General features: G+C 55.0%; 104 protein-coding genes (2 of these 104 cut by a window edge). 55 read left to right on the top strand and 49 right to left on the bottom strand.

The genetic code is table 11. The features are described 5' to 3' along the window. From J2I48_RS08720 to J2I48_RS08695, 6 genes are all read left to right on the top strand, one after another. A protein-coding gene (locus tag J2I48_RS08720) for a beta/alpha barrel domain-containing protein (RefSeq protein ID WP_207335031.1) crosses the window boundary here: on the top strand, positions 1-491 show its 3' portion. Its footprint begins 163 nt before the window's first position; the window shows 491 of its 654 coding nt (coding positions 164-654); the start codon falls outside the window, past its left edge; it ends in the stop codon at positions 489-491. 92 nt (positions 492-583) lie between these two features. Continuing rightward, positions 584-1,159, top strand: coding sequence for an RNA polymerase sigma factor (locus J2I48_RS08715; RefSeq protein WP_207335030.1), 576 nt, complete (start codon positions 584-586; stop codon positions 1,157-1,159). Then, positions 1,140-2,780, top strand: a complete 1,641-nt coding sequence (locus tag J2I48_RS08710) for a porin family protein (RefSeq protein WP_207335029.1) — start codon at positions 1,140-1,142, stop codon at positions 2,778-2,780. The genes J2I48_RS08715 and J2I48_RS08710 overlap by 20 nt, the downstream gene beginning before the upstream one ends. A 77-nt stretch (positions 2,781-2,857) precedes the next feature. Next, positions 2,858-3,379 (top strand): QcrA and Rieske domain-containing protein, encoded by a 522-nt coding sequence (locus J2I48_RS08705; RefSeq protein WP_207335028.1) that lies wholly within the window; start codon positions 2,858-2,860, stop codon positions 3,377-3,379. Position 3,380: 1 nt separating this feature from the next. Then, positions 3,381-4,085, top strand: coding sequence for a hypothetical protein (locus J2I48_RS08700; RefSeq protein WP_229375969.1), 705 nt, complete (start codon positions 3,381-3,383; stop codon positions 4,083-4,085). A 46-nt stretch (positions 4,086-4,131) separates the two neighbouring features. Then, complete coding sequence (locus J2I48_RS08695; RefSeq protein ID WP_207335027.1) at positions 4,132-4,677, top strand: YceI family protein; 546 nt, start codon at positions 4,132-4,134, stop codon at positions 4,675-4,677. Here the strand turns inward: J2I48_RS08695 and J2I48_RS08690 are convergent, their stop codons facing one another. Genes J2I48_RS08690 through J2I48_RS08665 form a run of 6 tightly spaced genes read right to left on the bottom strand, consistent with a single transcriptional unit; the run spans position 4,678 to position 8,548 of the window. Beyond that, complete coding sequence (locus J2I48_RS08690; RefSeq protein WP_207335026.1) at positions 4,678-5,619, bottom strand: D-2-hydroxyacid dehydrogenase; 942 nt, start codon at positions 5,617-5,619, stop codon at positions 4,678-4,680. It lies immediately after the preceding gene. 37 nt (positions 5,620-5,656) lie between these two features. Then, entirely contained in the window at positions 5,657-6,148 is a 492-nt protein-coding gene (locus J2I48_RS08685) for an NADH-quinone oxidoreductase subunit B (RefSeq protein ID WP_207335025.1), read from the bottom strand. Positions 6,149-6,192: 44 nt separating this feature from the next. After that, positions 6,193-6,750: a hypothetical protein gene (locus tag J2I48_RS08680; RefSeq protein WP_207335024.1), complete on the bottom strand. Its 558-nt coding sequence runs from the start codon at positions 6,748-6,750 to the stop codon at positions 6,193-6,195. 31 nt (positions 6,751-6,781) lie between these two features. Continuing rightward, complete coding sequence (locus tag J2I48_RS08675) at positions 6,782-7,363, bottom strand: hypothetical protein (protein ID WP_207335023.1); 582 nt, start codon at positions 7,361-7,363, stop codon at positions 6,782-6,784. After that, positions 7,332-7,811, bottom strand: a complete 480-nt coding sequence (locus J2I48_RS08670; RefSeq protein WP_207335022.1) for an NADH-quinone oxidoreductase subunit A — start codon at positions 7,809-7,811, stop codon at positions 7,332-7,334. Before J2I48_RS08670 ends, J2I48_RS08675 begins: the two co-directional genes overlap by 32 nt. Further along, positions 7,808-8,548, bottom strand: a complete 741-nt coding sequence (locus J2I48_RS08665; protein WP_207335021.1) for a porin family protein — start codon at positions 8,546-8,548, stop codon at positions 7,808-7,810. The genes J2I48_RS08670 and J2I48_RS08665 overlap by 4 nt, the downstream gene beginning before the upstream one ends. A 296-nt stretch (positions 8,549-8,844) precedes the next feature. On the opposite strand from J2I48_RS08665, the gene J2I48_RS08660 reads away from it, so the two are divergent. Further along, positions 8,845-11,268 carry an ABC transporter permease gene (locus J2I48_RS08660; protein ID WP_207335020.1) on the top strand — a complete coding sequence of 808 codons (2,424 nt, stop codon included), beginning with the start codon at positions 8,845-8,847 and terminating at the stop codon, positions 11,266-11,268. Positions 11,269-11,295: 27 nt separating this feature from the next. On the opposite strand, the gene J2I48_RS08655 is transcribed toward J2I48_RS08660, so the two are convergent. The 5 genes from J2I48_RS08655 to J2I48_RS08635 form a co-directional block, all read right to left on the bottom strand. After that, on the bottom strand, positions 11,296-11,853 hold the full coding sequence (locus J2I48_RS08655) for a YqgE/AlgH family protein (RefSeq protein WP_207335019.1): 558 nt from the start codon (positions 11,851-11,853) through the stop codon (positions 11,296-11,298). Positions 11,854-11,972: 119 nt separating this feature from the next. After that, positions 11,973-12,560 (bottom strand): DUF4230 domain-containing protein, encoded by a 588-nt coding sequence (locus J2I48_RS08650; protein ID WP_207335018.1) that lies wholly within the window; start codon positions 12,558-12,560, stop codon positions 11,973-11,975. Positions 12,561-12,605: 45 nt separating this feature from the next. After that, complete coding sequence (locus J2I48_RS08645) at positions 12,606-15,656, bottom strand: FAD-binding and (Fe-S)-binding domain-containing protein (RefSeq protein WP_207335017.1); 3,051 nt, start codon at positions 15,654-15,656, stop codon at positions 12,606-12,608. Between the two features lie 84 nt (positions 15,657-15,740). Further along, positions 15,741-16,193 carry a lipocalin-like domain-containing protein gene (locus J2I48_RS08640; protein WP_207335016.1) on the bottom strand — a complete coding sequence of 151 codons (453 nt, stop codon included), beginning with the start codon at positions 16,191-16,193 and terminating at the stop codon, positions 15,741-15,743. 127 nt (positions 16,194-16,320) lie between these two features. After that, the gene (locus J2I48_RS08635; protein ID WP_207335015.1) at positions 16,321-17,238 is read right to left on the bottom strand and encodes a nucleotidyltransferase family protein; all 918 of its coding nucleotides are present in this window, start codon (positions 17,236-17,238) and stop codon (positions 16,321-16,323) included. A gap of 212 nt (positions 17,239-17,450) precedes the next feature. Between J2I48_RS08635 and J2I48_RS08630 the strand changes: the two genes are divergently transcribed. Beyond that, positions 17,451-18,680: an MFS transporter gene (locus J2I48_RS08630; RefSeq protein ID WP_207335014.1), complete on the top strand. Its 1,230-nt coding sequence runs from the start codon at positions 17,451-17,453 to the stop codon at positions 18,678-18,680. Between the two features lie 54 nt (positions 18,681-18,734). Then, entirely contained in the window at positions 18,735-19,949 is a 1,215-nt protein-coding gene (locus tag J2I48_RS08625) for a sterol desaturase family protein (RefSeq protein ID WP_207335013.1), read from the top strand. 27 nt (positions 19,950-19,976) lie between these two features. Here the strand turns inward: J2I48_RS08625 and J2I48_RS08620 are convergent, their stop codons facing one another. Both J2I48_RS08620 and J2I48_RS08615 read right to left on the bottom strand, forming a co-directional pair. Then, a complete protein-coding gene (locus J2I48_RS08620; protein WP_207335012.1) occupies positions 19,977-20,813 on the bottom strand; it encodes a DUF2306 domain-containing protein in 837 nt (278 codons plus the stop codon). 86 nt (positions 20,814-20,899) lie between these two features. Further along, on the bottom strand, positions 20,900-21,487 hold the full coding sequence (locus J2I48_RS08615; protein ID WP_207335011.1) for a Crp/Fnr family transcriptional regulator: 588 nt from the start codon (positions 21,485-21,487) through the stop codon (positions 20,900-20,902). Positions 21,488-21,570: 83 nt separating this feature from the next. On the opposite strand from J2I48_RS08615, the gene J2I48_RS08610 reads away from it, so the two are divergent. Beyond that, positions 21,571-21,717 (top strand): hypothetical protein, encoded by a 147-nt coding sequence (locus J2I48_RS08610; protein WP_207335010.1) that lies wholly within the window; start codon positions 21,571-21,573, stop codon positions 21,715-21,717. A 9-nt stretch (positions 21,718-21,726) separates the two neighbouring features. Here J2I48_RS08610 and J2I48_RS08605 read toward each other — a convergent pair whose 3' ends face one another. Next, positions 21,727-22,665, bottom strand: a complete 939-nt coding sequence (locus J2I48_RS08605; protein WP_207335009.1) for a helix-turn-helix domain-containing protein — start codon at positions 22,663-22,665, stop codon at positions 21,727-21,729. A gap of 8 nt (positions 22,666-22,673) precedes the next feature. Continuing rightward, a complete protein-coding gene (locus tag J2I48_RS08600; protein ID WP_207335008.1) occupies positions 22,674-23,666 on the bottom strand; it encodes an aldo/keto reductase in 993 nt (330 codons plus the stop codon). A 253-nt stretch (positions 23,667-23,919) separates the two neighbouring features. Here J2I48_RS08600 and J2I48_RS28745 point away from each other — a divergent pair, with 253 nt between their 5' ends. Continuing rightward, complete coding sequence (locus J2I48_RS28745) at positions 23,920-24,042, top strand: DUF8507 family protein (RefSeq protein WP_510186076.1); 123 nt, start codon at positions 23,920-23,922, stop codon at positions 24,040-24,042. Between the two features lie 186 nt (positions 24,043-24,228). Here the strand turns inward: J2I48_RS28745 and rnr are convergent, their stop codons facing one another. The 3 genes from rnr to lipB all read right to left on the bottom strand — a co-directional run bounded on the left by rnr (position 24,229) and on the right by lipB (position 28,089). After that, positions 24,229-26,730, bottom strand: coding sequence for a ribonuclease R (rnr, locus tag J2I48_RS08595; RefSeq protein WP_207335007.1), 2,502 nt, complete (start codon positions 26,728-26,730; stop codon positions 24,229-24,231). 125 nt (positions 26,731-26,855) lie between these two features. Then, complete coding sequence (locus J2I48_RS08590; RefSeq protein WP_310587264.1) at positions 26,856-27,218, bottom strand: hypothetical protein; 363 nt, start codon at positions 27,216-27,218, stop codon at positions 26,856-26,858. 145 nt (positions 27,219-27,363) lie between these two features. Then, on the bottom strand, positions 27,364-28,089 hold the full coding sequence (lipB, locus tag J2I48_RS08585) for a lipoyl(octanoyl) transferase LipB (protein ID WP_207335006.1): 726 nt from the start codon (positions 28,087-28,089) through the stop codon (positions 27,364-27,366). Between the two features lie 162 nt (positions 28,090-28,251). Between lipB and J2I48_RS08580 the strand changes: the two genes are divergently transcribed. Continuing rightward, a complete protein-coding gene (locus J2I48_RS08580; RefSeq protein WP_207335005.1) occupies positions 28,252-29,367 on the top strand; it encodes a Gfo/Idh/MocA family protein in 1,116 nt (371 codons plus the stop codon). 5 nt (positions 29,368-29,372) lie between these two features. Here J2I48_RS08580 and J2I48_RS08575 read toward each other — a convergent pair whose 3' ends face one another. From J2I48_RS08575 to J2I48_RS08565, 3 genes are all read right to left on the bottom strand, one after another. Then, positions 29,373-30,389: a CPBP family intramembrane metalloprotease gene (locus J2I48_RS08575; protein WP_207335004.1), complete on the bottom strand. Its 1,017-nt coding sequence runs from the start codon at positions 30,387-30,389 to the stop codon at positions 29,373-29,375. A gap of 104 nt (positions 30,390-30,493) precedes the next feature. Then, positions 30,494-32,164: a glycerol-3-phosphate dehydrogenase/oxidase gene (locus tag J2I48_RS08570; protein WP_207335003.1), complete on the bottom strand. Its 1,671-nt coding sequence runs from the start codon at positions 32,162-32,164 to the stop codon at positions 30,494-30,496. Further along, positions 32,161-32,604 carry a sterol desaturase family protein gene (locus J2I48_RS08565; protein WP_207335002.1) on the bottom strand — a complete coding sequence of 148 codons (444 nt, stop codon included), beginning with the start codon at positions 32,602-32,604 and terminating at the stop codon, positions 32,161-32,163. Before J2I48_RS08565 ends, J2I48_RS08570 begins: the two co-directional genes overlap by 4 nt. A 213-nt stretch (positions 32,605-32,817) precedes the next feature. On the opposite strand from J2I48_RS08565, the gene J2I48_RS08560 reads away from it, so the two are divergent. Then, complete coding sequence (locus J2I48_RS08560) at positions 32,818-33,459, top strand: AlbA family DNA-binding domain-containing protein (protein ID WP_229375967.1); 642 nt, start codon at positions 32,818-32,820, stop codon at positions 33,457-33,459. A 19-nt stretch (positions 33,460-33,478) separates the two neighbouring features. Here J2I48_RS08560 and J2I48_RS08555 read toward each other — a convergent pair whose 3' ends face one another. The 4 genes from J2I48_RS08555 to J2I48_RS08540 form a co-directional block, all read right to left on the bottom strand. After that, complete coding sequence (locus tag J2I48_RS08555) at positions 33,479-34,480, bottom strand: gliding motility protein GldB-related protein (RefSeq protein WP_207335001.1); 1,002 nt, start codon at positions 34,478-34,480, stop codon at positions 33,479-33,481. 12 nt (positions 34,481-34,492) lie between these two features. Next, complete coding sequence (locus J2I48_RS08550) at positions 34,493-35,227, bottom strand: hypothetical protein (RefSeq protein WP_207335000.1); 735 nt, start codon at positions 35,225-35,227, stop codon at positions 34,493-34,495. Positions 35,228-35,277: 50 nt separating this feature from the next. Then, a complete protein-coding gene (locus J2I48_RS08545; protein ID WP_229375965.1) occupies positions 35,278-37,716 on the bottom strand; it encodes an outer membrane beta-barrel protein in 2,439 nt (812 codons plus the stop codon). A gap of 88 nt (positions 37,717-37,804) precedes the next feature. Next, the gene (locus J2I48_RS08540; RefSeq protein ID WP_207334999.1) at positions 37,805-38,596 is read right to left on the bottom strand and encodes an alpha/beta fold hydrolase; all 792 of its coding nucleotides are present in this window, start codon (positions 38,594-38,596) and stop codon (positions 37,805-37,807) included. A 76-nt stretch (positions 38,597-38,672) separates the two neighbouring features. On the opposite strand from J2I48_RS08540, the gene J2I48_RS08535 reads away from it, so the two are divergent. The 17 genes from J2I48_RS08535 to J2I48_RS08455 all read left to right on the top strand — a co-directional run bounded on the left by J2I48_RS08535 (position 38,673) and on the right by J2I48_RS08455 (position 55,414). Next, on the top strand, positions 38,673-39,143 hold the full coding sequence (locus J2I48_RS08535) for a MaoC family dehydratase (protein ID WP_207334998.1): 471 nt from the start codon (positions 38,673-38,675) through the stop codon (positions 39,141-39,143). 91 nt (positions 39,144-39,234) lie between these two features. Next, a complete protein-coding gene (gene fabG / locus J2I48_RS08530) occupies positions 39,235-39,972 on the top strand; it encodes a 3-oxoacyl-[acyl-carrier-protein] reductase (RefSeq protein WP_207334997.1) in 738 nt (245 codons plus the stop codon). Positions 39,973-40,156: 184 nt separating this feature from the next. After that, complete coding sequence (locus tag J2I48_RS08525) at positions 40,157-41,296, top strand: acyl-CoA dehydrogenase (protein ID WP_207335137.1); 1,140 nt, start codon at positions 40,157-40,159, stop codon at positions 41,294-41,296. A 168-nt stretch (positions 41,297-41,464) separates the two neighbouring features. Next, entirely contained in the window at positions 41,465-42,391 is a 927-nt protein-coding gene (locus J2I48_RS08520; protein WP_207334996.1) for an AraC family transcriptional regulator, read from the top strand. A 219-nt stretch (positions 42,392-42,610) separates the two neighbouring features. Continuing rightward, the gene (locus J2I48_RS08515; RefSeq protein WP_207334995.1) at positions 42,611-44,050 is read left to right on the top strand and encodes a T9SS type A sorting domain-containing protein; all 1,440 of its coding nucleotides are present in this window, start codon (positions 42,611-42,613) and stop codon (positions 44,048-44,050) included. Positions 44,051-44,113: 63 nt separating this feature from the next. After that, positions 44,114-44,620 (top strand): DUF8785 domain-containing protein, encoded by a 507-nt coding sequence (locus J2I48_RS08510; RefSeq protein ID WP_207334994.1) that lies wholly within the window; start codon positions 44,114-44,116, stop codon positions 44,618-44,620. A gap of 88 nt (positions 44,621-44,708) precedes the next feature. After that, positions 44,709-46,163, top strand: a complete 1,455-nt coding sequence (locus tag J2I48_RS08505) for a DASH family cryptochrome (protein WP_207334993.1) — start codon at positions 44,709-44,711, stop codon at positions 46,161-46,163. A gap of 213 nt (positions 46,164-46,376) precedes the next feature. Further along, positions 46,377-47,102 (top strand): MotA/TolQ/ExbB proton channel family protein, encoded by a 726-nt coding sequence (locus J2I48_RS08500; RefSeq protein WP_207334992.1) that lies wholly within the window; start codon positions 46,377-46,379, stop codon positions 47,100-47,102. A gap of 138 nt (positions 47,103-47,240) precedes the next feature. Beyond that, the gene (locus J2I48_RS08495) at positions 47,241-47,633 is read left to right on the top strand and encodes an ExbD/TolR family protein (RefSeq protein WP_207334991.1); all 393 of its coding nucleotides are present in this window, start codon (positions 47,241-47,243) and stop codon (positions 47,631-47,633) included. Positions 47,634-47,750: 117 nt separating this feature from the next. Continuing rightward, positions 47,751-48,995 (top strand): MFS transporter, encoded by a 1,245-nt coding sequence (locus tag J2I48_RS08490; RefSeq protein WP_207334990.1) that lies wholly within the window; start codon positions 47,751-47,753, stop codon positions 48,993-48,995. A 176-nt stretch (positions 48,996-49,171) separates the two neighbouring features. After that, a complete protein-coding gene (gene hppD / locus J2I48_RS08485; protein ID WP_207334989.1) occupies positions 49,172-50,320 on the top strand; it encodes a 4-hydroxyphenylpyruvate dioxygenase in 1,149 nt (382 codons plus the stop codon). Positions 50,321-50,443: 123 nt separating this feature from the next. Beyond that, entirely contained in the window at positions 50,444-51,187 is a 744-nt protein-coding gene (phhA, locus tag J2I48_RS08480) for a phenylalanine 4-monooxygenase (RefSeq protein ID WP_207334988.1), read from the top strand. A gap of 103 nt (positions 51,188-51,290) precedes the next feature. Beyond that, positions 51,291-51,728, top strand: coding sequence for a MarR family winged helix-turn-helix transcriptional regulator (locus J2I48_RS08475; RefSeq protein ID WP_207334987.1), 438 nt, complete (start codon positions 51,291-51,293; stop codon positions 51,726-51,728). Between the two features lie 5 nt (positions 51,729-51,733). Beyond that, positions 51,734-52,621 carry a flavin reductase family protein gene (locus J2I48_RS08470; protein WP_207334986.1) on the top strand — a complete coding sequence of 296 codons (888 nt, stop codon included), beginning with the start codon at positions 51,734-51,736 and terminating at the stop codon, positions 52,619-52,621. Positions 52,622-52,684: 63 nt separating this feature from the next. Then, positions 52,685-53,305 (top strand): DUF4142 domain-containing protein, encoded by a 621-nt coding sequence (locus tag J2I48_RS08465; protein WP_207334985.1) that lies wholly within the window; start codon positions 52,685-52,687, stop codon positions 53,303-53,305. A 70-nt stretch (positions 53,306-53,375) separates the two neighbouring features. After that, positions 53,376-53,519 (top strand): DUF2256 domain-containing protein, encoded by a 144-nt coding sequence (locus tag J2I48_RS08460; RefSeq protein ID WP_207334984.1) that lies wholly within the window; start codon positions 53,376-53,378, stop codon positions 53,517-53,519. 227 nt (positions 53,520-53,746) lie between these two features. Further along, complete coding sequence (locus J2I48_RS08455; RefSeq protein WP_310587262.1) at positions 53,747-55,414, top strand: glycoside hydrolase family 10-like protein; 1,668 nt, start codon at positions 53,747-53,749, stop codon at positions 55,412-55,414. On the opposite strand, the gene J2I48_RS08450 is transcribed toward J2I48_RS08455, so the two are convergent. After that, positions 55,411-56,646 carry a 4-hydroxy-3-methylbut-2-enyl diphosphate reductase gene (locus J2I48_RS08450; RefSeq protein ID WP_207334982.1) on the bottom strand — a complete coding sequence of 412 codons (1,236 nt, stop codon included), beginning with the start codon at positions 56,644-56,646 and terminating at the stop codon, positions 55,411-55,413. The two genes, J2I48_RS08455 and J2I48_RS08450, sit on opposite strands and share 4 nt — an antisense overlap. A 193-nt stretch (positions 56,647-56,839) precedes the next feature. Here J2I48_RS08450 and J2I48_RS08445 point away from each other — a divergent pair, with 193 nt between their 5' ends. Beyond that, positions 56,840-58,327, top strand: a complete 1,488-nt coding sequence (locus J2I48_RS08445) for a M20/M25/M40 family metallo-hydrolase (RefSeq protein ID WP_207334981.1) — start codon at positions 56,840-56,842, stop codon at positions 58,325-58,327. 177 nt (positions 58,328-58,504) lie between these two features. Here J2I48_RS08445 and J2I48_RS08440 read toward each other — a convergent pair whose 3' ends face one another. Together J2I48_RS08440 and J2I48_RS08435 are read right to left on the bottom strand one after the other, a co-directional pair. After that, on the bottom strand, positions 58,505-58,945 hold the full coding sequence (locus J2I48_RS08440; protein WP_207334980.1) for a nuclear transport factor 2 family protein: 441 nt from the start codon (positions 58,943-58,945) through the stop codon (positions 58,505-58,507). Positions 58,946-59,083: 138 nt separating this feature from the next. After that, entirely contained in the window at positions 59,084-60,058 is a 975-nt protein-coding gene (locus tag J2I48_RS08435) for a KpsF/GutQ family sugar-phosphate isomerase (RefSeq protein WP_207334979.1), read from the bottom strand. Positions 60,059-60,253: 195 nt separating this feature from the next. On the opposite strand from J2I48_RS08435, the gene recQ reads away from it, so the two are divergent. The 3 genes from recQ (at position 60,254) to J2I48_RS08420 (ending at position 65,165) form a co-directional block, all read left to right on the top strand. Next, the gene (recQ, locus tag J2I48_RS08430; RefSeq protein ID WP_207334978.1) at positions 60,254-62,482 is read left to right on the top strand and encodes a DNA helicase RecQ; all 2,229 of its coding nucleotides are present in this window, start codon (positions 60,254-60,256) and stop codon (positions 62,480-62,482) included. Between the two features lie 90 nt (positions 62,483-62,572). After that, the gene (purD, locus tag J2I48_RS08425; RefSeq protein ID WP_207334977.1) at positions 62,573-63,865 is read left to right on the top strand and encodes a phosphoribosylamine--glycine ligase; all 1,293 of its coding nucleotides are present in this window, start codon (positions 62,573-62,575) and stop codon (positions 63,863-63,865) included. Positions 63,866-63,983: 118 nt separating this feature from the next. Then, positions 63,984-65,165, top strand: a complete 1,182-nt coding sequence (locus tag J2I48_RS08420) for a PSP1 domain-containing protein (RefSeq protein WP_207334976.1) — start codon at positions 63,984-63,986, stop codon at positions 65,163-65,165. Between the two features lie 80 nt (positions 65,166-65,245). On the opposite strand, the gene J2I48_RS08415 is transcribed toward J2I48_RS08420, so the two are convergent. Continuing rightward, positions 65,246-66,154, bottom strand: coding sequence for a prohibitin family protein (locus J2I48_RS08415; RefSeq protein WP_207334975.1), 909 nt, complete (start codon positions 66,152-66,154; stop codon positions 65,246-65,248). Positions 66,155-66,479: 325 nt separating this feature from the next. Then, positions 66,480-66,914, bottom strand: a complete 435-nt coding sequence (locus J2I48_RS08410) for a DUF1573 domain-containing protein (RefSeq protein WP_207334974.1) — start codon at positions 66,912-66,914, stop codon at positions 66,480-66,482. 330 nt (positions 66,915-67,244) lie between these two features. Here J2I48_RS08410 and J2I48_RS08405 point away from each other — a divergent pair, with 330 nt between their 5' ends. Then, positions 67,245-69,674 carry an alpha-ketoacid dehydrogenase subunit alpha/beta gene (locus tag J2I48_RS08405; protein WP_207334973.1) on the top strand — a complete coding sequence of 810 codons (2,430 nt, stop codon included), beginning with the start codon at positions 67,245-67,247 and terminating at the stop codon, positions 69,672-69,674. 39 nt (positions 69,675-69,713) lie between these two features. Here the strand turns inward: J2I48_RS08405 and J2I48_RS08400 are convergent, their stop codons facing one another. After that, on the bottom strand, positions 69,714-70,604 hold the full coding sequence (locus J2I48_RS08400) for a hypothetical protein (RefSeq protein WP_207334972.1): 891 nt from the start codon (positions 70,602-70,604) through the stop codon (positions 69,714-69,716). Between the two features lie 132 nt (positions 70,605-70,736). On the opposite strand from J2I48_RS08400, the gene nth reads away from it, so the two are divergent. Next, complete coding sequence (nth, locus tag J2I48_RS08395; RefSeq protein WP_207334971.1) at positions 70,737-71,387, top strand: endonuclease III; 651 nt, start codon at positions 70,737-70,739, stop codon at positions 71,385-71,387. A gap of 79 nt (positions 71,388-71,466) precedes the next feature. Here the strand turns inward: nth and J2I48_RS08390 are convergent, their stop codons facing one another. The 3 genes from J2I48_RS08390 to ggt all read right to left on the bottom strand — a co-directional run bounded on the left by J2I48_RS08390 (position 71,467) and on the right by ggt (position 74,738). Next, a complete protein-coding gene (locus J2I48_RS08390; RefSeq protein WP_207334970.1) occupies positions 71,467-71,886 on the bottom strand; it encodes a nucleoside-diphosphate kinase in 420 nt (139 codons plus the stop codon). Positions 71,887-72,082: 196 nt separating this feature from the next. Further along, positions 72,083-72,757 carry a hypothetical protein gene (locus J2I48_RS08385; protein WP_207334969.1) on the bottom strand — a complete coding sequence of 225 codons (675 nt, stop codon included), beginning with the start codon at positions 72,755-72,757 and terminating at the stop codon, positions 72,083-72,085. A gap of 139 nt (positions 72,758-72,896) precedes the next feature. Further along, positions 72,897-74,738: a gamma-glutamyltransferase gene (ggt, locus tag J2I48_RS08380; protein ID WP_207334968.1), complete on the bottom strand. Its 1,842-nt coding sequence runs from the start codon at positions 74,736-74,738 to the stop codon at positions 72,897-72,899. A 204-nt stretch (positions 74,739-74,942) separates the two neighbouring features. Here ggt and J2I48_RS08375 point away from each other — a divergent pair, with 204 nt between their 5' ends. Then, a complete protein-coding gene (locus J2I48_RS08375) occupies positions 74,943-75,953 on the top strand; it encodes a glycosyltransferase family 2 protein (protein ID WP_207334967.1) in 1,011 nt (336 codons plus the stop codon). Between the two features lie 138 nt (positions 75,954-76,091). Then, complete coding sequence (locus J2I48_RS08370) at positions 76,092-77,336, top strand: ABC transporter permease (protein ID WP_310587261.1); 1,245 nt, start codon at positions 76,092-76,094, stop codon at positions 77,334-77,336. A 9-nt stretch (positions 77,337-77,345) separates the two neighbouring features. Here J2I48_RS08370 and J2I48_RS08365 read toward each other — a convergent pair whose 3' ends face one another. Then, on the bottom strand, positions 77,346-77,699 hold the full coding sequence (locus J2I48_RS08365) for an ArsC family reductase (RefSeq protein ID WP_207334966.1): 354 nt from the start codon (positions 77,697-77,699) through the stop codon (positions 77,346-77,348). A 16-nt stretch (positions 77,700-77,715) separates the two neighbouring features. Next, on the bottom strand, positions 77,716-78,222 hold the full coding sequence (locus J2I48_RS08360; RefSeq protein WP_207334965.1) for a heme-degrading domain-containing protein: 507 nt from the start codon (positions 78,220-78,222) through the stop codon (positions 77,716-77,718). 39 nt (positions 78,223-78,261) lie between these two features. On the opposite strand from J2I48_RS08360, the gene J2I48_RS08355 reads away from it, so the two are divergent. From J2I48_RS08355 to J2I48_RS08345, 3 genes are all read left to right on the top strand, one after another. Then, positions 78,262-78,837, top strand: a complete 576-nt coding sequence (locus tag J2I48_RS08355; protein WP_207334964.1) for a Crp/Fnr family transcriptional regulator — start codon at positions 78,262-78,264, stop codon at positions 78,835-78,837. 74 nt (positions 78,838-78,911) lie between these two features. Then, complete coding sequence (locus J2I48_RS08350; protein ID WP_207334963.1) at positions 78,912-79,469, top strand: hypothetical protein; 558 nt, start codon at positions 78,912-78,914, stop codon at positions 79,467-79,469. A gap of 17 nt (positions 79,470-79,486) precedes the next feature. Next, positions 79,487-80,146: a hypothetical protein gene (locus J2I48_RS08345; RefSeq protein WP_207334962.1), complete on the top strand. Its 660-nt coding sequence runs from the start codon at positions 79,487-79,489 to the stop codon at positions 80,144-80,146. A 17-nt stretch (positions 80,147-80,163) separates the two neighbouring features. Here the strand turns inward: J2I48_RS08345 and J2I48_RS08340 are convergent, their stop codons facing one another. From J2I48_RS08340 to priA, 5 genes are all read right to left on the bottom strand, one after another. Next, positions 80,164-81,471, bottom strand: a complete 1,308-nt coding sequence (locus J2I48_RS08340) for a hypothetical protein (protein ID WP_207334961.1) — start codon at positions 81,469-81,471, stop codon at positions 80,164-80,166. Between the two features lie 3 nt (positions 81,472-81,474). After that, the gene (locus J2I48_RS08335; protein WP_207334960.1) at positions 81,475-82,509 is read right to left on the bottom strand and encodes a zinc-binding dehydrogenase; all 1,035 of its coding nucleotides are present in this window, start codon (positions 82,507-82,509) and stop codon (positions 81,475-81,477) included. 88 nt (positions 82,510-82,597) lie between these two features. Further along, positions 82,598-83,398 (bottom strand): N-acetylmuramic acid 6-phosphate etherase, encoded by an 801-nt coding sequence (gene murQ / locus J2I48_RS08330; RefSeq protein ID WP_207334959.1) that lies wholly within the window; start codon positions 83,396-83,398, stop codon positions 82,598-82,600. A gap of 129 nt (positions 83,399-83,527) precedes the next feature. Continuing rightward, on the bottom strand, positions 83,528-84,970 hold the full coding sequence (locus J2I48_RS08325) for an ATP-binding cassette domain-containing protein (RefSeq protein WP_207334958.1): 1,443 nt from the start codon (positions 84,968-84,970) through the stop codon (positions 83,528-83,530). Positions 84,971-85,070: 100 nt separating this feature from the next. Further along, positions 85,071-87,590 carry a replication restart helicase PriA gene (priA, locus tag J2I48_RS08320; RefSeq protein WP_207334957.1) on the bottom strand — a complete coding sequence of 840 codons (2,520 nt, stop codon included), beginning with the start codon at positions 87,588-87,590 and terminating at the stop codon, positions 85,071-85,073. Positions 87,591-87,793: 203 nt separating this feature from the next. On the opposite strand from priA, the gene J2I48_RS08315 reads away from it, so the two are divergent. From J2I48_RS08315 to J2I48_RS08290, 6 genes are all read left to right on the top strand, one after another. Beyond that, entirely contained in the window at positions 87,794-91,729 is a 3,936-nt protein-coding gene (locus tag J2I48_RS08315) for an SdrD B-like domain-containing protein (RefSeq protein WP_207334956.1), read from the top strand. 95 nt (positions 91,730-91,824) lie between these two features. Next, complete coding sequence (locus tag J2I48_RS08310) at positions 91,825-92,838, top strand: YpdA family putative bacillithiol disulfide reductase (RefSeq protein WP_207334955.1); 1,014 nt, start codon at positions 91,825-91,827, stop codon at positions 92,836-92,838. 109 nt (positions 92,839-92,947) lie between these two features. After that, a complete protein-coding gene (locus J2I48_RS08305; RefSeq protein WP_207334954.1) occupies positions 92,948-93,946 on the top strand; it encodes a bifunctional heptose 7-phosphate kinase/heptose 1-phosphate adenyltransferase in 999 nt (332 codons plus the stop codon). A gap of 56 nt (positions 93,947-94,002) precedes the next feature. After that, positions 94,003-94,608, top strand: coding sequence for a Uma2 family endonuclease (locus J2I48_RS08300; RefSeq protein WP_207334953.1), 606 nt, complete (start codon positions 94,003-94,005; stop codon positions 94,606-94,608). A gap of 25 nt (positions 94,609-94,633) precedes the next feature. Next, complete coding sequence (locus J2I48_RS08295) at positions 94,634-95,398, top strand: TspO-related membrane protein (protein ID WP_207334952.1); 765 nt, start codon at positions 94,634-94,636, stop codon at positions 95,396-95,398. A gap of 136 nt (positions 95,399-95,534) precedes the next feature. Next, the gene (locus J2I48_RS08290) at positions 95,535-97,613 is read left to right on the top strand and encodes a glycoside hydrolase family 3 protein (protein ID WP_207334951.1); all 2,079 of its coding nucleotides are present in this window, start codon (positions 95,535-95,537) and stop codon (positions 97,611-97,613) included. Positions 97,614-97,695: 82 nt separating this feature from the next. On the opposite strand, the gene J2I48_RS08285 is transcribed toward J2I48_RS08290, so the two are convergent. From J2I48_RS08285 to J2I48_RS08275, 3 genes are all read right to left on the bottom strand, one after another. Then, positions 97,696-98,214, bottom strand: a complete 519-nt coding sequence (locus J2I48_RS08285) for a GNAT family N-acetyltransferase (RefSeq protein WP_207334950.1) — start codon at positions 98,212-98,214, stop codon at positions 97,696-97,698. A 53-nt stretch (positions 98,215-98,267) separates the two neighbouring features. Further along, on the bottom strand, positions 98,268-99,320 hold the full coding sequence (hemE, locus tag J2I48_RS08280) for a uroporphyrinogen decarboxylase (protein WP_207334949.1): 1,053 nt from the start codon (positions 99,318-99,320) through the stop codon (positions 98,268-98,270). A 132-nt stretch (positions 99,321-99,452) separates the two neighbouring features. Beyond that, positions 99,453-100,115, bottom strand: coding sequence for an NAD-dependent epimerase/dehydratase family protein (locus tag J2I48_RS08275; RefSeq protein WP_207334948.1), 663 nt, complete (start codon positions 100,113-100,115; stop codon positions 99,453-99,455). A 129-nt stretch (positions 100,116-100,244) separates the two neighbouring features. On the opposite strand from J2I48_RS08275, the gene J2I48_RS08270 reads away from it, so the two are divergent. From J2I48_RS08270 to J2I48_RS08255, 4 genes are all read left to right on the top strand, one after another. Beyond that, positions 100,245-101,129, top strand: a complete 885-nt coding sequence (locus J2I48_RS08270) for a haloalkane dehalogenase (RefSeq protein WP_207334947.1) — start codon at positions 100,245-100,247, stop codon at positions 101,127-101,129. Positions 101,130-101,298: 169 nt separating this feature from the next. Beyond that, positions 101,299-102,552, top strand: a complete 1,254-nt coding sequence (gene fabF / locus J2I48_RS08265) for a beta-ketoacyl-ACP synthase II (protein ID WP_207334946.1) — start codon at positions 101,299-101,301, stop codon at positions 102,550-102,552. A 97-nt stretch (positions 102,553-102,649) separates the two neighbouring features. After that, positions 102,650-103,711: a glycosyltransferase family 4 protein gene (locus J2I48_RS08260; protein ID WP_207334945.1), complete on the top strand. Its 1,062-nt coding sequence runs from the start codon at positions 102,650-102,652 to the stop codon at positions 103,709-103,711. 302 nt (positions 103,712-104,013) lie between these two features. Next, positions 104,014-105,546: a Do family serine endopeptidase gene (locus tag J2I48_RS08255; RefSeq protein WP_207334944.1), complete on the top strand. Its 1,533-nt coding sequence runs from the start codon at positions 104,014-104,016 to the stop codon at positions 105,544-105,546. A gap of 432 nt (positions 105,547-105,978) precedes the next feature. Here the strand turns inward: J2I48_RS08255 and J2I48_RS08250 are convergent, their stop codons facing one another. The 3 genes from J2I48_RS08250 to J2I48_RS08240 all read right to left on the bottom strand — a co-directional run bounded on the left by J2I48_RS08250 (position 105,979) and on the right by J2I48_RS08240 (position 108,751). After that, a complete protein-coding gene (locus J2I48_RS08250) occupies positions 105,979-106,782 on the bottom strand; it encodes a hypothetical protein (RefSeq protein ID WP_207334943.1) in 804 nt (267 codons plus the stop codon). A gap of 206 nt (positions 106,783-106,988) precedes the next feature. Beyond that, entirely contained in the window at positions 106,989-108,101 is a 1,113-nt protein-coding gene (gene gmd, locus J2I48_RS08245; protein ID WP_207334942.1) for a GDP-mannose 4,6-dehydratase, read from the bottom strand. An 80-nt stretch (positions 108,102-108,181) separates the two neighbouring features. Further along, positions 108,182-108,751, bottom strand: a complete 570-nt coding sequence (locus J2I48_RS08240) for an SPOR domain-containing protein (RefSeq protein ID WP_207334941.1) — start codon at positions 108,749-108,751, stop codon at positions 108,182-108,184. An 80-nt stretch (positions 108,752-108,831) separates the two neighbouring features. On the opposite strand from J2I48_RS08240, the gene murB reads away from it, so the two are divergent. After that, entirely contained in the window at positions 108,832-109,857 is a 1,026-nt protein-coding gene (gene murB, locus J2I48_RS08235) for a UDP-N-acetylmuramate dehydrogenase (RefSeq protein WP_207334940.1), read from the top strand. Positions 109,858-109,990: 133 nt separating this feature from the next. Here murB and J2I48_RS08230 read toward each other — a convergent pair whose 3' ends face one another. Beyond that, positions 109,991-110,902: an ROK family protein gene (locus J2I48_RS08230; protein ID WP_207334939.1), complete on the bottom strand. Its 912-nt coding sequence runs from the start codon at positions 110,900-110,902 to the stop codon at positions 109,991-109,993. A gap of 185 nt (positions 110,903-111,087) precedes the next feature. Between J2I48_RS08230 and J2I48_RS08225 the strand changes: the two genes are divergently transcribed. Together J2I48_RS08225 and J2I48_RS08220 are read left to right on the top strand one after the other, a co-directional pair. Then, complete coding sequence (locus tag J2I48_RS08225; RefSeq protein WP_207334938.1) at positions 111,088-111,429, top strand: PadR family transcriptional regulator; 342 nt, start codon at positions 111,088-111,090, stop codon at positions 111,427-111,429. Between the two features lie 2 nt (positions 111,430-111,431). After that, positions 111,432-112,118: a hypothetical protein gene (locus J2I48_RS08220; protein WP_207334937.1), complete on the top strand. Its 687-nt coding sequence runs from the start codon at positions 111,432-111,434 to the stop codon at positions 112,116-112,118. A gap of 88 nt (positions 112,119-112,206) precedes the next feature. Here J2I48_RS08220 and J2I48_RS08215 read toward each other — a convergent pair whose 3' ends face one another. Then, positions 112,207-113,184, bottom strand: coding sequence for a T9SS type A sorting domain-containing protein (locus tag J2I48_RS08215; RefSeq protein WP_229375958.1), 978 nt, complete (start codon positions 113,182-113,184; stop codon positions 112,207-112,209). A 320-nt stretch (positions 113,185-113,504) separates the two neighbouring features. Between J2I48_RS08215 and J2I48_RS08210 the strand changes: the two genes are divergently transcribed. Continuing rightward, positions 113,505-115,343: the 5' portion of a sensor histidine kinase gene (locus J2I48_RS08210; protein WP_207334936.1), read on the top strand. Its footprint extends 144 nt past the window's final position; the window shows 1,839 of its 1,983 coding nt (coding positions 1-1,839); the start codon lies at positions 113,505-113,507; its stop codon lies off the right edge, out of view.

The raw sequence follows: 115,343 nt of genomic DNA, 5'->3' as shown, positions 1-115,343 counted from the left end.
ACCCGGCCATGCTGAACGTGGCGGTAGGGTATCCGTATGGGTATCAGCGCACCGAGATCAAGCAACAGGAACTTGAACTGGCGTTTGCCGACGGAGCCAACACCGCCGACGTGGTGCTAAACACGTCGGCGGTGTTTTCGCCCACGTCGGTCTGGCTGAAAATTGAACTGGCTAAGCTGGTAGCCACCGCTCACGCCCGTGAACTACCCCTGACGATCGTGCTGGAGTCGGCGCTAGTGGACGATGCCCAACTGCGTCAGCTCATTAAAATAGCCACCGACGCCGGGGCAGATGGCCTGAAAAACGCTACTGGAGCACCCTTGATGGCGCCAAATGGTAGCTTACTCACCCGTTTTTCGCTCGAAAAGGCATTGGCATTTCGGGCGGCGGTCTCCTCCTCGGTGGGCGTAACGATCTGTGCTGATGGCGCCTCCGAGGCCGAGATGGAACAATTGGTGGCGGCGGGTGTAAACCGGCTGGCACTCCGGTAATTTTTTTGCTCCCCCCACGCAACCCGCCCCCCCAGGCTTCCGTATTACCAAACGAAGGAAGTCTTCGAAGACAGTAAACTGAAAACAGAATTTTGGCCGGTAGCCCAATCATACCGCCCCTACCCGACCTGCTGGCGGGATGCCTGCGCCAACACCGGCGCAGCCAGGAACTGCTGTATCGGCAGTTTTACGGGTATGCTATGAGCGTCTGTTTGCGGTATACCCAAACACGGGAAGAAGCCGTGGAAGTGCTGAATGATGGTTTCCTGAAGGTGTTTACCCGGCTTAATCAGTACAACCCTGAGCAACCGTTTAAACCCTGGCTCCGGCGAATCCTGATCAATACCGCCACCGACCATTATAGGCAAACAGTGCAGTACCATAGTCAGCACGATCTACTGGCCGCCGAACACGTATCGAGCACCGACGCCGATGCGGTCAGCGGCCTGTCGCACGAGTATTTGCTCTCGCTGGTGCAGACGTTGACGCCCGCCTACCGGCTGGTGTTTAACCTCTACGCCATTGACGGATATAGCCACGACGAAATAGCCGGGCAACTGGGCATTTCGGTAGGCGCTTCAAAATCAAACCTGGCACGAGCGCGGGAAAAGCTGCGCCTTCTATTACAAAAAAAAACGAACGATGAGTATGCAAGAGTGGCCCGATGACCATCTGGACGAGCTCTTCAGAAAATCGACTGAAGAGTTTGAGATCCCTTTCGACCCGGCACACTGGGCCGATTTAAGCAACCGACTGGACGAACAGGACCGGCAGGCGTTCTATGACCGGTGGCGCGTTTGGGGTGGCGCGGCCGCCCTGACCGGACTGCTGCTAATTACGTTCTGGTGGGCCTGGAAAGTAACCACGGTAGCCGCTGACCCTGCTACCATAGCAAACCGCCCCACCGACAGCCGCCCCACTCCCGGCGTTGTGAAACAGCCTGTTGCAACGCCTGATTGGGCAGTGCGTTCGCGGGAAACAACCGGGAAGTGGCGGCGGCGGGCGGCCTCCAATGAGAGCGCCACAACGGTCTCGCCCCGTGATCTGGCTCAAAAACAGCCCGATAAGCAAGCTGAAACCTCAGCTATACCGACCGCTAAATTGCTGAACAACAGGAATTTATCAGAAGATTCAGTGCGACAAACCCAAACGGCAGATGCTGGGCTGGCAACAGCGCGCCAAACAAGTAGGGCCTTGGAGAAACGAGGCGTTGACGAAACGGCAACCGATGCTGACGAACGGGTTAGTGCGCTGAACAAACCCGGTTCATTGGCCAGAAAAAGATTAAGAACCACACCAACAACGGCCACAAAACGGGCAGGTACGGCCTGGATGGCTGGCGTGAGTAGCTCGACAGATAAAACAACACATAATGAACATCGGTCAGATCGCACCCCTGAGTTTACTTCATCGACAAACAACGTTGCTCAACGCTCAGGGGGCTTTTCTGACCAACTACCAGCCGCTAGTCAGGATTATTTACAGGCCACTGCACCAGACAACGTTTCGATGGCACAACCCGCTGACGCAACGACGCCTGAGCGGCTACAGCTAGGGGTAATTAGCCCGGCATTTTCGCTCACGGCGGTGAAAGTAACGCTTGCCAGCGGGCCGCAAGAACCTGAGTGGGAAGCTATTGACCAGCCCGCCAAACGGATAGCCGTGCCCCGGCAGCGGCTGAGCGTCATGGTTGTGTATTCGCCCGACTTCAGCGCCATTGGCCTGCGCGATTTCACCAAACCAGGCGACAATGTGGGTCTGATGATTCAGCACCGACTGTCGGACCGGTTTGTGGTGCAGACGGGCGTGATGTACAGTTCTAAAAAGTACCAGACCGAGTCGGAGTACTACGTGTTCCCCTGGACCTGGACACCCCGCCCCGAAAGTATCAACAGCACCTGCACCATGTATGACATACCTATCAACCTGCGCTACGACTGGCTTCGTCGGCCCATGGGCGACGGCATGCCCCCCGCCCGGTGGTTCGCCAGCGCTGGCATGACGAGCTATTTCATTGACCATGAGCGATACGTATATACCTACGCCGACCCCACCGACCCCGCCATTACCAAAAATCGCTGGATGTGGGATAATCAACTGGCAGGAAAACCGGGCGGCAGGTTTGGGTTCAGCAACCTGAACGTGTCGGTAGGCTATGAACGTCCGTTGGGACGGCACTTGTCGTGGCAGGTTGAGCCATTCATGAAAATACCCTTACAGCAGGTAGGATTTTTTAAAGTGCGGCTCCTGAGCACCGGTGCCTTTATTGGACTGAAGTACAGCCTTTAACTCAATATACTATCAATTCACAGTGGCTAGGCGCGTTGACTACGTGCAGCTATGCTTTACCCCAAACCAAAAAACACATGAAAACTCAATCAGAAGACCAAACAACCCTTTCTCGCGGTGATTTTATGCGCAGCCTCGGCCTGAGCAGCGCCGCCCTGATGGCCTTTTATTGCATGGGCACCACCATGACGTCGTGCAAATCGTCAGACCCGGCACCGGTTACGCCAACACCGCCCGTTGGTGGGGGCGGCAGTACGGGTATTACGGGTACCACCACCGGCAGTGCCATTGATTTCACGCTCGATCTGACTAACGCCAACCTGAGTACGCTGAAAACAGAAGGTAATTTCTCTACAATCGGCGACGTGCTGGTGATTAAAGTAAAAGGTGGTAGCTACGTGGCCCTACAAAAATTGTGTACCCACGCACAGTTGGAAGGACTTTCGTATCGCCTTGCCACAGATGACATCAAGTGTTCTAACCACAATTCTGAATTCAAGACAGACGGTTCGGTAAACAAAGGCCCGGCTACCACGGCGCTGAAAAAGTACACCACCACACTGTCTACAGATGGCAACAAACTTCAGGTAAAGGCTTAATATGCTGATCAGTATGCTGCTCCGCGCCACGCTCGTAGCCTTTCTCTGTGCTAGCCTGGGGTTACCTTCGCTGGCGCAGGACACCACTCGCAAGGCACCGGCCGTGGCTGATACAACCCTGTCTCAGCCCGCCGAATCGGCCGATGCGCTGCTGTCGGGCCTGACCGATTCGCTCAGTGCGGCCCCGCTCCTGCCCGACCACATGCTGTTTACGCAGCGGGCCGTTTGGGGTAAAAAGGGGTTGGTTCGGGTGTTTGGCGGCACCGAACTGACGCTGGAACGCCGCGAAAAAGAACTGCGCATTCGGCGGTCTATGCTGAAACTGCACACCGTGATGGGGCTTGTGACGCTGGCGGGCTTTGTGGCGCAGGGCATTGTGGGTTCGCAACTCTACAACGCTACCGGCGAACGGTACACGAGCCTGCGCAATCTGCACGAGGGGATGGCCACGGCCATCAACATCAGTTATGCCAGTACGGCCCTGCTATCGCTGACGGCACCACCGCCCGCCGTGGGCCAACGCCGGGGGCTGAGCACCATCAAGCTCCATAAGTACCTGGCCATTGTGCACATGGCCGGCATGATTGCCACCAACATTCTGGCGAGCAAAATTCAGGAAGATTACACCCTGAAACCCTATCACCGCGCCGCCGCCTACACTACGTTTGGCGCGTTTGCTACGGCTATTATTGTCCTGAAATTTTAACGAACCTATGAGGTTTTCAAAACCTCATAGGTTTACTGCTACTACTATGAAAAATGTCAGCATGTTCTTGCTGGTCAGCACTTTACTGGCCTTTAGACCTACGCTTGCCCCGCGCAAACTAGTGGCCGACAAGACCAAATCGACGGTGACGTATTCGATGGTGCATCCGATGCATAAATGGGACGGTATAAGCCGCGACGTAAATGCCGCCATGCTCTACGACGAGGCCACCAAGCAGATTCAGAACGTGGCCGTAGCCATCCGTGTGGCCACATTCGACAGCCAGAATCAGAACCGCGACTCGCACATGATCGAGGTACTCGACGGGTTGAAATACCCAAACGTGACCTTCAGCAGCCAGGACGTAAAATCAAATCCAGACGGCACCCTAACGGCCAATGGCAAGCTCACGTTTCACAACGTGACAAAGCCTGTGACCGTGACCGTTACGCGCCGCGACGTGGGCGGGCAGATGGTGATGGAAGGTAAATTCGACTTGAAAATGACTGACTACGGCGTTGAACGCCCGTCGCTATTGGGCCTGGCTACAGAAGATCAGTTCAGGCTGGCTTTTTCACTGGCGTTTAAATGACTAATGGCCACTAATGTTTTCCGCTACGCGGTTCATGAGCGTTTTGCGGGCTTCAATGCTGCTCCAGGCAATGTGTGGGGCCAGCACGATGCGCTCTGGATGGGTCATGGTCAGGTAGGGGTGGTTAGCGGGCATGGGTTCCTGCACAAACACGTCGATACCCGCTCCAGCCAGTTTGCCTTCATCGAGGGCGCGGGCCAGATCAGCTTCATTGACCATGCCGCCCCGGCTCAGCAATAACAGAAACGCCGATGATTTCATCATCGATAACTGGCTGTATGCTAGCAGGTTGTTTGTCTTATCGGTCAGCGGCGCGTGGATCGAAACCACATCCGACGTGCGGAGCAGTTCGTCCAGCGATAATGCCCGATAGGGCACGTCGTAGGTTTGGCCGGAGGCCGAAAAATAGGCTACCTCCGCCCCGAAAGCGGTAGCAATCTGCGCCACCTGCCGCCCAATGGCCCCCAACCCGATAATGCCGAACCGCTTGCCGGCCAGTTCCCAGAACGGCCGCCCCAGGTGGGTATAGATCGTTTCGCGGCTGTACTCGCCCGACTTTACGTACTGGTCATAGTAGTAGGGTGAGTTGAGCAGGCTCAGCAGCAGCGTAAACGTTACCTGCGCCACGCTGTGGGTGGAATAGCCACTCACGTTCTTCACCGGAATGCCCCGTTCTTCCGCCGCGGCCATATCCACGTTGTTGGTACCGGTAGCAGCCACGCAAATGAGCTTCAGGTTGGGGCAGGCTTCCAGCACCTCGCGGGTGATGCGGGCTTTGTTGGTAATCACCACGTCGGCACCCTGCAAACGCTCAACGGTCTGACCGAGCGTAGTTTCGGGATAAGTAATGAATGTCCCCCCAGTGGTCGCGGCAAGCCGTTCAAACTGCGTCAGGTCAGGCTCGTGGCCCACCGTGCGGGCGTCAAGGAAAACAATAGTCATAGGGTATAGGGTCGCGTAGAGACGCATCCTTGCGTCTCTACGCGAGACGTTCATTTCTAATCTTCTCCTGCAACTTCAAAAACCCGTCGATGAGGGCTTCGGGGCGGGGGGGGCAACCGGGCACGTAGACATCGACGGGGATAATGCGGTCAACGCCTTTCACCACGTGATAGCCGTGTTGCCAGTAGGGGCCACCGCAGTTGGCGCACGACCCCATCGAGATTACGTAGCGGGGTTCGGCCATTTGCTCGTAGAGGCGGCGGATACGGTCGGCCATTTTGTAGGTGACGGTACCCGAAACGATCATGATGTCGGCCTGCCGGGGCGAGGGGCGTGGAAAAATACCAAACCGTTCGAGGTCATAATTGGCCCCCATGGCCTGCATCATCTCGATGGCGCAACAGGCCAGCCCAAACGTGAGCGGCCACAACGACGACGCCCGCGACCAGTTCAGCAGTTCTTCGGCGGTGAGAAACATCACGCCATGTTCGGCAGATTTGGTAGTGTCGGGAGCAGGCGAAGTGATCATGCAAACGGAACAGTCATTGGCTTCCGCCGGTTCGGAACTGATGATTAGAACTGACGCACTATCGTATAGTAATTGAGGTGATTATAGGCATTATGAAACCGGGTCGAACGACCAAGAATTCGTTCCGTATGTTGAGGGATGAGGCCTTGACCCATCCCACCCAGTACCATAGCAGGAGCAAATAAGTAACCAATAAAAACGCCGAAAGCAACGGGACCAATACCGGCTTTCGAATCAATCAGCAATGTGCCTATTCCCAAAAAAGCCGCTCCAAAGCCTACACCAATTGCAGTTTGCCGTAAGAAGTGGCCCTTTCGTCGAATCGAAATACGCTTCACGTCGTTCATGTTCAGCACCGATAATTCAGGTAGCTGCCCGGCTCTGAACTGTCTAATCGTGGCCTGATTGTTGGCGAATAAAACGAGTGTAGAGTCGGTCATCGCGTAAAGAATACCATCGATCTTTTCGCCTGTCATCGTTCTCACAGTGGTCTGATACAGCTTAATATCCCGCAGATTAGCCCCCGGTTGTAATTCGACAGCCTGTGCCGAAGCCTGCACAACGGCCACGAATAAGAATAGGAAAAGTAAATTCAGTTTCATGAACGTCGAGGGTATATAGCTAACTATCAGATCATTGATTCTTCATTAATCGCTGTTGAGCGTCGTACAGAAACGGCTCTAATCGGAGCCTGATGCTACGGTTAATAGTTTCTGGGTCTGACCCCGCAGGCCGTATTACGAACCGCGACGTATTGCCAACCAGGTGTCCGGCTACCATGCCGATCAGGGCACCAGCACCGGTGGCGAGTATTGTGTTGACGATTGCAAGCGAAGGCGAACGAAATTGATTTTTCTGACTAGTAGCTACTTCGGCAAAACCCGCAAGCAGTCCTCCTACTATTGCTCCACTGATTCGGCTCCGTTTTTTGCTGGTCCGCTTTACAATCACGCGTTTAATATCGGTAAAGGCAACCGTGTTCCAGGGAGCACCACGGCTGCTGAACGATGCCCGTTCAGTATCGTTAGCTACCGTCAGGGTTGAATCGGTCAGGTAGTCAATAAGCCCATACAGCCGTTCGCCGCTGTTCAGTATAACCTTAATCTTGTATGATTCCTGGTAGACAGGCTGGGCGAAAAGAGCGGCATGGCCCAGGCTGAGCAAGAGTGCAAGCAGTGGTACGTTAAGGTGTGGTCGGGCGTTTATAGCGTTCATTAACCTGCTCATAGAGGGCAGTAGGCACCTTCGTCTCTACCGTTGGAAGTTGGGGTTGTGGCTTTTCCCAGTCAAGATAGCCTTTAGCCCAGGCGTAGGCCAGTCCGAGCGCCAATATGAGCACAAAAACGACGGCTTCGGTGAGGGCAAACCAACCCCAGCGGCCATCGGTTTCGGCAATGAGCGTGGGCTGACCAAAGACCGTTGCCCACGGAAACAGCAAGACCAGTTCGACGTCGAACAAGACAAAAACCAGCGCTATGACGTAGAAACGGGGATTGAACTGCACACCCGCGTTGCCCACCGGTTCTTCGCCCGACTCGTAGGTGGTTAGCTTCTCTTCATTAGGCCGGTCGGGCCGCAATAGTTTTCCGAACAGCAAAATACCCCCAATGAACGCAAACGCGGTCAGAATAAAGAGTAGCAGGATGCCGAAGTCGGAAATCACTTTTTATAAAAGTTATACACCAGCGAGAGTTGGAAGGCGCGGTTCTGGAGGGTGCTGTTGACGGTTTCGGGGATCTTGGTCAGGCCGTAAACGTAGCGGACGTTCAGGCTGAACTTGTCGAGCATATCCAGAAAATCGTAGTGAACGCCAAACGCAATACCCGTGTCGCGGTTGGTTTGGGGGCCGTTGGGGGTCTTTAGGGCAAAGCTAAATTCCGGTCCGGCCTGCAACGTCAATCCCTCGGTGGGCATGTAGCCCAGCATGAGAGGCACGCTAATGTAGTTGAAGTTGTTTTCGGTCGTGATCCGGTTGCTTGAGCCGATGGCCAATTGCTGATACGTACCTCCTTTAATCTGAAAGAGCAGTTCGGGCTGAAGCACGAATTTGTAAAACCGGTAGCGATACATGACCCCCAGGTGAAAGTCCAGCTTGCGCTTCACAAACGTAGGCGACACCCCGTCGATGGGCGATTCAGTAAGCGAGGGACCTATTTTAAACCCGAAATGCCCGTCGAATACGCGGGCACTGGGGCCGTAGCCGCCGGGGGCCAATTGCCCTTTTCTGAGCTTGGTAGTGGGTTCGGGAGCCTCAGCCGCCATAGTCTGCGACAAGGGTGCGGCAGCGGCGGTAGCCGACACGGCGGGGGTAGTAGCTACTGAATCAGCAGGGGTCTGAGCCAACGCCGCCAGGGGCAGACAAGCACTCAGCAAACAAACAAATACTTGATGGATACGCATGAAGGGAAGTTGAAACAGAAGACTCTCTTCCGAAGATTCTCTTCTAACGCCAAACGTTGGCAGAGTCACTTACAAAGTTGGGGTAAAAAAGGTTAAGAAACGTTTCCAAACCCATACTGGGGGCTGAATGACATGTCCGTTCCAGGACTGACATTGTCCGTTTTGGGACACTCACACCAGCAAGAACAGCCAACAATGGCCTGCAAAGCCCGATTTGGGCATGTATACTAGCTGGCACTAGATTTGGTCGACCAGATCATAAGCGTTTTTTCATAGCCAACAACGCGTGTCTACCCATGATCGGAAACTACATCAAAACGGCCGCCCGCAACTTGCTGCGTAACAAGCTGTTCTCTGCCATCAACATGGTTGGCTTGGCCATTAGTATGTCTGTCGGCTTACTGCTGATCGCGTTCCTGCTCGACCTCCGCTCCTACGACAAGTTTCACAAGAACGGAGAGCGGATCTACCGCATCACCAGTTCGCTGACCGAAAACCAAGAACAGCGCGGCAAATTCGCCACCGCCTCTATAAAGGCCGGTAAGCTGATCCGGCAAAAAATGAGCGGCATCGAGGACGTGGCTGTTCTACGCAACGACTTTGCGCAGGACGCCGTCGTTGGTACCACCACGCTGCCACTCAAGGGGTTCTGGGCCGACCCGTCTGTGTTCAACGTCTTCACGTTTCCGATGCTGGAAGGCAACCCCGCAACGGCGCTCAAAGACCCGTATTCGATTGTGCTCACCCAAACAGCCGCCAAAAAGCTCTTCGGCAATGCCTCGGCACTAGGTAAAGCGCTCACCATCAATGCATTCAATTACCAGGTAACCGGTATAATGAAGGATGTCCCCTTCTTTTCGCACATCGACTTTGAAGCGCTGGTATCGCTGTCTACAGCCGAGCAACTCAGCAGGAGCAATGACAAATTCGAGAAATGGACAAGCATGTCGGCAAACTACGTGTACCTCCTGCTGCCGGAACATGCCGACATACCGTCCATCCAGTCGCAACTCGATGCCATTGCCAGGGAAGAAAACCTGGCCGAGGCCGATACAAAAATCCAGCTTGGGCTGCTTCCCCTGTCTGACATCGTGGTTGGCGAGAGTCTTCGTCGCTCGGAGGGGGGTGGTTCCAGTGGCCCACACATGCCCCCGGCTGTGCTCTGGATACTGGCCGGATTGGCCCTCGTGGTGATTCTGTCGGCCTGTTTCAACTACACCAACCTGTCGATGGCGCGGGCCATGCGCCGGTTTAAGGAGGTAGGCCTTCGCAAAGCCATTGGTGCCGGAAAAGGCCAAATCTGGCAGCAGTTCCTGATGGAAGCTATCCTGATTTCCCTGGCTGCTCTGCTGCTATCCTACCTACTGTTTCTGGTTCTGCGGCCACAACTCTTAAGCCTGGCTCCGGAAATGCAGCGTACCGTAAAGCTGGAACTGACGCCCGCTACGGTCATTACTTTCATCGTGTTTTCGGTCATGGTAGGCGTTGTTGCCGGTTTCATGCCTGCGTTCTTCTTTTCAAAAGTCAGCGCCATCAGTACGCTCCGAAACGTGTCGTCGGCGAAGGGGTTTAAGTATGCGACACTCAGGCGGGCTTTGGTCGTTGTTCAATATACGCTCACCCTGATTTTCATTACCACCACCGCCATTGGCTATGTGCAGTATAAAAACATACTTGCCTTCGACCTGGGGTTTCGCACGGAAAATATCCTGAATATCAACATGCAGGGTAACAAGCCCGATGCACTGCTGAAGGAACTGGGCGAGATGCCGGAGGTAACGGCCCTGTCGCGGTCGCTGATCATCACGAGCATTGGCAATGCCTGGGGTGGCTACATGACCAGTGCCGATTCGCGCGATTCGGCACTGGTGATGACTAACCACGTCGACGAAAACTATTTGCCGCTGCACGGGTACAAGCTCCTTGCCGGAAGTAATTTCCGGGCACGGCCCGCCACCGCCAATGCCGTGAGTGAAGTGATTGTGAATCAGCAGGTTTTGAAACGATTTAACATCGCGACCAACGACCCGCAGCAGGCAGTCGGCCAGCAGATCACGTTTAGCAATTTCCAGTTGCACGGGCGCAAGATGACCATTGTTGGGGTGATAAAAGACTTTCACTACGGCAAGGTCGATAACCTCATCGAGCCGGTAGCTTTTATGCCCTGGACACCCGAAGACAGGGCCGTTGTCAATGCCAAAATCCAGACCACCGATATGCTCGCCACGAGGGCCAAACTAGAAGCTGCCTGGAAGAAGATAGACCGTATACACCCCTTCGAGGCTGAGTTCTATGACGACGCCATCGAGGCTGCCTACAGCGAATTTTCGGCCATAATCAAGATCATCGGCTTCCTGTCTATTCTAGCTATCTCTATTGCTTCGATGGGCTTATTTGGCATGGTGGTCTTCACCACCGAAACCCGGCTGAAGGAAATCAGCATCCGCAAGGTGATGGGGGCAAGTCCAGTTAACCTTGTCTACCTCTTGAGCCACGGTTTTCTCGTGTTGCTGTCCGTGTCGGCACTGATTGCGCTGCCTGTGACGTACCTCTTCTTTGAACGCGTGGTGCTCACCAAATTTCCCTATCACACCCCCGTGCGGGGTGCCGAGGTGTTTGTTGGCTTGCTGATGGTGCTGCTGATTGCCTTCGTCATGATCGGGTCGCAAACCATTAAGGCCGCCAGACGCAATCCGGTCGATGTGCTGAAAAGCGAATAGGGGCTACGCCATCTTACTCCCGTCGCGTCAATTGAGCCGGGGGTCTACGGGGTAGTTGGAGAGGACTTTGTATTGGCCGCCCATGCGCTTGAGAATGCCGCGCCAAAGCTGGTCGGCGGGGGTGTCGAAGAGGAAATCGGCGTCGGTTTTGGTGATGATCCAGGTCTTTTCGTCCAGTTCACGCGTTAGCTGCCCCGATTCCCAACCCGAATAACCAATGAAAAAACGGGCGTCGATTTCGGTGAGTGTACCGATGTTGAGGGCCTGTTTCACCTGCTCGAAATTACCGCTCCAATAGATCCCTTCGCCCAGCGGAATAGATCCGTCGATAAGGTCGGGGCGGCGGTGGATGTAGTGGAGGGTGTCGGGCTGAACGGGGCCACCCACAAACAGCGGAATGTCGGCGTAGATATCGTCGATCACGTCGCTGACGTTGAGCGTGGTGCTCTGGTTGAGGATGAGCCCGAAGGTGCCATCACCTTCGGTATGTTCACAGACCACCACCACACTCCGCTCGAAGTTGGCATCGCCCAGAAAGGGTTCGGCAATCAACAGGCTATTTCGGGCAATGGTCGATGTATTCATAACTGGCTATGTGCTGCTTACACAAGAATACGGGAAACTACCATTCAGAGTGGCATGACAATGAAAAAATTAGTAACAGGTCCAAGCCGGTCTTTCGTGCTCACAATGAGGCGGTTGGCTTATTGGTCACGTACCACAACGCCCACACGTTTACCCGTTAGCTGCGTTAGCATGGGTCGCAGCAGCAGCACGGCGTTCTGTGCAGTCTTGTCCAGAATACCACTCTGCAACGCCGATGCCCGCACCTGCTGCTCGGCCCGACGGTAGGCATCGCTCACGAGTTGGGCTTCGTTCAGAAACGTGTAGTCGGTGTCATATACGCGAGACCGGTCGTGGTTGATTTTCCAGGTGCATAATTCCGGCTTGGGCAACCGAATCGTGAGCGAATCGCCCTGCGTAATAAGGTCGGCGGGGGTCAGCTTGGTCAGGTCGACGCACCCCACGGCTTCGCCTTCTACAATGAGGACGGCGCGGGCGTTGGGCAAAATGGCGTTAACCTGCTCGTGTTCCACGATGTCTTTAAACGTGTAGCGCACCAGTTCCAGCTTGCCCAGGGCCGTGACGCGCTCCAGCACCACACTGTGCGTAGTTTGGTCAGGCTGCCGGGTGAAGCGACCCATAAACGGCATGGTGCGAATTTGCTCCCAAACGGCCAGCAACCCCACAATCAGCAACCCCCACAACGCAAGGCGAACGAGTTTATTCATGGGGACAAGATAGAGGGTAGTTTTCAGAAGGTTGTCTTCTGAAAACTACCTTAGTGCTTCCCACAGCACCTCGGCGGGGTGAAGGGCGTGGCGGGCGGTGCCGTCTTTGATTTGGTGACGGCAGGAGGTACCCGGCGCGGCCAGGATAACGTCGGGGGCGGTGGCGCGCACAGCTGGGAACAGGACCAGTTCACCAATCTGCATAGAGAGGTCGTAATGCTCTTTTTCGTAGCCAAACGACCCCGCCATGCCGCAACATCCTGAGGGAATCACGTTGACGGTGTAGTTGACGGGCAACCCCAGTGCCTGCGTTACGGGTGTCATGGTTGAGAGGGCTTTTTGGTGGCAGTGACCATGCACATAAACGGTGCGGGCATTGGTGGTAAAGGCCTCTGGACCAATGCGTCCGGCCTCCAGCTCGCGGGCTACCCATTCCTCAAACAGGTAGGTGTGCTGGGCAATGCGCCGGGCGTCGGCTTTGAGGTCGTCGGGTACCAGGTCGGGATATTCGTCGCGGAAACCCAGAATAGCTGACGGCTCGATGCCCACCAGCGGCGTTTGGGCCGAAACCAGGCTACGAAGGGCCATTACGTTCTTGACCGCAATCTGTTTGGCATCGTCCACCAACCCTTTCGAGAGGTATGCCCGGCCACTTTCGGCGTGTTTGGGTAGCTCAACCGTATACCCCAGCCGCTGCACCAGGTCAATCGCTTTCTCCGCCACATGCCCGTCGTTATAGCGGGTAAACTCATCAAGAAAAAGCAAAAGCCCCCCCTTTGGAGCGGTACCGCGGCCGGGTCCAGGTTGGGGGGCTGTAAACTGCTTCAGTTGTGGCATGGTGCGGTCGGGGTGGAAGCCTACGAGGCGGTTGGCGAGGCGGCGCAGGACCGGCGTGTTGTATATGGCGTTGTAGGCCCAGGGCACGTAGCTAGCTAGCTTCATCAATGTCGAAAAATTGCCAATGAGCCAGGACCGCACAGACACGCCGTGGTCATTGTGCAGGGTGTTCATAAACTCGGCCTTCATCCGGGTCATGTCTACGCTGCTGGGGCATTCCGACTTACACGCTTTGCAGGAAAGACATAGGTCAAGCACGTCCTTAATCGTATCATAGTCTGCATCGGTGGCTTTTTCCGGCGATGTATAAAAATGCCGGAGCAGGTTGGCCCGTGCGCGGGTGGTGTCGTGCTCACGGCGGGTGGCCATAAAGCTGGGACACATCGTGCCACCCGACAGTTCGGTCTTGCGGCAGTCGCCGGAGCCGGAGCATTTTTCGGCGGCTTCGAGCAGTCCACCCTCACGCGAGAAGTCGAAAACAGTCTTTGGCTGGGGCGTAATGACGTCGGCTTCGTAGCGCAGAAACTCGTTCATGGGTGGAGCATTGACCACCTTGCCGGGATTGAAAATACCCTGCGGGTCCCAGAGGGCCTTTACATCCTGGCAAAGCTGGTAGTTTTCGGGGCCAAGCATATAGCTGATAAATTCGCCCCGCAGCCGCCCGTCGCCGTGTTCGCCGGAGAGTGAGCCGCCGTATTTCTTCACCAGTTTGGCGGTGTCGGCCAGCAACGCCCGGAAGATCTCACGCCCTGGCGTCGATTTCAGGTTGATCAGGGGCAGCACGTGCAGTTCGCCCGCGCCCGCGTGGGCCGAAAACTCAAGGTCGAGGCCGTGGTTGGTCTTGGCCATTGCCGTCAGCTCGTCGATGTAGTCGGGCAGGTCGGCGGGGGCCACGGCGCAGTCTTCGATCACGTTGGCGGGTTTTTCGGCACCGGGAATATTGTACATGATGCTGAGACCCGCCTTGCGCAACGCCCACGGCTTTTTGGTGTCGTCGCCGTAGAGAATGGGGTACGCAAAACCCAGTCCCTTGTCCTGTAAATCAGCCACAAACGCTTCGGCTTTAACCTGGACACTAGCTAGTTCATCATCGAAAAATTCCACCATCAGCACCGCTTTGGGGTCGCCTTCGGTGGGGTGCGTTTGCACGAAGGTGCGGTTTTTAGCCTGCTCAGTGTTGGTTTTGGTCAGTTGCAGAATGTAATCATCCACCAGTTCCGACGCCCAGCAGCCGTGTTCCAGCGCCACCAGATTAGCCTCCAGCGACTGCCGCAACGTGCCAAAATGCGCACACACCAACGCCACCTGCGCGGGCGGCAACGGCAGCAGGTTCAGCTTCGCCTCAGTAATGAAACAAAGCGTGCCTTCGGAGCCGGCGATGAGGGAAGGAAGAAAGAGGGAGGAAAGGGGAGAGGGGGAGGAAAGGGAGGAGGGGGAAGTCGAATGAGTAGTTTGTGCAACACGAATTTCTGACGCGACAGCCTCCCTCTCTTCCCCCTCCTCCCTTTCCTCCCCCAAAAGAGCATCCAACGCGTAGCCCGTATTGCGGCGCGAGACGTTGGGGTTGGGGTAACCGTCGCGGATTTGCTGGCAGATTTTGGGGTCGGCGAGCCATGTGCTAACCTGTTGATAAATAGCCTGTTCCAGCGGACTAACCACGTTCTCGCCCCGGCATTTCGCCCTAAACTCATCGTCGGTCAGTTGGCCGAAGGTGACCTCGGCCCCGTCTGAAAGCACGGCCCGGACTTCGAGGAGGTGGTCTCGGGTAGTGCCCCAGACGATGGAGTGCAGCCCGCAGGAATTGTTACCAATCATACCACCGATCATGGCCCGGCTGGCGGTGCTGGTTTCGGGACCGAACATGAGGCCGTGGGGACGCAGGGCCACGTTGAGGTCGTCGCGGATAACGCCGGGCTGCACTCGTACCCAACGTTCGTCGGCGTTGATTTCCAGAATCTTATCGAAATGTGTACCAATGTCGGCCACGAGTCCGCTGCCCACTACCTGCCCCGCCAGCGAGGTACCCGCCGCACGGGGTATCAGGTTGATCTTGTTGGTTTTGGCAAAGCGCACCAGCCGCTTGATGTCGGCCACGGTGCGTGGAATAGCCACGGCCAGGGGTAGCTCCTGATACACTGACGCATCGGTAGCGTAGGCCATCCGAATGGCCTCGTGTTCGGTGGAATTGTTGAAATACAAATCACCCTCAAACGATTTCTGAAGGGCAGCAAACGGCAGCTTCGGCGTGATCTTAAACATACAGTAAAGATCGCGTTAAGGAAAGGATTAATGTACATTGTTCATTATGCCGCATCGGCGGACCGATTGTACATTAATCCTTTCCTACTGCTTCTGGTAAGACATCAGTATGCTTTTGACGTTGCTCTTATTGGGCTTGCCGGGCTGAGCATCGGCATCCATTACCCACATCATGGTATTGCCTGAGAGGGTCACCGTGTAGGTTACTGCCGGGAGCTTGGTAGACGCGCTTGGGGTGATGATCAGCTGGTTACCCTTCAGTTTGTAGCGGGCATCGCCCATAAATTGGTTAGCCATAACACCTAGCCGTTTTTGGCAATCGGCGGGAATGGAGGTCTGCTGTATGCCCGATGCCAGAAACGTATACGTGATGTTGTTGGTACAAGGCATCATTTTTTCGGTCATCGCCAGCATGTCCATCATCGATCCGTCTTTATTGGTCACAATGGCGCCCACCCGTTTCCAGGTACCCACCACCGACTGCGCCATGCCAGACAGCGTGATAAACAGGCAAAGGGAGAGGAGGAGGGTTTTCATTGGGGGGAAGGTAAAGGTTAATGTACAATGTACAATGCGGTCCGACGGGTCGGCTTCGCGCCTCGTGCCGGAACGCCATTGTACATTGTGCATTATACCGCATCGGCGGACCGATTGTACATTAATCCTACCACAACCGCTCTGGATAGGCCCCGCTGTCGTGGAGGCGCTGGAAGGATTTTTTCACCGTGGGTTTGTCTTCGGGGTAGGTTACGCCAAACCACTCCGACTGACTGCGGAACACGCGGCAGGCCCCCTCGTTGGTCTGAATCAGTTGCGTCACGATGGTGGGGATGTAGAACTCGGCTTTGGGGTTATTGACGTTGGCGCGGGCGTAGGTCTCAAACTGGCGCTGGGTGTGGTCGAAAACGCCCGTTTTGAAGCCCCAGAAGTTCATCGATACGGGCGTGGTGGGGTCCAGGGGTGTCAGGCCGTCGGCTTCTTCATACACAATCACGCCTTCTTGTCCTTCATTCTCTACGGCTTTGCGGTAAATTTTGGTCCGCTCAATCACCGACGTCAGGTTGTCGTGCTCATCCGTAGCGCATACCCCGCGCGACACCGAACCAAACTCGGAGAGCGTGTTTTTTACCTCGTAGCCTACCATGGCGTGGAGGCTGTCGTTGGTATCGTGCTGAAGAAACTGGCTCATAACGTCAAAGGCCTGGTGGCCGTAGAAATCATCGGCGTTGATAACGGCAAAAGGCGTGTGGGTGTGGTCTTTGGCGCAGAGCATGGCGTGGCCGGTACCCCAGGGCTTGGTCCGTTGCACAATGCCCAAGTCTTCGGGCACGTATGAGAACAGGGCCTGAATGGCAAAGTCGACCTCGATTTTTCCGGTTAGTTTGGGCAGAAAAAGGGCCTCGAAGTCGGCGCGGAGTTCTTGGCGGATGATGAACACCACCTTACCGAAACCGGCCCGGATGGCATCGTAGAGGGAATAATCAATGATCGTCTCGCCGTGGGGCCCAAACTGATCGAGTTGCTTTATGCCCCCGTAGCGGCTGCCCATGCCGGCGGCAAGGATTAACAGAGTTGGTTTCATTGAAGGAGCAATGGGATGTTGGAAATTGGACGCTGGACGTTGGACGCTGGATGTTGGATACTGGATATTGGACGGTCTGTCTTACATCCAGCGTCCAGTATCCAACATCCAGCGTCCAACGTCCAGTATCCGGCGTCCGGCATCGAACAAAGGTACGGCCGGGGTGGCTTGGCTGTGGCCCGTTTACCATTTTTTCCGGCTTCCTTTGCCGTATGTTTCAAGGCCGACTGCTGCATATCTACGCCATTATCTTTCTCGATGTTATCGTAGGGTCCATTATTGGGCCGGTGCTGCCGCAGTTTGTGCGCGGGCATAGTAACCCTCAATTATGGCTGGCGCTGGGTACGGCCCTGTTCTTAGGTGTCCAATTGGTGTCGGCTCCGCTGCTGGGTAAGCTCTCTGACGGGTACGGACGTAAACCCATCTTCCGACTCTCGGCCGTCGGCACGTTTCTCGCCGACTGTCTGCTGCTGCCCGTACGGCTGGGTTCGCAGTTGGCCAACCGGTTTAGCGACGGCCTCACCAACGGGCTGTATGCTACCGTCCGCTCGGCCATTACCGATATTTCGCCCACCGATCAACTCTTCAAGAATCTGGGTATTGAGGGGGCCATCATCTCGCTTGGGTTCGTTATTGGTCCGGCCATTGCGGGTTTGCTCATCACCGTTCTGGACCTCACCGACCCTGTTGAGCAAGCCAGATATGTGGTGACGATGGCCGTGGGGCTGTCGGGCCTAAACGTGCTGCTGAGTTTTTTGCTGCGCGAAACCCATCCCAACCCCGGCAGTGTGTCGCGCGAGGCATTAAAGACGGCCATTGTGCAGTCGCTGAATGTGAGCACCATGCTGGCACGGCTTCGGCAGAAAGACCGCGACCACCCCGGCCTGCTCAACCTGGTGCTCACGCAGGTGGCCCTGACGGGCGCTATTGGCTACTACAACTATTTTGTGGCCTATGTCAGCCTAGGCCCCTTGCAGATGGGCACCAAAGACATTTCGTACTTCTTCATGTATTTCGGCGGGCTGAGCGTGGCCATCAGCTACGGGTTCTTCGGCTTTCTGGCCGACCGGATTAACCAGCGGCGGGCCATTTACTGGCTGGCGCTGGTGGGCGTGCCCGTGCTGGCGGCCTATGGCGTGGTGGGCACGTCGCGGCTGTGGCTTTACGTCATCATCACCATCGACTGCCTCACCTACTCGCTCATTCAGGGGCTAATTGAAGGCCTGATGGCCCAAAAAACCACCGACACCGACCGAGGCGAAATCTTCGGGCTTAACCAGGCCATGCAGGGGCTGGCCAGTTTTGGCACCACGCTCGTCTTCGGCCTGCTCTCTATCGTAGATCTCCGCCTGCCCTTCGCCTGGTTTGCCGCCTGCCTGGGTGTGGTGGCGTGGCTGGTGCGGCAAAACAAAGACGAACCCAAAACGGAGGTGGTTAACTGACGATTTTCATCGTTAACTTGCTGGTTATAAACCTATGACAGACTCCCGCAGACTATGAATTTCAACCCGGTCATGCTGGCCATTCCGTTCTTTTTCCTGGCCATGGGAATCGAGATCTGGATTGACCGCTACCAGCAAACCAAGCTGTATCGCCTCAATGATTCCATCACCAACCTTAGCGCGGGCACGTCGCAGCAGGTGGTGGGTATTTTTTTGAAGGTCATTACGTTAGGCTTTTACGAAGTCATATACACCAAATTCGCTCTGTTTCACGTACCTCATACGTGGTGGAGTTGGATAGTAGCGTTTTTTCTCTACGACCTCTGCTATTACGTGGCCCACCGTATGAGCCACGAAGTAAACTTGTTCTGGAGTGGCCACGTGGTGCACCACCAAAGCGAAGAGTACAACCTTTCGGTAGCCCTGCGCCAAAGCTGGTTTCAGGGTGTCTGGACCGCCCCGGCCTACATCCCAATGGCCCTGCTGGGTTTCGACACCACCCAGCTTATTGTGGTGGGGGGCTTCAACCTCATCTACCAGTTCTGGATTCATACCGAACTTATCGACCGGATGGGGCCGCTGGAGTGGTTTATGAATACGCCCTCGCACCACCGCGTACACCACGGTCGCAACCCCAAATACATCGACAAGAACCACGGGGGCACGTTTATCATCTGGGACCGGATGTTTGGCACCTTCCAGGCCGAAGAAGAAAAGCCCGTCTACGGCATCACCACGCCCATCAATAGTTGGAACCCCGTCTGGGCCAATTTTGCCCATTACGAACAGATCGGCCTGCAACTTCGCGACGCGCCCAAGCTAGCTGACAAACTGAAGGTGCTGTTCTACAAACCGGGCTGGGACGCTAAAATGGCCGTTTATCACCCCATTCCCGTTGTAGACCGGACCAACTACCAGAAGTTCGACACGCCCCTGGTGGCGCAATCGGTCAACTGGTATGTGCTGTTTCAGTACGCGCTCATGACAATGGCCACATTCCCGTTTTTGCAGTTTCAGGGTCTGCTCACCTGGCCCCAGAAAGCCCTCATTGGTGTGCTCATCGGGGCAACGGTGGTCAACTTCGGCTGGTTTTTTGAGGGACGTGCGTGGGCATATCGGGTCGAGGCGGCGCGGCTGGTGGTTAGCGCGGGCGTAGCCGTCTGGCTGCTTTTGCCGCTGGCGGCGGGAGTGTGGCTTAGTATCGGTGTGGGGGTGGCGCTACTGATCTCGTTGATTTGGCTGTGGCGGTTATCTGGCAGCAAGCAGTAGGCAGCCACGGCGCGCGGTGACGGCGCGTTACAAGTTAGGCAGCCACATGCCCAGGGTAGCCCCCACAATACCAATGCCCATAATAAGTGTGCATAGGAAAATAACACCCGCCACAAACAGGCTAAATAGCTTAAGCTGCCTTCTCTGGGCGTATAAATACAGTTCCAGCACAAGCAACGACAGCGGTATGGCGTAGGTGAAGATGGATAGAGCCGTGAGAAAAGGGCCGGTGAAGGTGTGAGGATCAAACCCCACTGGCCCGCCGTTGACCAATAGCCAGAACATGAGGCCCACTCTGAAAAACCATACCCCACTGACTACCATAAACAGCCGCAGCGCCCAGACCCTGTGCGGGGCAAATTGACGGGTTCGGGCATAGTGGATGGCTAGTAAGGCAAACGCAATGATGTACAGCGCCTGAATGCTGATGCTGACGTGCTGCGTGGCGTCGCCTACCGTACCGCGTGTCCAGGTCATAAACAGCCCCAGCGTGCTGACTACCAAAGCCGTAACTATATACGCCCGGCCGAGCCAGCGATGAAACCGCGGCACCCGTTGACGGAGTTGCGGCAGCAGTTGCAAGGGTCCACCCATGACGAGGATAGCCGCCAGCAGCACGTGCATACCTACCGCCAGATTTCCCTTCCAGTCGCCGGCAACGTAGCCGTGGGGCAGGACTTTATTCCACCGCTCAAAATCGCCTGCCAGGGTAGATTGGCCATAAAACAGCAGGATATACACCCCAAATAGCCATTGCCCCGCCGTGGCTACAATCAGCCAACTGGTGGCTGCAAGGGTCAGTAATCGGGTTTCGTAAGGCGGCTTCGCCGCTTTGGGCAGGAGAACATCGTTGTCGGTCAGCATGGTCGAACGGTCGTTAAGATTCGCTCAAACGTAGAGCCGGCCACGTCGATGCTGCGTAGACAAATGTCTAATAGGGATGAACGGTTTTAATTGGGGGTAGTCTCGCGCCGCAGCCTGCTCAGATGTCGCTGGGTAATGCCCAGATACGACGCGATGTAGCGTAGCGGCACATACCTGATAAGGGTTGGGTAATCGATTAGAAATTGCCCATACCGATCCTCGGCGGTCAGGTTGATGAGGTTGTGCATCCGTTTTTTGTTGTCTTCCAGGTGCTTTTGCAGGATCAGGATGGTGTAGTCTTTCTGGGTAAGGCTGTGCGCCGCCCCCGCATCGACATCGTCGCGGCTGATACGCAGCAGTTCGCAATCCGTGATGGAGTGCAGGTTTTCGTTGGAAACCGAGCGGTTCATGAAATGGAAATACGAAGTAAAAAAGCGCGAACCATCGTTGAGATCGGTCGTGATTTCATTGCCGTCATTGTCCAGGTGGAAGTTTCGCAGGTAGCCCGAAACGACAAAATTATGGTGTTGGGGCACGTGCCCGGCAGGCTCGATGATGGTGTTTTTGGGCACAAAAACAGGCTTAAATAAGCGCCGGATAGAAGCTTTGTCGGCATCGGGCAAGATTAACGTCTCGGCGATGTAATCGAACAGTTTTAGGTAGTAGTGTTCCACACAGAAAAGATACGAATATAGCTGACTGTTTGTGGTGATCGTCGGACGAAAAACTCGCCCGTGCCAGTGGCCACATCGCCTTTGTGGGTATACTCATGGGGCCGTCGGCACCCATTGCTACGGGTCTGATTTTGATTCGGAGCCTGCGCATCACGGGCATTCATGTGGGTAGTCGTGTTATGCTTCTGCAAAGCGGTGCGCATTTCGGCAAAATCGTGGTGCGGCTATAACGTCAATGCTCACTGCACCGAAATCCGGAAGGCAGCCGGGCTGAGGCCAGTCTTGTTTTTGAATAGCCGACTGAAATACTGCGGATACTCGAAGCCCAGTTGAAAGGCCGTTTCGTTGATCGTCAGCGAGGTAGAGAGCAGCAGTTGCTTGGCCTTGTCAATCAGGGCGTGGTGGATATGCTGCTGCGTATTTTGCCCCGTCAGGGTGCGAAGCATGTCGCTCAGGTAAGCAGGCGACACGGCCAGTTCATCGGCGAAATACTGCACTGTAGGCAGCGGTCTGGTGCCCTCCTGCGCGAAATAGGCCGTCAGCAGGGCTTCAAAACGGGTCAACAAACTGTTTTCGCCGTGGCGGCGGGTAATGAACTGCCGGTTGTAGAACCGGTTGGCGTAGTTGAGCAGCACCTCCAGTTGCGACACCAGCACGTCCTGACTGAAGGCATCAATGGGGCGTTCGTATTCGGTCCGAATACCCGCCAGCAGTCCATCGAGCATGGTCTCTTCCTGAGCCGACAGGTGCAGGGCCTCGTGCAAATCGTAAGAGAAGAAGCTGTAGCTCGCCATTTTTTTGGCCAGCGGGTACCGGGCAATCAGGTCGGGGTGAAACAGCAGCATCCAGCCCGTTACCTCCGAAATATCCAGCGACGGATCTATGGTAAACACCTGACCGGGGGCCGAAAAACCCAGCACCCCTTCGCTGAAATCGTAGGGCTGATGCCCGTAGTAGAGCGTCCCTTTCAGGTTACGTTTCAGAAACACGGTGTAGAGTTGCGGCACCACCGGCGTGTACAGCCGCGCCCACTCCTCAGCCGTGAGCGCCGCCCGAACACGGGTCGTACTCAGGTCAAGGATCGTGAGCAGCGGGTGCAACGGCGCGGCCATCTCGTAAAACCGCACGTAGTCAGATACGGTGTTGAGTACCTGAAAATCGTTGACAGGATGCTTCATATGTTGGTTTAGCCAAAGACCGGATAGGCATCACCAACGGCACTACCCACGGGCATAACCGCTTCCATTTCAGTTAGTTCAGCGTCGGTCAGTGTCAGGCTGGCGGCGTTAACATTGGCTTCTAGGTACTTGCGGCGTTTGGTGCCGGGAATAGCCACTACGCCTTTGGCCAGCACCCAGGCCAATGCCAGTTGTGCCGACGTGATGCCTTTGGCCTCGGCAAAAGATTTTAGTTTCTCCACCAGTTCCATGTTTTTGTAGAAATTCTCGCCCATATAGCGGGGAAAATACCGCCGCGAATCAGACGCCTCAAAATCGTCCGGCGACTTGATTTCGCCCGACAGGAAACCCCGCCCCAGCGGTGAATACCCAACAAAACCAATGCCCATCTCGCGGGTAGCGGTCAGTACGCCGTTTTCTTCCACGCCCCGGTCGAACAGCGAATATTCGGTTTCGATAGCCGTGATGGGATGCACTGCGTGCGCCCGCTGAATGATGTCTACCGGCACTTCCGACAGGCCCAGATAACGCACCTTGCCCGCCGTAACCAGCTCAGCCATAGACCCAACCGTTTCTTCAATGGGTACGTTGGGGTCCAGGCGGTGGAGGTAGTACAAGTCAACATAATCGGTGCCGAGGTGTTTCAGCGACCGGTCAATGGCCTTGCGCACATACTCAGGCCGACCGTTGATACCAAAATTCCAATTACCGGCATCGTCAATGTCGAAACCAAATTTGGTGGCGATGGTAAACTGATCGCGCTTACCGGCAATGGCTTTGCCTACGAGTTGTTCGTTGTGAAACGGCCCGTATATGTCGGCGGTGTCGAGCATGGTTACGCCCAGTTCCAATGCCCGGTGAATAGTGGCAATGCTTTCGGTGTCGTCCATAGCGCCGTAGATCGTTCCGCCCGGTGTCCCCGACATGCCCATGCAGCCCAGTCCTTCCACTGGCACCACCAGCCCCTGACTACCCAGGGCCACTTGTTTGATCGTATTCATACGTTGTGTTGATTCCGTTTTGTACACCACAAAGGTCCGGCTATCACGGGCGGCAGGGCCTATACAAATTGTGGTTTGTTCAATACAAAACGGGTTTCTACTGAAAACCAGCCCTTACCATGTTTCGGTTATCTTTACTCTTATAAAGTAAATAGACGTGCTTATGACTGCATCACGTGCTCCGCTTAGCAATCTTCAGATAGAGTTACTACGGCTGTATGCGCATCAAATTGACGAAAAGGATTTGCTGTAGATCAAAGAGCTGATAGGTCAATACTTTGCTCAACGATTATCAAACCAGGCTGATGAAGTCTGGATACGTAATGGCTGGACTGATCAGGATATGGACGCAATCCTGAACGACCCTAATCAGTAAGATTGGCTGATTATTTGGTCACCAATGACCGACATTTCGAGGTGTTATTATCCATTCCATTTCCTCCAATTCGACCGATTAGGGCAGAAGAATTTCTAGAATTGCTAACTACAGCATAAAAGACAATCAATATCAAAAAGCCCGCTCCTGAATACAGGAGCGGGCTTTTTGGTAGGAATTAGTGGATTACCGTCCCCGGCCTCCCCGGCGGTTTTGGCCTTTGGGGGCGGCACCTTTGTTCGATTTGGCGGCTTCGCCAATGGCTTTGGCGCGGCCCCCGGTGGTGGCTTTGCGACCGCGGGCAGCGTTGCGCTGGCTGTCGTCGCGGCGAGAGCGGCCCCCTTCGCGGCCACCCTGTGATGCCCGGATGAACCCACCGTCTTCGGCAGTTTTGGCTTTGTCGCTGATGAGCGTGAAGTCGATGCTGCGGCGGGCGAGGTTGGTGTCTTTAACCTTCACCGTCACCTCGTCGCCGAAGGTGTACATCTTCTTGCCCTTACGGCCAATGATGCGGTAATTGTCTTTGTCGAACTCGTAGAAATCGTCGTCCAGGTCCTGCATCCGCACCAGACCCTCGCAGCTGTTTTCGGGGATTTCCACGAAAAAGCCAAACTCGGTTACGCCCGCAATCACGCCTGCAAACTCCATGTCTTTAGGCATGTTGCTCATAAACTCCACCTGCTTGTACTTGATGCTGGCGCGTTCGGCTTCGGCGGCGGCTCGCTCGCGGTCAGAGGCATGCTTGCAACGGGCCTCCAGCGTCTCGCGATCTACGGTCCGGCCTTTGTCGAGGTAATGTTGCAGCAGCCGGTGAGCCATCATGTCGGGGTAGCGCCGGATGGGCGACGTGAAGTGCGAATACCGCTCGAACGCCAGGCCAAAGTGCCCCAGATCTTCGGTGCTGTACCGCGCCTTCGACATAGTCCGCACGGCCAACTGCGACAACATGCCCGCCTCTGGTTTGCCTTCAATAGCCTCCATAAAGCGGTTCATCGACTGCGACAACTGACTGCCATCCACTTTCAATTTGTACCCCAGCCGACCCGCAAATTCTGATAATGTGCGCAGGCGGTCTTCGTCGGGGCCTTCGTGCACGCGGTAAACCATCGTGTTAGGCTCCGCCCCGCGCGACAGGCTGTGCACAAATTCGGCTACGCGCTTGTTAGCCAGCAACATAAACTCTTCGATGAGCTTGTTGGTATCCTGCCGAATCTTGGGAATTACGGCCAGCGGCACCCCGTTCTCGTCCAGCTTAAACCGTACTTCGGGTGTCTCGAAATTGATGGCCCCGTGCCTGAACCGTTCGTCGCGCATTTTGTGGGCGAGGCCATTCAGCAGGGTCAATTCTTTTACAAAATCACCCTGCCCGGCGTCCAGAATACCCTGCGCTTCTTCATACGAAAACCGACGGTCGGAGTGAATGGCCGTGCGACCAAACCATTCCTTCACCAGCTTCGCCTCGGCGTTCATTTCAAACACCGCCGAGAAGGTCAGTTTATCTTCGTTGGGCCGAAGGGAACACACGCCGTTCGAGAGTTTTTCGGGCAGCATCGGCACCACGCGGTCTACCAAGTACACCGACGTAGCACGTTTGTAAGCTTCTTCTTCCAGTTCGGTGCCGGGTGTAACGTAGTGGGTAACGTCGGCGATATGGATACCAATTTCGTAATTACCATTGCCTAAGTACTTGACAGACAAGGCATCATCGAAATCTTTGGCATCGACCGGGTCAATCGTGAATGTGGTAACGTTCCGAAAATCACGGCGGTGTTCCCTGATCTCAGCCTCGTCAATCACTACTGGAATTTCTTCTGACTCTTTCTCAACGTCGGCGGGGAATTCTACGGGCAAACCGAACTCAGCCAGGATGGCGTGCATCTCGGTATCGTGCTCCCCAGCCTTGCCTAGTACAGAAATAACCTCACCCGTAAAATGGCCATCGAGATCGTCGCTGTCGGGGTAGGTAGTCAGCCGCACGATTACTTTTTCGTTGGCTTCGGCCGTGCCCCGCTTATCGTCGGGGATAAGAATATCGTGGTAAATCCGGCGGCTGTCGGGCGTCACAAACAGGTGTTTACCATGCCGTTCCAGCGTCCCGACAATGTCGGGTTTGCCCCGTTCGGCAATGCTTACCACGCGCCCCACAATGCGCCGGGCCATTTGCCGGGTGCCGCGCTGCCGCGAATCGCTGAAGGCAATGACGCGCACCTTGTCGCCGTCGATGGCCCCGCCGAGGTCTTCGGCAGGTACCCAGATATCGTTGTCCCGATCTCGGTTGCCGTTGTCGGGCACCACAAACGCAAACTTGGCGTTGACGTGCTCTACGGTTCCCAGAATGGTGTTCTGGTTGGCGTTGAACTGATACCGCCCGTCGGGCAGGCGCGTGAGGCGGCCTTCGTCGAAGAGTTCGCCCACCAGGCCCTGAATCATCAGTTTCAGCTTACGGTCGTCCGCGTCAAAATTCTCGACCACGTCCATGGTGCTCCATTGGCCGGTGTTGTTGATCTCAAAAAAGGCTGCAACGTCGTTTTTTAGTTCGTCCAGGTACGTATTGGCGTGGCCCAAGGTCTTGGCAGGCCCGGAGGCTGGCCCAGCGGGCCGTTTGCCATACCCCCCACGCGTCCCCTGACTGTTCCGTGATCCGGCCGTCGAGGGTGCTTTGGTGTATTTGTTGTTTTTGGGTTTCATTTAGAAGGGTTTGTCATTTGGCTTCGCCGTCATTCGGTGGTCATTAACTAGTCATTAGTTGTAAAGACAATGAATGAGAGCCAAGCGAATGACCACTGAATGACGGCGAAGCCAAATGACAAACCTTAAACATGTAATATACCCTCCAGCCCAAGCACCGGTATATTGACCAGGTGTGCTTCAGTGATGCTGTCGGGCACGAAAATGAATTTTTTGTCATAGATCTGAGCGCCAATATAATAGCTGACCCAGAACTCATTGTTTAAGTGAAAAACGTCGGGCATGATTGACTCTACGATCTCATACGCCCCTGGTTGCAGGTCGACGAAGTAATGACGAAGTGTAGCTGTCTTTTGCACCTCACCGTCCTTTTCGCCGTACCCACTCGATGTAACAAACACATTATGAATAGGTTGGTCATTCTGGTTAATCAGATACACCTGCCATTCGTACTGATTCAGTTCAGTCAATTTCCGGGCCACAACCACCTATATGCCCTCAACGGGTAAGAAAGGGATGTCTTTTTTCATGGAAAGAAAAGAGTCCAAAGTTCAATCTTTAAAGTCCAAAGTTGCTTCCTTAGTTACTGTATTACGCGGAGCAACATTAGACTGTAGACATTGAACTTTAGACCTAACCGTTCATCTCAAATAAATCTAGTAAATGCCGTTGCAGCCGTTCCGTCACCTCGGCCATAGGCACCGGGTGGCCCAGTTCCTGCTGCATGGAGGTCACGGCTTTGTCGGCAATGCCACAGGGAACAATATGAGAAAAATAGCTTAAGTCGGTGTTCACGTTCAAGGCAAAACCATGCATCGTTACCCAACGGCTTGCTTTCACGCCCATCGCGCAGATTTTGCGCTCCGGTCCGCTCGGTCCGCCGGAACCACCCAGCCATACACCCGTCAGGCCCGAAATACGTCCGGCCTGGATGCCGAAATCATTGAGGGTCAAAATAATAGCCTCTTCCAGCAGCCGCATGTAGCGGTGAATGTCGGTGAAAAAGTTGTCGAGATCCAGAATAGGGTAGCCCACGAGTTGGCCCGGCCCGTGATAGGTGATATCGCCACCCCGGTTGATGCGGTGGTAGGTGGCACCAATCTGTTTCAGAAAGTCATCATTGGCCAGCAGATGGCTTTCGTGGCCGCTCTTGCCCAGCGTATACACGTGCGGGTGTTCGCAGAAAAGCAGGTAGTTGGGCGTAGGCAGCTGCTCGTCGGGTGGAAGGGTGCGGTTGGCGATTTTCCGGGCAACGGTGTCGGCAAAAAGCCGCTCCTGCTCATCCCAGGCAGCCTGATAATCGACCAGGCCAAGGTGCTGAATCTGAACCGTTTTGTTCTGATGTGTAGTGGTAATCATACTGCTTAAAGAACACCAAACGGGTAAAGGGGGTTCGGACGGGCAATTTTAGGGGGTATCATGGGCCAGGCCAGTAATCCGGCTGGCGGTCCGTTGGTGTAAATGCCCGCGTGCTTCATACCGAATTGGTATAGTATTACCCGAAAGAGCAAATTACCACGTATGGAACGTTACCCTCGCCGACATTTTTTGCGACAGATGGGTGTAGGTGTCGGGGCTTCTGCCGTGGCATCTGTACCCCAGTTGCCTGGTCTAACCGCCCCCCATGTTTCCAAAAAACTAAACGTAGCCCTCTGCGGATTGGGCCGGTATGCGGGCTATTTGGCCGAGGGGCTAGCCGTGTCGAACTACTGCCAGTTGGCGGGGCTTGTATCGGGCACACCGGCCAAACTGGAGCAGTGGCAAAAGCGATATACCATCGCGCCGAAAAACTGCTACAGCTACCAGGATTTCGACAACATAGCGACCAACAAGGATATCGACGTGGTGTATGTGGTGGTGCCGAACGGGCTGCATAAGGACTTGACAATTCGGGCAGCAAAGGCGGGCAAACACGTTATTGTGGAAAAGCCAATGGCCGTTTCGGTGGCTGAGTGCGAGGCCATGATTGCGGCCTGCAAGGCAGCGGGTGTGCAATTGGCAGTAGGCTATCGGCTACATTATGAGCCTTATCATCAAGAACTTAAGCGATTGGGGCAGCAAAAAGTGTTTGGCCAGGTACGGCTCATCGAGGTCTCGCTGGGCTACCACCTGGACGGTATCCCCCCCACCGACTGGCACCTGAAAAAGGCGTTGTCGGGGGGTGGGCCGCTAATGAACCTTGGCGTGTATTGCGTACAAAGCAGCCGCTATGTACTTGGCGAAGAACCAATTGCCGTGACCGCGCAGTTTGGTCCGGTGCAGCATAAAGACCTGTACCGCGAAGTAGAAGAAAGCGTTACGTGGCAACTGGAATTTCCATCGGGGGCCATTGCCACATCCACGAGTGCCAACAACATGAGTGTAGATCGGTTTTATGCCGCTGCTGATACCGGTTTTTTTGAACTCAGTCCAGCAGTGAGCTACGGGCCGTTTCGGGGTCGTACAAGCGCGGGCGAGCTAACCTTTCCCGACATTAATCAGCAGGCGGCACAACTGGATGGCATTGGGCAGGTACTGCTAGCCAACCAGCCGCTCCCCAACCATATTGCTGGAGTTGAAGGCCTGAAAGACCTTCGGGTCATCGAAGCCATTTATCAGGCCGCCAGAACAGGGCAGCGCGTACGCCTAACCGGGTAATTGGGTTAATGTAGCTGCCAAAACGCGGCGGCTTCCATAAGCCAGGCAATACCGATGTGGATAAAAAGCCCACCCCAGATGCTGCGCGTAGACACGGCTAAAACGCCTAAAATGTACCCGCCAAACAACGACGAAATGGTCTCGCCGAGGGGACGGCCAAAATGGATGGTGGCATACCAGACAATCATGGGTAGAACGGGTCCGGGCCGCGCTAGGCCGCGCTGCGCTATGGCAGGTGAGGTCAGGTAGGCGGGTTGGGTAGTGACCTCGTTCTCAGTCTGCGGACTACCAGTCCGCAAAACATAGCTCAAGCCAATAATCAGGAAGCCTCTGAAGATCAGTTCGGTAGGCACAAAATCCCATCCATAAGCTAGTTCGTAGCCGAAGGCCGTGAGCCACTCAGGTACGTGCAGGGCTTCATGAGGAGTGAGATTACGGTAGGTGGGGTACGCTTCCAGGAAATCGGGCTGGAACGAGGCAAACAGGATGATCGGCACCATGAGGCCCAATAGCATCAGGTATACCAGCAGTCCCTTGCGCTTGGGTTTCAACCCATAAAAGCCGCTCTGATTTTTATCGACGAAGAGGTAGTAAAGCCCTAGCGGCAGCACAATGGTCAGGATCGAATGCAGGTTGCTAAACACCTTGTAGGCATACAGATACAGCCGATAGTCGCTGAACTGTTGCGCCCAATCGACGTACCCGGCAAAGCCTGCATAGTAGGAAAACACCACCAGCGCCACCAGCGTATGAAGCCAAAACCGCGGGTTGCGCCAGATATCCAGTCGGTGGTGAAATTGGCTCCAAAGCCAGAACGCGCCGTAGTAGGCCGTGGCGTACATGCCGAAGTACCAAACTGGCCGCCAGGGGCTAAGTGGCTGCGCATCAATCAGTCCATTTTCGAGATGTAACGTGTAGTTGATCGCAATCAAAACCGCCACCCACAACGCCGTAAGGGCATATAAAGCTAGTTTAAAATCAGCCCGGAGATATGCCCGAATGTCGCGGAGAAGTTCAGTCAACGGGGAAATTATTTTGTGGTTTGATGTATGTCTGACGGAGCGTTGCTCCGTTTTCTGCGTTGAAACAAACGGAGCAACGCTCCGTCAGATATGAGTAGAGCCAGCTACAAGCTATAAACTTCCTTTCCCGTTGCCTTGCCAATTAACCCCTCAATATATGCCTGAAAATCAGCTTCATGCTGTGCCGCTTCGGTAGTTGACCAGCCGAGTTCACGAGCCAGTAGCTGGGCCGAAAGGGGTAGCGCTTCGAGCGTAGCCTGCCAGTCAATGAGGCCGAGGCGGATGCGGCGCATAAGCACGTCGGGTAGGGTCAGGGCCATTTCGGTGCGAGCGGCGTAGATCACTTCGGCCTGAATAAACGGGTGCTTTTGGGCCAACCGAGTGCCCCAGGCCGGATTTTCAACCAACAACGTCAGAATTGCCGGGGCTTCGGTGCCGTAGGTGTCGGCTAGGTGTGCCAGTATATCAGCCGCCATATCAGGGTGACGTTCGGCGAGGCGCTTCGGGTAGTTGGAGTCGTAACCCTCGGCACCCTGAAGCAAAAGTGACTCCGTCACACAGGGGCGTGGCTGACCCAGCTTCGCGCAACAGGCATCAATCGTTTCCTGCGCCATAAGCCGATAGGTAGTCCACTTGCCACCCATAATGCTGACCAGTCCCGATTTAGTATCAATTTCTACCTCATGGTCGCGCACTACGGCTTTGCTGCTGGCATTGGGGTCAGATTGTAACAGCGGACGCAGCCCGGCAAACCCACCCGCTACGGCCTCAATCGGCACAGGTTGTGCCACGAACTGGTTGACTTCAGCCAGCAGGTACGCGGCTTCGTCGGGCAGCAGGGCGGGCATGTCGGTGGTGTCAGCTTCGGTGTCGGTGGTGCCAATGAGCCACTGCCCGCGCCACGGAATAGCGAAAAGCACCCGACCGTCTTTTGTTTTGGGCACCAGCAACGCCGCCGGTTCGGTCTGCGCCGGTGCTTGGGGCATGGCCGAGCCGGGCAGCACCACGTGGGCACCTTTGCTGGCCCGCATCCGTACGCCCTGCCCACTGTTGGCCTGCCGCCGAAGCCGGTCGGCGTGGGTACCGGTGGCGTTCACCACTACTTTCGCCCGAATCGTGAATGCCTCACCCGACAAGGTGTCAAGGGCGGTTACAGCGTTGAGTTGGCCGCTTTCTCCCGCTACCAGCGATGCCACCCGCACGTGGTTGGCCACGGAAGCACCGTATTTGGCGGCGGTTTGCACCAGCCCCAGGTTCAGCCGAATATCGTCGAACTGCCCATCGTAGTACAGCACTGCGCTATGGAGTTTGCGGCCATCGAAGGCCGGAAAATGGCGCAGGGCTTCGGCTTTATTCAGCCATTGGCTGGGGGCCATACGTCGACTACCGGCCAACCAGTCGTAGATTTTCAGGCCAATGGCATAATAGGCCCCTTCAATCAGGTTGCTCACGGGTGTGAGCAGGGCCAGCGGGTGGCACAGGTGCGGGGCAATGTGCAGAAGTGTCCGGCGTTCGTGCAGCGCCTTTCGCACCAGCGCTAACTGCTTGGGATCAAACGTTTTAACGGCCTGCTCCAGATACCGCACCCCCCCATGCACCAGCTTGGTGGACGTACCCGACGTGCCCGCGCCAAAATCGTCGGACTCGATCACGGCCACGCGCAACCCCCTGCTGGCGGCATCGGCAGCACAGCCCGCCCCCGATGCGCCCGCCCCGATAATGCAGATGTCGAAGGCTTCGGTTTTCAGGCGGTGGAGGTGAGCGGCGCGGTTCATTTTTTGTCGTATTTCTTGGGCGCATACAGAAAACCGAACGCTTCGGCCCCGTCGCGGGTGTGTACTTTATGGTGTACGTAATGCGCCCGCATAATACGCAGCAGGTACGAATTTTTGGTACTAAACTTGATGCGAATCCGGCGGTGAACGATCACGTCGTGAAAGACGAAGTAGCCTATGCCATAGAGGGTTACGCCCGCTGCAATAGGTGCCAGGTACCAGAGCGAGGGTATTTCCAACCCTACTACAAACAGCCCCACGGCCACCCCGCTGAACAGAATGCTAAACAGGTCGTTTATCTCGAAAAAGCCCTTGTGCGCGTTATGGTGCGAGTGGTGCCAGCTCCACATGATGCCGTGCATGATATACTTGTGGGTGAACCAGGCCACCCCCTCCATGATCAGGAGCGTAGATAGGGCAATAGCAACGTTTACCAGCATTTGTTCGTTTTATAGTTGGTAGCTTACTGTGTTTACACAACCGCCCGTTTGACCAAAAAGTTAGCGGCCGAACCAGTTACTAAGTTAAGGAATCGTTGGGGTTGTATTGTTCCGTATGTGACCGTAAAAAATGGTTGCAAATTCGGTTAGCGGTTGTATCTTTAGAAGGTGATCAGTACGCAAATGGTGGGCAGATCAACTACAGACTATAAAATGCTCAAAGACCTGGTTCGCCGGGGAGAGGGGCATTGTCTTGAGTTCAAACTCAAGACCAACCATCCCGACAAAATTGTGCGGGGAATCGTAGCGTTCGCCAACACCGACGGCGGCACGCTCCTGATCGGTGTCGGCGATGATGGCACCATTCCGGGCCTCAAATACGCCGACGAAGACGAGTACCTGCTGGTGCGGGCCATCGAAAAGTTTTGTTTCCCCGCCATCACCTACACCCTGGAGCGTGTACAACTGCACGACGAACGCGAAGTGCTTATATTCCGTATTCCACGCAGCCCGCACCGCCCCCACTATATTCTGCCCGATCCCAACGACCCCGACAACAAGAAGGTGTATGTGCGGGTAGATGATAAGTCGGTACAGGCCAGCAAAGAGGTACGCGAGATCATGAAAGGCGAACGCGCTGACCGCAACGTGCGCTTCACCTACGGCGAAAAAGAAAAGGTGCTCATGCAACACCTCGACAAAAACACGCACGTCACGGTCGATTCCTTCGCCCTGTTGGCCAACATCCCCCGCAAGATTGCCTCGCGCACCCTTGTGCTCCTCGTCCTCGCCAATGTCCTCGACGTTTTCCCCAGCGACGTCATGGACCGGTACACCACGAAGCAGATGCGGTAAGGTAGTGAATAGAAATTGGCTACTTCCAAAGTTCAGGGTAGCCGCTTTTGGTTAAGAACGCCTTATAATCCGTAGTTTGTAGCATATCGCGGAGGGCCTGGGTTTTGTTGGTGGCCCGGTTGTAGTAGGCTTCGCAGATGCGGTAGCCCACGAAATAGCCCATGTCGGCGGGGTAATTGTAGGTGTTGCCTGCGTTGCCGTTGTAGAGCCAGTTTCGCCAGTTGGTACCGTCCATCTCCTGGCTGAACGCCTGCCAAACTGCTCGCTCGTTGGCCTCGCCAAACGTATATGTTGCGGTACCCGTAGCGATGGCTCCGGTGGCTAGTTTGGCCAGAAAATCGGCCGACCCTTCGGCAATGGCAGCGGCCAAAAGTGTGTTGCCGCCCGCTATGCCGTAGCGCTGTTGCTGATGCACCATTTCATGGGCCACAATGGCCGGTAATTGGCTGGAATTGAACAGGATACCCCTCGAATAGGCTGTCAACTCGGTCGTGATGGTGGTGGGGGCAGCGGTGTAATATTCGGTGCCAATGTAAATGCCGCTGGGCAGACTTTTACCGCCGTTGTTGAATAACCCCATACCGAAATAGATGGCCGGAAACGTAGCGTCGGGGTACAGTTGTTTCAAGGTGCGCAACCCCTGCCGGATGGCCCCCTCCTGTTGGCGAACCATACCCGTGGTAAGCGTCCTGACCGACGGGAAAAATTGCCGGTAGGTGCTTATCGTGGCTTTCGCCATGATAGCGGCGGTGATCTTGCCACTACTCAGTGTCGACTGCACGGTGGGGCTTGCTTTGTCGATATAGTTGCGTTGCCAATGGGCCGTTTGGTCAGTAGCCTGCGGGGCCATGTCATAGGCTTCCCAAAACAGATCAACGTCGCGGGTTGATATCAGGAGTTGGTCGGGATCAGCCACGCGCCCCTCAAATACGGTTACCTCTCCGGCTGGTATCAGTAGGCGCTCACAGCTGAACAATAAACTGACAGACAGCACTGTATTGGCTAATTGCCTGGCTTTCATAGTTGATTTTGGCTAAAGAGTCCAGGCAAAAACAAGCCCATTGAATGCGTGTTGCTGATTAGCGTCGGCGAGTTGGATGGCCCGGTAACTCCACTGATACCCTATGCGCCAGGGGTGCCGGGCGGGGGTGTTGAGCGTTAGCCAGAGTTGGTTGGAGAGGCCGGTGAATGCCCCGGGAAATGCTACTCCCGCCGAGTAATTGCCCGCGTTGTTACCCGCCACCAGGCCCGTCAATAGCGGAACGCTCAGGCTGTTGGTAAACAGGGCCGGGCGGTTAGCCAGCTTGAACTCCCATCGATAGTACAGCATCGGGGCTAACTCGAGGGCCGCATATCCGCCAATGTGGCTATCGGTGGTCTCGTTGAACGCCAGCCTGTCGTAATAGGTCTGTATGGCCAATTGGGCCTGCCACCCCAACCCAAATTGGCTGGGCTTGCTGGTATTGGCTGACCCAAGCCGATAGGTACGTTGCAGGCTGCTGCTTAGCCCGGCGGTTCGGCTAAAAAACCGGCCCGTCTGCACATCCTGACCCCAATAGGCCCCAACGGTGAGCCATTTTTCGCCAGTACCAACCGACTTGGTTCTGTTCAACTGAAAGCCCACCGTTGGCATAGCATAGCGAAACACCGAGTACCTATTATCGCGAAACGTGGTTAGCCCCAGCCGTAGGTCAACGTCTGTCTTAGGCGGGTTCTGACCCAAGCCCATCAGCGGCAGAAGTAATAATAAAAGCAGCCGAGTAAGCATTTATCTTTCTGATTTACAAATGGTTGTTTGTCAATAATTTATGGTTAGTCTCAGCGGCTGCCCCGGTCCAGGGCGTCAATGTTGAAGGGGTTCTGGCGTTCTTCGCGGCGTTTTAGTCCGAAATTATAGCGGACGGTTAACCCCACCCGGCGCGTGTCTGACTGCCGGGTGCCGTCGGCCAGAATGTTGCCCTGGTTGAGCGTAAAGGCCGTTCGGTTGGTATAAAATGGATCAGAGACTACCAGCGTCGCGGTTAGTTTGCGGTTCATAAACTGCCGGTTCAGGCTCAGGTTGACGTTGCCAAACGTGCCAAGCTCGTAGAACTGCTGCTGCCCGTTGAGCAGGCAAAACGCGTTGACCGTCAGGGTCGACCGGCCATCGAGTTTGAGTTGCTGGTAAGTAAACAGCCGCCACGACCCCCGGCTAAAGTTCAGTGGTTTGCCCTCGTAGAAGCCTTCGTAGTCGGTGTGTGAATACTGCGCGGCCACCACAAAAAAGAAGCGCCCGCCCGGCGGTATGCCCGCCAGCAGCCGGAAATACGTTTCGCGGTTTTGGCCCAGGTTGGCGTAAGTGCGGTAGGCCACGCTGCTGTTGACGGGGTCCTGGTACAGTACGCTTGTAAACAGGTTTTGGGTATAGTTGCGCCCTACGGCCAGAATCGGCATCTCATCCACACTCACGTTGGCCTCCAGGTTTTGAGTGAACTGCGGTTGCAGGGCCGGGTTGCCCGTTTCGTACAAATACTGGTCAATAAACCGAGCAAAGGGGTTCAGAAAATCGTAGGTGGGGCGGGTGATGGACCGGCGATAAACGAGGTAGCTGCGCAGTTCAAAACCCGCAATTTTGGCTACCCGTCGGCTGAGGTATATATACGGAAACAGGTCGGTGCGGTGCAGTTGAAAGGTGGTGTCGCGGGGAATGCGCTGATGACCGTTCATGTTGGTGTTTTCGGCCCGGACCCCCACCTTCAGCAGCACCGACCCTAACTGTTTCGACCCTTGTAGGTAGCCCGCGTGTATGGCCTCGTTGTAGTCGAAGGCGTTGGTGCGAAACCGGTCGGGCAGGCGGATGCCGTCGGTTTCGGTGGTGTAGCTGGTGCGGCTGTCGAACTGCTGAATAGCCGTTTTCAGGCCCGTTTCGAGGGTTATTTGCCCCCGCAGCCGGTAGCGCAGGTCGGTTTGCAGGGTGACAAAATGCCGGTTGGTGTTAATCGAACCGTCGCCGATGAGCGTGGCCTGGGCGGGTTGCAAAAACTGCGTGGTGAACCCCTGTGCCGTTTGGTTGCTCGTATAATTGTACGACCCATCTACGGTCCACTGTGACCCCAGCGAGTCGATTTTGTAGGTGGCCGACACCTCCTGCGTCAGCGATTTGGCCGTACCGGTGTTGCCCAACCGGTTTTGATTGCTGGTGAGCAAAGCCCCGCCGTCGCGCTGCCGAATCTGGGTTTCGTTCTCGGAAAACGAGTTACTGTAACCGTAGTTGGCCCGCCCGTCGAGATTCAGCGACCACTTCTTCGTTAGCTCATACCCGAGGCCATAGCCCACAAACAGGCCATCGCCGGGGAGGCGCGTGTAGGCAGTCTGGCTAATAGACCGATTGCCGGTTAGCTGCCGGTTGGTGGTAAGTTGTTCGTAACTGTTGCGGCGGTTGTAGTTTATGTTCAGGTACGACGACCGGTTGCCTTCGCTGTTGTTTAGGCTGATGCCAAGTCCCTGATTACCAAAGCGCCCCTGGTTCATGTTGCCCGAAATACTGCCCGTCCGGCCCAGCTTCACCCCCCTCTTCAAAACAATATTTACCGCCCCGCCACTCCCCGACGCGTCGTATTTGGCCGAGGGGGTACGCATGATTTCCATCCGCTCGATGCTGTTAGGCGGTAGGCTTTTCAGCAGCGTGGCCAGGTCGGCGGCGCTCAGTTTCTGTTCACGACCGTTGATATAGATTGTGGCGGGCGTGGCGCTGCTGATATACACGTTGCCGTCTTGATCGAGAAAGAGGCCGGGTGTTTTTTCCATCAGGTCGTAGGCGTTGGTGCTGATGTCGGCAATGGGCGTGGGGTCAACAATGGTCATGTCGTCCTGCTGCCGAAGCAATGGTTTTTTGGCCGTTACCGTCACCGTGTTTAGCGACTGCACGTCGGTTTCCATCGAAAAACGAAACGTGGTCTGCGTTGCCGTGGGCCTGATGCCTTTGTTCAACGGCTTCATGCCCATGGCCGTAGCCCGCAGTGCGTAGGGTTGGTCGGTGTGCAGTAATACCGTGGCCACCCCCAGCGTATCCGTAAGAGCATTAACGCGTTCGGTGGAATCGGTGCGGCTGGTTAGCTGCACGGACGCGCCCACCAGCGGGGCTTGTCTGCTATCCAGCAATACCACCCTGACGCGCAATTTGGGCCGGGGCAAGCCTTGACCCGTGGCCCGGTAGGCACTGAGCAACAGGATGAGCACCTGCGCTATGAAGAGGATGATGGTAAGTGGTTTAGGCAAGGTCGTGAGCGGTTTTTTATGGAGATGAACATACAACGGTACGCAGTTGCTTCGCCCAATAAAAATTGTTAACGACCGGAAAAACGGGTTAAGCGCAAGAAAAAGGCCAGCCAGCGGCTACACGCCGTACCAGCGAGGTGTGGCCACTGGGCAAAATTATTTCAGTGGTTTCGGGAAGGGCGCGCAGCAGGGGGCGGGTGTGGCCCAGGGGCAGGACGGCATCGAACTGGCCCAGAAACAACCACACGTGCACTTTATTGGCTCGTAGCTGCTTCGCCAGCGCCGGAATATCGGTGGTCAGGTGACGGAAACCTACCCAGGCTTGGCCAATCTGCGCCCGTTGTTCGGGGGTTTGCATAGTAGCTTCTACAAACCGCATCAGCCCCGCGCTAAGTAGGCCCAGTCGTACCAGTCCGTGCCCCAGGCGGGTGAACAGGCGGGTGTTGTTCAGAAAAAAACGTAACAGCCAACGGCCCGGTGCCGTGTTCGTTGCCAGTCTAAACCAGGGGTCTTCGGTAATGCCGTCGGGAGCAATAAGGATCAGTTCGTCTAGTTGCGGGGCAAACAGGCTAGCGGTGATAAGCGCAAAGCGCCCCCCCATGCTGAACCCCACCACCGAAAACCGGTCGATGCCATGTTTGGTGAGAAAGTGGGCTACCAAACTTTGCCAGTATGTTTTGGTTATGTTAGCGGGCCAATTAGTCTGGTTATCTTGCCCGTGGTAGGGTAGGTCGATACTATAGACAGTGTGCGTTTTGGACAGCCGTTCACCAAGCGGGGCCATTGCCGCCGCGTCCTGCCCAATACCATGAAAGGCCAGCCAGATAACCGGCCCAGAACCATATTTAACAAAGGATGTCGGATATTGGACGGTAGACATTGGATGCTACCCGAAGGCACTTATTTGATCAGCCGCGAATATCCAACATCCAGCGTCCAGAATCTAAAATCCATTTATGACCTCCTTCCCCAACCTCGATGCCTTTACCGCCCATGCCGGGCAGGAACTCGGTACTACCGACTGGGTCACGATCTCGCAGGAGCAGATCCAGCTCTTTGCCGATGCCACCGGTGACCACCAGTGGATTCACCTCGAGCCCGACCGCGCCGCCCGCGAGTCACCGTTCAAGACCACCATTGCCCACGGGTTTCTGACCCTATCGCTGGCACCGCGTTTGCTGTCGGAGATCTACACGATTGAGTCGGTGAAGATGGGCGTAAACTACGGTGCCAACAAAATTCGGTTTACCAACGCCGTGCCCAGCGGTAGCCGTCTTCGCATGAAAGCCTGGCTCCACCACGTTGAGCCAACTAACGCTAATGAGGGTGCACGCGGCGTGCGGGTGATCATCGAATGCGTCTTTGAAGTAGAAGGCCAAACCAAACCCGCCTGCGTGGCCGAATTGATATCGCTACTTTTTGAGTGATAAACGATGAGTGGTAAGTGGTGAGTTTGCTGCCGCCAGCATATTATTCTTGCGGCAGCAAACTCACCACTTACCACTCACCACTATTCATATGCGTCTAGAAAACAAAGTTGCTATCATTACCGGCGGGGCACGCGGCATTGGCCGGGCTGCCGCCGAAATTTTCACCCGCGAGGGTGCCACCGTTATCATCTGGGATATGCTGGATGAGGGCGAAGACACGGCCCAAACCCTACGTGACCAGGGCCACAACGCCACCTTCATGCGCGTAAGCGTAACCGACGTACCCGGCGTGGAAGAAGCCGTCCGGGCAGTGCTGGAACAACACGGACAGATCGACATCTTGGTAAACAACGCGGGCATCACGCGCGACCGCACCCTGCTGAAAATGAGTCATGTAGAGTGGCAGCAGGTGATCGATGTGAACCTCACGGGCGTCTTTAATTGCACCAAAGCCGTGGTGCCGCACATGGTAGAGCGTGGTTATGGGCGCATCATCTGCACGTCAAGCGTAGTGGGGATACATGGCAATTTCGGGCAGACAAACTATGCTGCCACCAAGGCGGGCGTGGTGGCTATGTGCCGCACCTGGGCCAAGGAACTTGGTCCCAAAGGCATTACCGCCAACGCCGTGGCACCCGGCTTCATCCGCACCGACATGACCGATGCTATGCCTGAAGAGGCCCGTCAGGCCACCATCGCGCTTATCCCCGTAAAACGCATGGGCGAACCTGCCGACATTGCCAACGCCTACCTCTACCTCGCCTCTGACGAAGCCTCGTTCGTGAACGGACAAGTACTGGGCGTCAACGGCGGGCAAGCTAGTTAGTGGTGAGTGCTGAGTGGTAAGTGATGAGTTTGCTTCCGCGTCTAATCGTGCGGAAGCAAACTCATCACTTACCACTCAGCACTCACCACTAAATTTGTTATGCATGCATACTACGTTGCTTTGTAAATTTGCTTCATCAATCAACAACACGACCATGACAACGGCACCGCATGACCTTCAGGGTCTGAATTTTAACTTATCGGAAGAACACTTGGCCGTGCAGGAAGCGGCCCGCGATTTTGCGCAGAATGAGCTGCTACCCGGCATTGTAGAGCGCGACAACGCTCAACAGTTTCCCGCTGAGCAGGTGAAGCGCATGGGCGAACTGGGCTTCATGGGCATGATGGTCTCGCCCGAATACGGCGGTGGCGGTATGGACACCGTTTCCTACGCCATTGCCATCGAAGAAATTTCTAAGATCGACGCTTCAGCATCGGTAATCATGTCGGTCAATAACTCGCTGGTTTGCTACGGGTTAGAGGCTTTCGGCACCGAAGAGCAGAAGCATAAATACCTCACGCCGCTGGCCTCCGGGCAGATGATTGGCGCGTTTTGCCTCTCAGAACCCGAAGCCGGCTCCGACGCCACTTCACAGGCCACCACTGCCGAAGACATGGGCGATTATTACCTTGTAAACGGTACCAAAAACTGGATCACTAACGGTAATTCGTCGGGGGTGGCCTTGGTGATTGCGCAGACCAACCGTGAAAAAGGCCACCGGGGCATCAACTGCCTGATTGTGGAAAAAGGTACGCCCGGTTTTGTAGTGGGCAAGAAAGAAGACAAGCTCGGCATTCGGGCGTCAGACACCCACTCGCTGCTGTTTACGGACGTGAAAGTGCCTAAGGAAAACCGTATCGGAGCCGACGGGTTTGGGTTCAAGTTTGCCATGAGTACCCTCAACGGAGGTCGTATCGGTATTGCGGCCCAGGCCCTCGGCATTGCAGCTGGCGCTTATGAACTGGCCCTGAAATACAGTCAGGAGCGGAAAGCGTTTGGCAAAGCTATTTTCGAGCATCAGGCCATTCAATTTAAACTGGCCGAAATGGCTACCAAGATCGAGGCGGCCCGACTACTGGTGTATAAAGCTGCCCGACTCAAAGATGAGCACAAAGACTATGTGCAGGCGGCGGCAATGGCCAAACTATTTGCCTCTGACGTGGCGATGTGGGCCACCACCGAAGCTGTTCAAATTCACGGTGGTTATGGCTTCGTGAAGGAGTTTCACGTTGAGCGATTGATGCGCGATGCCAAGATTACGCAGATATATGAAGGTACCTCGGAAATACAAAAATTAGTAATTGCCCGAGAGATCGTTCGGTAGGCTTTTCTTGTAAAAACTATATTTTTTAACCCCCTCGGCCCTATTTCCAGCGAATAGGGCCGTTTTTTTTTAGCAAACGGAAACTTTTATAGTTGTATTAGTTTTGTACAATTTATTAGTTTTGTGCAATATTGCAGGGCAACGAAGCACCACGCAATCCGTTCGGCTATGGAAGACTATAACAAAATCATTGAATCGCTGGGCGTCAAGTTCATTAAAGCCCGGAATATTCGCATCCTGCAACCGATTGTTATCAAGAATTTCTACGACGTAGAAAACACGTTGTTGATCCTATATAACGGTGATGTATCGTACGGCGATGAGCACCAAAAGGTTGAGATTGGCGATATGCTGTTTATCCCCGGTGGTAAGCACGTGACCGTTACCTACGGCGAACCCTCGAACCCGAAGGCGGTAACCAACGAAGAGTTCATGACTCACCGTGAGCATTACTTCGAGGCCAACCGCGATCCAAGTCGTATTGGCAATATGCCCAATTCGTTTGGTTACGTATCCTTCGAAGCCAAAGTGTTCGACTCGGTCAATTTCTTCAACTCGCTCGACGTGCCGCCGTTCATTATCAAGCATGACGAAACGCTGGCGCAGGCGATCCGGCAGATTTTGCTGGAAGACATGACCGAGGTGGCTGGTAAGGGCCGCGTGATCAAGATCAAAACGGAAGAGATCGTGATCGAGGTGATCCGATACATCCTGAAGCAGCGGCTGTTTGTGGAACAACTCGTGACCAACAGCACCTATTTCAAAGACCCGCGCCTGATCGACATTTTTGCCTATATCAAAGACAACATCGGCGGCGACCTTTCGAACAAAGTGCTGGCTAACGTAGCCAACGTGTCGGAAGATTACGTGGGGCAGTATTTCAAGATGCTCACGGGCATCAACCCGCAGGACTACATTGAATATCAGCGTATGGAAGCCGCCGTGGGTCTGTTGCGCACGAGCAAAAAGAGCATCCGCGCCATTGGTGCCGAAGTAGGCTACAAAGACACGGCCTATTTCTGCCGCCGGTTTAAAATGATGTTTGGTATCCCCGCCGGCAAAATGCGCCGGAGAGAGTCGCTGATGAACGTGTAAAAAGTACCGTTAAGCAATAAGACTTTTGCAAAAGCCCAACCCGAAAATTTTTGGGTTGGGCTTTTTTGTGGCAATTACTTAATAAGCGACAAGCTAATATATTGTCAGTTAGTTACTTGCATTAGTAAATGACGGGTTTTTTACTTAACTAACTGGCTCATTTGTCGTGTCTTTTGAGCGCACCTCTCGTCTTTACCCCACCTAACTTGACTTAAGCTTATGCCATTCTGTACTGCTTATTTGAACAACCTATGCTGTCGCCTACTATTGGCCCTGTTGTTGTGCACGGTAGGCTCGGCCAGTTTCGGGCAAATTATTGCCAACTGGCCATTTGGTGCTACACAAACAGCCCCCAACACGGTAGACCCTAATGCCACAGCCTCGGTAGCAACAATCACTACACCTACGCCGGCAACTAGTATTGTAAGTAGCCGGTTTCGGGGCCAGGGCTGGAATGTGCCATCCATTGATCTAGCTCGTTATTTTGAGGTTAGTATCACGCCGAATTCAGGGTACGATCTCACCATTCAGCAATTTGTTATCAACCTAGACAAGTCAGCGAACGGACCTACTGCGTATGAGGCTCGTATCAGTACCGATAATTTCACTACGGCTGTTTCAATTGGCAATGGCCCTGTTACAACCACCACAACCAACGTATCTATGGTTGTCAGTAGCGTGGTGCGGGTAACGGCAACTGCCAAGATTCGGGTTTATTTTTGGGGTGCCTCTACTAGTACCGATTTTATCAGCATAGGCAGCGCAACCATTTCAGGTAAGATAGTGCAGCCAACGCTCACCACAATTCCCATTACGCTGTCGGGCTTCACAACGACGTTGGGAGTACCGTCGGCCACCAAAAACTACAGTATTTCGGGGGCTAATCTGTTTGATGATCTGGTGATTACGGCTCCCGCCGGTTATGAAATCAGTACGAGCGCGGGCGGCGGGTTCAACCCTTCGCTGACGCTGCTACAAAGCGGTGGCACCATCGTCACGAACACCATCTATGTCCGGCTTACAGGTGCTGCCGTAGGTGCTCCGTCGGGCAATATTACCAACGCAAGTAGCGGCATTACGTCGCTAGTGGCTGTGTCGGGCACCGTGCAGGCAGCGCAACCTGTCGAATTGGTTAGTTTTAAAGGACAGGTGGCGGGAAATACCGTGTTGTTAACCTGGTCTACAGCTTCAGAGCGTGAGTCGGAGCGGTTTGTAGTGCAACGCAGTAGTGATGCCAGCGAGTTTATAGGAGTGGGTACGCGCCAGTCGGCGGGAAACACAAACCAACAGCAGTATTATTCGTTAACGGATGAGTCGCCGCAGCACGGAGTCAACTATTATCGCCTTAAACAGATTGACCGGGATGGTAGCGCAGTTTACTCCAAGGCTGTTGCCATTCGGGTAGACACCAGTCAGCCATACGCCAGTCTCCGCGAAAACCCGACTGATGGGCAGGCTATTCAACTGCGGCTGTATCAAATGACTACTCCACAGGTACGATTAAGCGCACTTTCGGGGCAGACCATTGCCGGGCAATTGGCTCGTTCCAGCACCACAGAAGCCGTTTACACCCCCGCCAGCACCTTGACCCCCGGCCTCTACATCCTCACCGTACAGGAAGGATCCGTGCGGCAGGCAATAAAGGTGCTAGTAAAGTGATTTTGGGAAACACGGCTAACTTTTTGTTGATTTGTCCGCAACAAAACTTAATCACGGACGCTTATGCGCTTTTTCACCTATCTGCTTGTCTTTGTTCTACTGATCCTGGGCGTTTTATACCTGCTCACGGGCTGGAGTTTTTCTGATGGCGAACGGGCCGGCACCGTCTCTAAATTCAGCCGTCGGGGCTATCTGTTCAAAACCTACGAAGGCGTTCTGAACGTGGGGGGCTTTTCGGGCGAAACAGGCTCACTGACGCCACAATTCTTCGATTTTTCGGTGAAAGACGAAGCTACAGCCCAGAAAATCACCGAAGCTGTGCGGACCGGTCAGCGCGTAACGCTGCATTACGAAGAGAAAATCCTGCGCCTGCCCTGGAACGGCGACACTAAGTATTACATCACCAATGTGGAGTTTGTAGGTGGCAATCGCTATCAGCAACTCCCCGGCGACCAATCGGCAGCGCCGGGTTATCAGCAGGGGCAGCCCGCCCAACCACAGGCCCAACCCGTCCAACCACAGGCTCAACCGGCTCAGCCCCAAACACAGGCCGCCGATTCGACGTTGTAACGAAGAAGAGACAAGAGGTAAGAAGCAAGAAATAAGATTCTTGGCATGAACATCTTGTCTCTTGCTTCTTACCTCTTGTCTCTTTTTCATGCCCATCATTTACTGGTTTCGCAACGACCTACGCCTGCACGACAACGAAGGCTTTGCGCAGGCCGTAGCCCAGGGCGATAGTGTACTGCCCGTTTTTATTATTGACCCCCGCTCGTTTGCCGAAGACCCCGAACTGGGCTTCCGAAAGGCGGGGGTTTTTCGTGTCCGCTTTTTGTTTGAAGCCCTCGCCGACCTCCGCCGACGACTGCAAGAACGGGGCGGCGACCTGCTCATTCGGGTGGGCAACGTGGCTGAGGTCCTGGCCGACCTGGCTCGTGAATATGGTGCGTCGGCGGTGTATGCGGGTAAAGAAATTACTCAGGATGATGTGGCTATGGAAGCCGAGGTTAATAGGCAACTGGCCGCGCTAAACGTGCCGGTGCAGTACTTCTGGATGCTGTCGCTCTATCACCCCGACGATTTGCCCTTTGTGGCTGATGCCATCCCCGACTCGTACCGTGACTTTCGGCGGGGGTGCGAACGCGAGTCGAGCGTGCGACCGGAGGTGGCAGAACCCCGGTACGTAGGCCTGCCCACGGGCGTTGACCCTGGCCTCCTGCCTACGCTGGCTCAGTTTGGCTACGAAGACGTCGTGCAGGACCCTCGCGCCGCCATCCATCACGTGGGGGGCGAAACCGCCGCGCTGGACCGGCTGGCGGCTTATTTTTGGGAACGCGACGGTCTTAAAAGCTACAAGTTTACCCGCAACAACCTGCTGGGCGAAGACTACTCGAGCAAGTTCTCGGCCTGGCTGGCCTACGGTTGCCTCTCGCCCCGGCGTGTCTATTGGCAGGTGAAGCAGTACGAAAAAGAGCGCGTCAAAAACGTATCGACCTACTGGTTGGTGTTTGAACTGATCTGGCGCGACTATTTCCGATTTATTACGGCCAAATACGGATCGCGCATTTTCTTTCCGTCGGGGCCACGGCGAGTTAAAACGGCCCACTGGCAGCGCGACAAGGCCCTGTTCTGGCAGTGGGCCAACGGCCAAACGGGCGTACCGTTTATCGATGCTAACATGCGCGAGCTGAACCTGACCGGCTACCAGTCGAACCGGGGGCGGCAAAATGTGGCCTCGCACCTGCTCAACGACCTCGGCGTGCTCTGGACCTGGGGAGCGGCTTACCTGGAAAGTCTGCTCATCGACTACGACCCGTGTAGTAACTGGGGCAACTGGAACCTGGTAGCTAAAGTAAGCGCTGACCCGCGTATGGACCGGTACTTCAACGTCTACACCCAGGCCCGCAAGTATGACCCCAAAGGCGAATATGTATCGCGCTGGCTTCCCGAACTGGCCAACGTCCCGCCTGGACACCTGCACCTCATTTCCCTAACCGATCCCGCCACCCTGGCCGAAGCAGGCGTAACCCTCGGCGAAACCTACCCCCTGGCCCTGTTCGACGTGTCGAAATGGACACGGCGGAAAGCGAAGAGCGTGGGGCAGAGAGCATAGAGCAGGGGGCGTAGGGCATAGAGCAGGGAGTATAGACGGCGGAGCAAATACCGCTCTTTGCCCTACGCTCCCTGCCCTACGCTATTTCCCCCAGAATCACATTTCCTTTCGCCCTACGTTGGCTTTGTTATCTTTGGCATACGATTCGCAGCGCCCTGGGCGTTGTGATTGCTGAACGTCACGACGCCCAACTTTTCGGTTTACCTTCTATCTATGACCATCCTGCTTCAGGTTCCCGTTACGTCTGCCTCGGCCGTTGCCGACTCAACAGCTACTGCTGCGGCCAGTGCCGCCGCCGCTCAACGGCTGGGTTTGTTTGATCTGGTGGCCAAAGGGGGCTGGGTGATGGTGCCCATTGCCTTCCTCTTTTTTGCTACCCTCTACCTCATCATCGAACGCTGGATTCTTATCAGCAAGCAGGGAAAAGTTGATGAAGGCTTTGTCGATAATGTGAAAGACATGCTCTTGCAGGGCAACGTGAAGTCGGCGGAGTCGTTCTGTAAAAATCAGCGCACCGCCGCCGGACGGGTGTTCGAGAAAGCCATTGGCCGCGTGGGCGTGGGCACAAACAAAGACATCGAAAACACGATTGAGACCGTAGGCCAGATCGAATTGTCGCGCATGGAGCGTAATCTGGGCTATTTGGGCATCATTGCCGGTATTGCGCCCATGCTTGGCTTCATCGGTACGATTTCGGGGATCATCCGCATCTTCTACGACATCTCCCTCACCGATAACATCAGCGTGGGCATTATTGCCGGTGGTCTATATGAAAAAATGATCACCTCTGGCGCGGGCCTCGTGGTGGGTGTGATTGCGTATACAGGCTATCACCTGCTCAACATGATGATCGAACGCTTCACGCTCAAGCTGGAAATGAACGCCTTTGATTTCATGGAAGTCCTCCAGAAACCCACCGAAACTGCGCGAGTGCGCTAAAAGAGTCGTAAGTCTGGGAGTCGATAGTCTGGAAAGTCGCGTTTAGTGTTGCTGACGCTGCTGCAACCAGACTGATGCGTCATCAACACTAAACGCGACTTTCCAGACTATCGACTCCCAGACTTACGACTCTTTTCTATGAAGCTCCGCCGAAGAAAGAAATTTGCTGCCGAAGTGGCCACGTCGTCGCTCAACGACATCATGTTTTTTTTGTTGCTGTTTTTCCTGATCGTCTCCACGGTGGCCAACCCGAACGTGATCAAGCTGTTGCTGCCCAAAGCGGCTTCGTCGCAGCAGCTGAGTAAGAAGCAGGTGACGCTATCGGTCGATGCGGGCAAGCAGTATTTCATTGACAAGCAACCTGTTTCGCCGCAGAACCTCGAAGAAGAGCTAAAAACGGTGATGACCGGTATTGACGAACCCACCGTGGTGGTGCGGTTTGACAAGACGCTGACGGTGCAGGACCTGGTCGATGTGCTACAGACGGGTGCCAAACTCAACATTCGGATGGTGATGGCTACCTCGAAATAGACGGTACAACCGCTTTTTAATCATATACCTATTCAGTGGTCTACCTACTCCACCTATAGAACTTGTTACAACTTATACCTAACCCGCCAATCTGGCGGGTTTTTTTATGGCACCCGTATGTTTAAAAATCCTCGATTAGCGCTCATCATCGGCATCCTCTTTATCGATTCGGTGGTGGCGGGCGGAGTAGGCCCACTGCTCAACAAATACACCGAAACCCTATCGGGCAAACAAGTCTGGGTTATGGCGGGCAGCGCTCTGTTGCTGGGTGCACAGTTGGTTACCTCGCCCGTGCTGGCAGCTATCTCCAACAAAATTGGGCGCCGACCCGTGCTTATTGGCACCTCGCTGATGTCGTTGCTGGCTTCTTTTTTCCTGCTACCCGTCAACGTGTTTGGCTACCTCACCAACCGGGGCATTGAAGGCACTACCAATGGTATGCTCTCCATCCTACGGTCGGCGGTGGTCGATACAGCCGACGACGGTGACGTGGTGCAACAAACTGGCATTTTGGGATCAGTAACGGCCTTGGGAGCTATTTTCGGTCCGGCGGTGGGTGGCATCCTGATTATTTCGCTGGCACAGGCTCGTTACGATGCCAAACCGCTGGTCATCATGGGCATCATCCTGGCCGTGGTCAACGTGGTGCTGACGTTTATTTTCAAGGAAACCAGCACCAAAGAAAAGCAACCCATCGACCCGAAAGAACTGCGCGAAAAAGCGTTCAATGCGCTGAAGATCAAAACACTATGGGGACAGCTGGCCGACGTTGAGGAGAAGCTGAAAGGATTTAAAGCCCTGTTTATCATTCAGTTGCTAACGGTGCTGTCGCTGGGGTATTACAATTATTTTATTGCCTACCTCATTGTAGGTGATCTGGGACTGACCTACCGCGAGGCGTCGTATTTCTTTATCTACTACGGCCTCATCACGTTGACGGTAAACCTGGTGTTTTTTCAGTTGATCGTGAAGCATATCAACCAGCGTAAGGTCATGATTTTTGCGGCTATTGGGGGTATTGGCGTCATGGCACTCTACGCGCTGTCGGGCAAGAGTATCACTATGCTCTACTTTACTGGCGCGCTCGATGCTGTCACGGCGGGCCTGCTGACGGGCCTCATTACAGGCCAGATTTCAGCACTGACGGCCAAAGGTGGTGGTTCGGGACAAATCTTCGGCGACTCGCAGGCTTTGGGTGGAGTAGCTAGTTTCCTGACGGCCGTGATGACCACGATTCTAACGGCCCTCGACCCCCGTGCACCCTTCGCGTTCTTCGCCCTGGCTATGGCTGTGATGGCCTACCGCGTAGCTACGCTACCCGAAGAATCGGCCGTAGAAACGAGGTCGGAGAATCAGAAGTGAGGGCTTGGCCCCTCCGCTCAATAATAATTGTTCCAGACAAAATACTATTTCGAGCAGTTGTCGTTATAATTGTACGCTAAACAATAGTTGTTAAGCTAACATATACTTCATCAACAACAGAACAGCGGCCACGTCGGCTCCCAGGGGGGCTGATGTGGTCCGTTGTTCGTTCAACTATGGAAGCCCTCCTCGAACCCGTTGTAGCGCCAACCGCTGTGGCCAACGGCGCTGCCCGCCCCGATTTTCTGCCCCTCAACGGCACCGACTACGTTGAACTCTATGTAGGCAACGCCCGGCAGTCGGCGCATTATTTTCAGACGGCTTTTGGTTTTCAGCCCCTCGCTCACGCAGGCCTCTCAACGGGCCTCCGCGACCGCGAATCATACGTATTGGAGCAAGGCAAAATCCGGATTGTGCTTACCTCACCGCTCCACGCCGACAGCGAAATTGGCCGCCATATCGATCAGCACGGCGACGGCGTTCGGGTGGTGGCGTTTTGGGTCGATGATGCTACGTCGGCGTTTGACGAGACTACCAAACGCGGGGCAAAGCCGTTTATGCAACCCACCCGCGACGAAGACGCACACGGTTATGTGGTGCGGTCGGGCATCCATACCTACGGCGACACCGTTCACCTGTTTGTGGAGCGCACCAATTACGCAGGCGTGTTTCTGCCCGGCTACGAAGCCTGGCAACCCGCCTACCAGCCGGCCTCGTCGGGCTTGCTCTACGTAGACCACATGGTAGGCAACGTGGGCTGGAACGAGATGAATGAATGGGTCAGCTTCTACGCCAACGTTATGGGATTCAGCCAGTTAGTGTCGTTTGACGATAAAGATATCTCAACGGATTACACGGCCCTGATGAGCAAGGTGATGAGCAACGGCAATGGCCGCGTGAAGTTTCCGATCAACGAACCCGCCGAGGGCAAGAAGAAATCGCAGATCGAAGAGTACATCGACTTCTACGGCGGCGCGGGCATTCAGCACATGGCCGTGGCTACCGACAACATCGTGGAAACCGTGATTGCCCTCCGCGACCGGGGTGTGGAATTTCTGCGCGTGCCTGATGCCTACTACGACGACCTGAAAGACCGCGTTGGCGAGATCGACGAGGAAATTGAAAACCTCCGCCCGCTGGGTATTTTGGTCGACCGGGATGAGGAGGGGTACTTGCTCCAGATTTTCACGAAGCCCATCTGCCCCCGCCCTACCCTTTTCTTTGAGATTATTCAGCGCAAAGGTGCCCGCTCGTTCGGAAAAGGCAATTTCAAAGCCCTCTTCGAAGCCATCGAACGCGAACAGGAAGTTAGGGGAACGTTATAAAAGGAGGAAAGGGAGGAACGGGAGAACGGAGGAAGGGGAGCTTCGCGACGAGACCAAAAGTAGTAGAGCGCGAAGCTCCCCCTCCTCCGTTCTCCCGTTCCTCCCTTTCCTCCCCTACGCCATATGAAACAAAATTATGCCCTCTACACTGCCGATGAGCAGGCCGTTTGGCGGTTACTGTTCGAGCGGCAAATGAGTCGGCTGCCGGGGCGGGCCTCGCAGGCGTATATGGACGGGATTGTGGCAACGGGCTTTCCTAACGCCGCCATTCCCGATTTTGAAAAAGACCTGAACCCGCGTTTGCTGCCTCTCACGGGCTGGCGCGTGGTGGCGGTGCCGGGCCTGATTGGCAACCGCGAGTTCTTCGAGCTAATGGCCGACCGGCAGTTTCCGGCCACCACCTGGGTGCGCAGCCGTGATCAGATCGACTATCTGCCCGAACCCGACATGTTTCACGACACCTTCGGGCACGTGCCGGTGCTGACCAACCAATCGTTCTGCGATTTTCTGGCCGCGCTAAGCCGCATGGCGCTCAACCACGTAGACCACGACGAGGCCATCGAGATGATTGCCCGGCTCTATTGGTACACCGTGGAGTTTGGCCTGATCTGCGAAAAAGGGCCTTCAGGAACCTCAGAACTGCGTATTTACGGGGGTGGCATTCTTTCTTCCCCCGGCGAAACGATCTACGCCCTTGAAAGCGACGTGCCGAAGCGAACGGATTATGACGTGGCTACCTTACTCCAAACGCCCTACGTGATCGACCGTTTTCAGGAGCAATATTTTGTGATCGACTCCTACGAACAACTCTACGAATCGGTCCCCGAAATTGAACGGCAGCTAGAGCGGTTGCTGTCACTCGTCTAGCAGAGCGCCGCTTTGCTAATTGCAAATGGGTCAGCGGGTTCAGTAACTTGCAACAGGAACAGCACTACTGCAACCTGTCCACTGCCCTTTACTGCATACTGCAATGACCCACCCTTCCGACGAGCGCGCGTATTTTTTTAAGATCGACACCGCCATCAAGCGTATCCGGTATGCGTTGCAAAAACGATTCAACGAAGCCGGCTCCGACCTTACCGTCGACCAATGGGTGCTTATTGACCACCTGCATCGCAACCCCGGCATCAGTCAGAATCAGTTGGGCGAGCTAACCACCAAAGACGCCCCCACCGTTACGCGGATTATTGACATCCTGACCAAAAAAGGCCTCGCCGAACGCCGCCTCGCCGACGACGACCGCCGCAAGTTCCTCATCTTCCTCACCCCCGACGGCGAAACGATCTACGCCCAACTCCTGCCCATGGTGATTGACATCCGGCGGCAGGGCTGGGGCGAACTCAGTGATGAAGATTACCAGCACTTCACCCGCATCATGGATTCTATTTACCAGAATTTCAGTGCGTAACATTCATGAAAACCATTCCTGCCAGTAGCTTACCTCAACTCGAATTTTACCGGTATTTGATTGGCACTGTGGGACCGCGGCCTATTGCGTTTGCTTCTACGATCAGTGCTGAGGGGCATGTGAACCTTAGCCCGTTTAGCTTCTTCAACGTCATCGGGTCTAACCCGCCCATGCTCCTGTTTTCGCCCAATCTGAACCGGAATGGGCATAAAAAACACACCCTGCTCAATATAGAAGAAGTGCCGGAGGTGGTCATCAACATCGTCAATCACCAGATGGTGGAACAGATGTCGCTGGCCAGCGCCGAGTTCGAGCGGCACGTGAACGAGTTTCAGAAAGCGGGGTTCACCGAAGTACCGTCCGATCAGGTTCGTCCCCCGCGGGTGGGCGAGGCCCCGGCGGCGTTTGAGTGCGTGGTGCGGCAGATCATCCCCACAGGCACCGGTCCCGGCGCGGGTACGGTGGTGCTGGCCGAGGTGCTCGTGGGCCATTTCGACGAGGGTATTTTTGGCGAAAATGGGCTGGTCGATCCCCGCAAAATAGACCTCGTGGGCCGCATGGGGGCCGATTGGTACGTGCGGGCTAACGGCGATGCCTTGTTTGAGGTGGGTCGCCCGCAAATGGGCATTGGCTATGATGCCCTGCCCGCCGCCCTGCGCCAAAGCAAGATCCTGACGGGCAACGACCTGGGCAAACTCGGCAGCGTGCGGGCGCTACCCACCGCCGAAGCCATTCGGGCTTATGCCCAGACCAACACCCTAGGCGCACTTCTTGACGAAGCCCGCAATGGATGCCAGTATTTGCCCGATTTGTTGCATCAGCAAGCCCACAACCTACTGGCCAACAATAAGGTAGAGGAAGCCTGGCTCACGCTGTTGCAGATTCCCGGTTAATTGGTCGTGCAAACAAGTAGGGTAATTGCCGGGTTTGTGAGGCACCAACGAACGTTATGAATTATGAACCATCCAACCACCCGAACCGGCTTAGCAGGCATAGCCACCGTGGGACTTTTCTTGCTGTTTATCAGCCTGTTAACGCTCATGTCGGGCTGTGCAAAAGACAGTACTGACAAAGCTGAAGAAGCCAACAAAGCCCGCATTGAAGGGCAGTCGTCGGCCATCAGCAAGGATGCCAAAGACGATGCCGTGAAGATGGCCGACAAGATGGTAAACCTCGCCAGCATGAACATGACCGTGCGGCAGCTCAGCGAAGTGGCGCTCAAACAAGCCATCAACCCGTCGGTGAAGGATTATGCCCAGCGGGTGTTGCGCGAGGGCGACACGCAGGATCGAGAGCTAAGCAGCCTGGCAAAAAATCTGAAAATCGACCTGCCCGTTACCCTCTCCAGCGAAGGAAAAGACCGCGTAACGGAACTGACAAAAGAGAAGCCCGGTACCGCCTTCGACCTGAAGTACCTCGACGAACTGAACAAAGTGGTGAAGAAAGCCGCCAACGTAGCCGACGACCTGAAAGATGATGCCACCAACGACGCTGTGAAAAAATACGCCGCCACCGTTAATGCTGCTTATGAGAAACGCACCGACGAGACAAAAGACTTGCGGAACGTGTTAAACTGATGCCGGCAACTTTTACATAAAAAATGCCCTGCCGCGCCTCGGTTGGGCATTTTTTATGTAAATCGTGCTTATGAAAATGCGCAAAAAGTCGGACTTGCCGACCAAACTATGCCCCGTTTGCCAACGCCCCTTTGCCTGGCGAAAAAAATGGGAGCGCGACTGGGACAACGTCATTTATTGCAGCGACCGTTGCCGCGCCGAAGGGAAGAAGTAAGAAAGGACTTTTGGACAGGATTAACAGGATTTCGGGATGGACAGGATTTTCTCTTTCAACTGATTTGAAAATCCTGTCCATCCCAAAATCCTGTTAATCCTGTCCAAAACCTGTTGCGCCAGCAACCCGCCAATTAAACCCCAAAGCCAGTAGACTGTCCTATATTTGCAGGTCATTCACGGCCTTGCCTATCTGGTTTTATGCGTTTCATTGTTACTCTTGGCACTTTGTCGCTGCTCGCGGTTGGGTTAACCCGCTGCCACCGAAACCCTCAGCAGGGGGACTCGTCGCGGGTGGTGGTTAGTACGCCTGTTTCTACAACCCCGGCTAGAAATACCGTAGCTGCCATTCCCACACCCGCTAAGCTCACTCCCCGTCCCTCGCCGGATACCCTCCTGCTCGAACCACCCATAGATGGCGGTCTGACCACGTCGCCCAAGCGCGAATTCCGGGCCGTTTGGATCGCCACCGTCGACAATATTGACTGGCCCAGCAAGAAGGGCTTGCCCGCTGCCGACCAGCAGCGCGAGTTCACTGAACTGCTCGACATGAGCCAGCAAACTGGCCTCAACGCCGTAGTGGTGCAGATTCGCGCCGCCGCCGACGCCTTTTATGCCAAAAGCACCGAACCCTGGTCGGAGTGGCTCACGGGACAGCAGGGGCTAGCTCCCGACCCGTTTTATGACCCGCTGGAATTCATGATTCGTGAGTCGCGCGCCCGCAACCTGGAGTTCCACGCCTGGCTCAACCTCGACCGGGCCACGTTCAGCAAAAATGCCAGCGTGGCCCCCACCAACATTTCCTACCAGCGCCCCAACTGGATGGTGGAATACGGCGGGCGAAAACTCTTCAACCTCGGCCTGCCCGACGTACGGGCCTACGTGGCGGGCACGGTGGCCAACATTGTGCGGAATTATGACGTTGATGGTATTCACTTCGACGATTATTTCTACCCTTATGCCGTATCGGGACAGGGGTTTGCCGACGAAACAACCTACCAGACCTACAACGTTGACGGCCTGAAAAAAGACGACTGGCGGCGGCAGAACATCGACAAACTGATCCGGCAAATCGGCGATTCTATTCACGCCGTGAAGCCCTGGGTGAAGTTTGGCGTGAGTCCGTTTGGTATTTGGAAAAACCAGAAAAACGACCCCGAAGGCTCCCTCACCTACGGCGGACAGGCGTATTACGACCTCTACGCCGACATTCGGAAGTGGGCCAAAGAAGACTGGGTAGACTACATGGTGCCACAGATTTATTTTTCCACGCGTTTCGACCGGGCCAATTACAAAACGCTGGTCGACTGGTGGGTGAAAAACCGGGGCAACCGCCACCTCTACATCGGGCAGGGCACCTACCGCCTGGGCCGCAACACCCGCACCGACTCGGGCTGGGCGCAGCCCTCACAAATGGCCGATCAGATGCGGCATAACCGGCAGTATGCCGACGTGACGGGCAGCGTATTTTTCAGCGCCAAATCCCTGCGCGACAACCTCGGCAAAAGCCGCGATTCGCTCCGCACCGACTTCTACAAATACCCGGCCCTGGTGCCCACCATGCCCTGGCTCGATGCCACGCCCCCCGGCCAGCCCCGCGACCTGAAAGCCGCCCCCGCCCCCGACGGCATCGAGCTATTCTGGCAGGAACCCGACCAACCAACCGAGATGGACAAGGTGCGCTACTATGTGGTGTACCGCACCGACGGTAGCCGCCTGCCCCGCACCACCGACCCCCGCCGGATCATCACGACCTGGCTCCCCGACACCGGCACCCGCCTGGTCGACAAAACCGCCGACCCAAAGAAGGCGTACACCTACGTGATTACCTCTGTAGACCGCCTCCACAACGAAAGCACGGGAAGTACGATAGTATATCGGGGTGGGATGAATTAAGCCACAAACGGCTCCATCACCTCCGAAACGGCTCTGGCGTCGGGGAAGTAGCCTACGATTTTGGTGAGGATGCCCTCAACCACCGCGTCGGGGCAGGAGGCGCCGCAGGTGAGCAGGATGGTGGCGGGGCGGGTGTTGGGCAGGTAGTTTTCAGCCACGATCTCCTGCTTGGTAGCCATATCAAAATGGCGAATCAGGGTGTCGGAGAGGATTTTCTGCTCGGTTTCAATGAAATACGTCGGCAGTTTTTCAGCGCAAAGCTCCACAATGTGCGACGTGTTCGACGAGTTATAGCCGCCCGCTACAATGGCCAAGTCTGCTGGGTAGTCGAGCAGGGCGTAGGTGGCATCCTGGTTGTCGTTGGTAGCGTAGCAGAGCGTGTCGCGGGTGTTGGCAAAGCGCTCTTCCACGCTTGGCGTGCCTTCAACCAGGTTATAATGGCGAATCATGGTCTGCTTCAGAAAATCGGCAATACCCTGAGTGTCAGATGCTAACATAGTTGTTTGGTTCACCACGCCGATGCGCTGAAGATCACGCGCCGGGTCGAAACCCTCGGAATACTGCCCGGCAAATTCGGTATAGAATTCATCGGCGGTGCGTTCGCCGGTAATGTACAGAGCCAGCCGCTGAGCCTGCGCCATGTTTTTCACCACCACCGTAGGGCCAGCCTCCTTGCTGTGCGAAAACGTAGCACGGGTTTCCTCGTGGCTGGGTTTGCCGTGTACAATAATGGTGTAGGTCTTTTGCCCAATCTGGTTGGCTTTGTTCCACACTTTTTCAACAAACGGGCAGGTTGTATTATACGTAGCCACGTCCAAGCCGATGCCCGCTAGTTCGCGCTGAATCTCGAGCGTGGTGCCAAAGGCAGGAATAATGATAACGTCGGCGGGGGTCAGGTCTGAGAATGGGATAAGCTGCCTGCCCGACGTGTCGTGCAAAAAGCGCACCCCCCGGCTGAGCAAATCGGTGTTCACGTCGGGGTTGTGAATCATTTCGCTCAGCAAAAATATGCGCTTGCCAGGGTTCTCGGCAATGGCTTTGTAAGCAATCTCGATGGCATTCTCCACACCATAGCAAAAACCAAAATGCCTCGCAATCAGAAATTTAACCGGACCAAAATCGAGCACCGTGGGCGTGAAATCACGTTTCAGCTTATCGCGCTTCCGCCGATACTCTTTTAACGGCGAGATGATCGTGCTGCGGTAATAGTTAGGAATGTCGAATGTCTTCATCGAATGCAAAGGTCAGGAAAGTGGGCTAATCCGCACTCATCTTCTGTAAGGAGAACAAACCCACTTTCGCCTTTGTTCGTAGGACAGTCATCCTTATCTGAGGCCCGGAAAAGCCCCTTTTTGCTTGGTAAAACCGCAAAAACGCAGCTGTTTTTTCCGTATCTTTCCTACTCAATAACTCAACCAGTTTTCTATGCGGCAACGCTTTACCCTCTTGATTATCACCGCCGTAGCTATTGGTTCGGCAGCTTTTCTACCCAACCCTAGTCTACGCCCGTCGCTGGAGAAGGTTTTCAATAATATCAACGAAGAAGTGGGTCAGCACAGCCGGGCCTACGAAACCCTCGCCGACGCTACTACCCGCATTGGGCACCGCCTCACGGGCAGCGCCAACGGTGCCCGCGCCGAAACCTACGCCTACGACCTGCTGCGGAGCTACGGATTTAAAGACGTGCGCTACGAAACGTTTGAGGTAGAAGCATGGACAAGAGACACGTGCACGCTCAGCATTGTACCCAACAAGTCCGATAATTTTCGCGATGTGAAGGTGGTGGCCCTGGCGCACTCACCGGTGCAGGCCCACGTAGAGGGCGAGATCGTGGATGTAGGTAATGGTCTTGAAGGCGACTTTGCGGCTATGAAAGACAAGATTCGGGGTAAAATTGTACTGGTCAATATTGGGTTGGCGGCCCCCACCAAGGGTGCTCGCAACCTGCACCGCTCTGAAAAAACGGCGCTGGCTATTCAACACGGCGCATCGGGCGTAATTATGGTTAACCTCGTGCCGGGCAACGTGCTGCTCACGGGTACGGCCTCGGTCACGGGCAAGCTGATTCCGGTGCCGTCAGTGTGTATTTCGTACGAAAGTGGTGTGGCCTTGCGGCAGTGGCTGAACGACGAAACCAAAGAACGGCTCCACGCGGTGATCGACATGACCAACACGAGCCGCAAAATCAAAGCCCGCAACGTGGTGGCCACGCTCCCCGGCTCAAAACTGGCCGACGAAAAAGTGGTTATCGGCGGTCACCTCGACTCGTGGGACCTGGCCACGGGCGCTATCGACAACGGCATCGGTTCGTTTTCAGTGATGGACATTGCCCGCACGTTCAAGGCCTTGAAGCTGAAGCCCCGCCGCACGGTTGAGTTTGTCCTGTTTATGGGTGAAGAGCAGGGCCTGCTGGGGTCGCGGGCCATGGTAGAGGCCTACAAAAAGACCAAAAAACTGGATCAGATCCGCTACATGATGAACCTCGATATGACCAATAACCCAATGGGTATCAACGCCTTTGGTCGCGACGACATGATGCCGCTGTTGAAAGAAATCGGTGAGGTCATGCGCCTCACCAGCCCCACATTTGCCAACACGCTCAGTAATCAGGCGGGTCTACACTCTGATCACCAGCCGTTTATGATTGAAGGCGTACCCGTTATTGGCATGAACGGTAGCCTCCCCCGCGAAACTCTCGACTGCTACCACGCCAACTGCGACCGCATGAACCTGGTGAACAAAGAGCAGCTCACCAACACGGTTCGCTACAGCGCCATGGTCCTCTACGCCATCGCCGACGCCGAGCAGATTCCCACCCGCCGCTTCGACGACGCCACCACCCGCACTTACCTCATCGCCCAAGGCCTCCGCACCCCCCTGCAAATAGCGAACGAGTGGCGGTGGAAAGAGTGAAGGGATTTACGAATTACGAGCGGTCCGCCGGGGGCGCCTAGCCGCTGCGGTACGATTTACGATTTGTTGCTGACGCCAGCATATGCTGCTTTAGCCCGCTGGCGTCAGCAACAAATCGTAAATCGTACCGCAGCGGCTAGGCGCTCCCGGCGGACCGCTCGTAATTCGTAAATCCTTCTACTGCGTTCCTCCCGAAAACTGGACGCTGGCAATTTTCCAGCCGCTGCCTGTTTTCACACAGGTGGCGGTGAAGACCACGTTGGTGTTGAAATTGGTACCTTGCAGGCTTCCCTTAAACTTCGAGTCGCCAGTAACGATGGCCAGGTCACTATTATATGTGCGGCTGCGCAGGTTGTTGGCGGGTGCCGTTTCGATCACCAAAAAACCACCGCTTAAGCCTTGGCCCAGCAGGTCGCGGTCAGCCACTTGGCCATCGAAGCTCACAATGGCAAAATCGTCGGTGGTGATGGCGGCAATAGCAGCACCGTCTTCGGTTTCCATGGCTTTCATAAATGCTGTGGCCAAACCTGTTGGTTCATTGGCGGCGGGGGCTGCTGTCTGGGCAACGGCAAGGGTAGTAGTGAGCAACGTGCTCAGCAGGAATAATGTCTTTTTCATTGGTACGTGTACGTGGTTTGTTTGGTGTAAATATAAGAGTCGATAGTCGGGAGTCGATAGTCAATAGTCGCTTTGCGTGCGGTGCTCTGAGTGCCAAGTGCGAAGCGACTATCGACTCCCGACTATCGACTCTTATATTTACACCAACCCCTCCCGCAATAAATCGTGCAGGTGAACAAAGCCAGCGAGGCTGCCATTTTCGGCCACCAGCACCTGCGTGATGTTGCGGGTTTGCATAACTTCCAATGCCGCCACGGCATAGTCGTTGGGCGAGACGCAGATAGGGTGGGGCGTCATGATGTCGCGGGCGCAGAGGTAGCGGTAATCGTCGTGCTGACTTACCATCCGGCGCACGTCGCCATCCGTGATTACGCCCACTAGCTTGCCGTCGGCATCAATTACCCCCGCCGCACCCAGCCGCCCCGCCGACATCGTGAGCATGGTGTCGTGGATAGAGGCTTCTGGGCTTACGCAGGGGCACCCGTTAGTGGGGTACAGATCAGCTACTTTCAAATATAACTTCTTACCCAGGCTGCCACCAGGATGATTCCGGGCAAAATCCTGCCGGGTGAAGCCCCGCGCTGTAAGTAGCGCAATGGCCAGCGCGTCGCCCATGGCCAGGGCCACGGCGGTGCTGGTGGTGGGGGCCAGGTTGAGCGGGTCGGCCTCGTGCGGGGCATGGGCCACCAATACATAGTCGGCCTGCCGGGCCAAGTACGAGTCGGCTTCGCTCACGAGGGCAATCAGCTTGGCTCCGGTGCGGCGAATTAGGGGTACCAGCACCTTTATTTCGGGCGTGTTACCGCTTTTGGAAATAGCCAGCACCATGTCGTCGGCCTGCACCATGCCCAGATCGCCGTGAATGGCGTCGGCGGCGTGCATAAACAGGGCAGGGGTGCCGGTAGAGTTAAGGGTGGCCACTATCTTCTGACCAATCAGGGCGCTTTTGCCCACACCCGTAATGACCACTCGGCCCGGCAAATCGAGTATGGCGGCGGCGCACTGCTCGAAGGCCTCGCCCACCCCCGCCACGGCATCGCGGATGGCGTCGGCTTCGGCCAGCAGCACCTGCCGGGCCACGGCTGCCAGCGACGACTTGGTAGATGCCTGCATATTTTTTGTTAGATTCAACGTCAATTAACTACCTAGTACCAGCAATGGGTTGTAAATTCGCTAAGCGCGTGCCGATAAACCATCGACAAAGCCTACTTCCTCTGGCTTTCGTCTAAGTCGGTTTACACAAAGCTATTTTCCTTTGTAAAGATACGACAGACCCTAAGCTCCAACCACCTTCCGTAGTAGCGTACCATGATGCAGCTTGACCAGACCGTTCAACTCACCCTGAAAGAACGGTTGAAAGAAATTTTCGGCTTCAGCCAATTCCGGGGTGAGCAGGAGGCTATCATTCACAACATCCTGACGGGCAAGAATACGTTCGTCATCATGCCCACCGGGGCCGGCAAATCGCTGTGTTACCAACTTCCGGCTATTGCCTCGGAGGGGACCGCCATTGTGATTTCGCCCCTGATTGCCCTGATGAAAAATCAGGTTGACCAACTCAACGCGTTTGGTATAAATGCGCAGTTTCTGAACTCGACACTCTCGAAGGGCGAAATCACGAAGGTGAAAAAAGACACCCTCAACGGTACGCTGAAACTGCTCTACATCGCCCCCGAATCGCTCACGAAAGAAGACAACCTCGACTTTCTGAAAAAGGCGAAGATTTCCTTTGTGGCCATCGACGAAGCCCACTGTATTTCGGAATGGGGTCACGATTTCCGGCCCGAATACCGCAAAATCCGGGGCATTGTCGACAACATTGGCCACCATTCGGGGCGAATGGGCCTGCCCGTTATTGCCCTCACCGCCACGGCTACGCCCAAAGTGCAGCAGGATATTCAGAAAAACCTGAATATGGAGGATGCCGACGTATACAAAACGTCGTTCAACCGTAAAAACCTGTACTACGAGATCAAGCCCAAAGTAGATGCCAAAAAAGGCCTGATCAAATACATCAAACAGCATAAGGGCAAGTCAGGCATTGTGTATTGCTTAAGCCGCAAAACCGCCGAGGATATTGCTGAATTACTACGCGTTAACGACGTAAAAGCCCTACCCTACCACGCCGGTCTGGACCCCCAAACGCGGATGAATAACCAGGACGCCTTCTTGAACGAAGACGTCGACGTGGTCTGTGCCACGATTGCCTTTGGTATGGGGATCGACAAGCCCGACGTGCGGTTTGTGATCCATTACGACGCCCCTAAATCGCTGGAAGGCTACTACCAGGAAACGGGCCGCGCCGGGCGCGACGGGCTGGAGGGTAACTGCATCATGTTCTACAGCTACGACGATATTCTGAAGCTGGAGAAATTCAACAAAGACAAGCCCGTTACTGAGCGCGACAACGCCAAGCACCTGCTCTCGGAAATGGTCTCCTATGCCAACCTCGGCGTATGTCGGCGGCGGCAACTGCTAGGCTATTTTGGCGAATACGTAGATAAAGACTGCGGTTTTTGCGACAACTGCCTTAAGCCAACGCCCAAGTTCAAGGCGCAGCACGAGATCATTCTAGCCCTGCAAACGGTGCTCCAAACCGATCAGCGGTTTGACGTCAGCCACCTCGCCGACGTGCTTACTGCCACTGACAATCAGTACGTTACCAGCTACGAGCACAATAAACTGCCGACCTATGGGCAGGGTAAATCGTTCAGCGACGATTGCAACGTCTGGTGCTCGATCATCAAGCAGATCACGATCTACGGCTTCCTGGAAAAAGACGTCGAGAACTATGGTGTACTGAAGCTGACGCAGAAGGGCCTCAACTACATCGAAGATCCGTATCCGGTAATGCTCTCGCAGGACCACGACTACGAACAGCAGATCACCGACGCCAACGACGATGCCGCCGAAGCTGCCAACAATAGTGGTGGCGGTGATGCATACGACGAAGAACTACTTGGTTTGCTGAAAGCCCTGCGCAAGAAAGTAGCCAAAGAGAAAAACCTGCCGCCCTACGTTATCTTCCAGGATCCGTCTATGGAAGAGATGGCCACCACCTACCCCGTCACACGCGAGGAGATGGCCCAGATCAACGGCGTGGGCATGGGCAAAGTCCAGAAATTCGGCAAGCCCTTCATCGACCTTATTGCCAAGTATGTGGCGGAAAATGAGATCGAAACGGCCAAAGACGTGGTCGTAAAGTCGATGGTGAACAAGTCGAAGATCAAGATTTTCATCATTCAGCAAATTGACCGGAAAGTAGATCTAGACGAAATCGCCGAGTCGAAAGGCATGACACTGGTCGATTTAGTGGAGGAGGTAGAGCATATTTGCTATTCGGGAACCCGCCTGAACCTGGATTATTACATCGACCAGATCATTGACGAAGACCGGCAGGACGAAATTTTCGAGTATTTCATGCGGGCCGAATCCGACAATATTGCCATTGCCATGGACCAGTTCCACGGCGATGATTTCACCGAGCAGGAACTCCGCCTCATGCGCATCAAATTCCTCTCGGAAGTAGCCAATTAAGTGGTGAGTGCTAAGTGGTAAGCGGTGAGTGGGCTTAAGATTAAGTCTGTTCACCACTTAGCACTTAGCACTCACCACTCACCACTATCTATGAACATACTTATACTTGGCGCTGGGGGGCGGGAACACGCGTTTGCGTGGAAGCTGGCCCAGAGTCCGTTGTGCGATCACCTCTTTGCGGCACCCGGCAACACGGGCACGGCTCAGGTAGCCACTAATCTGCCCATTGCCATCACCGATTTTGCGGCCATCGCCACCGCTACTCGTACCCACAACATTGATCTGGTGCTGGTAGGGCCGGAAGAGCCGCTGGTGAAAGGCGTGGTCGATTTTTTGCGTCAGCAGCCCGATTTGGCCCATTTGCGCATAGTTGGCCCTGACGCGGCGGGTGCGCAGCTGGAGGGTAGCAAAGATTTTTCGAAGCGGTTCATGAACGCCCACGGCATTCCAACGGCGGCATCGCAAACGTTCACTGCCGATAACGTAGCCGAGGGATTAACGTATCTGGAGACACATTCGCTGCCCGTGGTGCTCAAGGCCGACGGCCTGGCGGCGGGCAAAGGCGTGATTATTGCCGACACCATCGACGAAGCAAAAACCACCCTGACCGACATGCTGGATGGGCGATTTGGGCAGGCGGGCCACCGCGTGGTGATCGAGCAGTTTTTGCGGGGCATCGAACTGTCGGTCTTTGTGCTGACGGATGGCGTGAACTACAAAATTTTGCCCGAAGCTAAAGATTACAAGCGCATTGGCGAAGGCGACACCGGCCCCAACACGGGCGGTATGGGGGCCGTTTCGCCGGTGGTATTTGCTACCGATGCCTTCCTGAAAAAGGTGGAAGAACGGGTGGTAAAACCTACGCTGGCAGGACTTCAGCAGGAGGGAATTGGGTATAAGGGCTTTATTTTTATTGGCTTGATGAACGTGAAAAGCGAGCCGGTCGTGATTGAGTACAACGCCCGTATGGGTGATCCCGAAACGGAAGTAGTGTTGCCCCGCATCCAGACCGATCTGATTGAGTTGCTGGTGGCCGCCGCCGACGGTGAACTGGACAAAGTCACGATGCAGGTAGCAACCCAAACGGCGGTGACCACGGTGCTGGTGGCAAACGGCTATCCCGATGCTTACACCAAAGGCCACCCCATCACCGACCTCGATCGGTTGGCTGGGCTTGATGAGGTAACGGCTTTTCACGCGGGCACTGCGGACAATAACGGTGCCACAGTGACCAACGGAGGGCGGGTGCTAGCCATCACGGCTATGGCAAACTCGCTCGAAAACGCCATTCGGAAGTCGCAGGAAGCGGCCCGGATGGTGCAGTTTGACGGAAAATATTTCCGAAAAGATATAGGGCTGGATCTGATCCGGTACCAAGACTGAAGAATTTACGAATTACGATGTACGAATTACGATTTATGCAGCAGTCCGACATCTCGGCGCAAGCGTATTTGAGCGTAACTGTAAATCGTAATTCGTACATCGTAAATCGTAAATCAACATGGGATGTCAATCCTGCGCAGTGGGCGGGTGTGGCTCTAAGGCGAAAACAACAACCGATGGCGGGGCCGAAGTGGCCACCAAAACGGCCGGTTGTTCAAGCGGGGGCTGCTCGTCGGGAGGCTGCAATAAATTAAATTCATTCGACTGGCTGAGCGACATGACGCCCGGCAGTCTGAGTATGACACCGAGCGGTATTGCCGTGGTGGAAGTGAAATTCAAAGGCGGACGGAAAGAATACTTCCGCAACGTGCATAACCTGGACCTCACCACTGGCGACTTTGTAGCCTGCGAAATGACGGCTGGTTACCACTTGGGGGCTGTTTCGATGCAGGGTGACCTGGTGCGGCTGCAGTTGAAACGCAAGCACATCACCGTCAACGACGACACCAAAGTGATTCAGCGCGTGGCTTCGGCCCGCGACCTGGAAAAACACGAGCAGGCTATCCTACGCGACTTGCCCAGCCTCTACCGCGCCCGCGAAATTGTGCGCGAACTGAAGTTGCAGATGAAGCTGTCGGACGTAGAATTTCAGTCCGACAATACGAAGGCTACGTTCTACTATTCGTCAGAAGATCGGGTCGATTTTCGGGAGCTGATTAAGATGCTGGCGGGCGAGTTTAAGGTACGCGTGGAAATGCGGCAGATTAGCCTGCGGCAGGAGGCTGGGCGCATTGGAGGCGTAGGCTCGTGTGGCCGTGAGTTGTGCTGCTCTACCTGGCTCACTGACTTCAAAAACATTACCACATCGGCGGCGCGGTACCAAAATCTGTCGCTCAACCCGGCCAAACTGTCGGGGCAGTGTGGCCGATTGAAATGCTGCCTTAACTACGAACTGGATACCTACGTAGATGCCCTCCGCGACATTCCGACGGTGGAAAAACCGCTGGAAACGCAAAAGGGACGCGCTTTTTTGCAGAAGACCGACATCTTCCGCAAGATCATGTGGTTTGGCTACAGCTCAGAGAGTACCTGGCATCCGCTACCCATCAAACGGGTGCTGGAAATTGTGGCGCTCAACAAGCAGGGCGTCATTCCCGAATCATTCGATGTGCTTACGCCCATTGGCGAGCGGGAGGTGGTCACCGCAGCTGCACTCAACGCCGATCTGACACAACTCGATAAGAAGTATGCTATCCGCAGCAGCAGCAGTGGCCGCAGTAAGAAAAAAAAGAAACGGTAGTTGGTACCACATACTCCACAAGAAAAACGCCCTCAATAATGTGTTGAGGGCGTTTTTAGTACTACCTAACTTTCTTCAATTCAATTGGCATTCAGTAGTAGTTGAGATCCCCCACGTCCGCCGCCCATGACCACAATTTTGGTGTTGGGCGAGGCCGCTAGCTCCCGCTGGGCTTTGATCTGCTCATACTGCAACTGTTTGTCGGTGAGGCCGGTAGCTACAATGCGTTGGTAGTCGGCAATGCCCTGGGCCTCCACACGCTTCCGCTCAGCCTCCTGGCGTTCCTTCTGCAACACAAACTGCATTTTCTGGGCCTCCTGCTCGGCACTGATCTTCGACTCAATAGTCGATTTTACCGAGTTGGGCAGGTTAATTTTCCGAATCAGCAACTGCTCCAGCAACAGCCCCCGGCCTTTGAAATCAGATTCGATGCTCTTATAAATCCGGTTCTGAAACTCGTCACGCTTGGTCGAGAAAAGGGCCACGGCGTCGTAATAAACGGCATTGTCACGAATACGGGTACGCGTTACGGGGCGCACAATTTTGTCGCTGTAATCAGTACCTAATTGCCGGAATATGCGGGGTGCTTCGGAAGGTATAACGCGGTAGAGCACCGTAAGGTCAACTACTACTTCAAGGCCATCGGCGGTGAGTACCCGAATGGCGTCATCACCTTTCTTCTCTCCCTCATCCGTATCGGCCGACATCGTATAGTTCTGGGTCTGCACGTCGAACTCGGTGATGGTGGTGAGTGGGTTTACAAAGTTCAGGCCGGGGGTATAGGTCTGATCAGACACCTGGCCAAACAGTGATCCAATACCTATTTTACCCGCGTCGATCTGCCGAACGCAAGCCGATAACAACCCAAGTCCGATCAGGACAACGCCAACCACTTTAACAGGCCGCGAAAACCGGGCAAACGCCAGCGAAGGCGTGTTAATAGCGAAGCCGGCAACCAGGGCTACGATACCTAAAAAGACTAGAAACATGGTGTTTGTTGGTACTCCGGTTAGACGAGTACGGAGCAAAGATGAACTGAAAACCAAGCCTCTGAAAGCGAATCTACAAGAGTGGCTGCGGGTCTATGGCACCGGCTGTGGGGCCTGATAGCGCAAAAAGGCACCCGGTACACTACCGGGTGCCTTTCGGGCACTACTTGATCAATTAACCCTTCAGTAAAGGATTTTTAAAAACTATTGGTCATTCGCTTCGCTGTCATTGGGTGGGTATCATTCAATGGTCATGCAGTAGTCATTCATTGACTTTACAACGAATAACTATTGAATGACTACCGAATAACAGCGTAGCGAATGACTACTTCGTCCCTTTCTTCTTGGCCCCGGCAGCGCCTGCTTGTGCGGCAGCTTCGGCGGCTTCTTTCGATACCACTTCGCCTTTCAGCGTCAGGTATACCATCGACGTTTTGGCGTTGCTGGTTACGGTCACGGTTTTGGTGAACGGCCCCATACCGGCGGCGTTGAACGTGGCAGAAATTTTGCCTGTCTGACCCGGTGCTACAGGCTCTTTCGACCACGACGGCTTGGTGCAACCACATGAGGCCGACGCGTCGGTGATAATGATAGGCTCAGTGCCCGTGTTCTTGAACGCAAACTCATGCGTTACAGGCTTGCCCTGCTCGATCTTACCGAAGTCATGCGTCTCCGTAGAGAAGGCTGCTACGCCGTTTTGTGCGAGGCTTACCGTGACAAAGGCAAAAAAAGCTACAAAAAGTGATAATACGGTTTTCATTGCGTAAACAGATATTGGTTTGGTTTTCAGATTGGTTCAGACTCTAAAACAAAGATACCACAAACGCTTTGCCAAAGACTCTTCGGAAGGCACTGTGTCAACAAAGAATTGCGAAATTTCGTTTTCTTGATAGCTCAACCGCTTTGCCGTACTTTTATGGTCGGCCGATTAAGCCACCCACTGTACAGCCTTTAGAAGCCATACACGAGCCAAAGGTTTAATCCGGTCAGCAACTTTTTTGCCACTTTTTACGCTCCGTTGTTTTAGTAGTCCCGGCAGGCTTCAGCCAACACTATTTATTCATACGACTCGTTAACCCGTCTTATTGTCGTGATCGCTAACCAACCCATTGATTCAACCGACCTACTAAGCCGCGAACGTGTTCTGGCTGACTACCGGCTCGCTTGTGAAAGTCGCCAGGTAAGTTTGCTGGGCCGCAAAGATGTAATGGGCGGACGAGCCAAATTCGGTATCTTCGGCGACGGGAAAGAGCTAGCCCAATTGGCTGCCGCCCGTGCGTTTCAGAAAGGCGACTTCCGGTCGGGCTATTACCGCGATCAGACCTTTGTGGCCGCCCTGGGCGAACTGCGCTGGACCGAATTCTTTGCCCAGCTCTACGCCCACACCGACTTGGCCCACGACCCTAACACGGCAGGCCGGTCAATGAACGGTCACTTTGCCACCCGCTGGCTCGATGAGCAGGGCCACTGGCGCACCCAAACCGATTGTTACAATTCCGTTTGCGACATTGCACCCACCGCCGGCCAAATGCCGCGCTCGGTAGGGCTGGCCTATGCCTCTAAGCTCTACCGCGACAACCCTGGCCTGGCGGACATTACGCAGTTTTCGCACGGGGGTAATGAGGTTACGTTTGCCACTATCGGCGATGCCTCTACTTCGCAAGGCATGTTCTGGGAAACCATGAATGCCGCCGGGGTGCTTCAGGTGCCCCTGCTGGTGTCGGTTTGGGACGATGGCTACGGTATTTCGGTGCCCGTGGAATTGCAGACTACCAAAGGCAGTATTTCGAAAGTGATGGCCGGTTTTCAGCGCGACGGCGGCACCGATGGGCAGTCAGACAAAGGGTTTGCTATTTTTACTGTCAACGGTTGGGACTATGCCCGGCTGGTAGAGGTCTACGAGAAAGCGGCCCATATTTGCCGCACCGAACATGTACCGGTGCTGGTGCACGTGCAGGAACTGACCCAGCCACAGGGCCACTCCAGTTCAGGTTCGCACGAACGCTACAAACCCACCGAGCGGCTGGACTGGGAGCGCGCCCACGACTGTAATCTGCAATTTCGTAACTGGATTCTCGATAACCATTATGCCTCGGAAGCTGAGTTGGAGACTATCGAGAAACAGGCTAAAGACGTGGCTCGCGATGCCCGAAATACAGCTTGGAAGGCCTTTATAGGATCGATTCAGCCCGATCATCAGGAGGCTATTACCCTGCTTGAACAAGCAGCCGGGAACCTCACCACTACCCAGGCCGACGTGCTGTTGTCGCTGCGTACCGACCTACAGAAAGAAACGTCACCCCTGCGCCGCGACGCCGTTACAGCCGTGCGCAAGGCCCTTCGGCTACTGCGCACCGAACCGCTGGAGTACCGCCAGGCCCTGATTAGCTGGCTCGAACGCGCCAACGCCGATAACGAAGATCGATTCAGTTCGCACCTTTACAGCCAGTCCGACGAGTCGCCGATGCGGGCAGAGGTCGTAGAAGCCGTTTATTCTGACGACAGCCCGGTGCTGGATGGTTATCTGGTCATGCAGCGTTATTTCGACGGTCTTTTTGGCCGAAACCCGTTGGTAGTGGCCATTGGCGAAGATGTAGGCCACATTGGCGACGTGAACCAAGGTTTTGCTGGTTTGCAGGAGAAATATGGTCACCTGCGCATCACCGACACCGGCATCCGGGAGACCACCATCATTGGTCAAGGCATCGGACTGGCCATGCGCGGCCTGCGGCCTATCGTCGAGATCCAGTATTTCGATTACATTTTCTACGCCCTCGCCACCCTCACCGACGATCTGGCCACGCTGCATTATCGCACCAAAGGCGGGCAAAAGGCTCCCGTCATAGTGCGTACGCGCGGCCATCGGCTAGAGGGCATCTGGCATTCGGGGTCGCCCATGGGCGCCATGCTCAACAGCCTGCGAGGCATGCATGTGCTGGTGCCGCGCAACATGGTGCAGGCTGCCGGGTTTTATAACACGCTTGTGAAATCAGACGACCCGGCCCTGCTGGTTGAGTGCCTGAATGGCTACCGCCTTAAAGAACGCCTGCCCGACAACCTCGCCGAATTCTGCTTGCCGCTGGGCATCCCCGAAACCCTGCTGGAAGGCACCGACGTAACGGTGGTCACCTATGGGTCGATGTGCCGGATTGTGCTGGAAGGGGCCGCCCTGCTGGCCGAAGCAGGCATCAGCGTGGAAGTGATTGACGTGCAGACGCTGCTCCCCTTCGACATCACCGGCCGCATCGTTGATTCTATCAGGAAAACGAACCGGGTTGTTTTTGCCGACGAAGATTTCCCCGGTGGCACCACGGCTTACATGATGCAGCAGGTGATGGAAGAGCAAAACGGTTATGCCCACCTCGACTCGACCCCGCGCACACTGACGGCCAAGGCCCACCGCCCACCCTATGGCTCAGACGGTGACTACTTCTCGAAACCCAGCGCCGACGACGTATTTGATGTCGTCTACGCGCTCATGTCCGAAGCCGAACCCACCCGCTTCCCGGCCATTTATTGACGAAAGTGGTTGTCATAGCTTCCTCCGTTTGGGCGTTATTTACCGAGCACTTGGCATACTAAACTGACCATTTTTTAGTGTATAGATGGGCTTATCCGTTTCGTCATACGCTGTAAATGATAAGATGCCAAACGTTTGCTTTTTGCCCAATTTTGTAGTCAGGTGGTTGGCTATCGTTAACGTGCCTTTTGTCTTGTAAGACCGCCAATTGTTTTCATCATAGACTTGATCATCTATTCGGTTTGGCTGTGCAATAAATCGTTGAAAATCGAGCTTGATTGGATTTGTCAAGGCCTCTACAGCGTAGGCGCCAGGAGCCAGTTTGCTTAAATCAGTGTTGGCTAGCACGGCAACTCGATACCCATCATTAGAATAGAATTCCCAGCTGTAGGTGAGCTTATTGTACAGATTACTCGACCAGGACGTGGTCTGAAAATCATTACCTTCTTTCTCTAACTCACTGGTTTTTAGACCACTGATATAGTCGATATCACAGTTTGTAGCCTTCAGCGGCAGGTGGTCGAAACTGCCGCTCACTTGAATTGGGCGTCTGACATTGTCGTTGAATAACGTGGATGTGAAATCAAAGGAAACCTGGTTGATTGCCGCATCATATGCGAAATTACTGATGGTGATATAATCTTTCGGGTTGTAAGTTGCCGATTGGTAATAACCGGCAAACGTGGGTAAATTCACCCAGCGGATAGCTCCTTTTTTCGACAAGCTTATTTCTAAACTGTAAGGAAAATCATTTTTTCCGCCATTGCTAATTCTAACGAAGAGATTATCGCAATTTTCGTTGCCAAAATAAGTAATCGTCGGCGTGTACGTTTTATCAGAAACCGTGACGATAACTTTAGGTTTGATAAGCTCTTTTTGAGTACAACTCAAGACAACTAGTAGACAGAGAACTAGCAGTATCGCTTTCATAACTATATGCGTTTATAAAGGGTCGTAGCCCCAATTACTACGCCATATTAAATAGCTATTTTTGCATTACCGACACCAGTAAGTAAATAAGTTCGTAAGCAGTCAAAATTTAATGACAAGTGCCCACCCCAAATGCTAAAAAAAGAACGCTTTCGTCGGTTTATTGACTACTTCACGACCCATTTCCCCGAACCCGTCACCGAGTTACAGTTTGGTAATCCGTATGAGTTGCTGGTGGCGGTGATCTTGTCGGCGCAGTGTACCGATAAGCGCATCAATCAGCTTACGCCCGCGCTCTTTGCCCGTTTTCCCGAACCAGAATCCCTCGCCGCTGCCTCGCCCGACGAGATTTTTACGTACATCCGGTCGGTGTCGTACCCCAACAACAAGGCAAAGCACCTGGCGGGCATGGCGCGGCTTCTGATGAGCGATTTTGGGGGTGAGGTGCCGGGCACTATAGAGGAGTTGCAGCGGCTGCCGGGCGTGGGGCGTAAAACGGCCCACGTCATTCTGTCAATTATTTTCAATCAGCCCACTATGGCCGTCGATACGCACGTATTCCGGGTGTCGCACCGGCTGGGGTTGGCCCCCCTCACGGCCACTACGCCGTTGGCTGTTGAAAAGGCCCTGATGGCCCATATTCCAAAGCAATACGTGCCCAAGGCGCACCATTGGCTCATTTTGCACGGTCGCTACATCTGCACCGCCCGTGCCCCTAAGTGCTATGAGTGTGCGTTGCGGGAGGGGTGTAAGTACTATTTAACGGTGAGTGGTAAACGGTAAGTGGTGAGTTTGCTTACGCCAACATAGTAGTGCTGGCGTAAGCAAACTCACCACTTACCGTTTATCACTTATCACTCCCTCAATACTGCTCCGTGCCTGCAAAGAAGAATGACCCCTCAATCTGAGCGTTTTCGTCGGAGTCCGAGCCGTGGATGGCGTTGGCTTCGATGGATTTGGCAAACAGCTTGCGGATAGTACCGTCGGCAGCCTGAGCGGGGTTGGTAGCGCCAATCAGCGTACGAAAATCGGCCACAGCGTTTTCTTTCTCCAGAATCATGGGTACAATGGCCCCCGACGACATGTAGTTGCGGAGATCATTGTAGAACGGACGTTCGCTGTGAACGGCGTAGAATTCGCCAGCGCGTTCGGGCGTCAGTAGGGTTTTTTTGATGGCTACGATGCGGAAACCCGCTTCTTCAATCATCTTGGTAATGGCACCGGTATGCCCTTCCGCCACAGCGTCGGGCTTAATCATGGTGAACGTACGGTTCGTCGTCATTGAGTTGCTATCCTTGCTTTAATTTTGCCTCAAAAATAGGGGTTAAAGTTCAAGGTCTAAGGTTTAAGGTCTGGGCGACCCCGTCTAAAGTTGGCTGGCCGGTGCGGTAAGCATACTCCTGCGCCGAGACGTCGGACCGCAGCCAACTTTAGACGGGGTCGCCCAGACCTTAAACCTTAGACCTTGAACTTTAACCCTACTTCCTCCCTTCCTCGGCCGTTGCCAGGTCCTCTGCACTGCGGCGGAAGGAGCTACGCTTACTGGCCAGGCCATCGCCATCTTTCAGGATTCGGGCACTACCCACCGGAATGAGTTCGTCGTTGGGGTCTACTTTGCTCTTAACCAGCAGTGTGGTGTAGAAATCTTTGATACCTGTGGCGGTGATTTCGCCCGTGAAAATGCGTATCTGTTTGGCAGTAGCCGCCCCCGACACCAGGTCGACTTCGGCGAAAAATGTGAATTTCTGGCCATTACCGGCTAGAAAACCACCCTGCCCACTACCCGTTGAACCGGCGTTTTTGATTTCTACCAAGGCCGTCTGATCTGTTGAGTTTTGGCCTGAAAACCGCATGATAAGGTCCGAGAAATCGTGGCCCACGGCATAGGTGTCCTTGGGGCCATAGGGGGATACCAGCCGGTGCGGCGACGAGGCAAAAATACCTTCGATGTTGGGTGGCTGCGACCCCTCGTTGATGACCATGCCTTTGGCCCGTAGGGCATCAATGTCTGACTGCGAAATGATAGACTGGATTTTCGCAGAAAAGCCTTTGGTAGGATCAACGGCAGATGAGTTTTTACACGACGAGGCAAACACAAGCAGCGACACCAGCAACAAACCGGCAACCGACTGGGAGAAAGAAGATAATTTCATGGTGCAGATAGTGGCAACAAGCCAGTTAAGTGAGCACCAAAGGTCTGTGGCCCAACCCGCAAATGCGTCCCATGAAAAGGGGATATTGAGTTCAAAGTATAAGGTCCAACGTTTAAACGTTGGACCTTATACTTTGAACTCAATATCCCCTTGCCGTATTATCGGCCCGTGGGTCAGAAGCACCTTCGTAGCTGCCGTCATGGCGGACGAGTACGCAGTCCATGCGGCCGAGGGTGTTGGTGAGGCGTTCCAGGTTGTAGCCTTTTTGGCTCAGGGTCTGCTGCGTAGCGTCGGAAAAGGCACCATTCTCGAAAATGACCTTGTCAGGTAACCACTGATGGTGGAATTTCAGCGCATTCACGGCCTGCTGCATAGTCATGCCGTGCTCCACCACGTTCAGGATAGTCTGAAAAACCGACGTCATAATGGTTGACCCGCCGGGTGTGCCCACCACCATAAACAGCTTGCCGTCGCGCTCCAAAATCGTGGGCGTCATGCTCGACAGCATCCGTTTGCCGGGGGCAATGGCATTGGCCTGGTTGCCTACCAGCCCATACATGTTGGGCGTGCCGGGCTTAATGCTGAAGTCATCCATTTCGTTGTTCATGAAAAAACCGGCCCCACCAACCACCACACGACTGCCATAACCACCGTTGAGTGTGGTGGTGATACTCACGGCATTGCCTTCCTTGTCGACTACCGAAAAGTGGGTGGTCTCCAGGCTTTCATAGCCCGGAATAGCCCCACCACTCACGGCGCTACTGGGCGTGGCTTTGGCAAAGTCGAAGCTATTCCAGCGTTGGCGGAGGTAGGCGGGGTCCATGAGTTGGGTGGTGGGCACTTTCACAAAGTCGGGGTCGCCGAGGAATTTGGCCCGGTCAGCGTAGACGCGGCGTTCGGCTTCTACCATTACCTGCACGGTGCTGTCGCGGTTCCAGCCCCAGCGGCGCAGGGGGTAGGGTTCTACCAGGCGCATGAGTTGCACCAGCACTACTCCCCCGCTGGAAGTAGGCGGCATGGTCAGGATGGTGTAGTTTTTATAGGTCGCCCGGACTGGGTCGCGCCACACGGCATGGTAGGCGGCCAGGTCGGCTTCGGTAATGAGGCCGGGGCCAGTGGCGGGGTTGCCGCGCTGCATTTCGGCGGCGAGCAGTTTGGCCGTTTCACCTTCATAGAAGCCCGCCCGGCCCTGCGTCTGGATGCGGCGGAGGGTTTTGCCCAGGTCAGCCTGCACGAGCGTATCGCCTTTTTGCCACGCCCGGCTATCGGCCCGCATGAAGTACGTTTTGCCCGGATTGTAGGTCTGAAGGTCAGTTTTGATCCGGTTGAGGCCCGTGGCGTCGCGTTCGGTGAGCGAAAAACCCTTTTCGGCCAGATCAATGGCGGGTTGCACTACCTGCGCCCAGGTCAGCTTGCCATATTTCTGGTGCGCCTGCACCATGCCATCGACCGCACCAGGCACCCCACTGGCCAGATGCCCGCTAATGCTCAGCCCGCCTTTGCGCACGTTCTTGGCCGAGTCGAGGTACATATCGGCCGAGGCTGTGGCGGGTGCCTTTTCGCGGTAATCGAGGGTGTGTGCCTCACCCGCTTTGTCGCGATACACGAAGTAGCCACCGCCACCAATGTTGCCCGCGCCGGGGTAGACCACGGCCAGCGCAAACTGCGTAGCCACGGCCGCATCGACGGCGTTGCCACCGGCTTTCAGAATATTCAGTCCCACGGCAGAAGCCTCCGGGTGTGCCGAGGCCACCATGCCATTGCGCCCCACCACGCCCTGCCGGTCAGAAAAAAATGGTTTAACCGGGCTACCGGACCGAGTCGGGTCTTCTTCGCGGTACTGATACACCCCCTGCCCAGTCTGCACGGCAGGCGTAGCGGCAACCTGAGGGTTTGTTGACTGGCTGGGCTTGCAGGCCACCCCAATTAGAACGGGCAGGCCAAAGAGAGTAATATAGGTAGGAATCTTGGCGATACGCATGGAACAGATGAGCCGGTTTTTCCCCCTAAACTACAGCTTTTGTACAAGCCCGTATGGTAGTAGAAGGGACCAGTAGGTCTAAACATCATGGTTGTACATGGCATAGTGGCTATTTTTGGCCTTGATTGTATGCAAAAGTCATTCCTGGTGAAACCTGCTGGTACTAGTCGGCAAGGGTCAACGGATGGCGCAACATAACTGCCGATGCTTCCTCAGATTTCTTTTGTCGTGCCCCTTTACAATGAACAGGCCACGTTTCCGCACCTGGTGAAGCGGCTTAACGACCTGATGGACCGTTCGCCGGAGCGCATTGAGGTAGTGCTGGTTGATGATGGCAGCCGCGACCAGACCCCCCGGCTCATGAGCGATCTGGCCCTGGCCGACTCCCGGTATCATGCTCTGTTTCTGTCGCGCAACTACGGACACCAGACGGCCCTCACGGCGGGGATGGCCGTCGCCCGCGGCACCGAGGCTATCATGGTCATCGACGGCGATTTGCAGGACCCCCCCGAACTGCTGACCGAGTTTTATGCTAAGCTGAAAGAAGGTTTCGACGTGGTCTACGCCGTTCGGCAGAAGCGCAAAGAGGGCGTACTAAAACGGGCCTCTTATTTCATGTTTTACCGGTTTCTGGCTTCCATTTCGTCCATCAAAATTCCGCTCGACAGTGGCGATTTTGCTCTGCTGAGCCGCCGCGTGGTCGATGTGATGAACCGCATGCCCGAAGAAAGCCGCTACCTGCGGGGTATGCGTAGCTGGATTGGTTTCCGGCAAATAGGCCTGCCCTATGAGCGCGACGAACGGCTGGCGGGCGAGGCCAAATACTCGTTCAAGATGCTGCTGAACCTGGCCTACAACGGCATTTTTAACTTCAGCGAATACCCCATCAAATTCATTACCCGGCTGGGTGTAGGCACGTTGGGACTGGCCTTTATCTACTTGATTTACAACCTCTACCGCAAGTTTTTCTACAATGACGTGCCGCAGGGCTTTACCGCCATGATCCTGTTGCTGACGGTATTTAGTGGGGTGCAGCTTATTGCGCTGGGCATCATCGGCGAGTATGTGTTGCGTACATTTTTCCAGGCAAAAGGTCGTCCGCTGTTCCTCATCCGCGATCAGATCGTAGAAGGTCACCCCCTGCCCGACAACCGGGGTCAGGCGGCCATTACGGCACAGGCGGTGGCACCCGTGGTGGGAACCGCTGCCAGATAAAGCGGCCTAACCTGGCCGCAGCTCTTGCCGCCCAACCCCACAATCGGACCGGGTGTGTGGTTGATGGCCCATTTCCTACCAAAAGCATTGGTCCCATCAGATACTGCCCTTAGTTTTAAGGCTATATCGTCTGATCCTGTGCTCACTATCTTCCGCCAAGTTCTGGAGAGTTTTCGCTTTGCCTGGCAGGCATTGCGGTCCAATCTGTTGCGCACCACGCTCTCCCTGCTGGGCGTCACGATTGGCATTTTTGCCATCATCGCCGTTTTCACCATCGTCGACTCCATGCAGCGGAGCATCAAAGAATCGCTGGGGTCGCTGGGTACCAACGTAGTATACATCCAGAAATGGCCGTTTGTCTTCGCCGACGAATATCCCTGGTGGAAGTATTTTCAGCGCCCCGATCCCACCTATAATGAATACCGGCTGCTGTCTGAGCGCCTTGAAAACGCCAAAGCCGTGGTAGCCATGAGCGGACGTGGCTCAGTGACGATGAAGAATGGCAACAACAGCATCAACGCACGGCTGTCCGGGGTGTCGTTCGATTATAAGGAAGTATCGGATGTGCCCATTGCGCAGGGGCGGTATTTTACACCACAGGAAATGGAAGCCGCCCGCAACGTAACGCTCATTGGGTCGGAAGTGGCCGAGAAACTGTTTCCCAACCAGTCGGCTATTGGGCAGACGATCCAGATTGCCGGGCTGAAGTTTTCGGTCATTGGCGTAGGCGAAAAAAAAGGAGCCGGTTTTCTGGAAATCGGTGGTAACCCCGACCTGCGCTGCATCATTCCCTACAACAGCTTCGCCAAGTTGTTTTCCTCGAACCGCCCCAGCCTGACTATCTGCGTAAAAGGCTATGAATCAGACGCCGGACTGGAAAACCTGGAAGGCGAGATAAAAGGGCTGCTCCGCGCCCGCCGCAGCCTGCGCCCCACGCAGGAAGACAGTTTCGCCATTAACCGCCCCGAAGCCGTAGTGGGGTTCATCAGCGGCATTTTTAGTGTGCTCACCTTTGCGGGATGGATCATTGGCGGGTTCTCGATGCTGGTGGGTGGCTTTGGCATTGCCAACATCATGTTTGTGTCGGTAAAAGAGCGAACCAACCTTATTGGCATTCAGAAATCGCTGGGTGCTAAAAACTATGTGATCCTGCTCCAGTTCCTGTTCGAGGCCGTTTTGCTTGCCGTGGTAGGCGGTTTGGTGGGCATTTTGCTCGTCTATCTGCTCTCATTCATGCAACTGGGTAGTCTGGATATCATCCTCACACCGGGCAACATTGCGCTGGGCACGCTGGTCTCCATCATCATCGGCACCATCTTCGGCATCATCCCCGCCGCCCTCGCCGCCCGCATGAACCCAGTAGATGCCATCCGGTCGAAGTAGTGCCGCCTCTCAAAACACCGCCTCGTAACGCTCGGCGTTAAAGCCCAATGCCACGATTTTTCCGTCTGCTTCAATCAGCGGTCTGCGGATTACAGAGGGCTTTTCCAGCATGAGGATAATAGCGTCGTCGGCGGTGGTGGGTTTATCAGCGTCGGGTAGTTTTTTCCAGGTCGTTCCGGCGCGGTTTATTAGGTCTTCCCACGGTTTTTGCGTCAGCCACTGCGCAATCTTTTCCCGGCTGATACCCTGCTTTTTGTAGTCGTGGAACTGGTACGCAACCCCATGATCGGCCAGCCATGAGCGGGCTTTTTTTACGGTGTCGCAATTCGGAATGGCGTAAAGGGTAAACTGGTTAGTAGTCATTGGTTATTATTAGTCATTAGTCAGTCAACGCCAACTCACTTGCGGGTACACCAAACCAATCACACAGCACAGCCACCACTATATTATGGTCTTGGCGCTGAGGCAAGCCCGAAATAGTGATGGTGCCGATGAAGCCCGTGCCCCGGAGCCAGACGGGGAAACAGCCACCCGCCGCCGCATGGTCCTGCACATCGAGCCAGGGGCGGTCTTGCAGCGTGGTTTGGGTTTGTTTCAGTTCCAGCCCGATGGCGTAGGAACTGCGGTGGTACCGATGCACCACATTGCGCTTCCGCCGAATCCAGTCAACGTTATCGGGCGTGGTACCGGGCATGGCAAAGAAAAACAGCGGCTGATTAACTAATTGAATATCAATGGCTACGGCTTTACCCAGCGCCTCTACGGCTGCTTTCAGCCGCATGCCAAGTTGCCAGGCCGTTTCGGGGGTGAAGGTATCAAACTGAAGCCGCTCTTCCTGAAACGTAATCCGCGTTAGGTCGTCGGTGTGGTTTTGTTGTGCATCCATGGGGTAAACTTAATCAAGAACGAACCCTTATCTTTCCGTATGACCGACCGTTTACTTCAGCAACTCAACACCATCGCTTCGCTCACCGAAACCGAGGAGCAGGCGTTTGTTGCCGTTACCACAACCAGGCGACTTCGGAAAAAGGAATGGCTCATGCGGCAGGGGGACATTTGCCGCATGGTCACGTTCATCTATTCAGGTTCGTTACGCCTGTTTCATACCGTCGACGGGGAAGAGAAAACGATCCAGTTTTTCTTCGAGAACGCCCTGTATACCGACTACCTGAGCTTTTTAACGGGCCAGCCCACCCTGGAAAACGTGCAGGCCCTGGAAGACTGTGCGCTTGTTCAGTTCAGCCGGGCCGACCTGGAGCAACTCTATCAGCAGCATCCGGTTTTTGAACGAATAGGCCGCATTTCAGCCGAAAGGGCTTTTCTCAGCCTGAGTGCCCGCAATACGCTGCTAACAAACCAGTCGCCTGAGATCCGCTACCAGCAATTGATTCAGGCCCGGCCTGACCTGTTTCAGCGGGTACCACAATACCATATCGCCTCGTTTCTGGGCATAAAACCAGAAAGCCTGAGCCGTATACGAAAGCGCATGGCAACCCGGTAATTTCTTAACCGAAATCAATCATTCGGGGCAGCGGCGAAACTCACCTTTGTGCTATCACTAAACAGCATAAAGTTGTGAAAAAGACCACCTTACTTGTTGCCACCTGCTGGTTCATGTTTAGCATGCTGCCTGGCTTTGCGCAGACCATGCCCCCCAAATGGGGCATCGAAACCGAACTGGTTCAACCCTTTCTGCCCAACGTTGGCATCATCCGGTTACAGGCCACACGCACCATCACCGGCCTTACCGGCACCAACCGGGGCGACCTCCTGCTTGGGGCTTACATCCGCCCCAATGTGAAGCACGATATAGTCGAAAAAATAAATGAGTACATGCTCATGGTGGGGTATCGCCAGTACCTCTGGCGGGGACTTCACCTGGAAGCTAAAACAGACATCGGGTTCGCCGATGGCACCAGGAACTTGATCGACGGCAAAAACTATAACAACTTCTCCTGGTTCTGGGAGGCCAACGCCGGCTACAAATTTGCGTTGACCGGCAAGGGGGCCAGGGGACTGTACGCAATCCCGCAGTTTGGCATAATCAGCGGTATATCAGCCGATATTGGTCCACGGGGCGGCAAGTCCGACATCTTTTTGCAGGGTAGCCTGATCTTGGGCTTCCAATTTTAACCCACCAGATAACCATCATGAGAACGCAACTAATCGTCTTTGCCATTTGGGTAGGTACGTTCACGACAAGTGCCGTTGCCCAAAACGCGCCCCGGCCATCCCTGCTGTATAGCAACCGGTTCAGCCTGTTGTTTGGTCTTCAGCAGCCGCTAGTTCTGGGTGGCGGCAATGTGGAAATCAACTACTTTACGAAGCGCATGAGCTTCGATTATTCACACGGTTTTTCACTCGACATACCCGTGGCCGGAGCCTTCAAAGACAACCGGCTGGCACTGCATCTGCCCTATACCACCGGCTTTGGCATAGGCTACCGATTCACCTCCTTCTTCGACGTTCGCTTCGAGCCAAAACTGCATAGTTGGGAAGTCTACGCCGATAATGCCGAGCAGTCATTGGCCAACCGGATCGCGAGCTTCCGAACGGTCACACTGGGTATTGGCGCCTACTACCGATATATGCCTTTCAAAAACAGCACATCACCTGTCTTGCAGGGGATTACCACCAGCAGTAGCCTTCGCTGGTGGCAGAATGTGAGCAGCAGCCAGGCCAACGACACGTTCAGCTACACAAACAAGGCAACGGGCAAGACCGAACAGCTGGCCGTACCTAACATCGGCATTGCCAACACACCCCTGATTGTTAACATTGCCGTTGGCTACACGTTTGGCGGTAAGTGATAGTCAGCGCCTGGTCACTACAGCACATTGTCACGATCCTGTTCTTCGGCCAGCCAGACGGGGAACTCGGTGAGCATGGAAACGACCAGGTCGGCTACCTGCCGGGGGGAGGCGCTTGTAGAGACGAAACGGCCCAGCAACGTCTGGTGAATAGGGTTGTCGTGAGCCAGTAGAATGTCTTCGGCATAGTGAGAGAGTTTGTCGGGCGGGAGCAGGTTGACAAAGCCCGCCGCCAGCGCCGTAGGCAACACCATATTCGACCCATGTACGCCAATAACTACTTGACTACGAGCATATTGAACACACCAGGCACGTTCCTGTTCGGGCGAAATCGGGGTTGGTTTGCGCTGATCTTCAACGGCGTAGCCCAGGTCTATGGGATACTGACCGCCGCCCGTAATACCCACAGCCACTATGTTGGCGTAAGGCAATTTTTGGTGAATATGGTGGGCCAGTTCGCGGTACCGTACAGCCTGCCAACGCGCCCAGAGTCGTCGTGTTTTTTGTCCAAAACCAAGCCGGTTCAGGGCTTTGTGCAGGAGCCGTTCCCAACCATGCCGAAGCCATAGCCGATCTTCGCGCAGGATAAACGTTAGCTTCGGAATCGACTCGGTCAGCGAGGCAGTGAACTGGCGCAGGTCGAATTTTGAGGCGTGCGTGAAGTCAGAGAAGCGGGCGGTGCGGTGGTCGAAATGGATATGCGCATGGCTGAACCAGACCGTTTGAAAACGGCTAAGTTGTTCATTAACAAAGGCATCTAATCCAGGCACCTGCCGTTCCAGCGCAGAAAGCGGGAGATCGACAACCCAGGTTTCGGCCACATAATCGGGTACGAGCCATGCAAGAGCGCAAGGTACCACGGCGATGATGGGCCGGTTGGGGACGGTCTGCCGCTGCGGCTGCTCGTGGTGACGTTGGGCGTTGAACAGCATCATCAGCGCGTGACCATAGCCGGGATCGAGGCACAGCAGCAACACCGGACTTGCAGTAGCGGGCAGCGGGTTGGCCAGTTCGCCAACCTTCGGCGGCAACGCATAAATTCGGGGAATCTCAGCCGCTGTCTCGACCAGACAACGTTTCACTAGATCGACCAGCCAACGGCCTCGATTATCAACAGCAACGTGCTGATAATCAGCCGATATAGCTACAGAAAACCGATTAAACTGGCCGTTGGGCAACGTTTGCAGGTAGACCGTCTGGCAGGCTGCACACACTACGTCGACCCCGGTGACGGCTCCCAGAAAACGAACGGTGCCCAACGCATTGGCCGCGCCACAGGCAGGGCAGTTTGTCGAGTGCGTTCCGTTAGGGTGCAGCCGGATCATGCCTCAGTCGACCGAGAGAACCAGCTTACCCAGTTGCTGTCCGGCGTTCATGCGGTCGAAGGCGGCTTGTCCTTCGGCTAGGGGCCGCACCGAATCGACCACAGGTACTAGCTGGTGTTTTTCAACAAACTGGAGCATGTCGGCAAACTCGGCATCGTTGCCCATGGTGGTACCGAAGATGGATAACTGCTTGAAAAACACCACCGACGGCTGCACATCGGTGATTTTGCCGGTCGTGCCACCGAAAAATGCGATACGGGCTGCGGGGGCTGCTACCTGCGTCAGTTTAGCAAAATCTGGCCCGCCCGCACTGTCGATGATGACGTCGAAATAACCGACTCTGGCCAGGGCAGGATTGTCGACAGTGGCAGCTTTCATCAGCATTTTATGCCAGTCGGCCTCTTTGTAGTTCACCCCACCCTTAGCACCCAACTCCTGCGCCTTGGCCAGCTTTTCGGCCGATCCCGACGTAACCCAGACCTCGGCGCCAGCTGCTACGGCAAACTGCAATGCAAACAGGGCCGCACCGCCGCCCACGCCCGTAATGAGCACACGCTCAGTCCGTTGCGAAGACAGTCCCGCCCGCGACATCAACGCCCGCCAGGCCGTGAGACCCGCCAGTGGCAAAGCAGCGGCTTCGGCAAACGACAAGTGCTGTGGTTTGGCGTAGACATTGGTTAGCGGAACAACTACTTGCTCGGCAAACGTGCCGTTGTCGGGCATACCCAGAATCTTAAACGCCGGGCTGTTCATGGCCGGGTTATTGCCCCAGTTCAGGCCTGGGTTGATGACTACCTCACGCCCCAGCCAAACGGGGTCAACGCCTTCGCCAACGGCCAGAACGACCCCGGCCCCGTCGGAACCGGGAATAACGGGTAGCGCAATGCTGGGATAAAGCCCCTGCTGAATAAACACGTCGCGGTGGTTAAGCGCCGCCGCTTTAATGGCAATGACCACCTCATTGGCATTAGGTGTTAGATCGGGGACGTCGACCAGCGCCAGCGGCTGATTCAGGGCAGGAAGTTGGAGGGCTTTCATAAAGGGTAGTTACGGGTCTAGAGTAAGTTTAAGGTCTAATGTTGCTCCGCGATCTACACAGCTCGCGGAGCAACATTAGACCTTAAACTCATTTTTTGTAGTTGTCAATCGCGCCGCGGACGTTGCCGAAGCGGGTAAGCAGGTCTTTGGCTTCGGCTTCGGAAACGCCCGTTTCGTCCATGACCATATAGGCGGCGCGTTGTTGCAGTTTAATATTCGAGAGTTGCATATCGACCATTTTGTTGCCCCGCACCCGGCCTAGCTGAATCATCACCGTGGTCGATAACATGTTAAGGGCCAATTTCTGCGCCGTGCCCGCCTTCATGCGCGTGCTACCCGTGACAAACTCCGGCCCCGTGACCACTTCCACCGGAAACTGGGCCGCCGCCGCCACCGGCGAGCCGGGGTTACAGACAACGCAGCCTGTGAGGCAACCCGCCGCCCGCGCCTGCTGCAACCCGCCGATGACGTAGGGCGTCCGGCCCGATGCGGCAATGCCCACTACGGTGTCGAGCGCGTCTATTTTGTAGGCGCTGAGGTCTATCCAGGCTTGGTTAGGGTCATCTTCGGCAAATTCCACGGCCTTGCGAATGGCCCCGTCGCCCCCGGCAATGATGCCCACCACCAGGTCGTGCGGCACCCCGTACGTCGGTGGACATTCCGACGCATCGACCACGCCAAGCCGACCGCTCGTCCCTGCGCCGATGTAGAACAGCCGACCGCCTTCACGCATCCGGGCTGTCACCTGCGTGGCAAGGGCTTCCAACTGCGGAATAGCCCTCTCTACAGCCAGGGGCACGGTTTTGTCTTCGTTGTTGATGTTCACCAGCAGGTCGTGGACCGACATCTGCTCCAGGTTGTCGTAATGAGACGTTGTTTCGGTAATCATGCGCAATACATTGTCGGGCAAAGCTACCAAAAATACTGGCAGAGGGAGGGTGTGGTTGGTAGTTGGTGGTTGGCTGACGCAGGCGAAGCCCCCCACCAACCACCAACTACCAACCACACCCTCTCCCCCTTACCCCAATTCCAAAAACTGCGTGACGGAGGTAGGGATTTCGGCGGGGTAGTGGGTGACAAACAGGAGCGTAGTGGTGAGTGGGAGGTGGCTTAGCAGATGGCGGGCGCGGGCAAGCTGGGCAGGATCTAGGCACTGGAACGGCTCATCGAGGATAAGTACGGGAGGGCGTTTCAGCAGCGCCCGACACAGCAGTACCAGTCGCTGTTGCCCCGCCGACAGACGGCCAAACTGTCTGTCTATTAAGGCATTAAGGCCAAAATAGCTCAGTAGGGAAAGGGCATCGGCGGTATGGCTAGGGACCACAGCGCGGGGTACGGTGAGCGTGTCGGTAAGTCCGGTATAGATTACGTCAAGCACGGCGAGGTGGCGGGGAAAGTACAGATGCAGTTCGGGCGAGACAAAACCAATCTGGCGTTTTATGGCCCAGATGCTCTGTCCCGTACCCGTGCGGCCCCGTCCGTGGGGCTTGCCAAACAGCCGGATGTCGTTGGCGTAGGCCTGTGGGTGGTCGCCATACAATAGGCTCAACAGCACCGATTTGCCCGACCCGTTTGGCCCCAGCAACGCCCATTGCTCCCCCGCCCGGACGGTCCAGGTTAAGCGGTCGAGGATGACCAGATCGCCGTACCGAATCGTCACGTCGCGTAAATCGAATACCGTTTCGGCAGGCAGTGGCTCCATCGGTGGCGTTTGCCAGATGGGTATGGTGGGTAAACTGGCGGGGTTTATTTCCTCCGTTTCTAGTAATGCAGCAGAGCGTTCATATTGACTAACTATTTGTCCATCAGCTAATTCGACAATATGCGTAATGCAGTTGGGGAGCACGTCGGGTGGGGCCACCAGCACCAGTTGCGTACCGGTAGCTACTAGTTCATCGAGCCAATCGATTAGGTTCCGGCGCATGGCCGCATCCAGCCCCACAAACGGGTCGTCGAGTAGCAACAGGGCTGGTTTGGTAAGCAACGCCTTCGCAATCAGCACCTTCCGCGACTGCCCGTTCGAGAGCTTGATAAACGGCAACGACAGCAGCGGCAGCAAACCCAGCCGACTCAATACAGCCTTACTGTCAGCTAGTTGTTCGTCTTTGACTTGCAAAAACGCCCGCACGTCGAGGCTTTCTTCGAGGGCGGCGTGGTAGCGTTGCTGGTAGAAAAACCGGCTGTAATCAAAGGCGTGGGAGGCCTCGCGAAAGGTGACGATAGCCGTGCGGGCTTTTTGATGTTCACGGGAGATAGGCTGGTCCGGCTGGTCTGTTTCGCTAAACGTAACCTGCCCCGCCTGTGGCAGCAGCCGACCGGCCAGGGCGTTCAGCAGCAGCGATTTACCCGCTCCCACCGGCCCCGCAATGGCCCAGTGCTGTCCCGGTGCCAACGTCAGATTCACACCCTGCAACACCACCACCCGCCCCTTCCGAAACAAGGCATTTTCCAGTTGAATCATAGGAATTGAGGGAAGTCAGACAGTAGCCTGGAGCGCGAAGGCACACACAAACTGCCATTTCTATTATATACGAATCTATCAAAAAAGGCCCAACCACCCCCTACAAACAATCTACGTCGATCACGATGCTAACCTGACGGAGGCCTTTGTCGGTGAGGATATTGGTGATGCACTCCTGAATAAATGCCTTCACGGCCTTGAAATTGATTTTTTCGCGTTCCAGCTTGATCAGTATGTCGAATAGAAACTGATTCCGTACGCGCTCTACCAGCGGCTCTTCGGGACCCAGCACGCGCTCGTCGCCCAGCTTGTCGGCCAGGTCGAGGCGGAGTTTGTCGGCGGCGCGTTTGCTGATGCGCTGGTCGGTGTGGCGAACGGTAAGCTTGATCAGCCGCGAAAAGGGTGGGTAGTTGAAATTCTGGCGTTCCACAATCTCATCGGAATAGAGAGCGTGATAATCGTTGTCGATGATTTTGGCCAGCACAGCCTGTGTGGGGTTGGCGGTCTGAATGAGCACTCGCCCCTGCCGGTCGGCGCGGCGGCCCGCCCGGCCACTCACCTGCGTCATCATCTGAAAAGCCCGTTCCGTGGCCCTGAATTCGGGGAAGTGGATGATCCGGTCGGCGTCGAAAATACCCACCAGACTCACGTTGCCAAAATCTAACCCCTTGGTAATCATCTGCGTACCTACCAAAATATCCACATTGCCGGTCTCAAATTCCTGAATGATCTGCTGGTAGGCGTTCTTGGCCCGCGTGGTGTCGAGGTCCATGCGCTGAATGCGGGCGTCGGGAAACAGAATCTGAAGCTGGTCTTCCAGCTTTTCGGTACCGTAGCCCACCGTTTTCACTTTCGTAGACCCACAAACGGGGCACAGCTTGGGCACCAGCTCTTTATGGCCACAGTAGTGGCAGCGCAGTTCGGCGGCGCGTTGGTGGTAGGTCAGGCTCACGGCGCAGTTGGGGCATTGGCCAATCCATTCGCAGTCTTCGCACTGAATGTATGGCGAATAGCCGCGCCGGTTCTGAAACAAAATGCTTTGTTCACCCCGCTCCAGGTTGTCAGACAAGGCCTGGTACAGCACCGACGAAAACTCATTTTTCATGGTTTTCTGGTGCCGTTCCTTCTTCACGTCGATGAGTGAGATAAACGGTAGGTTGGCATCGCCGTAGCGCTGAAACAGCTCTACCAGCCCGTAACGGCCCTGTTTAGCCTGGTAGTACGACTCCATGCTGGGCGTAGCCGACCCCAGCAGCACCTTGGCCTGCTGCCAGTGGGCCATCATCATGGCCACGTCGCGGGCGTGGTAGCGCGGGGCGGGGTCGTGCTGCTTGTAAGAAGTCTCGTGTTCTTCGTCTACGATAATCAGGCCGAGGTTGTCGAACGGCAAAAACACCGCCGACCGCACTCCTACCACAAACTGGTACTGCCCCGACACAATGCCCTTCCAAACCTCAACGCGCTCATTATCAGAGAATTTCGAGTGGTAGATGCCCATTTTGTCTCCGAAGACTTTCTGCAGGCGCACCACAATCTGGGTGGTCAAAGCAATTTCGGGCAAGAGGTACAACACCTGCGACCCGCCGGCCAGCACCTTCTGGATCAGGTCGATGTAAACTTCAGTTTTGCCGCTGCCCGTGATGCCGTGAAACAGCACAATGTCTTTGTCAGCAAAGTGGCCCATCACCTGGTCGGAGGCGGCCTGCTGGGCGGAGGTCAGCTTAATCTCGCCCTGGGGGGCAAACGTCTGGCTAAAGCGCGGCTGGATCAGCTCGAAGGTATCGAACACGCCATTTTTTATGAGCGTAGCCAGTGATGACGACGACAGTTCGTCGTCTTTGTTGAGCAGCGTTTTATCGAGGCCGATCTGGTTTAACGCGGGGCTGCGTTGTAACGGCACATGACTTAAATAACGCATGACTACCTCTTGTTGTTTGGGTAGTTTTTCTAGTCTATGGATGAGAGCTACTAACTCTTCGGGGTCTTCAAACCGGGGGTTTAGCCGCACCTTACGCACCATTTTGGGTACGTATTTTTCTTTGACTTCGTCAAAGACAATGACCGCCCGTTTACCCACCAACGACTTAATGAGCGTGGGCACATTGATCTCGCCAACCAGCCGCCCCACCTCTTCATACGACAGGGCTGGTTGTTTTCGAAGCTCATCGATCAGGGCAGCTTCTTGCTCGGTGAGTAATTCGGGATAGTCAAAATCGGGGTTGTACTGCACCTTCGACTGGCTGGTGATTTTCAAGCCGGAAGGCAGCGCCACGTTGAGCACCTCACCCACACAACACATGTAGTACGTTGACATCCAATCGAATAACTGAAGCTGATAGCCTGTTACCAGGGGATATTCGTCCAGTAGTTCGAGCACGTAGCGGGCCTGGTAGTTCTGGGGTGGCTGGTTATGCAAACTGGCCACTACGGCGGTCATCACCCGGCTTTTTCCGAAGGGAACAATTACTCTGGCCCCAATTTTGATAAGACCATTCATTTCTCTCTGAACCCGATAGGTGAACAATCGTGGCACAGGAATAGGCAAAATCAGGTCAACGAAAAAAGTACGTTCCTCAACAGACGAATACGCAAATAACGGCTCAGACGACGATTTATTCATAAGTAATTGGTGCGCTCAGTAAACATTCACGGTGCGAAATGGCTGGCTGGCAAGAAATTTGAGGTATTCGCTCTAAGTACCTTACATCCCATAAACACGTGTCGATTTCGGTAATGCAAACCAGTTCCTTCATAGGACTACTGGCGACCAGTCGATTTGTGCATTGACTAATGGTAAATCAGTATAGTAGAACAGCCTTGAAAATGAAAAATTTGTACGTAGCGTTCAGGCGGGGACTAGTGGTTGGTGTGGCATACCTGCTTTCGCAATCCATGTTATTTGCTCAGGTTAAGGGCACCGTATACCGGGACTTCAACCAAAGCGGCACCCAGACGGCCTCACTCCCCGAAGAGCCAGGCGAGCCAAACATCGTAGTTAGAGCCTACGTGAATTTCAGTTCGACACCCATCTCTACTACTACCGACAGCAACGGCGCTTACCAGTTTAGTGCTGCCGACGTACCCGCCAATGCAAAGGTACGGATTGAGTTTAGTGGCCTGGCCGATGGCTACTTTTTTGGCGCGGCTGGTGCCGACGACCGGTCGAACGTGCGGTTTGTCATTGCCGGCCCCGCCGCCACCGGCATCGACGTGGGCATCAACTACCCCACCGACTATTGCCAGAACGGCGAAGTATCGACGATCATTCCCTGTTTTGTGAACGGCGACCCAATCAGTACGCTCAACGCCGATGGATCGCCCGCCGACCCGGCCAACCGCGCCAGCGGGGCCGACGTGCTGGTGGCGTTCCCCTATTCGGCCACGGGGCTGGCCGGGCCTGGCAACTTTCCCCCGGCTCACCTAGCTACTGCTGGGCAGGTAGGGTCAATCTGGGGCGTCGGCCTACTCAGAGCCGAAAAGAAAGTGATCACCTCGGCAGCCATCAAACGGCATACCGGGCTTGGCAGTTTGGGCACGGGGGGCATCTACATCACCGACATAGCCGCCCTTACGGCCACGCCCACGGCCGTTCAGGCCGATTATCCGCAAATCATTACCAAGCCCTTTTTTGATTTCCAGGCCGACCTTGGCGTGGCGACCGGTGCCGACCCTCACTCGGGGCTGTCGGGCAATAAACTGGAGGCCAGTGCTGACCCCGGATCGATGGTGGCAATGGGGCGCATCGGCCTTGGCGGCATCGAAATTTCGGACGATAGCAAGACACTCTATGCCGTAAACCTCTTTGACCGTAAGCTCTACGGCGTGTTTATTGACTCGCCCGCCCGCAAGCCCGGCCCCGGCGACGTGAAATCGTGGGCGATGGACCAGTCGGGCTGCCCCAACGGCGACTATCGGCCCTGGGGGGTGTATAGCTACCGCAAAATTGTGTATGTGGGGGGTGTTTGTTCGGGCGAAAACCGGACCTCGAAAATTGGTTCTACCCCATCGGCAACAGGCGACCTGGCTGCTACCCTACCCGACACAGCCGGCCTGAAGCTAATTATTCAACGGGTTGACCCCCGTATTGTGGGCGCTACTTTTCAAACCGTGCTTACCTACCCGCTCACATTTCCGCGCGGTGCCGCCGACTTGACCGACAATTGTGCCGACTTTAAGTACTGGCTCCCCTGGAATAACGATTTCCCGGTTGGCTGCAATAACACCGGCATGTTTGTGATGTGGCCGCAACCCATGGTTACTGATCTGGCCTTCGACGTTGACGGGTCTATGATCATCGGTATGCTCGACCGGTTTGGTCACCTGGCGGGGGTACAAAACCATAACCCACAGGGAACAGGACTATTCAATGGGTTTACGGGCGGTGATATTCTGCGGGCGGCCCCGCTCAATGCCGCTGGTACTGCCTACAAGATGGAAAGCAACGGTTCAGTGGGGGGCGATTTTGTGCCTGCCCGCACAGCCGGGTCCAATCAGGTGCCGGGAACAGGCATCAGTGTGCAAGGCACCAACAACAATCAGGGGCCAGGTGGAGGCGAGTTTTACTACAACGACCAATGGGCGTTTTCAACCAGCAGCACCAAATTAGCTCACGACGAAGTAACCAACGGTTCGCTGATGGTGGTGCCCGGACGCGGTGAGGTGATGACGTCGGCGTTTGACCCCATCACAGGCATTTATCAGTCGGGCGGTATGAAAGTCTTCAAAAACCGCGACGGCAGCATTGTGCGTAATTATGCCCTGTTTGCCAACCTGGGCGGTGGTCCCGACGGCAACTTTGGCAAGGTATCTGGTTTGGGCGACGGCAAAGTCCTCTGCGATATGCCGGGCCTGGAAATTGGCAACCGCGTCTGGTTCGACGACAACCGCAATGGCATACAAGACGCCTATGAACCCGGCGTAGACGGCGTAGTGCTGGAACTGTTTGATATGGGTGCCGGAGGGACTAAAGTTGCCTCGACAACCTCGGCCAACGGCGGTCAGTATGTGTTCAATAAAAACAACGTGCCGGGTGGGCCTCGCTACAACCGCAGCTACGAAATTCGGCTGGCCATGGCTCAACTCCCCAGCCTGGACCTAGCTGCCCAAAAGCCCACCGGTGGACCAGGTGCCCGACGCGCGGCCACAACACGCGACTATTATATCTCACCGCAACTCCAGGCATCGGGTGTTGATGGCGCTATCCGTGACAACAACGCCGTTCAGATCGGTACTAACGCCGTAATTCAGCTAACGACCGGCTCATTTGGCGAAAACAACTACGACAACGACTTCGCTATCTATTCTTGCCCCACTATCACGGCGCAATTCGAAACGCTTTCGGTATGCGCCGATGCAGCAAAAATCCCTGACGTTCCGTTCGACGGGGCCAATTTTGCACTGGTAGATAACGTACAGTTTGTGCTGTTTACCAGTCCGCAAAGTGGTACGGCTATGTATACCGGCGGCACGGTGCTGGCCACGCTTACGCCCACCAACCCAGTCAGCCAGGTTGTTTCGCTTACAGCCGCTAACATTTCTACGCAGAACAACACGGGTGCTCCCATTCAATACTTCATCTACGGCATTATTTCGCCTGCCCCCATAGACCCCACCTGCCGGGTGTCGTCGGTGACGAAGCTGACCATATTGCCCAAGCCGACAGTTGCGGTGACGCCCAGTTCGGCTACGCTGACCTGCAACAAGCTCACGGCTACGCTACAAGTGCTCAACCCTACTCCCGGCACTGTTTATGGCTGGGTTAGTCCACCCAACGGCACTACCACAGCAGGCTCGTCGCTGTTGGTGAGTGCGCCGGGCGTCTATACAGTAACGGCCTCGTTGAGTGCCTGCGCGGCGTCTTCGGGCACAGCCCTGGTAAGCGAAGACAAAATCACCCAGCCCGTAACGGTCAACGACGCGGTGCTGTCGTGCCGCAACCCAACGGCCTCGCTAACGGCCCTGGTGGGTGGTCAGGTAACAACACAGACAGTTAGCTGGAAAGGGCCAAACGGCTTCACCAGCACCCAAAACCCCATCTCGGTTACGCTGCCGGGTACCTACTCAGCCACCGTCACATTTGCCAACGGTTGCACGGTGGTATCTACAGGTGGCACGGTAACGCAGGGCGCATCGACTACTCCAGACGTAGAGGCCTTCGGTGGTGTAAAACTATGTAATACGTGCTCGGTAACGCTGGTAGCGGAGGCATCGGGCGTGTCTTTCTACTGGACTGGTCCGGGTAATTTCACCAGCACCGAACAAAATCCCGTGGTAACCCTGGTAGGCAACTACACGGTCACTGTTTATGATATTGAGACGGGTTGCCCCAATCAGGCCGAAGTGGTGGTTGAACCCCCAGCTGGTGACCAATGCGTAACGACACTGTCCATTAGCCCGGGTGCATCGACCATTTGCTCGGGAGGGCCAGCACCGGCCATCGTAGCCACGGCTAGTACGACCCTGGTGGCCGGGCAGCAAATTCAGTTTGTCAGGTTCAAAACGCTGCAAACAGGCACCAATATGTACGTAGGCGGCACCGTACTAGCCACGCTAAGCCCCAATGCCAGCAATCAGGCCATCTTGCCACCCGCTGCCTTCGTCGGCGTGACCAACACCGCGTCGCAGCCCGTTGACAACTACATCTATGCCATTCTGACGCCAGTTAATCAGGCCAGAGCCGAGTGTAAACCATCAGCTTTGTTCACCGTAACTGTGCAGCCAGGCGGTTGCCTTAGTATACAGGGAACCCGAGTTCGCTAAACTGGTTTCTCATCTAGCCATAGACCCCAAAGCCAAACCTTTGGGGTCTTTTTTTGCGTTACACCTGAGTAAGACAACGGAGCAATCCGGCCTATATGACAACCAGCCAACCTTATGATGTTTTGATTGTGGGCGGCGGCCCCTGCGGGTTAGCCGCCGGGATCGAAGCCAGCAAGAGTGGTTTAAGCCACTTGATTTTAGAAAAAGGAAGCATAACCGAGTCTATTCGGCGGTATCCGAAGCTGATGCGTTTTTTTTCCACGGCCGAAAACATCGAGATCGGCGGTATTCCGTTTCCGGTATCGAGCGTAAAAGCCAACCGTAATGAGGCGCTTCAATATTATCGCAAAGTGGCAGCTTACTATAAGCTGAATACCAAAGTCTTCACCGAAGTTCAGCGTGTACAAAAACAAGGCGACGTATTTGTAGTGACCACTACCAAAGACGAGACCTTTCGAGCCTATAAAGTCATCCTGGCCACGGGCTATTTCGACCGGCCCCGGTGGCTGGGGATTCCCGGTGAAGATGGCCCGCAGGTATCGCACTACTACGACGAACCGTTCAAATATTCATTTACCAACGTGGTCATCATCGGCGCGTCGAATTCGGCGGTTGAAGCGGCGCTGGAATTGTATCGCCACGACGTAGACGTGACGGTAGTGCACCGCGGACCCGACTTCCGCTCAACGGTGAAATATTGGCTCATTCCCGATGTGAAGAACCGGGTGAAAGAAGGCAAGATCAAAACCGTGTTTGATAGCTGCGCCACCCGCATCGGCCCCGATTTTGTGCGGGTGCATAACCAGCTGACCGGCGAAATCAGCAACATTCCCGCCGACTTTGTGCTGGTGTTAACTGGTTATACACCTGATGCAGAGCTACTTCAACGTTGCGGCATAGAATTGAATCCTGATACACAAGTACCAGTTTATGACCGCGAAACGTTCGAGACCAACGTACCAGGACTATATGTGTGCGGTACCGTTCTGGCAGGTATCTATACTGAAAAAGTATTTATCGAAAATGGACGTGAACACGCCCAGGCCATCCTCGACCACATCATGGGCCGCGAGCTGCACAAAGTGAACGAATTGGTGCAACGGATCTAAATAAGTTTAAAGTTCAAGGTCTAAAGTCCAAGGCTGGCTCACGCAAGAATACGTATGCGTGAGCCAGCCTTGGACTTTAGACCTTGAACTTTAAACTTATTTTTGCGGCATGAATACCCCGCTTGCCGATTTGTTTACCCAGTTTAATTCACTTCGCGTACTGATTGTAGGCGACGTCATGCTCGATGCCTACGTCTGGGGGCGTGTAGAACGCATTTCGCCTGAAGCACCCGTGCCGGTTGTGACCGTCACCCGTCGCGAAGTGCGGCTAGGTGGTGCAGGCAACGTGCTGCTAAATGTGCAAGCCCTTGGCGCTGAAGCCATTATCTGTTCAGTCATTGGTACCGATGCCCCCGGCGATCAACTGGTGCAACAACTCCAGGACCGCCACCTCAGTTGCGACGGCCTGATCCGGTCGGCGGGGCGGCTGACGACCATCAAAGAACGCATCATTGCCGGGTCGCAACAGGTGGTGCGCGTAGACACCGAAACCGACAAATACATCACCGATGATGACCGGGCACAACTCATTGAGCGAGCTAAGTCTTTGATTCCTAGTTGCCAGGTAGTTCTTTTTGAAGATTATGACAAAGGTGTGCTCAGCCGCGAAGCCATTGCCGAGATTACCGCTTTCGCCAATTTACACGGTATCCCCACCGTAGTCGACCCTAAAAAACGGCACTTTCTGGACTACGAACACGTCACGCTCTTTAAGCCCAACCTAAAAGAACTGAAAGAGGGCCTGAAGCTGGCCGAATCGGTTGATTTCAGCGCAGATGACCCTGGCGAACTGACCCGCGTGGTAGATCAGCTCAAAACCCGGATGCACCTGCGCGGCACGCTCATAACGCTTTCAGAACGAGGTGTTTACATTGATTTTGATGGCGTTCAGGATCGTCTTCCGGCCCACGTCCGGCAGATATCTGACGTATCGGGCGCGGGTGATACCGTCGTTAGCATTGCTGCCTGCTGCGTGGCCCTGAATCAGTCGGCGCACCGCATTGCGGGCCTGTCGAACCTGGGCGGTGGCCTTGTCTGCGAAAGTGTGGGGGTAGTGCCCATCGACAAAGCGCACCTGCTGGAAGAGGCCCGGCGGCTAGATATTTAGGTACGGTTGATGTTCGTATATTACGGTTGATAAACAGGTTGCTAACGCCTACTGCTATGACCACCCTTGTACTGCCCATAGAGCTTGAACCGGGCACAGATATGTTTGAACAGATTCGGCACATGAGTGACGACGAGTTCTATTATTTCTGTCAGGATAACGCAAACCTAAACTTCGAGCGCGACGCGAACGGTAATATCAAACCCATGGGACAAACAGGTGCCGATACAGGAGAGAAAAACAGCGAGTTGGGCGCTGATCTGGTTATTTGGAACCGTCAGTCAAAGCTCGGTTTTGTCTACGATTCGTCAACGGCATTCCGTCTACCCAATAGTGCTGTTCGTAGTCCGGATGTCGCCTGGTTAACTGCTGAACGCCGGAATGCATTTACGCCAGAGCAACGCAGAAAATTTCTGCCCTTGTGTCCCGATTTTGTGGTTGAACTGGTCAGTGAATCGGATTTGCAGAAAGACACCGAGGCAAAAATGGTTGAATATATGGCCAACGGTTGTCGGCTGGGCTGGCTGATCAACCCCAAGACGCAAACTGCCAAAGTGTACCGCGCCAACGGGTCTATAGATGTGATCACCAGCTTTGCCGGGGCATTATCTGGCGAAGGGGTGCTGCCTGGTTTTTCTCTGTCACTCGCCTTACTGTGCTAGGGCCTTTCAACCTACCAGTTTTGTTATGTATCAGCCTGTGTCAATCGATTTGAAACAAAATGCGCTGTACTGGCTGGTTTGCCTGACGGCCGTTATGCAACAGCTTTCGCCGTTGTTCAGCTCATTCGACGGCAATGGAGGCAACGATCCACAAATTACCCCCGCTGGGTATGCTTTTGCAGTGTGGGGCGTCATCACGTTGCTGTCACTGGCCTACGGTATCTACCAGGTTATTCCCGGCAACCGCAATATCCCGTTGTTTGGTCAGTTGGCCCCATATCTTATTGGCACCTACCTGGGTTTTGGCCTGTGGCTCTGGGCGGCGGCTAGTCCGAACGTCTGGCTAACCGTTCCTATTTTCATTGGTATGTTCTGGCTACTACGTCAGGCCTACCGGCGTGTGTTACCATACCGGTCACAGTTAACAACTACGCAACGCCTGCTTATAGAGGCGCAACTGGGCATTTACCTTGGCTGGACCAGCGTAGCCATCTTTGCTAATATCGCTTCTGTGGTAAAAAGCCTGGGGGTCTCTGACACCGGCCCCGCTGGTCAACTCTGGCAGGGCCTGATCCTCCTTGGGGCCACAGTTAACGTATTTGGCTGTGTACGGTTAACAACGGGTAGTCTAGCCTATACCCTCACCGCCCTCTGGGCTTTTGTCGCCGTATTCGTGGGCCTTCGTCAGTTGCAGGGACCAGTCATATTGCAAGCGTTGGCACTGACGGCCGTAGTAAGCGTGCTGGCGTGGTTTATCTATCAACACAAACGTCTACTACGGCATAAATAGTCAGGCGAATTATACGTGCAGTCATTACTTATTTTTTGCATCAAAACCGGTTAAGAGATGCAGTAATTCCAACTGGTATGTAGCTTGCATAGTAAGCTATATACCAGTCTTTTTTTGCCAACACCGTAACAACATTATGCATCGTATTTATACTGAAAAGCCATTCAGTCGACCTTTCGCGTCTACTGCTTTACCCGTTTTTTTACTTATCTGGTGCGTAACCAGCCAAGTCGCGGCTCAGTCACGGGCGGCTGTTCAGCAACCCGTGTTGGGTGCTCAGTCGGCCCCACTGTTGCATCTGGGCAATCTGGTATTCAAGGACTTAAACAAAAACGGAAAGCTCGATAAATACGAAGACTGGCGGCGACCCATTGCCCAGCGTACGGCCGATCTGCTGGCCCGGATGTCGCTGGAAGAAAAAGTTGGCTTTATGCTCATCAGCACGGCACGGCTGAAAAATGACTGGTCGTTTGAAGCACCCAAAAACAAGGACGCCATCACCAGCGATTTCAATGAAGATGACCTGGTACAAACGGGCAACATGTTTACCAAAAAGCCCCTGCCTGCGCCAATGATGATGGCCGCGGGTACCACCAAGGGCGTAACTCAGTACCACCTGCGCCACTTTATCCTGCGGGCCAACGTGAGCGCCCGCACCACGGCCCAGTGGGCCAACAAACTCCAGGCCCTCTGCGAAGCCGACGGGCTGGGCATCCCGGCTATTATTGCCTCGAACCCCCGCAACCACATCACTCGCGACGCCTCTATTGGCCTGAGTGTGGGCAAAACCGTATTCTCGACCTGGCCCGGCGAACTGGGTCTATCGGCCATGCGCGATCTGGCGCTGGTGCGCGAATTTGCCGACATTGCCCGGCAGGAGTGGGCAGCGGTGGGCCTTCGCAAAGGCTACATGTACATGGCCGACCTGGCCACCGAACCCCGCTGGCAGCGTATAGAGGGCACTTTTGGCGAAAACGCGGACTGGGTCGGGCAGATGATGACGCAGCTAGTGCTGGGGTTTCAGGGCACCACCCTCGGCCCCACGTCGGTGGCGATGACAACCAAGCATTTTCCCGGCGGCGGCGCGGCCGAAGGAGGTCAGGACCCCCACTTCGACTGGGGAAAGAACGAGCGTTTTCCGGGGCATATGCTTGCCAACAACCTCATTCCCTTCCGGGCGGCGATCAAAGCGGGCACGTCGGCCATTATGCCGTACTATTCCATTCCGCAGGATACCAAATACGAACCCATCGCCTATGCCTACAACAAGGGCGTAATCACCGACCTGCTGCGGGGCGAACTGGGCTTCGACGGGATCATCAACTCCGACACTGGCCCCATCGAGATGATGCCCTGGGGTGCCGAAAACCTGACCCTGACCGAACGATACAAACGCACACTGGAGGCGGGGGTAAACTTGTACTCGGGCACGTCGGACCCCTCGCAACTGCTTGAAACTGTGCGGAGTGGCACCGTCGACATGAGTTACATCGATAATTCGGTGCGGCGGTTGCTGCTGGAAAAATTCAGGCTGGGGCTGTTCGAGAACCCATATGTAGACGAAGCAGCCGCTGAGCAACTGGTAGGCAACGCCCGCTTTCAAACCCGCGCCGACCTGGCCATGCGCAAGTCGATTGTGTTGCTGCGAAATGAGCCGCAGGCGCTGCCGCTAACCCCAAAAACGAAGGTGTATTTCGAGCAGTATTACCGCCAGCCAAACCCGCAGGCCAACCCAAGCAACGTTTTCGCCGACAAGGCGGGTAAGTATAACCTGACCTTCGTGAAAACGCCCGAAGAGGCCGACGTAATTGTGCTCTGGATCACGCCCGGGTCCAAGTCGTTGTTTAATTCCGACGGTTCACCGCTGTACCTGTCGCTGTCGAAGAATGCCGTCGACGTAGCCTACGTAAACGCGCTCACGGCCAAAAAACCGACTATTCTGGCCATCAATTTTACCAACCCCTGGGTGGTTGATGAGGTTTATAACCCTGCCACAACCGCTAACATCAGGGGCGTATTGGCCACATTCGGCACCACCACCGATGCCTTTCTGGATGTCATAACGGGCCAGTTTAACCCGTCGGGCAAAATGCCATTTTCAACGCCGGTTTCAGAAGCCGCCGCCCAAAACCAAAAAACCGACGTGCCCGGCTACCTCGAAGGCCCCGGCTACGCGCTGTTTAACTATGATGAAGGACTGCGGTATAATAAATAAGTGATGAGTGGTAAACGGTAAGAGGTAAGTTTGCTTCCGCCAGAGCAGTTACGCTGGCGGAAGCAAACTTACCTCTTACCGTTTACCACTCATCACTATTGCCCCATCCATACCACAAAATCGTGGCTTTGCCCCCACCGGGGTTATCGTGCAGTTCGCGGCCAAGGCAACGGCCACCCATGCGTTCGTAAAAACCAATGGCGGGTGTATTAGCCTCATAAACAGCCAGGTAGCAATTCGAATTGGTAGCTTCGGGCAGCAATTGGCGGGTGGCCTCACGCAGTAGCTCTGCTCCAATGCCCTGCCCTTTCATCGCCGGGTCAACGTGCAGGTTGTCAATAAGGGTGCCGCGCACAGGGTCTTTGTCGAAAAATAAACAGATGAATCCCAGCAGGTTATCGTTCTCTTCGGCCAATAGAATACGCTGATTCTGGGCGGGGTCTAGCAGGCGCTCAGACCAGACGGCATAGCGGTCCTGATCAATAATACCATCCAGGTACTGATCGCGCAGAATACCCCGATAGGCCAACCGCCAGCTACGCGTGTGCAAATTGGCAATACCCTCGCAGTCAGTCAGTTGGGCCAAGCGATATGTAATCATGCGCCTTGTATACTATTTCCTGCCTCTTGTCTCTAAGCTCCGTGCTCCATACCCTACACCCTCTGCCCCACGCCTTCCTTCACGGCGTCGATAAACACGCGAACGTGGTCGGGGTTGGTGTCGGGATACACGCCGTGGCCGAGGTTGGCAATGTGACGCTGTAGGCCAAAGGCGGTGAGCATCTGCTGCACTTCGGTGCGGATCTGAGCGGGTTCGGCATAAAGCACACAGGGGTCGAGGTTGCCCTGCAAGGTCTTGCCCGGAATCAACGCCCGCGATTCGGCCGCATCCATGTTCCAGTCGAGGCCCACCACGTCGCAGTTGAGTTGACCAATGGCCTGGCGGGCAAAGAATGCGCCTTTGGCAAACACCGTAATGGGCGTCTGCCCCACCTCGGCATCAGCTTTGATGGCATCGCAGATTTGACTGATGTAGGGCAGCGAAAATGTGCTGTATTGATCCGGCGAGAGAATGCCCGCCCACGAATCGAAAATCTGCACCAGGTCGGCCCCGGCCCGTATTTGGGCTTTCAGGTAGGCAATGGTGCTGTCGGTGATTTGTTGCAGCAGCGTATGGGCAAAAACGGGGTCGGTGTAGAGCAGCTTTTTGGCCACCGAAAACGTTTTCGATCCTTTGCCCTCTGTCATGTAGCAGAAAATAGTGAACGGTGCCCCGGCAAAACCCAGCAAGGGTACCCGGCCATTCAGCATCTGTTTTGTCAGACGAAGGGCCTCCAGCACATAACCCAGGTCCTGCTCAGCATCGGCAATGTGCAAGGTGTCGAGGTCGGCCAGGGTGCGCACCGTACGGGGGAACACCGGCCCGCGCTGCTCGATCATCTCGTAGGGCAGGCCCATGGCTTCGGGCACCACCAGAATGTCGGAGAAAATAATGGCGGCATCAACGCCCAGTAAATCAACGGGTTGCACGGTCACTTCGGCGGCAAGTTCGGGGGTAGTGGCCAGCTTGATAAAGCTGCCCGCTTTTTCCCGGACGGCCCGGTACTCTGCCAAGATTCGCCCAGCCTGCCGCATCAGCCATACGGGCGTACGTTCTACTGCCTCACCCCGCGCCGCCCGCAGCACTAAATCATTTTGTAATAGCATGGTGCAAAGATCGGAGTGATTTACGATGTACGACTTACGATGTACGATTTATTGCTGACCGGTCCGCCGGTGCGGCCAGAGCAAACCCAGGCGTCAGCAATAAATCGTACATCGTAAGTCGTACATCGTAAATCACTGTTCTGCCAGCGCCAAAATATCCTTCACTTCCAGCACGCGCTTTTGGGTGCCGTTGTCGACGGAGTGGATCATAGACAAGCCCAGTTGTCGGAGGGTGATGACCGAATTAGGAAACAACCGACGAAGCACGGGGTAAAGCCAGCTTAAGTAGCGGTAGTAGCTCTTGGTATTTTTGAGGCCTTCGGTAGGGTGAATGTAGCCCGGACGAAAATTGTAAACCTGCTTAAACGGCAGGGCCATGAGGTCGTTTTCGGTTTTGCCCTTCACCCGCGCCCACATCGAACTGCCCATCTCGGTGCTGTCTGTACCCACGCCCGACACGTAGCAGAACGTCATGCCGCCGTTACGTTGGCTCAGCAGCGTGGCCATGTGCAGCGTAAGGGTGTAGGTAGCCCGGTAATAATCACGCTCATTCATGCCCACCGACGATACGCCCAAACAGAAAAAACAGGCATTATAGCCCGTCAGTTGGCTTGCTACGGCCGAAAGATCATAAAAATCAGGCACCAGTAGTTCGCTTAATTTGGGGTGAACGACACCACATGTCTTCCGGCCAACCACCAAAATATGCTCCACATCCGGATGTTGGAGGCATTCGTGCAAAACACCTTCCCCCACCATGCCTGTGGCACCCGTAATTATTGCTCTAATCATCATAGATTAACGACGCGTGTTAATGAATGGTATTGAAAACAATTTGTTATTGACCAACCACAAAAGTAAGATTAAAAATAGGGTTCACATCAATTTGTAACTTGTGGTATACATAAACACTTATCTTGTAACATGACTATTCTGCACACGCCCCCCGACCGGTTCGCCAATTTGCCCGGCTACCCGTTCACACCTCATTATCTGACCGTGGGAAAAGACCTGCAACTGCACTACCTTGACGAAGGTGACCCCACTGCTGCCCCGGTGCTACTTCTCCACGGCGAACCCACCTGGTCTTATCTCTACCGGAAAATGATTCCGATCCTAGTCGGCGCGGGCCACCGGGTTATTGCCCCTGATCTGATCGGCTTTGGTAAATCAGACAAGATCGTGGAGGCAGAGGCCTATTCGTACCAAAGCCATATAGACTGGCTCACATCGTTTATCCAACAGCTTGATCTACAACACATAACGCTGGTCTGTCAGGACTGGGGCGGGCTACTGGGGCTACGACTGGCCGCCGAAAACGAGTCGCGCTTTGCCCGCATTTGCGCGGCCAACACCGGCCTGCCCACCGGCGATCAGCCCCCGTCGGAGGCGTTTTTGCAGTGGCAAACGTTCTCGCAAACCATTGCTTCCCTGCCCATTGGTCAGCTCATCAGCATGGGCTGCACCACCAAACTACCCGCCGACGTGGTTGCCGCCTACGACGCCCCCTTCCCCGACGAGACCTACAAAACCGCCGCCCGGGTATTCCCGAAGCTAGTGCCCACCCGCCCCGATGACCCCGCCGCCCCCGCCAACCGCGCCGCCTGGCAGGTGCTGATGCAATGGCAAAAACCGCTCCTAACCTGCTTCTCAGACCACGACCCCATCACCGCCGGTGGCGACAAAGTCATGCAGAAGCTCATCCCCGGCGCGGCGGGCCAACCCCACATTACCCTCTCAGGAGGCCACTTTTTGCAGGAAGACGCCGGCGAAGAGTGGGCACGGCGAATTGTGGCGTGGATGGGGTAAAAAAGGAGAAACGGTGGAAGGGAAGAAAGCAGGAAAGGGTTGGCTGACACAACAGGAACTACTGGTGCGTTAGTCCTCCCCTTCCTGCTTTCTTCCCTTCCTCCATTCCTCCTTTTCTCCCTTTCCTCCTTATTTCCCATCTTTGCACCCTATAAAGCATAGCCCACATATGGAGTTAAAACGAGTCGTTGTGACGGGCCTGGGTGCCCTTACGCCCATCGGAAACACGGTTGCTGAGTTCTGGCAGGGCCTGAGCACAGGCAAAAGCGGTGCCGGTCCCATCACCAAATTCGACGCATCCCTGTTCAAAACTCGCTTCGCCTGTGAAGTAAAAGGGTTCGACCCACTCAATTATTTTGACCGGAAAGAAGCCCGAAAAATGGACGGCTACGTGCACTATGCCATTGTCACCGCCGACCAGGCTATTAACGATGCCGGGCTGCTGAGTGAAGGCATCAACAAAGAGCGTGTGGGCGTAATCTGGGCGTCGGGCATTGGTGGGCTGCACAGCTTTCAGGAAGAAGTGCTGGCCTACGGAGCCGGGGGCAAGATTCCACGGTTTAGCCCCTTCTTTATTCCGAAAATGATTGCCGACATGGGCGCTGGCATGATTTCTATCCGTCACGGTTTCATGGGCGTCAACTTCGCGCCGGTATCGGCCTGCGCGTCGAGTACCCACGCCATGATCGACGCCTTCAACTACATCCGGCTGGGCAAAGCCGACGCCATTGTAACGGGCGGCTCGGAATACGTGATCACCGACTCGGCGCTGGGTGGGTTCAGCAATATGAAAGCCCTCTCGGAACGCAACGACGAGCCACAGCGGGCCTCGCGTCCGTTCGACGCTGACCGCGACGGCTTTGTGCTGGGCGAAGGCGGCGGCGGCATCATTCTGGAAGACTATGACCACGCTAAAGCGCGGGGTGCCAAAATCTATTGTGAACTGGTAGGTACCGGTGCCACCGCCGACGCCTACCACATGACCGGCACCCACCCCGAAGGCCTGGGTGCCGCCAACGCCATGCTCGAAGCCCTCCGTGAAGCCGGCTTGCAACCCGATCAGCTTGATTACCTGAACCCACACGCCACCTCAACGCCCATTGGCGATTTGTCGGAAGCCAAAGCCATTGCCAAAGTGTTTGGCGACAACCCGACCAACCTGAGCATCAGTGCCACCAAATCAATGACCGGTCATTTGCTGGGGGCAGCAGGAGCTATTGAAGGCATTGCCAGCATCCTAGCCATGCAGCACGGCGTGATCCCCCCTACGATTAACCTCGAAAACCGCGACGAAAACGTGCCCGCAGGCCTGAATCTAACGCCCAACGTGGCACAGACGAAAACCATTAATACGGTGCTGAGCAACACGTTTGGCTTCGGGGGGCACAATGCCACAGTGCTGTTTAAGCGACTGGAAGAGTAGTCTAAAGTTTTAAGGTTTAACGTCTAAAGTTGGCTGACGCGCATACTCTTGCGTCAGCCAACTTTAGACTTTGAACTTTAGACGTTAAACTTCCTCTATGAAAATCTTCGTCGATACCGAACGCATCCGTGACCTGAATAGCGGGTTGGGACAAACCTGTTTGCGGGTGGGGCAGGAGCTGGTGCGGCAGCAACCCGCCGACGCCAACCTGACGTTTTTAGTGCCGAAGGGGCAGACGGGGGTTTTTGGCGAACCGAGTCCACGGCTGCACTACTTGGAGGCCAGTTGGCTGCGGAAACTCTGGAACCCTGGACAGTACGACGTCTGGCACAACCTACACCAGGACGCTGCCTACTGGCCTTCGCAACGCCCCGGTAAGCTGGTGTTGACTATTAACGACCTGAATTTTCTGGAACGCCCCGATTATTCGGATGCGAAAAAGGCCCGCAAACTCGCCGCCGTACAGCAACGGGCCAACCGCGCCCAAATCATTACTACCCTCTCTGACTACACCGGCTCGGTGGTACGCGAACACCTGACCTTACCTCCCATAACCAAACTCCAAACAGTTTATATCGGCGTCTCGGACCTGCCCACGCCGCCAGCGGAGCCACCGCCAAAAGGCCTGGAAGGACTGAAAAGGCCGTTTTTCCTGTTTTTGGGCGTATTGCACCCCAAGAAAAACGTCCACACGCTGCTGGCCATCGCACAGGCCTTCCCCGACTACGCCCTGGTGCTGGCCGGGCGCAACGACCATCCCTACGCTCAGCACCTCCGCGAACAGGCCGCGCAACTTGGTGCCGATAATGTGCTACAGACCGGGCCCGTTGACGAGATAACCAAGGCCTGGCTCTACGCCAACTGCGAGGCGTTTCTGTTCCCCTCGCTCAGCGAGGGCTTTGGCCTGCCCGTAGTGGAAGCCATGAGCTTCGGCAAGCCCGTGTTCCTCTCGCACCTCACCAGCCTCCCCGAAATCGGGGGCCGCGAAGCTGTCTATTTCGACTCGTTTGAGCCAGAAGCCATCGTGGAAACCCTCCGCGCCGGTATGCGCGATTTCTACGACGACCCCCTCAAACCCGAACGCCTCCGCTGGCAGGCCAACCGCTTCCGCTGGCAAAACACAGGCAAAGCGTATTGGGAGATTTACAGTATGCAGTGAAGGTCAGTATGCAGTATGCAGTGGGCTGACGCGCCAGCAGGCACCCTTCAGAGTGGGGGCGATCCCGCGTCCGGGCTACGCCGACTAACCAATGCATACTGCATACTGTTCTTCACTGCATACTGTACAAAACATCCGTTGTTAAAATGTGTTAAGCGGTGAATAGGGGTCGAATTTTTCGCGCTTCTACTTTCGTTATGTTGTCAGAAGCGACAACGAAAAAGTGGGTTTTCTTCCTAAACTCGCCCTTTTTGTCGCCTGGAACGTCTACACAAACACCGATTTTTTTAGTACCCAATACCATGAAAAGCAACTGGAAAGTTCTAACGCTGATTGCCCTCTTCTCGAGTGCCGTTACGTTGTTCGCTTACAACCTGCTGGGGTTCAATAAGCGGGACGTCGTATTTAGTGAATCGTCGGCCACGCCCATTAGTCGGCTGGCTTCGTTGACGGGCAACGCCCCTTCGGGTGCCCCCGGTGATTTCTCGTATGCCGCCGAAAGCGCCACGCCGATGGTTGTGCACATTCGTACCACCATGACCCGCACCGTGCGGCAGCAACAAATGCCCGATATCTTCCGTGAGTTCTTCGGCGACGAAGGCATGCCCGGCATGGGTCAGGGACAGGGTCGCCCCCGGCGTGAGCAGGGTCAGGCCTCAGGTTCGGGCGTGATTATCTCGAAAGACGGGTATATCGTGACCAACAACCACGTGGTGCAGGACGCCGACGAGGTAGAAGTGATCATGACCGACAAGCGGAGCTTCAAAGCCAAAGTTATTGGCACTGACCCACTTACGGATCTGGCCGTCGTAAAAATTGATGCCAACAACCTGCCCGCCATTACGCTGGGTGACTCAGACAACCTGAAACTGGGCGAATGGGTATTGGCGGTTGGCTACCCCCTCGACCTCGAATCGACTGTTACGGCGGGTATCGTGAGTGCCAAAGGCCGGGGTATCGGTATTCTGAGCCGTAACCAACAGCAGCAGCAACCCGGTGCCAAAGCCGTTGATACGCCCATCGAAGCGTTTATCCAAACCGACGCCGCCATTAACCCCGGCAACTCAGGTGGTGCGCTGGTGAACCTGCGTGGCGAACTGGTGGGTATCAACTCAGCAATTGCCTCTGCTACAGGCTATTACAGCGGCTACGGTTTTGCTGTACCGGTATCACTCGTGAAGAAAGTAACCGCCGACCTGCTGAAATTCGGTAACGTGCAGCGCGGTTATATCGGTATCCTGCCTCGCGAACTAGACAGCAAATTGGCTACCGAGGTAGGTTCTAAAGTGGGCCGTGGTATCTACGTAGAAAGCGTAACCGACAACGGTGCCGCCAAAGCCGCCGGTATTCAGAAAGGCGACGTGATTGTGAAGATGGAAGGCGCTCCGCTTGATTCGGATGCCCAAATGCGCGAGATCATCGGTCGTCGTCGTCCGGGCGACGTGGTTACCGTGACCGTGAACCGGGGTGGTACCGAGCGTGATTTCAAAGTCGAACTCCGCAACCGCAACGGTGGCCGCGACGTGATCAAGAAGGAAGAAATGGCCACCTCAAGCATGAAATCGCTGGGTGCCGAGTTCAACAACCTGACCGACAAAGAGCGTCAGCAGATGGGTGTTAGCGGCGGGGTCCGCGTCAGCAAAATTGTTGACGGTAAACTGGCCGAAACCGAAATCGAAGAGGGCTTTGTGATCCTGAAAGCCAATGGTAAAAACGTAAAGACCGTTAAAGACCTAGAAACCATCGTAGGCAGCGTGAAAGAAGGCGAAGGCTTGCTCCTGATCGGGATGTACCCCAACAGCAGCCGCACCCTTTACTACGCCGTACCGATGTAAGGTAGGGGCGAGGCCACGTGCCCGCCCGAATTTCCCTAAAAAGGGGGTTGCTGGACCATGTTTGTGGTTCAGAAACCCCCTTTTATTTGTTCTTGACGCAGACTACAAAATTGCAAATCCAGATAAATAATTGATTATCAATCCATTAAATAATAGGCATATTCATAGCCTTGGGTAGCTTAGGCCCAGCGGGCCGTAACGTCGGTAGAATAGGTTGATGCTCCTCATCCAATCAAGCCCCAGCGGGGCGTAACGTGCGGATATGGTAGCAAACATCTAAGCTAGGCATCACCGCTTGGGCGTATCCGCACGTTACGCCCCGCTGGGGCTTGATTGGATGAGGAGCATCAACCTATTCTACCGACGTTACGGCCCGCTGGGCCTAAGCTACCCAAGGCTCAATAGGGCTACAATCCCACGGTTCGCTTCATATCAACATCCAACGCTTATATGCTTCCCCACCAACTTTACTAGGTTATTCTTTAGAGCTGGTTTCGACAAAAACAGCGTCGGTACAAAGGCATTGTAGTGAGCAGTTGTGTTAATTAGGAAATCGAGCTTGTCGTCGCCGTCGATATCGCCCACAAAAAGAATTGTTGTCTGAGTATCACCATCGCTTTGCTGTTTTTGCTCTAATAGCTGAGTTACGTGATGCCCGTTGTTGGCAGCTGATAGGTACAACCTATAGTCTTGTTCATATTTGTCATCCCCCTCACCAACCAATGTACCTGTGGCAAAGAGCGTGTAATCTGTACTACCAAATACAAACCGTAAGCTGTCGCCAGGTGCTAAATGGCGCTTTGACAGTTCAATATGAGGTACAGCATTAGGTTTAAGAAAAGTAGGGGGATTAATCAGCAGTACTGAACTGTCCTTGTTTGAAACTGAGATATCCCAGGCCAATCCATCAGCTCCTACTGGATCGTCGACTCGCTTTACTCTCAAAGCACAATGATCCAAATAATAGCTTTCCCCGCGTTTGAAGAGTCCGAACCAATCCCGCTGGATGGCGGTCTGATCCACTTCATTGCTGTGATAGATACCCACGTTAAGGATGTATGTTGAGTCAGTTAGCGTTGATGCCACCTCGACCGTATCATTTTTAGCTGTAGGGTCCGACATAGTTACTATTATCGGGAGCTGAACAGGGAGTTGTGCTTCTAAGGCTTGTTGCTTTCCGCCTGATTTACAAGCCCATAGTAAGCAAAAGACCGAAAGTAAGGCAAGCTGATTCATGAAGCGAACGGGTTTACGTTTAAACGAGCATTGTCTCAGACTCTATATATCCTTTACTCAACGAATCAAGTGCGTCAGCTTCCGCAGCCAGAAGAACAAAGGTTACCGCATATAAAAAAAGCTCCGCTAGAATATCTAACTGAGCTTTTTTTATATGCGGCAGCACTTCCCCTTCGGGGCGGTCCTGCGTCCGGGATAGGGGGCCGTTATTCGTAATAATTCAGCACCTGGTGGCCGCTCTTGGCCAGGAGTTGGTCGCGCTGGAAGAGGGCAATGTCGGCCTGCATCATGTCTTTCACAAGAGCAGCCAGGTCATATTTGGGTTTCCAGTTCAGCTTGGTCATGGCCTTGGTAGGGTCGCCCAGCAGCAGGTCTACCTCGGTGGGGCGGAAATAGCGGGGGTCAATGGCCACCACTTCTTTGCCCACTTCAACGGTAAATTCGGGGTTGGTTGACGACACCACGTAGCCTTTTTCTTCCACGCCTTCACCTTTGAACTCCAGCGTCACGCCGATTTCGGCAAACGACATTTTCACGAAGTCACGCACCGTGGTTGTCACGCCGGTAGCAATCACGTAGTCTTCGGGGGTATCCTGTTGCAGAATCAGGTACATCGCCTCGACGTAGTCTTTGGCGTGGCCCCAGTCGCGGAGGGAGTCCATATTGCCCAAATACACCTTGTCTTGCAGGCCCAGGCCAATGCGCGACACGGCGCGGGTGATCTTGCGCGTTACAAACGTTTCGCCGCGCAGGGGCGACTCGTGGTTGAACAAAATACCGTTGCAGGCAAACATGTTGTAGGCCTCGCGGTAGTTGACCGTGATCCAGTAACCATATAGTTTAGCCACCGCGTAGGGCGAACGGGGGTAAAACGGCGTAGTCTCCGACTGCGCGTGGCCCTGCACACCGCCATATAGCTCGGATGTAGAAGCCTGATAGACGCGGGTTTTCTCGGTCAGGCCCAGCAGCCGGACGGCTTCCAGAATCCGCAACGTTCCGATCCCGTCGACCATGGCGGTGTATTCGGGTTCGTCGAAGCTCACGCGTACGTGCGACATAGCGCCGAGGTTATAAATCTCGTCGGGTTGCACCTCCTGAATCAATCGGATAATGTTCGTTGAGTCCGACAAATCGCCGTAGTGGAGTTTGAAGCGAACGTGTTTTTCGTGGGGATCTTCGTACAAATGATCAACACGCTGCGTGTTAAAGAGGGAGCTACGACGTTTCACGCCGTGTACTTCATACCCCTTTTCGAGCAGTAATTCGGCCAGATAAGCCCCGTCCTGCCCGGTGATGCCGGTTACCAACGCCTTTTTCATAAACTTTGAAGCGACTACTAATTTGTAAAATTTCGTGTTTCAGAGAGCAAATCTACGGTACAACAGGCATTTCGTTGTACTTATCTTATCAAGAGGCCCCGCCGGAGGTCTACCTTGTCGGGCTGCGACTGGGCAGAGGGGAACACAGCCTTCAGTTTCGGCATATACCGGTCAATGTCCATCCGCCGCATAAAATCGCCCACCTTGAGGCGGTAGGTGGGTTGCTGGTAGGTCATGTAGGCGCTTAGTTCGGGAAACTGCTGATAGAGTTGCAGTTTGGCGGCATCGGCGGCGGCGCGTTCATTGCCCACATACACTTGCACCCGGTAGCCGGGGGCGTAGCGAACACGGCGACTTTGCACAGCCATAGTATCCAGGATGGCATCTACGCGCTTGTTTACATGCAACAGCTCTGGAACGGCAGTAGTTTTGCGCGGCTGTTCGATCGGGCGAGTGGTGGGTGGGGCGGGCGTAGTCGGCGTATTTGCGATAACGTCATTGTATATAGGCCGCACCGCCGCGAGGTCTTCCGAATAGTCGTTATAGCTGCCTGCGTTGCTTCGGCTGACGGTGGTCACCTTAGGCGCGCAGGCCCCGGCCACTACAAAAAGCCCCCCTATGCAACAAAAAAGGCGAAAACCGTATATCATCTGATAAAGCGAAAAGCCCGTAGTTACGGGGGTGAACTGCTTGCAAACTTAGTAATTTTGACCCGATCATTCGTGAACCTATGCTCACCGTTCAACGTGCCGTGTCGCTGCGGCCATATACTACGTTCGGCATTGCGGCCAACGCCGATTATTTCGCCGAAGTAACGTCCGAAACCGACCTGCAAACCCTACTGCAACTGCCCGATTTAGCCACAATGCCTAAACTGATGCTAGGTGGCGGCAGTAACATACTTCTCACCCGCGACGTGCCGGGCCTAGTGGTGAAGCTAAGCATAGGCGGCATTGAAGTGGTGCGCGAAGACGACCTGCATATATACGTACGGGCGGGCGCGGGCGTGGTCTGGCACGAACTGGTACTCTATTGCGTGGAAAATAACTACGCCGGCATGGAAAATCTGTCCCTGATTCCGGGCACGGTGGGTGCAGCGCCCATGCAGAACATTGGTGCCTATGGCGTTGAAATTGAGCAACTGGTAGATCACCTCGACGCCATCGACAGCGTTACGGGCGCAACACGCCGCTTTGACCACGCCGACTGCCAGTTTGGCTACCGCGAAAGTGTGTTCAAACACGCGCTGAAAGGCAGGTACATCATTACGTCGGTTACGTTCCGCCTAGATAAAACGCCCACGTTCCACACCCGCTATGGAGCCATTCAGGAAACCCTGACCGAAATGGGCATCACCGATGATAAGCTGAGCATCCGGGCCATCAGCAATGCCGTCATCAAAATTCGCCGCAGCAAACTCCCCGACCCTGCCGAGATTGGCAATGCGGGCAGTTTTTTCAAAAACCCGGAGATCCCAACGGCCCAGTTCGACGCGCTGAAGGCCACTTACCCCACCCTACCTGGCTACCCCACCACCGAGGGGCAAGTGAAGGTGCCCGCCGGTTGGCTTATCGAGCAGGCCGGCTGGAAAGGTTACCGCCACGGCGACGCGGGTGTTCATGCCAAGCAGGCCCTGGTACTGGTCAATTACGGCCGCGCCACAGGCAACGAGATTCTGGCACTGGCGCAGCAGGTGCAAGCGTCCGTCCAGGAAAAATTCGGCATCGAAATCAGGCCGGAGGTGAATGTGATATGAAACGAGTTCAACGTGTAATGTCCAATGTCTAAACGGTCCGCCGTCGCGGTTGCTTCGCGCTCTGATCTAGTAGAGCGCGAAGCAACCGCGACGGCGGACCGTTTAGACATTGGACATTAAACATTGAACCCGTTCAGAAGCACAACGACGCAGCCCCCAGCAGGCCGGCATCGTTACCCAGGGTGGCTTTGGTTACTTTCAGGCCGTCTTTGTAGTAGGGTGTAAGCCAGTAGTCGAGTTGCTTGGTCACGGCGGGCATGATATACTCAAACGAGGCTGAGAGACCACCGCCAATGAGGATCTGCTTAATGTCGAGAATACGGACCAACGATACCAGGCCCTCACCCAGCATCTCGCCTACTTCGCCCCAAATGGCCAGGGCCAGCGCATCACCTTCGGCGGCGGCAGCTACCAGGCCGGTGGTTGAAATGCTGCCATCGGCGGGTAGGGTGGTTTGGCCTTTGAAGGTAGCGCGGCGGGCTGTGGCTAATTCGAGCAGTTCTTTTTTGCCAATGTTGCGCTCCAGCACCTTACCATTTCGCGACGGAATATGGCCCGGCTCCATGGCGTTGCCGTCGCCACCCACAAACACCTTTTTGCTGATGATGGCCGCCCCGCCCACGCCCGTACCGAGGGTGATGAATATGTAGTTTTCATCATTCATGTCGTCCACAAAATAGAATTCGCCCAGGGCAGCCGCGTTAGCGTCATTTTCCAGGAAAAATTCAACGTCGGGGAAACGTTTGACCAGGATATCGACCATGGGCACGCCGTTCAGTTCGGGGATGGCCGTGATCTCCAGGGGAGTGGTGCGTTCGCGGTTGATCATGCCGGGCAGGCCGATACCCACTTTTTTCAACTCCTTGTTGGCGTAGAGCATCACGGCAATGGCATCGGCAAACTGGTCCATGAAGTGCCCCGATTCGCGCCAGCTACCGGTGTCGTGGCTGTAGAAATTGGTGATTTTACCTGATTTAGCGTCGATAACGCCCATTTTGACGTTTGTGCCGCCAACGTCGATACCCAGATACTGAACTGAAGCCATGTATAGATTTACGATTTACGAGGTACGATTTACGATTTGTTCCGGCTGTGCAACACCATCCGTTGACCAATAACAACGTGCTGCGCCGACAATTGACCGTAGATGAATATGCTAAAGTACGGAAGGGTAAAAAAAATATATGCCTAAGATATTGAGGTATATAATTTTCCTATATACTTGCATTCATGAACAGCACCACTCAACACATACTGAAAGGCAGCCTGTCGGTGATTATCCTGAAATTGCTGGAAGACCGCGAACGGATGTATGGCTATGAGATCACGCAGCAGGTGAAGGCCCTTACGGCGGGCGAGATGGCCATTACGGAAGGAGCACTCTACCCTGCCCTGCATAAGCTGGAAGCCGAGGGCCTGCTCACCACCGAAACTGAAGTAGTAGACGGCCGGGCACGGAAATATTATTCGCTCACCAAAGACGGTCAGCAACAATCCGTCAGCCGCACCTCCGAACTGCGGGCCTTCATGCAAAACCTGAACCTAATTCTAAACCTGAAACCTGCTGTTTAGCCATGCCACTTACCTCTGCACAAACCGCACTGATTGACAAACATTTACGTAGCGATAACTGGCTGCAGGATAAGGCGCTGATTGCCGAATTGACGGACCATTATCAAGAGGCAATAAGCTCGTACATGGCACAAGGCAAACCCTTCGACGAAGCACTGCGGCTGGTTCACACTGATTTTGGGGGCAGGAAAGGGTTGCTGGTGATGGAAGAGAATTTTGTCAGGAACCAGCAGAAAGATACCGTCCGGTTGCTCAAAGAAGGGCTGCTTAATTACTTTCGGTGGCCGCGTATGGCCTTTACACTAGCCGTTGTGGCTTTGGTCGTTTACCTGTCTGTGAGTGATGTCGCCCCGCTGTTTGTCGAATATGCGCCTCATTTCTTTGCGGTTGCAGCCACAGGTCATTTTCTGGCCATTCTGCTGGAACAGGGATACCGGTATTGGAAAAAGCAGCCCACGTTTCTTACTACTTATAACTACGGCCCCCTACAGTTTGGCTATGGCCTCATTATCTGGCTGGTTATATGGCCCCATTTTTTCATCAATAAGACTAGCGCACCTGTTATCCACGTTGCGTTGGCCGTGCTGATTGTGCTAGTGGTTATTTTCCACGAAGCCAGCGTCATCTTCTACCTAAAAATTGCCAAACAACGCGCTGCCCGGCTGCGAACCAGACAAAGCAAAGCGTAGACAGCCATAGAAGCAAAAATGCCCTGCCAGTGCTGGCAGGGCATTTTTATAACCAAACCTATAAGGTCTTCGAGACCTTATAGGTTTATTACTCCTTCCGGATCACCACCCGGCGCACGGCACCGTCGTCGTTTTGGGTGACGGTGACGAAGTAGACGCCCTCGGCTTTTCTGCCCAGGTCAACCTGCCCAACAAATTCGCCGAAGAAGTCTTTCAGATCGCGGTGGGCTACTTCTTTGCCTTTGGGGTTAGTCACCACAATGCTCACATCGCCTTTGGCGGGGGCGTTGAAGCGCACGTTCAGCATGTTGCGGTCGGGGTTGCTGGGGTAAGCGTCCAGGCCGCGCACGGTAGATGGTTGGCTGTTTGCGTTGCGGCTCCAGGAGTCGAACGGGCGGGCTAATTGGCTTTCCAGATCACGCGCCCAGTCGCCTCGGTTCAGTTGATCGACCATGGGCTGGAAATCGTGGCGGAAATTGTACTGAAACCGACGCATGTTGCTGGCCAGCGAATCCATCTTCCGACGGTCTAACCGGAACCGCCGCATCTGCCGTCCCAGCGTGTCGAACTGACTCATGAACGAGTCATCGATGTGGACCGAATCGCCGCTGATCCAGACGTTGCCACGCGGGGCACGGGGCGCACGTGGGGGGCGGGGTGACCGGGGGGTGCTGTACGAATAGCCTTCTATACGGCGGTCATCATTGTTACCATTAGAATTCCGCTCAATAACGCGCTCATCCTGTACACCAACCCGGCCCGATGGTCCTCCTTTGCCTTCCTGGGCATATTTGCCTTCCATCGTGACCGAAATCTGACTGTCTTTGCCCTTACGCGTGGCCCGGAGCGAGTCGATGAGTTTGTTCACAATAGCATCGCGGCGGGCATCGGTCATGCCGTCGGCGCGGTAGGTACGTTCAATTTCGCGCACGTCGTTGCCGCTGCGTTCTACCACCTTCAGCCGGAGTTCGCCCGACTTATCATTACCCGTTTGCGCCTGAGCGGCGGTGGCTAGCAGGGCCAGCCCCAGAGCGAACCGCAGGCCTGATTTCACTGTTTTTTTCATAGTAGTCAGCGACTTAAAAAGGAGTTGTTTGCTAACGAGTTAGTAGCGGTTTGCTGCTGTTAAAAGTTGTTAAGCCCATACCCGTGGCGGTGAGGCTGGCGTACTTTTAATAGTTGTTGTTTAAGATACGAGAAGCAAGATGTGAGCGATGAGAAGCAAGATGTAAGAAGCAAGAGACAAGACTGTCTTCAGCCGGTAAAGTGATCTTGTCTCTTATTTCTCACATCTTGCTTCTCATCGCTCACATCTTGCTTCTCGTATCTTCTTTTTAAAAGAGGTGAGTCAAGCCCGGCACGTTGCACGGATTTGCCAAAAATAATATGTCGACCAATCGGATTCGTTGGATTGTCTGTTTGATGGCCGTGGGGCTACTTGGTTTAGTGGGTTTTCAACTCTACTGGATCAGCAATGCCCTGCATTTACAGAAAGAGCAGTTCGACTATAAAGTGACCGATGCCCTCCAGGAAGTGGTGCGTACGTTGGAACGGCAGGAAATTCAGTACCAGGCCAAACAGCGGCTGAATGCCCAGGAACAACACCAGCAGTTGATGGCCATTGGCAAGGATACGCCCAAACCTGCGCCATCGGCGGGGGTGGCCCGCAACCCGGTAACGGTCCGCAAACCCGAACGCCAAACGGCTTCGGCGACACCACGACGGCAGAAACAACACGCCTCGTCGCCTTACCTGGCCAACGAGGGCGTTCCGGGCACGGTAACGATTCAGATGGACGCGCTTCAGCCCATTCAACGGCAACTGACGCCCGAACAGCTGCGCACCGTGGAAGCCTTCTACCGGCAGCAGGACGAGTTGGTGGCGGCGGGCGATATTGAAGCGCAACTTATTCAGCAAGAGCGATTTAGCCGCTGGATCGACCAGGTATTGCAAAGCCACGTCAACGACTATCTACGGTCGTCGTCGGGCCTGGTCGTGCCCGATTCGGTAGCCCGGCTAGTAACGCCCGGTGCCGTAAAAGCTGAGAATGACCGGTTATTGGCACGGGTGAAACGAAACCGCAAAGCAACGGGAAAACCCATCCTAACGTCGTCAGTAACGATGCCCGCCCCGCCCAACGATGCCACCAACAAACCAGCCAATGGCACGTCGGTGGCCGATCAGTCGGAGGCGATCAAGGCTATTTTCAGGGGCATGATGTTTTCTGACCGCCCGCTGGAAGAACGCGTCGACCGGTTTACGCTCGACACCCTGCTGCGGCAGGCATTGCAGGAGCGCGGCATTGCCATTCCGTTCGATTACGCCGTGCGGAGCAAAGACCGCCCGCAACTTCTGTTTGCGTCGAACGGGTCTACGGGCGGGTTGGGAAGTGCCAGCGAAGCTGACAAACGCTTTCAGACGGCGGGTTATAAGGCGGCGCTCTTTCCAAACAACCTGCTCGAAACCAACAACTACGTCTACCTCTTTTTCCCCAATCAACAGGCTTTCATTCTGGAGCGACTCACGGCCACGCTGGCCGGGTCGGCGGTGTTGATTTTGGTGATTATGGCCTGTTTTTACATTGCCATTAGCACCATTCTGCGGCAGAAAAAAATGGCCGACATCAAGAATGATTTCATCAATAACATGACCCACGAGTTCAAAACACCCATTTCGACCATTTCGCTGGCCGTAGACATGGCGCGGGAACAACTGGCTCAGCCTGCCTCGCTGGCGCTGGCGGGCGGCGGGTCTGTGAGCGAAAATCCGCCCATTACTGACCGACTGAACCGCTACATCGGCATCATCCGCGACGAAAACGGGCGGCTGGGTTCGCATGTGGAAAAGGTACTGCAAATGGCCATGCTCGACCGGGGGGCCATCCAGCTTAGCCTGTCGTCGGTGAATGTGCATGATGTGATCGAAAAAGTGATCAACTCGGTGGGCCTGCAAATAGAGCAACGGCAGGGCGAGCTGGACCTGGAATTCGACGCCACCAACGAATGCGTAGAAGCCGACGAAGTGCACCTGACCAACATGCTCTACAACCTGGTCGACAACGCCATCAAATACTCACCCGATCACCTGGCTCTGCGCATTCGTACGCGCAACACCACCTTGCCATCAGGACAGGCGGCCGTGGGTATCGCCGTGGCCGACAGGGGATTAGGCCTGACAAAAGAACAGCAGAGCCGCATTTTCGAGACGTTTTACCGCGTACCCACC

The organism is Fibrella aquatilis (assembly GCF_017353255.1).
Taxonomy (GTDB): domain Bacteria; phylum Bacteroidota; class Bacteroidia; order Cytophagales; family Spirosomataceae; genus Fibrella; species Fibrella aquatilis.
Note: the sequence above shows the minus strand (reverse complement) of the source record. Positions and strands in the feature narration are given on the sequence as shown.

What these genes read in the sequence shown, in the direction of transcription:
- nth (WP_207334971.1), top strand. Translation starts at nt 70,737, where the DNA reads ATGCTAAAAAAAGAACGCTTTCGTCGGTTTATTGACTACTTCACGACC.
- J2I48_RS08540 (WP_207334999.1), bottom strand. Translation starts at nt 38,596, where the DNA reads ATGTCTACCGTCCAATATCCGACATCCTTTGTTAAATATGGTTCTGGG.
- J2I48_RS08510 (WP_207334994.1), top strand. Translation starts at nt 44,114, where the DNA reads ATGCGCTTTTTCACCTATCTGCTTGTCTTTGTTCTACTGATCCTGGGC.
- J2I48_RS08325 (WP_207334958.1), bottom strand. Translation starts at nt 84,970, where the DNA reads ATGATTCAACTGGAAAATGCCTTGTTTCGGAAGGGGCGGGTGGTGGTG.
- purD (WP_207334977.1), top strand. Translation starts at nt 62,573, where the DNA reads ATGAACATACTTATACTTGGCGCTGGGGGGCGGGAACACGCGTTTGCG.
- J2I48_RS08500 (WP_207334992.1), top strand. Translation starts at nt 46,377, where the DNA reads ATGACCATCCTGCTTCAGGTTCCCGTTACGTCTGCCTCGGCCGTTGCC.
- J2I48_RS08310 (WP_207334955.1), top strand. Translation starts at nt 91,825, where the DNA reads ATGACAACCAGCCAACCTTATGATGTTTTGATTGTGGGCGGCGGCCCC.
- J2I48_RS08580 (WP_207335005.1), top strand. Translation starts at nt 28,252, where the DNA reads ATGGAACGTTACCCTCGCCGACATTTTTTGCGACAGATGGGTGTAGGT.
- J2I48_RS08495 (WP_207334991.1), top strand. Translation starts at nt 47,241, where the DNA reads ATGAAGCTCCGCCGAAGAAAGAAATTTGCTGCCGAAGTGGCCACGTCG.
- J2I48_RS08565 (WP_207335002.1), bottom strand. Translation starts at nt 32,604, where the DNA reads ATGCTGGTAAACGTTGCTATTGCCCTATCTACGCTCCTGATCATGGAG.
- J2I48_RS08600 (WP_207335008.1), bottom strand. Translation starts at nt 23,666, where the DNA reads ATGAATACGATCAAACAAGTGGCCCTGGGTAGTCAGGGGCTGGTGGTG.
- J2I48_RS08240 (WP_207334941.1), bottom strand. Translation starts at nt 108,751, where the DNA reads ATGATATACGGTTTTCGCCTTTTTTGTTGCATAGGGGGGCTTTTTGTA.
- J2I48_RS08225 (WP_207334938.1), top strand. Translation starts at nt 111,088, where the DNA reads ATGAACAGCACCACTCAACACATACTGAAAGGCAGCCTGTCGGTGATT.
- murQ (WP_207334959.1), bottom strand. Translation starts at nt 83,398, where the DNA reads ATGATTACCGAAACAACGTCTCATTACGACAACCTGGAGCAGATGTCG.
- J2I48_RS08535 (WP_207334998.1), top strand. Translation starts at nt 38,673, where the DNA reads ATGACCTCCTTCCCCAACCTCGATGCCTTTACCGCCCATGCCGGGCAG.
- J2I48_RS08230 (WP_207334939.1), bottom strand. Translation starts at nt 110,902, where the DNA reads ATGGCTTCAGTTCAGTATCTGGGTATCGACGTTGGCGGCACAAACGTC.
- fabG (WP_207334997.1), top strand. Translation starts at nt 39,235, where the DNA reads ATGCGTCTAGAAAACAAAGTTGCTATCATTACCGGCGGGGCACGCGGC.
- J2I48_RS08515 (WP_207334995.1), top strand. Translation starts at nt 42,611, where the DNA reads ATGCCATTCTGTACTGCTTATTTGAACAACCTATGCTGTCGCCTACTA.
- J2I48_RS08650 (WP_207335018.1), bottom strand. Translation starts at nt 12,560, where the DNA reads ATGAATAAACTCGTTCGCCTTGCGTTGTGGGGGTTGCTGATTGTGGGG.
- J2I48_RS08470 (WP_207334986.1), top strand. Translation starts at nt 51,734, where the DNA reads ATGAAAACCATTCCTGCCAGTAGCTTACCTCAACTCGAATTTTACCGG.
- J2I48_RS08410 (WP_207334974.1), bottom strand. Translation starts at nt 66,914, where the DNA reads ATGAAAACCGTATTATCACTTTTTGTAGCTTTTTTTGCCTTTGTCACG.
- J2I48_RS08520 (WP_207334996.1), top strand. Translation starts at nt 41,465, where the DNA reads ATGGAAGACTATAACAAAATCATTGAATCGCTGGGCGTCAAGTTCATT.
- J2I48_RS08460 (WP_207334984.1), top strand. Translation starts at nt 53,376, where the DNA reads ATGAAAATGCGCAAAAAGTCGGACTTGCCGACCAAACTATGCCCCGTT.
- J2I48_RS08675 (WP_207335023.1), bottom strand. Translation starts at nt 7,363, where the DNA reads ATGAACGCTATAAACGCCCGACCACACCTTAACGTACCACTGCTTGCA.
- recQ (WP_207334978.1), top strand. Translation starts at nt 60,254, where the DNA reads ATGATGCAGCTTGACCAGACCGTTCAACTCACCCTGAAAGAACGGTTG.
- hppD (WP_207334989.1), top strand. Translation starts at nt 49,172, where the DNA reads ATGGAAGCCCTCCTCGAACCCGTTGTAGCGCCAACCGCTGTGGCCAAC.
- J2I48_RS08665 (WP_207335021.1), bottom strand. Translation starts at nt 8,548, where the DNA reads ATGCGTATCCATCAAGTATTTGTTTGTTTGCTGAGTGCTTGTCTGCCC.
- J2I48_RS08400 (WP_207334972.1), bottom strand. Translation starts at nt 70,604, where the DNA reads ATGAAAGCGATACTGCTAGTTCTCTGTCTACTAGTTGTCTTGAGTTGT.
- priA (WP_207334957.1), bottom strand. Translation starts at nt 87,590, where the DNA reads ATGAATAAATCGTCGTCTGAGCCGTTATTTGCGTATTCGTCTGTTGAG.
- J2I48_RS08690 (WP_207335026.1), bottom strand. Translation starts at nt 5,619, where the DNA reads ATGACTATTGTTTTCCTTGACGCCCGCACGGTGGGCCACGAGCCTGAC.
- J2I48_RS08375 (WP_207334967.1), top strand. Translation starts at nt 74,943, where the DNA reads ATGCTTCCTCAGATTTCTTTTGTCGTGCCCCTTTACAATGAACAGGCC.
- J2I48_RS08695 (WP_207335027.1), top strand. Translation starts at nt 4,132, where the DNA reads ATGAAAAATGTCAGCATGTTCTTGCTGGTCAGCACTTTACTGGCCTTT.
- J2I48_RS08215 (WP_229375958.1), bottom strand. Translation starts at nt 113,184, where the DNA reads ATGAAAAAAACAGTGAAATCAGGCCTGCGGTTCGCTCTGGGGCTGGCC.
- J2I48_RS08260 (WP_207334945.1), top strand. Translation starts at nt 102,650, where the DNA reads ATGAAAATCTTCGTCGATACCGAACGCATCCGTGACCTGAATAGCGGG.
- J2I48_RS08680 (WP_207335024.1), bottom strand. Translation starts at nt 6,750, where the DNA reads ATGAAACTGAATTTACTTTTCCTATTCTTATTCGTGGCCGTTGTGCAG.
- J2I48_RS08710 (WP_207335029.1), top strand. Translation starts at nt 1,140, where the DNA reads ATGCAAGAGTGGCCCGATGACCATCTGGACGAGCTCTTCAGAAAATCG.
- J2I48_RS08505 (WP_207334993.1), top strand. Translation starts at nt 44,709, where the DNA reads ATGCCCATCATTTACTGGTTTCGCAACGACCTACGCCTGCACGACAAC.
- J2I48_RS08385 (WP_207334969.1), bottom strand. Translation starts at nt 72,757, where the DNA reads ATGAAATTATCTTCTTTCTCCCAGTCGGTTGCCGGTTTGTTGCTGGTG.
- J2I48_RS08620 (WP_207335012.1), bottom strand. Translation starts at nt 20,813, where the DNA reads ATGCTGACCGACAACGATGTTCTCCTGCCCAAAGCGGCGAAGCCGCCT.
- J2I48_RS08220 (WP_207334937.1), top strand. Translation starts at nt 111,432, where the DNA reads ATGCCACTTACCTCTGCACAAACCGCACTGATTGACAAACATTTACGT.
- J2I48_RS08625 (WP_207335013.1), top strand. Translation starts at nt 18,735, where the DNA reads ATGAATTTCAACCCGGTCATGCTGGCCATTCCGTTCTTTTTCCTGGCC.
- J2I48_RS08270 (WP_207334947.1), top strand. Translation starts at nt 100,245, where the DNA reads ATGACTATTCTGCACACGCCCCCCGACCGGTTCGCCAATTTGCCCGGC.
- J2I48_RS08630 (WP_207335014.1), top strand. Translation starts at nt 17,451, where the DNA reads ATGTTTCAAGGCCGACTGCTGCATATCTACGCCATTATCTTTCTCGAT.
- lipB (WP_207335006.1), bottom strand. Translation starts at nt 28,089, where the DNA reads ATGATTACCACTACACATCAGAACAAAACGGTTCAGATTCAGCACCTT.
- J2I48_RS08420 (WP_207334976.1), top strand. Translation starts at nt 63,984, where the DNA reads ATGGGATGTCAATCCTGCGCAGTGGGCGGGTGTGGCTCTAAGGCGAAA.
- J2I48_RS08490 (WP_207334990.1), top strand. Translation starts at nt 47,751, where the DNA reads ATGTTTAAAAATCCTCGATTAGCGCTCATCATCGGCATCCTCTTTATC.
- J2I48_RS08365 (WP_207334966.1), bottom strand. Translation starts at nt 77,699, where the DNA reads ATGACTACTAACCAGTTTACCCTTTACGCCATTCCGAATTGCGACACC.
- J2I48_RS08465 (WP_207334985.1), top strand. Translation starts at nt 52,685, where the DNA reads ATGAACCATCCAACCACCCGAACCGGCTTAGCAGGCATAGCCACCGTG.
- J2I48_RS08655 (WP_207335019.1), bottom strand. Translation starts at nt 11,853, where the DNA reads ATGAATACATCGACCATTGCCCGAAATAGCCTGTTGATTGCCGAACCC.
- J2I48_RS08345 (WP_207334962.1), top strand. Translation starts at nt 79,487, where the DNA reads ATGAGAACGCAACTAATCGTCTTTGCCATTTGGGTAGGTACGTTCACG.
- J2I48_RS08570 (WP_207335003.1), bottom strand. Translation starts at nt 32,164, where the DNA reads ATGAACCGCGCCGCTCACCTCCACCGCCTGAAAACCGAAGCCTTCGAC.
- J2I48_RS08645 (WP_207335017.1), bottom strand. Translation starts at nt 15,656, where the DNA reads ATGTTTAAGATCACGCCGAAGCTGCCGTTTGCTGCCCTTCAGAAATCG.
- J2I48_RS08290 (WP_207334951.1), top strand. Translation starts at nt 95,535, where the DNA reads ATGCATCGTATTTATACTGAAAAGCCATTCAGTCGACCTTTCGCGTCT.
- phhA (WP_207334988.1), top strand. Translation starts at nt 50,444, where the DNA reads ATGAAACAAAATTATGCCCTCTACACTGCCGATGAGCAGGCCGTTTGG.
- J2I48_RS08250 (WP_207334943.1), bottom strand. Translation starts at nt 106,782, where the DNA reads ATGAATCAGCTTGCCTTACTTTCGGTCTTTTGCTTACTATGGGCTTGT.
- gmd (WP_207334942.1), bottom strand. Translation starts at nt 108,101, where the DNA reads ATGAAAAAGGCGTTGGTAACCGGCATCACCGGGCAGGACGGGGCTTAT.
- murB (WP_207334940.1), top strand. Translation starts at nt 108,832, where the DNA reads ATGCTCACCGTTCAACGTGCCGTGTCGCTGCGGCCATATACTACGTTC.
- J2I48_RS08685 (WP_207335025.1), bottom strand. Translation starts at nt 6,148, where the DNA reads ATGATCACTTCGCCTGCTCCCGACACTACCAAATCTGCCGAACATGGC.
- rnr (WP_207335007.1), bottom strand. Translation starts at nt 26,730, where the DNA reads ATGAAACCCAAAAACAACAAATACACCAAAGCACCCTCGACGGCCGGA.
- J2I48_RS08255 (WP_207334944.1), top strand. Translation starts at nt 104,014, where the DNA reads ATGAAAAGCAACTGGAAAGTTCTAACGCTGATTGCCCTCTTCTCGAGT.
- J2I48_RS08475 (WP_207334987.1), top strand. Translation starts at nt 51,291, where the DNA reads ATGACCCACCCTTCCGACGAGCGCGCGTATTTTTTTAAGATCGACACC.
- J2I48_RS08295 (WP_207334952.1), top strand. Translation starts at nt 94,634, where the DNA reads ATGTATCAGCCTGTGTCAATCGATTTGAAACAAAATGCGCTGTACTGG.
- J2I48_RS08450 (WP_207334982.1), bottom strand. Translation starts at nt 56,646, where the DNA reads ATGAAGACATTCGACATTCCTAACTATTACCGCAGCACGATCATCTCG.
- J2I48_RS08550 (WP_207335000.1), bottom strand. Translation starts at nt 35,227, where the DNA reads ATGCTTACTCGGCTGCTTTTATTATTACTTCTGCCGCTGATGGGCTTG.
- J2I48_RS08415 (WP_207334975.1), bottom strand. Translation starts at nt 66,154, where the DNA reads ATGTTTCTAGTCTTTTTAGGTATCGTAGCCCTGGTTGCCGGCTTCGCT.
- J2I48_RS08300 (WP_207334953.1), top strand. Translation starts at nt 94,003, where the DNA reads ATGACCACCCTTGTACTGCCCATAGAGCTTGAACCGGGCACAGATATG.
- J2I48_RS08390 (WP_207334970.1), bottom strand. Translation starts at nt 71,886, where the DNA reads ATGACGACGAACCGTACGTTCACCATGATTAAGCCCGACGCTGTGGCG.
- J2I48_RS08285 (WP_207334950.1), bottom strand. Translation starts at nt 98,214, where the DNA reads ATGATTACATATCGCTTGGCCCAACTGACTGACTGCGAGGGTATTGCC.
- J2I48_RS08640 (WP_207335016.1), bottom strand. Translation starts at nt 16,193, where the DNA reads ATGAAAACCCTCCTCCTCTCCCTTTGCCTGTTTATCACGCTGTCTGGC.
- J2I48_RS08635 (WP_207335015.1), bottom strand. Translation starts at nt 17,238, where the DNA reads ATGAAACCAACTCTGTTAATCCTTGCCGCCGGCATGGGCAGCCGCTAC.
- J2I48_RS08275 (WP_207334948.1), bottom strand. Translation starts at nt 100,115, where the DNA reads ATGATGATTAGAGCAATAATTACGGGTGCCACAGGCATGGTGGGGGAA.
- J2I48_RS08605 (WP_207335009.1), bottom strand. Translation starts at nt 22,665, where the DNA reads ATGAAGCATCCTGTCAACGATTTTCAGGTACTCAACACCGTATCTGAC.
- J2I48_RS08700 (WP_229375969.1), top strand. Translation starts at nt 3,381, where the DNA reads ATGCTGATCAGTATGCTGCTCCGCGCCACGCTCGTAGCCTTTCTCTGT.
- ggt (WP_207334968.1), bottom strand. Translation starts at nt 74,738, where the DNA reads ATGCGTATCGCCAAGATTCCTACCTATATTACTCTCTTTGGCCTGCCC.
- J2I48_RS08555 (WP_207335001.1), bottom strand. Translation starts at nt 34,480, where the DNA reads ATGAAAGCCAGGCAATTAGCCAATACAGTGCTGTCTGTCAGTTTATTG.
- J2I48_RS08560 (WP_229375967.1), top strand. Translation starts at nt 32,818, where the DNA reads ATGCTCAAAGACCTGGTTCGCCGGGGAGAGGGGCATTGTCTTGAGTTC.
- fabF (WP_207334946.1), top strand. Translation starts at nt 101,299, where the DNA reads ATGGAGTTAAAACGAGTCGTTGTGACGGGCCTGGGTGCCCTTACGCCC.
- hemE (WP_207334949.1), bottom strand. Translation starts at nt 99,320, where the DNA reads ATGCTATTACAAAATGATTTAGTGCTGCGGGCGGCGCGGGGTGAGGCA.
- J2I48_RS08315 (WP_207334956.1), top strand. Translation starts at nt 87,794, where the DNA reads ATGAAAAATTTGTACGTAGCGTTCAGGCGGGGACTAGTGGTTGGTGTG.
- J2I48_RS08355 (WP_207334964.1), top strand. Translation starts at nt 78,262, where the DNA reads ATGACCGACCGTTTACTTCAGCAACTCAACACCATCGCTTCGCTCACC.
- J2I48_RS08335 (WP_207334960.1), bottom strand. Translation starts at nt 82,509, where the DNA reads ATGAAAGCCCTCCAACTTCCTGCCCTGAATCAGCCGCTGGCGCTGGTC.
- J2I48_RS08705 (WP_207335028.1), top strand. Translation starts at nt 2,858, where the DNA reads ATGAAAACTCAATCAGAAGACCAAACAACCCTTTCTCGCGGTGATTTT.
- J2I48_RS08435 (WP_207334979.1), bottom strand. Translation starts at nt 60,058, where the DNA reads ATGCAGGCATCTACCAAGTCGTCGCTGGCAGCCGTGGCCCGGCAGGTG.
- J2I48_RS08360 (WP_207334965.1), bottom strand. Translation starts at nt 78,222, where the DNA reads ATGGATGCACAACAAAACCACACCGACGACCTAACGCGGATTACGTTT.
- J2I48_RS08445 (WP_207334981.1), top strand. Translation starts at nt 56,840, where the DNA reads ATGCGGCAACGCTTTACCCTCTTGATTATCACCGCCGTAGCTATTGGT.
- J2I48_RS08340 (WP_207334961.1), bottom strand. Translation starts at nt 81,471, where the DNA reads ATGATCCGGCTGCACCCTAACGGAACGCACTCGACAAACTGCCCTGCC.
- J2I48_RS08305 (WP_207334954.1), top strand. Translation starts at nt 92,948, where the DNA reads ATGAATACCCCGCTTGCCGATTTGTTTACCCAGTTTAATTCACTTCGC.
- J2I48_RS08440 (WP_207334980.1), bottom strand. Translation starts at nt 58,945, where the DNA reads ATGAAAAAGACATTATTCCTGCTGAGCACGTTGCTCACTACTACCCTT.
- J2I48_RS08660 (WP_207335020.1), top strand. Translation starts at nt 8,845, where the DNA reads ATGATCGGAAACTACATCAAAACGGCCGCCCGCAACTTGCTGCGTAAC.